Source organism: Dyadobacter sp. BHUBP1 (genome assembly GCF_050587785.1).
GTDB lineage: Bacteria > Bacteroidota > Bacteroidia > Cytophagales > Spirosomataceae > Dyadobacter.
In genome coordinates, this window is the sequence record NZ_JBOBIH010000005.1 from 170,232 (window position 1) to 285,032 (window position 114,801).

109 protein-coding genes (2 of these 109 running past the window's edge) are annotated in these 114,801 nt (G+C 49.5%); 44 read left to right on the top strand and 65 right to left on the bottom strand.

Annotated elements, in window-relative coordinates; translation table 11 throughout:
• Positions 1-985: the 3' portion of a glucose-6-phosphate isomerase gene (pgi, locus tag ACQ4MZ_RS20700; RefSeq protein WP_430848039.1), read on the top strand. 665 nt of this gene lie to the left of the window's left edge; 985 of the gene's 1,650 nt are visible here — the last part of the coding sequence; the start codon falls outside the window, past its left edge; its stop codon occupies positions 983-985.
• On the opposite strand, the gene ACQ4MZ_RS20705 is transcribed toward pgi, so the two are convergent.
• The 15 genes from ACQ4MZ_RS20705 to menB all read right to left on the bottom strand — a co-directional run bounded on the left by ACQ4MZ_RS20705 (position 982) and on the right by menB (position 16,835).
• Positions 982-1,350 (bottom strand): VanZ family protein, encoded by a 369-nt coding sequence (locus ACQ4MZ_RS20705; RefSeq protein ID WP_430848041.1) that lies wholly within the window; start codon positions 1,348-1,350, stop codon positions 982-984. The two genes, pgi and ACQ4MZ_RS20705, sit on opposite strands and share 4 nt — an antisense overlap.
• Positions 1,351-1,749: 399 nt before the next feature.
• On the bottom strand, positions 1,750-2,568 hold the full coding sequence (locus ACQ4MZ_RS20710) for an SDR family oxidoreductase (protein ID WP_430848043.1): 819 nt from the start codon (positions 2,566-2,568) through the stop codon (positions 1,750-1,752).
• On the bottom strand, positions 2,565-2,852 hold the full coding sequence (locus tag ACQ4MZ_RS20715; RefSeq protein WP_430848045.1) for a hypothetical protein: 288 nt from the start codon (positions 2,850-2,852) through the stop codon (positions 2,565-2,567). The genes ACQ4MZ_RS20710 and ACQ4MZ_RS20715 overlap by 4 nt, the downstream gene beginning before the upstream one ends.
• A 116-nt stretch (positions 2,853-2,968) precedes the next feature.
• On the bottom strand, positions 2,969-4,879 hold the full coding sequence (dnaK, locus tag ACQ4MZ_RS20720) for a molecular chaperone DnaK (protein ID WP_430848047.1): 1,911 nt from the start codon (positions 4,877-4,879) through the stop codon (positions 2,969-2,971).
• A gap of 177 nt (positions 4,880-5,056) precedes the next feature.
• Positions 5,057-7,603, bottom strand: coding sequence for a phosphocholine-specific phospholipase C (locus ACQ4MZ_RS20725; protein WP_430848049.1), 2,547 nt, complete (start codon positions 7,601-7,603; stop codon positions 5,057-5,059).
• A 110-nt stretch (positions 7,604-7,713) separates the two neighbouring features.
• Complete coding sequence (locus ACQ4MZ_RS20730) at positions 7,714-8,235, bottom strand: hypothetical protein (protein WP_430848051.1); 522 nt, start codon at positions 8,233-8,235, stop codon at positions 7,714-7,716.
• Positions 8,236-8,328: 93 nt separating this feature from the next.
• Positions 8,329-8,673, bottom strand: coding sequence for a 50S ribosomal protein L20 (rplT, locus tag ACQ4MZ_RS20735; protein ID WP_015810727.1), 345 nt, complete (start codon positions 8,671-8,673; stop codon positions 8,329-8,331).
• A 102-nt stretch (positions 8,674-8,775) separates the two neighbouring features.
• Positions 8,776-8,970 carry a 50S ribosomal protein L35 gene (rpmI, locus tag ACQ4MZ_RS20740; RefSeq protein WP_015810726.1) on the bottom strand — a complete coding sequence of 65 codons (195 nt, stop codon included), beginning with the start codon at positions 8,968-8,970 and terminating at the stop codon, positions 8,776-8,778.
• Between the two features lie 138 nt (positions 8,971-9,108).
• On the bottom strand, positions 9,109-9,663 hold the full coding sequence (gene infC / locus ACQ4MZ_RS20745) for a translation initiation factor IF-3 (RefSeq protein WP_430848054.1): 555 nt from the start codon (positions 9,661-9,663) through the stop codon (positions 9,109-9,111).
• Positions 9,664-9,773: 110 nt separating this feature from the next.
• The gene (gene thrS / locus ACQ4MZ_RS20750) at positions 9,774-11,717 is read right to left on the bottom strand and encodes a threonine--tRNA ligase (RefSeq protein ID WP_430848056.1); all 1,944 of its coding nucleotides are present in this window, start codon (positions 11,715-11,717) and stop codon (positions 9,774-9,776) included.
• 61 nt (positions 11,718-11,778) lie between these two features.
• On the bottom strand, positions 11,779-12,978 hold the full coding sequence (locus ACQ4MZ_RS20755) for a tetratricopeptide repeat protein (protein WP_430848058.1): 1,200 nt from the start codon (positions 12,976-12,978) through the stop codon (positions 11,779-11,781).
• Between the two features lie 6 nt (positions 12,979-12,984).
• Positions 12,985-13,872, bottom strand: coding sequence for a class I SAM-dependent methyltransferase (locus ACQ4MZ_RS20760; protein WP_430848060.1), 888 nt, complete (start codon positions 13,870-13,872; stop codon positions 12,985-12,987).
• A gap of 104 nt (positions 13,873-13,976) precedes the next feature.
• The gene (locus ACQ4MZ_RS20765) at positions 13,977-15,557 is read right to left on the bottom strand and encodes a hypothetical protein (RefSeq protein ID WP_430848062.1); all 1,581 of its coding nucleotides are present in this window, start codon (positions 15,555-15,557) and stop codon (positions 13,977-13,979) included.
• Entirely contained in the window at positions 15,544-15,957 is a 414-nt protein-coding gene (locus tag ACQ4MZ_RS20770; protein ID WP_309983649.1) for an EVE domain-containing protein, read from the bottom strand. Before ACQ4MZ_RS20770 ends, ACQ4MZ_RS20765 begins: the two co-directional genes overlap by 14 nt.
• Before the next feature lie 53 nt (positions 15,958-16,010).
• Positions 16,011-16,835: a 1,4-dihydroxy-2-naphthoyl-CoA synthase gene (gene menB, locus ACQ4MZ_RS20775; protein WP_106598331.1), complete on the bottom strand. Its 825-nt coding sequence runs from the start codon at positions 16,833-16,835 to the stop codon at positions 16,011-16,013.
• Between the two features lie 196 nt (positions 16,836-17,031).
• Between menB and ACQ4MZ_RS20780 the strand changes: the two genes are divergently transcribed.
• Positions 17,032-18,099 (top strand): AMP-binding protein, encoded by a 1,068-nt coding sequence (locus tag ACQ4MZ_RS20780; protein WP_430848065.1) that lies wholly within the window; start codon positions 17,032-17,034, stop codon positions 18,097-18,099.
• A complete protein-coding gene (locus tag ACQ4MZ_RS20785) occupies positions 18,092-18,865 on the top strand; it encodes a hypothetical protein (RefSeq protein WP_430848067.1) in 774 nt (257 codons plus the stop codon). Before ACQ4MZ_RS20780 ends, ACQ4MZ_RS20785 begins: the two co-directional genes overlap by 8 nt.
• Here ACQ4MZ_RS20785 and ACQ4MZ_RS20790 read toward each other — a convergent pair whose 3' ends face one another.
• The 4 genes from ACQ4MZ_RS20790 to topA form a co-directional block, all read right to left on the bottom strand.
• Complete coding sequence (locus tag ACQ4MZ_RS20790; protein WP_430848069.1) at positions 18,866-19,984, bottom strand: helix-turn-helix domain-containing protein; 1,119 nt, start codon at positions 19,982-19,984, stop codon at positions 18,866-18,868.
• 267 nt (positions 19,985-20,251) lie between these two features.
• The gene (locus tag ACQ4MZ_RS20795; RefSeq protein WP_106598327.1) at positions 20,252-21,133 is read right to left on the bottom strand and encodes a bifunctional 5,10-methylenetetrahydrofolate dehydrogenase/5,10-methenyltetrahydrofolate cyclohydrolase; all 882 of its coding nucleotides are present in this window, start codon (positions 21,131-21,133) and stop codon (positions 20,252-20,254) included.
• Between the two features lie 3 nt (positions 21,134-21,136).
• Positions 21,137-21,826, bottom strand: coding sequence for an SIR2 family NAD-dependent protein deacylase (locus tag ACQ4MZ_RS20800; protein WP_430848071.1), 690 nt, complete (start codon positions 21,824-21,826; stop codon positions 21,137-21,139).
• A gap of 22 nt (positions 21,827-21,848) precedes the next feature.
• Positions 21,849-24,227, bottom strand: a complete 2,379-nt coding sequence (gene topA / locus ACQ4MZ_RS20805) for a type I DNA topoisomerase (RefSeq protein ID WP_430848073.1) — start codon at positions 24,225-24,227, stop codon at positions 21,849-21,851.
• Positions 24,228-24,555: 328 nt separating this feature from the next.
• On the opposite strand from topA, the gene ACQ4MZ_RS20810 reads away from it, so the two are divergent.
• The gene (locus ACQ4MZ_RS20810; RefSeq protein WP_430848075.1) at positions 24,556-27,327 is read left to right on the top strand and encodes a bifunctional aconitate hydratase 2/2-methylisocitrate dehydratase; all 2,772 of its coding nucleotides are present in this window, start codon (positions 24,556-24,558) and stop codon (positions 27,325-27,327) included.
• Positions 27,328-27,383: 56 nt separating this feature from the next.
• On the top strand, positions 27,384-29,654 hold the full coding sequence (locus ACQ4MZ_RS20815) for an aconitate hydratase (RefSeq protein WP_430848077.1): 2,271 nt from the start codon (positions 27,384-27,386) through the stop codon (positions 29,652-29,654).
• A 398-nt stretch (positions 29,655-30,052) separates the two neighbouring features.
• Here ACQ4MZ_RS20815 and lspA read toward each other — a convergent pair whose 3' ends face one another.
• Positions 30,053-30,565: a signal peptidase II gene (gene lspA / locus ACQ4MZ_RS20820; protein WP_430848079.1), complete on the bottom strand. Its 513-nt coding sequence runs from the start codon at positions 30,563-30,565 to the stop codon at positions 30,053-30,055.
• On the bottom strand, positions 30,565-31,254 hold the full coding sequence (locus ACQ4MZ_RS20825; RefSeq protein ID WP_430848081.1) for a 3-keto-disaccharide hydrolase: 690 nt from the start codon (positions 31,252-31,254) through the stop codon (positions 30,565-30,567). Before ACQ4MZ_RS20825 ends, lspA begins: the two co-directional genes overlap by 1 nt.
• A 145-nt stretch (positions 31,255-31,399) precedes the next feature.
• Here ACQ4MZ_RS20825 and ACQ4MZ_RS20830 point away from each other — a divergent pair, with 145 nt between their 5' ends.
• Positions 31,400-33,217, top strand: coding sequence for a M61 family metallopeptidase (locus ACQ4MZ_RS20830; RefSeq protein ID WP_430848083.1), 1,818 nt, complete (start codon positions 31,400-31,402; stop codon positions 33,215-33,217).
• A gap of 42 nt (positions 33,218-33,259) precedes the next feature.
• On the opposite strand, the gene ACQ4MZ_RS20835 is transcribed toward ACQ4MZ_RS20830, so the two are convergent.
• The 3 genes from ACQ4MZ_RS20835 to ACQ4MZ_RS20845 form a co-directional block, all read right to left on the bottom strand.
• A complete protein-coding gene (locus ACQ4MZ_RS20835) occupies positions 33,260-35,707 on the bottom strand; it encodes a T9SS type A sorting domain-containing protein (protein ID WP_430848085.1) in 2,448 nt (815 codons plus the stop codon).
• Between the two features lie 147 nt (positions 35,708-35,854).
• Entirely contained in the window at positions 35,855-36,622 is a 768-nt protein-coding gene (locus ACQ4MZ_RS20840; protein ID WP_430848087.1) for a TIGR03915 family putative DNA repair protein, read from the bottom strand.
• Entirely contained in the window at positions 36,622-37,878 is a 1,257-nt protein-coding gene (locus ACQ4MZ_RS20845) for a putative DNA modification/repair radical SAM protein (RefSeq protein WP_430848089.1), read from the bottom strand. The genes ACQ4MZ_RS20840 and ACQ4MZ_RS20845 overlap by 1 nt, the downstream gene beginning before the upstream one ends.
• A 180-nt stretch (positions 37,879-38,058) precedes the next feature.
• Between ACQ4MZ_RS20845 and ACQ4MZ_RS20850 the strand changes: the two genes are divergently transcribed.
• A complete protein-coding gene (locus tag ACQ4MZ_RS20850) occupies positions 38,059-38,772 on the top strand; it encodes a thioredoxin family protein (RefSeq protein ID WP_430848592.1) in 714 nt (237 codons plus the stop codon).
• Here the strand turns inward: ACQ4MZ_RS20850 and ACQ4MZ_RS20855 are convergent, their stop codons facing one another.
• From ACQ4MZ_RS20855 to ACQ4MZ_RS20875, 5 genes are all read right to left on the bottom strand, one after another.
• On the bottom strand, positions 38,773-39,576 hold the full coding sequence (locus ACQ4MZ_RS20855) for a GNAT family N-acetyltransferase (RefSeq protein WP_430848091.1): 804 nt from the start codon (positions 39,574-39,576) through the stop codon (positions 38,773-38,775).
• A 31-nt stretch (positions 39,577-39,607) separates the two neighbouring features.
• Positions 39,608-40,150, bottom strand: a complete 543-nt coding sequence (locus ACQ4MZ_RS20860; RefSeq protein ID WP_430848093.1) for a hypothetical protein — start codon at positions 40,148-40,150, stop codon at positions 39,608-39,610.
• The gene (locus tag ACQ4MZ_RS20865; protein WP_430848095.1) at positions 40,147-40,620 is read right to left on the bottom strand and encodes an RNA polymerase sigma factor; all 474 of its coding nucleotides are present in this window, start codon (positions 40,618-40,620) and stop codon (positions 40,147-40,149) included. The genes ACQ4MZ_RS20860 and ACQ4MZ_RS20865 overlap by 4 nt, the downstream gene beginning before the upstream one ends.
• 72 nt (positions 40,621-40,692) lie before the next feature.
• Positions 40,693-40,932, bottom strand: a complete 240-nt coding sequence (locus ACQ4MZ_RS20870; RefSeq protein ID WP_430848097.1) for a DUF4926 domain-containing protein — start codon at positions 40,930-40,932, stop codon at positions 40,693-40,695.
• Positions 40,929-41,282 carry a DUF6883 domain-containing protein gene (locus tag ACQ4MZ_RS20875; RefSeq protein ID WP_430848099.1) on the bottom strand — a complete coding sequence of 118 codons (354 nt, stop codon included), beginning with the start codon at positions 41,280-41,282 and terminating at the stop codon, positions 40,929-40,931. Before ACQ4MZ_RS20875 ends, ACQ4MZ_RS20870 begins: the two co-directional genes overlap by 4 nt.
• A 95-nt stretch (positions 41,283-41,377) precedes the next feature.
• Between ACQ4MZ_RS20875 and ACQ4MZ_RS20880 the strand changes: the two genes are divergently transcribed.
• On the top strand, positions 41,378-42,217 hold the full coding sequence (locus ACQ4MZ_RS20880) for a sulfurtransferase (protein WP_430848101.1): 840 nt from the start codon (positions 41,378-41,380) through the stop codon (positions 42,215-42,217).
• Positions 42,218-42,259: 42 nt separating this feature from the next.
• On the opposite strand, the gene ACQ4MZ_RS20885 is transcribed toward ACQ4MZ_RS20880, so the two are convergent.
• Complete coding sequence (locus tag ACQ4MZ_RS20885; RefSeq protein ID WP_430848103.1) at positions 42,260-43,138, bottom strand: c-type cytochrome; 879 nt, start codon at positions 43,136-43,138, stop codon at positions 42,260-42,262.
• A gap of 178 nt (positions 43,139-43,316) precedes the next feature.
• Between ACQ4MZ_RS20885 and ACQ4MZ_RS20890 the strand changes: the two genes are divergently transcribed.
• Positions 43,317-44,315 (top strand): helix-turn-helix transcriptional regulator, encoded by a 999-nt coding sequence (locus ACQ4MZ_RS20890; RefSeq protein WP_430848105.1) that lies wholly within the window; start codon positions 43,317-43,319, stop codon positions 44,313-44,315.
• Between the two features lie 17 nt (positions 44,316-44,332).
• Positions 44,333-44,863 carry a YceI family protein gene (locus tag ACQ4MZ_RS20895; RefSeq protein WP_430848107.1) on the top strand — a complete coding sequence of 177 codons (531 nt, stop codon included), beginning with the start codon at positions 44,333-44,335 and terminating at the stop codon, positions 44,861-44,863.
• 4 nt (positions 44,864-44,867) lie between these two features.
• On the opposite strand, the gene ACQ4MZ_RS20900 is transcribed toward ACQ4MZ_RS20895, so the two are convergent.
• Positions 44,868-45,128, bottom strand: coding sequence for a hypothetical protein (locus tag ACQ4MZ_RS20900; protein WP_430848109.1), 261 nt, complete (start codon positions 45,126-45,128; stop codon positions 44,868-44,870).
• Between the two features lie 132 nt (positions 45,129-45,260).
• Here ACQ4MZ_RS20900 and ACQ4MZ_RS20905 point away from each other — a divergent pair, with 132 nt between their 5' ends.
• Together ACQ4MZ_RS20905 and ACQ4MZ_RS20910 are read left to right on the top strand one after the other, a co-directional pair.
• On the top strand, positions 45,261-45,959 hold the full coding sequence (locus tag ACQ4MZ_RS20905) for a class I SAM-dependent methyltransferase (protein ID WP_430848111.1): 699 nt from the start codon (positions 45,261-45,263) through the stop codon (positions 45,957-45,959).
• A gap of 191 nt (positions 45,960-46,150) precedes the next feature.
• Positions 46,151-46,408, top strand: coding sequence for a T9SS type A sorting domain-containing protein (locus ACQ4MZ_RS20910; RefSeq protein WP_430848113.1), 258 nt, complete (start codon positions 46,151-46,153; stop codon positions 46,406-46,408).
• A 45-nt stretch (positions 46,409-46,453) separates the two neighbouring features.
• Here ACQ4MZ_RS20910 and ACQ4MZ_RS20915 read toward each other — a convergent pair whose 3' ends face one another.
• From ACQ4MZ_RS20915 to ACQ4MZ_RS20925, 3 genes are all read right to left on the bottom strand, one after another.
• Positions 46,454-47,323, bottom strand: coding sequence for a tetratricopeptide repeat protein (locus ACQ4MZ_RS20915; RefSeq protein WP_430848115.1), 870 nt, complete (start codon positions 47,321-47,323; stop codon positions 46,454-46,456).
• Positions 47,324-47,435: 112 nt separating this feature from the next.
• Complete coding sequence (locus tag ACQ4MZ_RS20920; RefSeq protein ID WP_430848117.1) at positions 47,436-47,669, bottom strand: hypothetical protein; 234 nt, start codon at positions 47,667-47,669, stop codon at positions 47,436-47,438.
• A gap of 78 nt (positions 47,670-47,747) precedes the next feature.
• Positions 47,748-48,377 (bottom strand): pyridoxamine 5'-phosphate oxidase family protein, encoded by a 630-nt coding sequence (locus ACQ4MZ_RS20925; protein ID WP_430848119.1) that lies wholly within the window; start codon positions 48,375-48,377, stop codon positions 47,748-47,750.
• Positions 48,378-48,455: 78 nt separating this feature from the next.
• On the opposite strand from ACQ4MZ_RS20925, the gene ACQ4MZ_RS20930 reads away from it, so the two are divergent.
• Positions 48,456-49,925 carry a PLP-dependent aminotransferase family protein gene (locus tag ACQ4MZ_RS20930; protein WP_430848121.1) on the top strand — a complete coding sequence of 490 codons (1,470 nt, stop codon included), beginning with the start codon at positions 48,456-48,458 and terminating at the stop codon, positions 49,923-49,925.
• The gene (locus tag ACQ4MZ_RS20935; RefSeq protein ID WP_430848123.1) at positions 49,922-51,133 is read left to right on the top strand and encodes an MFS transporter; all 1,212 of its coding nucleotides are present in this window, start codon (positions 49,922-49,924) and stop codon (positions 51,131-51,133) included. Before ACQ4MZ_RS20930 ends, ACQ4MZ_RS20935 begins: the two co-directional genes overlap by 4 nt.
• Here ACQ4MZ_RS20935 and ACQ4MZ_RS20940 read toward each other — a convergent pair.
• Complete coding sequence (locus tag ACQ4MZ_RS20940; protein WP_430848125.1) at positions 51,128-51,496, bottom strand: helix-turn-helix domain-containing protein; 369 nt, start codon at positions 51,494-51,496, stop codon at positions 51,128-51,130. The genes ACQ4MZ_RS20935 and ACQ4MZ_RS20940 overlap by 6 nt on opposite strands.
• A 125-nt stretch (positions 51,497-51,621) precedes the next feature.
• Between ACQ4MZ_RS20940 and ACQ4MZ_RS20945 the strand changes: the two genes are divergently transcribed.
• The gene (locus tag ACQ4MZ_RS20945; RefSeq protein WP_430848127.1) at positions 51,622-51,900 is read left to right on the top strand and encodes a hypothetical protein; all 279 of its coding nucleotides are present in this window, start codon (positions 51,622-51,624) and stop codon (positions 51,898-51,900) included.
• A 171-nt stretch (positions 51,901-52,071) separates the two neighbouring features.
• Here ACQ4MZ_RS20945 and ACQ4MZ_RS20950 read toward each other — a convergent pair whose 3' ends face one another.
• Positions 52,072-52,638: a pyridoxamine 5'-phosphate oxidase family protein gene (locus ACQ4MZ_RS20950; RefSeq protein WP_430848129.1), complete on the bottom strand. Its 567-nt coding sequence runs from the start codon at positions 52,636-52,638 to the stop codon at positions 52,072-52,074.
• A 21-nt stretch (positions 52,639-52,659) separates the two neighbouring features.
• Positions 52,660-54,675, bottom strand: a complete 2,016-nt coding sequence (locus ACQ4MZ_RS20955) for a heavy metal translocating P-type ATPase (protein ID WP_430848131.1) — start codon at positions 54,673-54,675, stop codon at positions 52,660-52,662.
• Between the two features lie 215 nt (positions 54,676-54,890).
• Between ACQ4MZ_RS20955 and ACQ4MZ_RS20960 the strand changes: the two genes are divergently transcribed.
• Positions 54,891-55,151 (top strand): AbrB/MazE/SpoVT family DNA-binding domain-containing protein, encoded by a 261-nt coding sequence (locus tag ACQ4MZ_RS20960; RefSeq protein WP_430848133.1) that lies wholly within the window; start codon positions 54,891-54,893, stop codon positions 55,149-55,151.
• Positions 55,145-55,468, top strand: coding sequence for a type II toxin-antitoxin system PemK/MazF family toxin (locus ACQ4MZ_RS20965; protein ID WP_430848135.1), 324 nt, complete (start codon positions 55,145-55,147; stop codon positions 55,466-55,468). The genes ACQ4MZ_RS20960 and ACQ4MZ_RS20965 overlap by 7 nt, the downstream gene beginning before the upstream one ends.
• Before the next feature lie 4 nt (positions 55,469-55,472).
• Here ACQ4MZ_RS20965 and ACQ4MZ_RS20970 read toward each other — a convergent pair whose 3' ends face one another.
• Positions 55,473-56,912, bottom strand: a complete 1,440-nt coding sequence (locus ACQ4MZ_RS20970; protein WP_430848137.1) for a PLP-dependent aminotransferase family protein — start codon at positions 56,910-56,912, stop codon at positions 55,473-55,475.
• Positions 56,913-57,014: 102 nt separating this feature from the next.
• Here ACQ4MZ_RS20970 and ACQ4MZ_RS20975 point away from each other — a divergent pair, with 102 nt between their 5' ends.
• Genes ACQ4MZ_RS20975 through ACQ4MZ_RS21010 form a run of 8 tightly spaced genes read left to right on the top strand, consistent with a single transcriptional unit; the run spans position 57,015 to position 66,260 of the window.
• Positions 57,015-57,944 (top strand): EamA family transporter, encoded by a 930-nt coding sequence (locus ACQ4MZ_RS20975; RefSeq protein ID WP_430848139.1) that lies wholly within the window; start codon positions 57,015-57,017, stop codon positions 57,942-57,944.
• Positions 57,937-58,407: a DUF1572 family protein gene (locus ACQ4MZ_RS20980; protein ID WP_430848141.1), complete on the top strand. Its 471-nt coding sequence runs from the start codon at positions 57,937-57,939 to the stop codon at positions 58,405-58,407. Before ACQ4MZ_RS20975 ends, ACQ4MZ_RS20980 begins: the two co-directional genes overlap by 8 nt.
• Positions 58,408-58,412: 5 nt before the next feature.
• Positions 58,413-58,775 carry a nuclear transport factor 2 family protein gene (locus ACQ4MZ_RS20985; protein WP_430848143.1) on the top strand — a complete coding sequence of 121 codons (363 nt, stop codon included), beginning with the start codon at positions 58,413-58,415 and terminating at the stop codon, positions 58,773-58,775.
• A gap of 3 nt (positions 58,776-58,778) precedes the next feature.
• Entirely contained in the window at positions 58,779-60,173 is a 1,395-nt protein-coding gene (locus tag ACQ4MZ_RS20990) for a pyridoxal phosphate-dependent decarboxylase family protein (RefSeq protein ID WP_430848145.1), read from the top strand.
• A gap of 54 nt (positions 60,174-60,227) precedes the next feature.
• A complete protein-coding gene (locus tag ACQ4MZ_RS20995; RefSeq protein WP_430848147.1) occupies positions 60,228-60,722 on the top strand; it encodes a hypothetical protein in 495 nt (164 codons plus the stop codon).
• Between the two features lie 2 nt (positions 60,723-60,724).
• On the top strand, positions 60,725-62,536 hold the full coding sequence (locus ACQ4MZ_RS21000; RefSeq protein ID WP_430848148.1) for a M64 family metallopeptidase: 1,812 nt from the start codon (positions 60,725-60,727) through the stop codon (positions 62,534-62,536).
• Positions 62,537-62,546: 10 nt separating this feature from the next.
• Complete coding sequence (locus ACQ4MZ_RS21005; protein WP_430848150.1) at positions 62,547-64,424, top strand: M64 family metallopeptidase; 1,878 nt, start codon at positions 62,547-62,549, stop codon at positions 64,422-64,424.
• 30 nt (positions 64,425-64,454) lie between these two features.
• The gene (locus ACQ4MZ_RS21010) at positions 64,455-66,260 is read left to right on the top strand and encodes a M64 family metallopeptidase (protein ID WP_430848152.1); all 1,806 of its coding nucleotides are present in this window, start codon (positions 64,455-64,457) and stop codon (positions 66,258-66,260) included.
• A gap of 41 nt (positions 66,261-66,301) precedes the next feature.
• On the opposite strand, the gene ACQ4MZ_RS21015 is transcribed toward ACQ4MZ_RS21010, so the two are convergent.
• From ACQ4MZ_RS21015 to ACQ4MZ_RS21080, 14 genes are all read right to left on the bottom strand, one after another.
• Complete coding sequence (locus ACQ4MZ_RS21015; RefSeq protein ID WP_430848154.1) at positions 66,302-66,613, bottom strand: hypothetical protein; 312 nt, start codon at positions 66,611-66,613, stop codon at positions 66,302-66,304.
• Between the two features lie 5 nt (positions 66,614-66,618).
• Entirely contained in the window at positions 66,619-67,383 is a 765-nt protein-coding gene (locus ACQ4MZ_RS21020) for a ParA family protein (protein ID WP_106598284.1), read from the bottom strand.
• A 312-nt stretch (positions 67,384-67,695) separates the two neighbouring features.
• Positions 67,696-68,955, bottom strand: coding sequence for an MFS transporter (locus ACQ4MZ_RS21025; RefSeq protein WP_430848157.1), 1,260 nt, complete (start codon positions 68,953-68,955; stop codon positions 67,696-67,698).
• 21 nt (positions 68,956-68,976) lie between these two features.
• Positions 68,977-69,216 carry a hypothetical protein gene (locus ACQ4MZ_RS21030; protein ID WP_430848158.1) on the bottom strand — a complete coding sequence of 80 codons (240 nt, stop codon included), beginning with the start codon at positions 69,214-69,216 and terminating at the stop codon, positions 68,977-68,979.
• A 39-nt stretch (positions 69,217-69,255) separates the two neighbouring features.
• Positions 69,256-69,843, bottom strand: a complete 588-nt coding sequence (locus ACQ4MZ_RS21035; RefSeq protein ID WP_430848160.1) for a TetR/AcrR family transcriptional regulator — start codon at positions 69,841-69,843, stop codon at positions 69,256-69,258.
• A gap of 89 nt (positions 69,844-69,932) precedes the next feature.
• Positions 69,933-70,379 (bottom strand): DinB family protein, encoded by a 447-nt coding sequence (locus ACQ4MZ_RS21040; RefSeq protein WP_430848162.1) that lies wholly within the window; start codon positions 70,377-70,379, stop codon positions 69,933-69,935.
• Positions 70,380-70,383: 4 nt separating this feature from the next.
• The gene (locus ACQ4MZ_RS21045; protein ID WP_430848164.1) at positions 70,384-71,865 is read right to left on the bottom strand and encodes an HsdM family class I SAM-dependent methyltransferase; all 1,482 of its coding nucleotides are present in this window, start codon (positions 71,863-71,865) and stop codon (positions 70,384-70,386) included.
• Complete coding sequence (locus tag ACQ4MZ_RS21050; protein WP_430848166.1) at positions 71,866-72,312, bottom strand: type II toxin-antitoxin system VapC family toxin; 447 nt, start codon at positions 72,310-72,312, stop codon at positions 71,866-71,868.
• On the bottom strand, positions 72,309-72,581 hold the full coding sequence (locus ACQ4MZ_RS21055; RefSeq protein WP_430848168.1) for a hypothetical protein: 273 nt from the start codon (positions 72,579-72,581) through the stop codon (positions 72,309-72,311). The genes ACQ4MZ_RS21050 and ACQ4MZ_RS21055 overlap by 4 nt, the downstream gene beginning before the upstream one ends.
• A gap of 39 nt (positions 72,582-72,620) precedes the next feature.
• Entirely contained in the window at positions 72,621-73,283 is a 663-nt protein-coding gene (locus ACQ4MZ_RS21060; RefSeq protein ID WP_430848170.1) for a hypothetical protein, read from the bottom strand.
• Positions 73,265-73,765 carry a hypothetical protein gene (locus ACQ4MZ_RS21065; protein WP_430848172.1) on the bottom strand — a complete coding sequence of 167 codons (501 nt, stop codon included), beginning with the start codon at positions 73,763-73,765 and terminating at the stop codon, positions 73,265-73,267. The genes ACQ4MZ_RS21060 and ACQ4MZ_RS21065 overlap by 19 nt, the downstream gene beginning before the upstream one ends.
• A 171-nt stretch (positions 73,766-73,936) precedes the next feature.
• Positions 73,937-74,962, bottom strand: a complete 1,026-nt coding sequence (locus ACQ4MZ_RS21070; protein WP_430848174.1) for a hypothetical protein — start codon at positions 74,960-74,962, stop codon at positions 73,937-73,939.
• A 51-nt stretch (positions 74,963-75,013) separates the two neighbouring features.
• Positions 75,014-76,027 carry a hypothetical protein gene (locus ACQ4MZ_RS21075; RefSeq protein ID WP_430848176.1) on the bottom strand — a complete coding sequence of 338 codons (1,014 nt, stop codon included), beginning with the start codon at positions 76,025-76,027 and terminating at the stop codon, positions 75,014-75,016.
• A 20-nt stretch (positions 76,028-76,047) separates the two neighbouring features.
• The gene (locus ACQ4MZ_RS21080) at positions 76,048-76,734 is read right to left on the bottom strand and encodes a hypothetical protein (protein WP_430848178.1); all 687 of its coding nucleotides are present in this window, start codon (positions 76,732-76,734) and stop codon (positions 76,048-76,050) included.
• A 191-nt stretch (positions 76,735-76,925) separates the two neighbouring features.
• Between ACQ4MZ_RS21080 and ACQ4MZ_RS21085 the strand changes: the two genes are divergently transcribed.
• Positions 76,926-77,846: a sugar phosphate isomerase/epimerase family protein gene (locus ACQ4MZ_RS21085; protein ID WP_430848180.1), complete on the top strand. Its 921-nt coding sequence runs from the start codon at positions 76,926-76,928 to the stop codon at positions 77,844-77,846.
• A gap of 354 nt (positions 77,847-78,200) precedes the next feature.
• Here the strand turns inward: ACQ4MZ_RS21085 and ACQ4MZ_RS21090 are convergent, their stop codons facing one another.
• Both ACQ4MZ_RS21090 and ACQ4MZ_RS21095 read right to left on the bottom strand, forming a co-directional pair.
• On the bottom strand, positions 78,201-79,205 hold the full coding sequence (locus ACQ4MZ_RS21090) for an alpha/beta fold hydrolase (RefSeq protein WP_430848182.1): 1,005 nt from the start codon (positions 79,203-79,205) through the stop codon (positions 78,201-78,203).
• Between the two features lie 80 nt (positions 79,206-79,285).
• A complete protein-coding gene (locus tag ACQ4MZ_RS21095; protein WP_430848184.1) occupies positions 79,286-80,449 on the bottom strand; it encodes an MFS transporter in 1,164 nt (387 codons plus the stop codon).
• Positions 80,450-80,756: 307 nt separating this feature from the next.
• Between ACQ4MZ_RS21095 and ACQ4MZ_RS21100 the strand changes: the two genes are divergently transcribed.
• The 3 genes from ACQ4MZ_RS21100 to ACQ4MZ_RS21110 all read left to right on the top strand — a co-directional run bounded on the left by ACQ4MZ_RS21100 (position 80,757) and on the right by ACQ4MZ_RS21110 (position 83,792).
• Entirely contained in the window at positions 80,757-82,262 is a 1,506-nt protein-coding gene (locus ACQ4MZ_RS21100; RefSeq protein ID WP_430848186.1) for a serine hydrolase domain-containing protein, read from the top strand.
• 76 nt (positions 82,263-82,338) lie between these two features.
• The gene (locus tag ACQ4MZ_RS21105) at positions 82,339-82,983 is read left to right on the top strand and encodes a hypothetical protein (protein ID WP_430848188.1); all 645 of its coding nucleotides are present in this window, start codon (positions 82,339-82,341) and stop codon (positions 82,981-82,983) included.
• A gap of 188 nt (positions 82,984-83,171) precedes the next feature.
• Entirely contained in the window at positions 83,172-83,792 is a 621-nt protein-coding gene (locus tag ACQ4MZ_RS21110) for a DUF6134 family protein (RefSeq protein WP_430848190.1), read from the top strand.
• 5 nt (positions 83,793-83,797) lie between these two features.
• Here ACQ4MZ_RS21110 and ACQ4MZ_RS21115 read toward each other — a convergent pair whose 3' ends face one another.
• From ACQ4MZ_RS21115 to ACQ4MZ_RS21150, 8 genes are all read right to left on the bottom strand, one after another.
• Positions 83,798-84,934, bottom strand: a complete 1,137-nt coding sequence (locus ACQ4MZ_RS21115) for an efflux RND transporter periplasmic adaptor subunit (RefSeq protein ID WP_430848192.1) — start codon at positions 84,932-84,934, stop codon at positions 83,798-83,800.
• Positions 84,935-84,958: 24 nt separating this feature from the next.
• Entirely contained in the window at positions 84,959-88,219 is a 3,261-nt protein-coding gene (locus tag ACQ4MZ_RS21120) for an efflux RND transporter permease subunit (protein ID WP_430848194.1), read from the bottom strand.
• 254 nt (positions 88,220-88,473) lie between these two features.
• Positions 88,474-89,865: a TolC family protein gene (locus ACQ4MZ_RS21125; protein WP_430848196.1), complete on the bottom strand. Its 1,392-nt coding sequence runs from the start codon at positions 89,863-89,865 to the stop codon at positions 88,474-88,476.
• A gap of 202 nt (positions 89,866-90,067) precedes the next feature.
• Positions 90,068-90,979 (bottom strand): helix-turn-helix domain-containing protein, encoded by a 912-nt coding sequence (locus ACQ4MZ_RS21130; protein ID WP_430848198.1) that lies wholly within the window; start codon positions 90,977-90,979, stop codon positions 90,068-90,070.
• A gap of 167 nt (positions 90,980-91,146) precedes the next feature.
• Positions 91,147-91,548 (bottom strand): hypothetical protein, encoded by a 402-nt coding sequence (locus ACQ4MZ_RS21135; protein WP_430848200.1) that lies wholly within the window; start codon positions 91,546-91,548, stop codon positions 91,147-91,149.
• Positions 91,549-91,867: 319 nt separating this feature from the next.
• On the bottom strand, positions 91,868-92,281 hold the full coding sequence (locus ACQ4MZ_RS21140) for a hypothetical protein (RefSeq protein WP_430848202.1): 414 nt from the start codon (positions 92,279-92,281) through the stop codon (positions 91,868-91,870).
• Between the two features lie 329 nt (positions 92,282-92,610).
• Positions 92,611-93,492 (bottom strand): bestrophin family protein, encoded by an 882-nt coding sequence (locus tag ACQ4MZ_RS21145; protein ID WP_430848204.1) that lies wholly within the window; start codon positions 93,490-93,492, stop codon positions 92,611-92,613.
• Positions 93,489-94,076, bottom strand: a complete 588-nt coding sequence (locus ACQ4MZ_RS21150; RefSeq protein WP_223408939.1) for a 3'-5' exonuclease — start codon at positions 94,074-94,076, stop codon at positions 93,489-93,491. Before ACQ4MZ_RS21150 ends, ACQ4MZ_RS21145 begins: the two co-directional genes overlap by 4 nt.
• A gap of 123 nt (positions 94,077-94,199) precedes the next feature.
• Here ACQ4MZ_RS21150 and nspC point away from each other — a divergent pair, with 123 nt between their 5' ends.
• Positions 94,200-95,357, top strand: a complete 1,158-nt coding sequence (nspC, locus tag ACQ4MZ_RS21155) for a carboxynorspermidine decarboxylase (protein ID WP_430848207.1) — start codon at positions 94,200-94,202, stop codon at positions 95,355-95,357.
• A gap of 138 nt (positions 95,358-95,495) precedes the next feature.
• Here the strand turns inward: nspC and ACQ4MZ_RS21160 are convergent, their stop codons facing one another.
• Entirely contained in the window at positions 95,496-96,395 is a 900-nt protein-coding gene (locus ACQ4MZ_RS21160) for a PIG-L deacetylase family protein (RefSeq protein WP_430848209.1), read from the bottom strand.
• A gap of 383 nt (positions 96,396-96,778) precedes the next feature.
• Here ACQ4MZ_RS21160 and ACQ4MZ_RS21165 point away from each other — a divergent pair, with 383 nt between their 5' ends.
• From ACQ4MZ_RS21165 to ACQ4MZ_RS21185, 5 genes are all read left to right on the top strand, one after another.
• Positions 96,779-98,443 (top strand): CTP synthase, encoded by a 1,665-nt coding sequence (locus tag ACQ4MZ_RS21165; protein WP_430848211.1) that lies wholly within the window; start codon positions 96,779-96,781, stop codon positions 98,441-98,443.
• An 87-nt stretch (positions 98,444-98,530) separates the two neighbouring features.
• On the top strand, positions 98,531-100,339 hold the full coding sequence (gene yidC / locus ACQ4MZ_RS21170) for a membrane protein insertase YidC (protein ID WP_430848213.1): 1,809 nt from the start codon (positions 98,531-98,533) through the stop codon (positions 100,337-100,339).
• Between the two features lie 121 nt (positions 100,340-100,460).
• Complete coding sequence (locus tag ACQ4MZ_RS21175; protein ID WP_430848215.1) at positions 100,461-102,164, top strand: ABC transporter substrate-binding protein; 1,704 nt, start codon at positions 100,461-100,463, stop codon at positions 102,162-102,164.
• A 20-nt stretch (positions 102,165-102,184) separates the two neighbouring features.
• Positions 102,185-103,477: a glutamate-1-semialdehyde 2,1-aminomutase gene (gene hemL / locus ACQ4MZ_RS21180; RefSeq protein ID WP_430848217.1), complete on the top strand. Its 1,293-nt coding sequence runs from the start codon at positions 102,185-102,187 to the stop codon at positions 103,475-103,477.
• An 83-nt stretch (positions 103,478-103,560) separates the two neighbouring features.
• Complete coding sequence (locus tag ACQ4MZ_RS21185; protein ID WP_430848219.1) at positions 103,561-104,571, top strand: glycosyltransferase; 1,011 nt, start codon at positions 103,561-103,563, stop codon at positions 104,569-104,571.
• A gap of 195 nt (positions 104,572-104,766) precedes the next feature.
• On the opposite strand, the gene ACQ4MZ_RS21190 is transcribed toward ACQ4MZ_RS21185, so the two are convergent.
• On the bottom strand, positions 104,767-105,537 hold the full coding sequence (locus tag ACQ4MZ_RS21190; RefSeq protein WP_309983798.1) for a class I SAM-dependent methyltransferase: 771 nt from the start codon (positions 105,535-105,537) through the stop codon (positions 104,767-104,769).
• Positions 105,538-105,647: 110 nt separating this feature from the next.
• On the opposite strand from ACQ4MZ_RS21190, the gene ACQ4MZ_RS21195 reads away from it, so the two are divergent.
• Positions 105,648-105,974 (top strand): hypothetical protein, encoded by a 327-nt coding sequence (locus ACQ4MZ_RS21195; protein WP_291040645.1) that lies wholly within the window; start codon positions 105,648-105,650, stop codon positions 105,972-105,974.
• Positions 105,975-106,009: 35 nt separating this feature from the next.
• Here ACQ4MZ_RS21195 and ACQ4MZ_RS21200 read toward each other — a convergent pair whose 3' ends face one another.
• Positions 106,010-106,162: a hypothetical protein gene (locus ACQ4MZ_RS21200; protein ID WP_015810647.1), complete on the bottom strand. Its 153-nt coding sequence runs from the start codon at positions 106,160-106,162 to the stop codon at positions 106,010-106,012.
• Between the two features lie 144 nt (positions 106,163-106,306).
• Between ACQ4MZ_RS21200 and hisS the strand changes: the two genes are divergently transcribed.
• The 8 genes from hisS to ACQ4MZ_RS21240 all read left to right on the top strand — a co-directional run.
• A complete protein-coding gene (gene hisS, locus ACQ4MZ_RS21205) occupies positions 106,307-107,677 on the top strand; it encodes a histidine--tRNA ligase (RefSeq protein WP_430848223.1) in 1,371 nt (456 codons plus the stop codon).
• A 47-nt stretch (positions 107,678-107,724) separates the two neighbouring features.
• Positions 107,725-108,588: an ATP phosphoribosyltransferase gene (gene hisG / locus ACQ4MZ_RS21210; RefSeq protein ID WP_430848225.1), complete on the top strand. Its 864-nt coding sequence runs from the start codon at positions 107,725-107,727 to the stop codon at positions 108,586-108,588.
• A gap of 24 nt (positions 108,589-108,612) precedes the next feature.
• Entirely contained in the window at positions 108,613-109,881 is a 1,269-nt protein-coding gene (gene hisD / locus ACQ4MZ_RS21215; protein WP_430848227.1) for a histidinol dehydrogenase, read from the top strand.
• A 70-nt stretch (positions 109,882-109,951) separates the two neighbouring features.
• A complete protein-coding gene (locus ACQ4MZ_RS21220) occupies positions 109,952-110,380 on the top strand; it encodes an antitoxin Xre/MbcA/ParS toxin-binding domain-containing protein (RefSeq protein WP_090152622.1) in 429 nt (142 codons plus the stop codon).
• A complete protein-coding gene (locus tag ACQ4MZ_RS21225) occupies positions 110,380-110,832 on the top strand; it encodes an RES family NAD+ phosphorylase (protein WP_430848230.1) in 453 nt (150 codons plus the stop codon). The genes ACQ4MZ_RS21220 and ACQ4MZ_RS21225 overlap by 1 nt, the downstream gene beginning before the upstream one ends.
• 36 nt (positions 110,833-110,868) lie before the next feature.
• The gene (gene hisC / locus ACQ4MZ_RS21230) at positions 110,869-111,942 is read left to right on the top strand and encodes a histidinol-phosphate transaminase (RefSeq protein ID WP_430848232.1); all 1,074 of its coding nucleotides are present in this window, start codon (positions 110,869-110,871) and stop codon (positions 111,940-111,942) included.
• Positions 111,943-111,987: 45 nt separating this feature from the next.
• Positions 111,988-112,509 carry a hypothetical protein gene (locus ACQ4MZ_RS21235; RefSeq protein WP_430848234.1) on the top strand — a complete coding sequence of 174 codons (522 nt, stop codon included), beginning with the start codon at positions 111,988-111,990 and terminating at the stop codon, positions 112,507-112,509.
• 103 nt (positions 112,510-112,612) lie between these two features.
• Positions 112,613-114,801, top strand: the 5' portion of a protein-coding gene (locus ACQ4MZ_RS21240) for a UvrD-helicase domain-containing protein (protein WP_430848236.1). It continues 1,135 nt past the right edge of the window; only the first 2,189 of its 3,324 coding nucleotides appear in the window; it begins with the start codon at positions 112,613-112,615; its stop codon lies off the right edge, out of view.

The window sequence follows — 114,801 nt, forward strand, 5'->3', positions numbered from 1 at the left end:
CGCGCGCAGCTGGTTCCTGGAAAAGGCTTCGGATGAAGAGCACGTGAAAAAGCATTTCGTTGCGATTTCAACCAACCGCTCGGAAGTAGAGAAATTTGGTATCGATCCGGAAAACATGTTCGGATTCTGGGATTGGGTAGGAGGCCGCTACTCGTTGTGGTCGGCTATCGGTTTGTCGATTGCTTGTTACGTGGGCTTCCAGAATTTCGAGCAGCTGCTCGCGGGTGCTCACGAGATGGACAAGCATTTCCGTACGACTAAGCTGGAACGTAATATCCCGGTGATCCTCGCATTGATCGGCATCTGGTACAATGATTTCTTCGATGCGCAAACACAGGCGATCCTTCCATACGATCAGTACATGCACCGTTTCGCCGCCTACTTCCAGCAGGGAGATATGGAAAGTAACGGCAAGAGCACCGGTCGCGATGGCAAGCCGGTTGGGTACCAGACTGGTCCGGTAATCTGGGGCGAGCCAGGCACCAATGGTCAGCATGCATTTTACCAGCTGATCCACCAGGGTACTAAGCTGATCCCTTGCGACTTTATCGCGCCGGCCATTAGCCACAACCCGCTTGGTGAGCACCACAAAATGTTGCTGTCCAACTTCTTCGCGCAAACCGAAGCATTAATGAATGGCAAGACCGACGAGGAAGTGCGCGCAGAACTGAGAGCTGCCGGAAAGAGTGACGCGGAGATCGAGCAGATCGCGCCGTTCAAAGTTTTCTCGGGTAACCGCCCGACCAACTCGATTCTCGTGAAAAAGATCACCCCGAAAGTATTGGGAAGTCTGATCGCCATGTACGAGCACAAGATTTTCGTGCAAGGTATCATCTGGAATATTTACAGCTTCGACCAATGGGGCGTTGAGCTGGGCAAACAATTGGCCAACAAGATTTACCCCGAGTTACAAAATGACTGGCCGGTTACGAACCACGATAGTTCGACAAACGGTTTGATCAATCAGTACAAACGCTGGCGCTAGTTTTTCAGCACCAGTTTTGTGAAAAGATAACCGATTAACACACCAGCAGCGTCTGCCACGGCGTCCCACCAGTCAAAAGTGCGGTCGAATGGCAGAAGCTGCTGGTAAAATTCCAGTCCCAACCCATAAGCCATTCCCAATCCCACAACCAGGCGGCTTTTTTCAGGGTAAATAATCAGCGCGAGAATCGCCCATACAGTAAAGAGGCCCGAGTGGACAATTTTATCGAAACCTACGGTCGGTGCTGCGGGCAAATCCTTGCCCGGCCAAGTGCACGCAACCAAGATTAGAAAGCTCCAAAACCAGATAATCCATTGACGTTGAGCTATAAATTGAATGGCCGATTGTGAAAATTTTGAGATCATAAATATAAAATTGTACGTCGAAAGTTACGTTTCATTTTTTGAATTTTGTTAATATAACGACCAAAAGAGGGTTATTTGAGCCAATTTTGACTGTGTTATTGCAGCGAATACCAAGTTTGGTCAGGTGATTGTCAAGTGTGGTAATGTGTGGTCAACCGTAGTCTCGTGTAGTTACGTGCAGTCAGGTATGGCCAGGTATAGTCAGCAACAGTCGAGTCTTGGAAATCATTATTGGTGATCCACGGCTGCTCGCAAAAAACGTCAGGCATAAACGGCCTGACGTTTTTTTATTCATTTAATGACAAGATTTGCTACACTTGATAACTCCTGACAATATCCGACTACACTTGACAACATGTGACTAGGCTTGACAACTCCTGACTACACTTGACAAGGCCATTAGCCATTGTCGGCAAACTCGGGGTACAGTGTCATCCCTCCATCAATATACAACGTTTCGCCATTCACATAATCCGAATCATCCGATGCGAGCCAGGCAACTGCTTTGGCCACATCCTGTGCGGTACCGATTCTTTTGTAAGGAATCAGTTGAAGCAGGCTTTGGTATTTATCGGGATCCGACCAGACCTCTTTGTTGATAGGCGTTTTGATTGCGCCAGGGCTTACCGAGTTCACGCGTATCTTGTATGGCGCAAGCTCCTGCGATATCGATTTCATGAACATCATCACGCCGCCCTTTGAAGCAGCGTAGTTGACATGTCCTGCCCAGGGGATCACGTCATGCACGGAGCTCATCAATACGATTTTTCCGATCGCGAGTTCACTATGGCTTGGTTCTGTAACTGCCTGTTGCTGAGCGATAAATTGCTTAGCGGCTTCGCGACAGGTAAGGAACTGGCCCGTCAGATTGACGTCAATTACCTTTTGCCACTGTTCCAAAGTCATTTCCAGGAATGGCGCATCTTTTTGCAAACCTGCGTTGCTGACGAGCACATCGACGCGGCCAAACTGGTTAACGGTTTCTGCAAACAGGGCTTTCACTTCATCCTCCTTACTCACATCGGCCTTTACCAGAATTGCACTTCCTCCATTGGCCTGGATTTCGTCGACTACTTCTTGGCCAGCGGCTGCATTAGAACTGTAATTCACAACCACATGAGCGCCGTTGTTCCCGAAGTGTAATGCACAAGCCTTCCCGATCCCGGAACTGGACCCCGTGACGATGACGACCTGACCTTTGAATTTCAGTTCGATCATATCATTTCTTTTTCGACGGCTTTTAATTTTTTCCAAACGCGGCGGTTCACATTTTTAACCGCCCAGTTTTTCGCAATCAGAATTGCTTTTGAAACAGCCTCGCGTGGGGAGATGTTGGTAGATCGTAATAGTTCCTGGGCGACGGCCACCGCTTTTTCGCGGGTAGTGGGAGAAAGGTACATCAATTCTGGTAATGCGATTCTTGCGTCCATAGGAGTCTGAATTTTTTTAGTGGTTTGATTAGATTGATGAAGTTTATATTTGATAGAAAAAATCAGTGCCACTGGCTTGGAGCTGGTTTTCTATTATTTATATACGCTTTGTTACCCCAAAATGTAACACTGCGTGTAAAAAAAATCCCCATCTGTTTGACGGACGGGGATTTTTTCTAATCTTATTCTTATTTCACTTCTTCGAAGTTCACGTCCGTCACGTCGTCTGTTGCACCATTGTTACCTGCGCCCGCACCAGGGTTTCCGGTAGGGCCGCCTGCTCCCGGTTGACCTTCACCGCCTTGTGCATACATTTCCTGAGCGGAAGCCTGCCATGCAGCATTCAGTTTTTCAGATGCAGCGTCGATAGCTGCAAGGTCCTGAGACTGGTGGGCGGTTTTCAATTCTGCCAGCGCAGCTTCAATGCTCGACTTATTGCTATCGGAAAGTTTGTCGCCATACTCTTTCAACTGTTTCTCAGTTGAGAAGATCAGGCTGTCAGCTCCATTGATTTTTTCAATTTTCTCGCGTTCCGCCTTGTCAGCAGCTTCGTTCGCCTTCGCTTCTTCACGCATTCTGTTGATTTCCGCGTCGGTCAAACCGCTGGAAGCTTCGATACGGATTTTTTGTTCTTTGCCGGTACCTTTATCTTTTGCGGAAACGTGCAGGATACCGTTCGCATCCACGTCGAAAGTTACTTCGATCTGAGGTACACCGCGCTGTGCTGGTGGGATGTCAGACAAGTGGAAACGGCCGAGTGTACGGTTGTTCGCAGCTTGCGGACGTTCGCCTTGCAGTACGTGGATTTCCACAGATGGCTGATTATCAGCGGCAGTCGAGAATGTTTCAGTTTTCTTCGAAGGAATAGTCGTGTTCGCTTCGATCAGCTTGGTGAACACGCCACCCAATGTTTCGATACCGAGTGACAAAGGAATAACGTCCAAAAGCAATACGTCTTTCACTTCACCCGTCAGTACACCACCCTGGATTGCAGCACCAACGGCCACAGCTTCGTCAGGGTTAACGTTTTTCGAAGGTTTTTTACCAAAGAATTTCTCTACTTCTTCTTGTACGCGAGGGATACGTGTCGAACCACCTACGAGGATTACTTCGTCGATGTCGCTGTTTGAATACCCTGCGTTTTTCATCGCTCTTTTGCAAGGTTCCATCATGCGTTGGAACAGAGAATCAGCGAGTTGTTCGAATTTCGAACGGGTCAAAGTGCGAACCAGGTGCTTTGGAATACCGTCAACCGGGAAGATATATGGCAGGTTGATTTCGGTCTGAGCTGAGCTCGACAATTCAACTTTTGCTTTTTCAGCAGCCTCTTTCAAACGCTGCAAAGCCATTGGATCTTTGCGGAGGTCAACGTTCTCGTCCTTTTGGAATTCGTCGGCCAACCAGTTGATGATCACCTGGTCGAAGTCGTCACCACCCAGGTGAGTATCACCGTCGGTAGATTTTACTTCGAACACACCGTCGCCCAATTCAAGGATGGATACGTCGAAAGTACCACCACCCAAGTCGAACACGGCAATTTTCATATCCTTATGCTGTTTATCAAGGCCATAAGCCAGGGCAGCAGCAGTAGGTTCGTTAATAATACGTTTAACATCCAGGCCGGCGATCTGACCAGCTTCTTTGGTAGCCTGGCGTTCTGCATCGTTAAAGTACGCAGGAACCGTGATCACCGCTTCGGTAACTTCCTGCCCCAGATAGTCTTCCGCAGTTTGTCTCATTTTTTGAAGAATGAATGCAGAAACTTCCTGTGGTGTATACAGGCGGTCGCCGATAGGAATGCGTGGCGTATTGTTAGGGCCTTTTTCTACGCTGTACGCAACGGTTTTCATTTCGCCGGTTGTGTCATCGTATTTTTTACCCATGAATCTCTTGATGGAGCTAATAGTATGCTTGGGATTGGTAATCGCCTGACGTTTGGCCGGTGCTCCGATTTTGCGTTCACCATTATCCATGAAAGCAACTACGGAAGGGGTAGTGCGGGCACCTTCGCTGTTGGCTATTACAACCGGCTCGTTACCCTCCATGACAGCCACGCAGGAGTTCGTTGTTCCTAAGTCTATGCCAATAATTTTTCCCATTGTTCTATTTTATAAGTTAAGTATGATTTGATTCTGGACTTCAGACCTGCCGGGAGCGCTCGGGCGCCATTCAGCCGGTCACTGGGAGTTTTATTAAAAACCCCGTACCAGCAACTGTCCTATAAAACGGAAATGACAAAGTGTCAGGCCAAAAGATGGCCTGACGGTGGATAGGTATCAGCTCAGCATTTGGCCCATATAAGGGTCGCTCTGACTTGTAGCACCGGTTTCAACATGCCCCGCAAACCGCGAGAACGCATTCTCCGCACCTTCGACGGCGATGGTGAAATCGTACCAGTTGAAACTTTTTGCCAGGTTCAGCACGATAGTCTTGCGTGATTTTGTACCTGCGGGCGCTTTTTCGAGCGTAATGGTTTGGACAGCAGTTCCATAAGCGTTGTCGGTAACCTTCAGTACAGCCTTCTGGCCTGGATGCAGGTTGCTGATCCTCAATTCGATATGGCCGGTCGGTTTTTTGCTACGGTCGAGCTGATAGGCGCATTCTATCTTCAAAAAACTGTTTTCTTTATTGCCGCTGTATTCCCGGAAGAAGCCGTTCGGACCGTATACCTTCAAATGATAATGCTGGTTTTCAAAATCGGCAGGATTCCAGGAGCCGGTGAGGGCGTCGCCGGCTTTCACCGCATAGTTCCAGACTTTGACATGCTCATTTTTGTATTTTCCCGGGGCGTACACGATAAATGGCGAACCGGCGGATTTGTCGCGAAATATGCCATTTCTGGCTTCCAGCTTAATTTCAAATGCATTTTTGGCAGAGTTGAAGGCTCCGTCGGCATATAATTCATACGGGATGGCACACGCTGGCCGCGTTCCTTTTTCCTGATTTGGCAAAATAGGAGAGGTAAGCGGGTCGGCATTCACCTCGTCGATCTCGCTTTTAGACAATGCTTTGTAGCCGTTCGGAAGTTTCTTGAATTTTGCATTGAAAATGCTTTCCATGAACTCCGTCCTTTCTACGAATGTCGGCAGCTTGATTTCCTGGCCGTCGTAAGGAGTGAAAGTGGAAGTAAGGTCGCCACAAATAGTACGTCGCCACTCGGTAATGTTCGTTTCTTTCACCTGCTTACCCGATTTCAGGCTCACAAATTTTTCGAGGAATTGCAAAATGGAAGTATGGTCGAATACTTCGGAGCATACATTCCCACCGCGGTTCCAGGGCGAAGCGACGATCAGCGGTACCCGATAGCCGAGGCCGATGGGGCTTTCGCGGCACTCTTCTTTCTTTTTCTTCTGCATGTCCTGCTCCAAAGTCACGAATTCCGTCTTGCAGTCGATGCCCGCCGAAACAGCGCCGGTGTCTTCCTTATATGGATTAGGTACTACATACGGCGGGACGTGGTCGAAATAGCCGTCGTTTTCGTCGTAGCAGAGAATGAAAATTGTCTTTTTCCAAACCTCGGGATCGGCGGTCAGGATATCGATCACTTCCGAAACATACCATGCACCATACCACGGTGCCCCGGGGTGATCGGAGAAATTTTCGGGAGCTACCAGCCAGGAGACCGTCGGCAATGCACCGGTTTTTACATCGGAGCGGAACTGGTGGAGTACGTCGCCCATCGGGGCCTTGGCCTCATGTTCGATGTCGCCATCCTGGTATTTTACCGTGGTGATCTTCCGGTAGTCAGGGTCATTCTTATTGATGGTAAATGCCTTATTATGGATATTTTTCTGGCGCTGTGAGAGCTTTTCGAACTTTTCGGGGCTCCAACGGATCAATTCCTCATTGGCAAGTTTCAGCAGCGCGCGTTTTTCTTTTAAAACTTTTTCAAGATCCGCAGCCTCTTTACCCGAAAGCGATTTCAGTTTCGTTTGCGCTTCTTCGATTTCGCCGGGCAGCATTTGCTGGCGTTCCTTGAGATAGCGCTGGTAACCTGTGTGGTAACGAATATTGTACTGGCTGAACCACTCGATCGGGTTGTCGGTGAAATTGGCAAGCCATGCTTCTTCTTCACCCGTGAAGCCGGTATTGATGCTCAACTCATTCTGGTAAATCCGCCACGAAATTCCGTTGTCTTCCAACCTCTCGGGAAATGTTGTCCACGAAGCTTCGTGATCGTCCGTCACATTTTCGTTGCGAATGTTCGCATAATGCTTGTTAGGGTCGGTATTCTCACGGACAGTACCCGACCAGAGGTAGAGACGGTTGGGGGTCGTACCGGTCAGCGACGAGCAGAAGTTCTGATCACAAACCGTAAATGCGTCGGCCATCGCATAGTAGAAAGGAATATCCTCCCGATTATAAAAGCCTTGGGTCAAAGGCATTTTGGCATAATCCTTATTGCCGGGCTGCTTGGCAATGAGCCATTTGTCATACTTGCCGTCGTTGCGCGCGTCCACTTGGTTCGGCCATGAATGCGGGAGGGAGCCCATCCAGGTGGCTTTGGATTCCTTAATATTCAGGCGGAAGGGTACATATGTCTCTCCGGATGCATTGGTTTGCAGCCACACGAGATTTTTGTTCGGAAGGGTAATGGCTCGTGGGTCATTAAAGCCGCGCACACCGCGGAGTGTTCCGTAGGAATGGTCGAAAGAGCGGTTTTCCTGCATTAGGATCACCACGTGCTCGGCGTCCTTCCAGGTTGTGCCCTTAGGCGGGTTAATAGCCAATGCTTTCTGAATCGAAGCGGGTAGGGTGCTGAACAATCCGGCTGCTCCTGTGAGCATGGTGGCTTTCCGGATAAATTCTCTTCTTGAGTCCATGGTTAGGTGAGTTAGGAAAAAGAAAAAGGGCCTTTACGATAGTACATTGTTTTGTGCAAATGTACTATCGTTTTAAAGCCCTTGTTTTATCAGATAATGAATCTTTGCAATTACTTTCCTCCGAAGAGCCCGCCCAACATGCCGCCGAGGTCGATACCGCCGGGAGCCGATTTGCCCTGTTGGTCATTGCCGCCGCCGAAAAGGCCGCCACCCATCTGAATGAGCGAGCCGAGATCGAAGCCGTTACCAGCCCCGGCGCTACCGGCACCGCCCTGTCCATTGAATTGGCCAATCACGGCACCCAACACACCCGGCAATACCGAGTTGACGATGTTACCTGCAACCTGGCTGTTCAATCCGAATTTTTGAACGATGGCACCGACGGCGTTCGTGGCGATGGATGCTACGATCGGATTGTTGAGAAGTGAAGCTGCCGAAGTGCCGCTTTCGCCGCCGAAGAGGCCGAGCAATCCGCTGATGTTGCCGCTTTGCACTTGTTCCTGCAAACCTCCGGTAATGGAACTGGTGAGGGTATTAATCACTTCCTGATTGTGTTCGTTGGGAACGTCAGGGTTGTTTATCACCGATTGTTGGGAATTTTGTTGTACGAGGTCGAAGAGTTGTTCCAGCATTTCTATTTGGTTTTGAGGTACGAGAGTTGATTACCACCTGCAATATCCAAATTTTATGCAAAAAAAATCCCGCCGGAGAGGCGGGATGCTGTTTTATTTTACTTGATCAACGATCGCTTTGAATGCGTCAGGATGGTTCATCGCGAGATCCGCCAGAACTTTCCTGTTCAGCTCGATGCCTTTTGCATTAAGTTTGCCGATGAAAGCAGAATAAGACAATCCGTGCTGACGGGTTCCTGCGTTGATACGCTGGATCCACAACGCGCGGAAGTTGCGTTTTTTCTGTTTACGGCCTTCGTATGCGTAAGCCAAACCGCGCTCAACGGCGTTCTTGGCAACGGTCCATACATTTTTGCGACGGCCGAAATAGCCTTTCGCAAGTTTTAAAACTTTTTTACGTCTTGCACGTGACGCTACGTGATTTACTGAACGTGGCATAATTTAACTGTTTTTGATAATCGGCGCTCTGCTGAGACTTAAATGCCTTTTATCGGGTTGAACAAAAAACCAGAATTTAATTTCTGAATTGGCTTTTACGGATTATTTCCGAAGCATTGCCAATACTTGCTTCTCGTTAGACTCATCGATCAGACCAGTCTTCACCAAACCACGCTTGCGCTTGTTTGATTTTTTGGTCAGGATGTGGCTGTGGAAAGCGTGCTTACGTTTGATTTTCCCGGTGCCAGTCAGCGCGAAACGCTTTTTAGCCCCAGAGTTGGTTTTCATTTTAGGCATGATTCAAAAAAACTAATAGTTGATAAAATATAAAACAGCGCGCAAAATTAGTGAAATTTTACATAAAAATAAAATCGTGTCCCCAGCGCGAAGCCGAAAACACGATTTTCTATGTAATATGCTTGATGAATCAGCTTATTATTTGCCTTTTGCAGGCGCAGGGGCAAGGATGATCGTCATCCGTTTTCCTTCCAGTTTAGGTTCCATTTCCAGCTTGCCGTAATCTGCCAATGCTTCGGAAAATTTCTTCAAAAGATTCACACCACGCTCTTTGAAAACGATTGTACGTCCCACGAAATGCACGTATGCTTTTACTTTCGAACCTTCTTTAAGGAAGTTAGTCGCATGCTTTAATTTGAAATCGAAGTCGTGATCATCCGTGTTCGGGCCGAAACGGATTTCCTTGATAACCACCTTCTGCGCTTTCGCCTTGATCTCCTTTTGTTTCTTTTTCTGCTCGTATTTGAACTTGGAGTAGTCAACTACTTTGCAGACCGGCGGAACTGCCGTTGGCGCAATCTCCACGAGATCAAGCCCTTGTGCCTTTGCTATCGCGCGGGCTGTATTGATATCCACGATGCCCGGCTCAATGTTTTCGCCGACCAATCGCACTTCTTTTGCTGTAATTCTTTCGTTAATTTTATAAGGTTCTTCGGGAACTCTTAACCGTCCACTAGGGGGTCTTAATGCCATATAATTTGTATTGGTGTTTTTTTGTTTTTGGTGGAAATCGAAAAAATTAACACTAGCTCCACAAAAATAGTGCCTTATTGCTGGAATAATACTAAAATCTTACAAAAACATCAAGCAATGGCGGCTTCCTTTTTGAAAAACGCGATGAATTCATCGATCGTCATACTTCCCAAATCACCTTCACCTTTGCGGCGTACGGAAAGCTTTCCTTCGGCTGCTTCCTTCTCGCCTACGATGAGCATGAAAGGCACTTTGGTAACTTCCGCATCGCGGATCTTGCGTCCGATCTTCTCATCACGGTGATCCACAAAGCCGCGAATGTCGTGATCCTGCAACTGGAAGAATACATCTTCTGCATAATCAGCGAATTTCTCGGAGATCGGCAATATCGCAATCTGGTCGGGCGAAAGCCACAACGGGAACTGGCCCGCGGTGTTTTCGATCAGGATCGCGGTGAAGCGTTCCATCGAACCGAATGGCGCACGGTGGATCATTACCGGACGGTGCTTCTGGTTATCGGAGCCGGTGTATTCCAATTGGAAACGCTGAGGAAGCTGGTAATCCACCTGGATGGTACCCAACTGCCATTTACGTCCCAATGCGTCACGCACCATGAAGTCGAGCTTAGGACCGTAGAATGCGGCTTCGCCCAATTCGGTTACAGTGCTCAGGCCGCGTTCGGCAGCCGCTTCGATAATCGCACTTTCCGCTTTTTCCCAATCTTCGTCCTTACCGATATATTTCTCCTTGTTGTTCGGATCACGCAAAGAGATCTGCGCGCTGTAATCGTCGAATCCAAGTGATTTGAACACATACAATACCAGGTCGATCACACGGATGAATTCTTCCTTTACCTGGTCGGGACGGCAGAAAATGTGCGCATCGTCCTGCGTGAACCCACGCACGCGTGTGAGCCCATGCAACTCGCCGCTTTGCTCATAACGGTAAACGGTACCGAACTCCGAGAACCGCAATGGCAGGTCTTTGTAGGAGCGGGGGGAAGTCTTGTAAATCTCGCAGTGGTGCGGACAGTTCATCGGTTTGAGCATGTACTCTTCGCCGAGGTTAGGGGTTTTGATGGGTTGGAACGAGTCCTTGCCATATTTATCCCAGTGGCCCGAGGTCACGTACAAGTCCTTGCTCCCAATGTGCGGGGTGATCACCGGCGTGTAACCCGCGCGCGACTGTGCCTTGCTCAGGAACGCCTGCAAGCGCTCACGAAGCATCGCACCTTTCGGCAACCACAATGGCAAACCTTGTCCTACTTTTTCAGAGAATGCAAAAAGTTCCAACTCCTTACCCAAACGACGGTGGTCACGCTTTTTCGCTTCTTCCATCAGGGTCACATATTCTTCCAACTCTTTTTGTTTTGGAAAAGTAATGCCGTAAATGCGGGTCAACATTTTGTTTTCCTGCTTGTTACGCCAGTATGCGCCTGCTATGTTGGTCAGTTTGGCGGCTTTGATGAAACCGGTATTCGGGATATGCGGCCCTCGGCAAAGGTCGGTGAAACCGCCTTGCTCGTACAATGTAATGGAGCCGTCTTCCAGTCCGTCGATTAGTTCTAGCTTATATTCATCGCCCTTTTTGGTAAAATAGTCGATGGCTTCGGCCTTGCTGATCGGCTTGCGGATATATTCATTTTTCTGGCGCGCGAGTTCCAGCATTTTCGCTTCGATTTTCGGAAAGTCCTCCTGTGAAATGCTCTGCCCGCCCAAGTCCACGTCATAGTAAAAGCCCTTTTCGATCGAAGGCCCCGTACCGAATTTAATGCCCGGATACAGCGCTTCCAATGCCTCGGCCAGCAAGTGGGCCGAAGAGTGCCAGAATGTAGCTTTACCATCCTCGTCGTTCCACGTCAGCAGTTTTACCAGGGAGTCCTCCGTGATCTGGCGCGTAGGGTCCCAGACTTCATTGTTGACTTTGGCGGCTATCACATTCCGTGCAAGCCCTTCACTGATACTGAGCGCGATTTCGAGAGCGGTTACCCCTTTTGGGTAAAAACGTTCGCTACCATCGGGCAGGGTAATTTTTACTTGAGACTCGTCTTTCATTCAAAAAAATAATTCTGTGACTATGGTTCAATGGCAATGCGGCAGGCCGCAAAACACAAAGCTATTCAATTTTAGCTTTGCGCGATGAGTCCACGCGGATATTTGTAGTACCACGGGGTTGGATAATATTAATTTTAACCCGCGCCGTATCGAGTAATTTGTAGCCCGGGTTGGTATTTTCCTCAGGATAGTAGGAAGGGTAAAGTCCTTCCGACTCGATTTTCCGGATGCGGTACATGCCGTAGCGCGCGTCCTGGTCGCCCGGGGCGATGGTCAATGCAGTTTCGTAGTAGGTCTTCGCAACATCGAGCTCACCGCTTTTTTCATAGGCGTAACCCAGCATATTGTTGATCTCCTTCGACTTCGGTTTCTTTCTTAAAAGCGTTTTCAACGCCGGGATGGCCTGCGGGTAGGCGCGGAGCTGCATGGCTACCGTGGCCAGCTGGTTGAGCGCCTCGTCATAATCGGGCTGGATCGCCACCGCTTTTTGGTAGAAGATCAAAGCGGTATCCGGCTGCGCCAATGCATTCAGGATTTCGCCCCTTTCGAAAAACAGGCTTGCACGCTCGGGGAAGCGTTTCAGCGCTCTTTCGTTGATAGCGAGTGCTTCGGCCGTGTTTTTCAATTTGAGGTTGATCATCGTGCCTTGCTCGTAAGCGCGCAACAGTCGCGGATTGACGTTCATCGCGTAATTCAGGCTCGACAAGCTCGCAAGCGAGTCGCCTTGCTTGGCTTGCAACATGCCTTTTACATAGTAAGCAGAACCATCATAGGGGGCCATCCGCAATGCCTGGTTCAGATAGCCGGCTGCCTCACCGAAACGGTTCTTGGCTTGTAAAATGTCTGCCAGCAAAACATACAGCTCGGGGCTGCTTTGCTGCAATGCCTCGGCACGTTGCGCGTCTTCCAGTGCATTGTCAATCTTGCCCAACTCGCGGTTGATTTTACCCCGCAGGAGAAAGTACTCACTTACATTATCCTGCTCGTAAATCGACTCATTGATGTCATCGAGCGCCTCCGAATACTGTTCGCGTTCGAAGTAAATGCGTGCCCTTTTGAAATAATTCACGTCGGAATCGATGCCGCGGTTGATCAGGTCGGTCAGCGACAGCAACGCATCGTTTTGCCATTGTGCCTTGCCTTTTTTGATCACGGGCGGTATGCGCGTGGATGTGCGCGCGTCGCTCTGGCACGATTGTTCGAGCCCACCCAATGCGATGAGGCATGCAAATGGTAAATATTTCAGCTTGTCAGACTTCATTCGCCTCTAAACATTCTGATCTGAAAAACGCGAAAACACACCCAACGGCAGCTTCTTGCCAAACGAATCGGGAATGAACAGTTCGCCGAACTCGTGTTTGATCTCCGTCCCGAAATGCGTCTTGATCAGGTTCTCCACGATTAACGCGGAGAAACCCAGCGAGTACAGGTTAATGATAAAAAAGAAGTTCTTTTCCTTTAATAACTGCGCACAAAGCCGGAGTAGTTCATTCAAACTCTCTTCCAGCAACCATTTTTCGCCATCCGGGCCGCGTCCGTATGCAGGAGGGTCGAGGATCAGGCCATTATATTTATTGCCGCGGCGTACCTCACGCTGCACGAATTTCAATGCGTCTTCCACCACCCAGCGGATATTGCTCAACCCGCTCAGCTCCATATTCTCGCGTGACCAGCTGATTACCTGCTTCACCGAATCCACGTGCGTCACGTCCGCGCCCGCAGCCTTTGCGGCCAGCGATGCAATGCCGGTATAGGCAAAGAGGTTCAATACCGAAGGTTTTTCCTCCGGCATCTGTTTCAAAGTCCGGGCGATGAAATCCCAGTTGGTAGCCTGCTCCGGAAACACGCCCACATGCTTGAATGAAGACAATGCGAGCTTGGTACGCAAATGGAGCTCTTTCGTGCGGTATTGGAACACCCATTTATCCGGCATATCGCCTTTGGTGATCCATTGACCCTTTTCTTGTGAGTTTTTATCCTTTTTGAAAATCGCATTCGAGCGCTTGTCCCATTCGGCTTCGGAAAGAGATTTGTCCCAAATGGCCTGCGGTTCAGGACGTGAAAGGACATACGGGCCGAATTTTTCGAGTTTTTCAAATCCGCCGCTGTCGATCAGTTGGTAATCGGTATGTTGGTCTGGTGAAAGTAGTATCAAGGTGTACTTCGGCTTTCGGCTTTCGGCCGTCGGCCTTTTTTTAGTTATAAATTATTAAAGTGAGCCGGAGGAAAGCCGACGGGCGATAGCCGACAGCCGAAGTCCTAATAAGCAATTTTGTTCAAATAAAACACATTCCGTCTTCCCCTCGTGTTCGGGTCGCCGGCAGCATTCACAATACGTTGTTCGCCCCAGGCGAGATAGAAATTGTCGTACCAGTAGTCGATATCATCGGTGCTGGTTTTGCGGACTTTATCCCCTTCCACGTAGGTTTCGTTCGGGATTACGCGGTCACTGTCGATCACCTGGTTGCCTTTGATGATCTTGCTGCGAATGGCGCCGTTGTGGCTGTAAATCAGTTTGGAATTGCCGTTGGTGAAGGTTTGGACCTTAATCTTTTCCTTCAACTCCATGCTTTTTACATTGTCGAAACTAATACTGTTGTCCCAAAGCAGGTTCCCGTTCTGGTCGACATCCGCAACGACCGCGTGTGTGTATGTGAACCCATCGAACACCTGCGAGTTGTAACCGCGGCCGCCGTACATCGGGTTCCAGAGATAAGGATTGTAAAGCCCCATACCGAACGGATAGCCGTAGCCGCCGTATCCGTAATTGAAACCGCCCATCATACTCGGGTTCTGGTAGCGGTATTCGGGATAGAACACTTCGGCCACCAGGAGGAAGTTGCTGGTTTTAGGTATAATATCATGCACGAGAAGCCGGTAGTTCAGTTTCAGATCGTCGCCGCTTTCCTTTTTCTTGCGTATACGCTTTTCCATCTTCTCCTGCTGGCGTTCGCTCAGGAAGTTGAAGAAGTTTTTGAAATCGGTAAAACTGTGGTATTTGGTGAAAACCGTTTCGTCGCCGACGATCTTGCTGATATACAGTCCCTGCGAGGCTGCGACGGTACTGCTCTGCATATTACGATATCCGTAAGTGCCGATCACAATGCGAACGGAGTCGTTCAAAACCTGCAAACGGCCGCTTAGTAATGAGAAATCATCTTCCGGCTCTACACTTACCTGCGTGTAAAGTTCTCCGGTTTCTTCATAGGAACGCGCTACGATTTTGGTCTGGCGCCCCTTTTTAACCGCAAAACAAACATTCACCAAATGCTGTGCAGTGTCCACTTCGACGGTCTGAATGGCGTTGGAACCTTTGATGGCCGAAGGTAGTACCCTGGTTTGCTGGGTAGTAAGCTGGGTGTAGATCAAAACCGGCTCGTTACGCACCATACCGGCCATAAAAACGGAATAGCCCAGCGTTTTGAAATCCGTGATCTCAAACCGATCGACGGTATTAATTGTAAAAGTCTCCACGAAGCCGGGGCCAACATTTACCTTCACAATTTGATATAAAGAGCTCCGGTATTTGCTGAAAAGCAGAAAAACGGCCTGCCCGTCGTAGGAGGAAGCGATGTAATCGAGGTTCGATTCGATCGGCCCGTCGATGGACCATACCCGTTCGAGGTTCGTATCGAATTTCTGGACATTGAACGTGCCTTTGTCGGGCTTGGAAATGAGCAGTACGCCCTGTTTACCCAACGGAACAGCCTGGTAGGCGGTGTTACCGGGCAAAGGAAGTTCAATCCGCTTCACTCCCTGGGCGAAAACCGGCGCACCGAGAACGCCCAGGAAGAGTAACGGTAAGACCAGCCGAAAAACGGATCGCTTATTTTTTGTCATGTGCCAGGGCAACGATATGGTCGAATTCTTCGCGTTTCACCGGTACTACCGACAGCCGCGACAAACGGACCAGGTCCATTTGCTTCAGGAGTTCGTCCTTCTTGATCTGTGCAAGCGTAACGGTGTTCGGGAACTTCTCAACGGGAACGAGGTTCACCACAACCCATCCCGGTTCTTCGGTAGTAGGGTCGGGGTAATGTTCCTTCGAAACCTTGGCCAGTCCAACGACCTCCTTGCCTTCGTTGCTGTGGTAAAACAGCACGGGATCGCCCACTTTCATCGCCATCAGGTTGTTGCGGGCAGCGTAATTACGGACGCCGTCCCACATGCCTTCCCCCTCGGCAACGAGGTGGTCCCAGGAGTATTTAAACGGTTCTGATTTTACGAGCCAATGGTTCATTCAATGAGTTTTTGTATTGATGTGAGTTAAAATGTTAATCTTTCCCGACTAAATCAAGGGAATTTCGGGAATTTGCTGAAATCAGGTTTCCTTTTTTCCAAAAACGAGCGCTGGCCTTCTTTGGCTTCCTCGCTGAGATAGTAAAGCAATGTCGCATTACCGGCGAGCTCCTGGATACCGGCCTGCCCGTCGAGCTCCGCATTGAATGCGCTTTTGAGCATACGGATAGACAGCGGGCTTTTTTCCTGGATTTTCTTCGCCCATTCCAAAGTCACCGTCTCCAGTTGCTCTAAAGGAACGACTTTGTTCACCAGGCCCATTTGCAACGCTTCGTCGGCGTCGTACTGGTCGCAGAGGAACCATATTTCACGTGCTTTTTTCTGGCCAACCACGCGGGCGAGGTAAGAGGCGCCGAAGCCGCCGTCAAAGCTACCGACTTTCGGGCCGGTTTGTCCGAAACGAGCGTTGTCGGCTGCGATCGAAATATCGCAGATGACATGCAACACGTGACCGCCGCCTATCGCCCAGCCCGCTACCATCGCAATAACGGCCTTTGGAATGGAACGGATCATTTTTTGAAGGTCGAGCACGTTCAAACGCGGGACGTGGTCGTCGCCGATGTAGCCGCCGTGGCCGCGTACCGACTGGTCGCCGCCGGAGCAGAATGCCTTACCACCCTCACCAGTCAGGATAATGACGTCGATCCGCGGATCTTCGCGGCAAATGTGCATCGCGTCGATCATTTCGGTTACCGTGAGCGGCGTGAACGCATTGTGCTTGTGCGGACGGTTGATGCTGATTTTGGCAATTCCTTCGTGAAGTGTAAAGAGAATTTCTTCGTATTCTTTAATGGTTTCCCATTGAACTGTACTGGACATAAATCAGATTGGTAAAATTGAAATAAATGCAATGCGCGGCATGCGACGCCAGCGTGAAATGTAACCATTGCGCACCGCCTGAATGCGCGAAATTACTCATTGTTTGGGTTACGTTCAAAAACAAATGAATAACTTTCCATCGGATTAAAAACGGCTATTCACAGCCAGGAACAATGAATTCGCAGAAATCACAGGTATGATCTGGACAACCGGCAAAACGCATTGGCAAACGCAGAAAAGGCCGCGAAATCCCTATTTCGCACAGGCTTACGACTTTATGGGAAAATGGCTCGCAGGAGACCGGGAATTTGTGCTTCATACTTCCGGCTCCACGGGCATGCCCAAGCCTATTACCGTCACGCGCAGGCAACTGGAAGCAAGCGCGGCCATGACGGGCAAGGCGTTGGCGCTGGGGAGCGGCACGCGGGCACTCGTATGCCTGAACGTGGGGTACATTGCCGGACTGATGATGCTTGTCCGGGGATTGGAGCTGGATTGGGAATTGACCGTTACAGAGCCTACCTCTAACCCGCTGAACGGCCTGGATACTGTGGATTTCGACTTTGTGGCAATGGTCCCGATGCAATTGCAGGCGGTCCTGGAAAATGCGGCGACGGCTGACCAGGTGAGTAAGCTGGGTAAGGTACTCCTCGGCGGTGCGCCGGTCAACCTGGCGTTGGCAGACCGCATCAGAGGTTTGAACGTTCCCGTTTTCCAAAGCTATGGTATGACAGAAACCGTTTCCCACGTTGCATTGAAGGCGTTGAATGGGGCGGAGGCGAGCAATTCATACGTGTTTCTGCCCGGAATTTCCTTTGGTACCGACGAGCGTGGCTGCCTGTTTGTTTCCGGGGCTGTTACCGATGGACAAAAGGTGCAGACTAATGATCTTGTAGAGATAAGCGGTAATGCATTTCAATGGATAGGGCGGATGGATAACGTGATCAATTCCGGTGGTGTGAAAATTGTGTTGGATCAAACAGACCAGCGGATTGCGCGGGTTTTTCATGACTTGGGTATTCCAAATGCATTTTTCTGCTGGTGGGAGCCGGACGAAAAACTGGGGCAGAAGCTTGTGTTGGTGGTTGAAGACAGGCTGCGCGAGGAGCACGTAGCGAAGCTTCCGGCAGAAATTAGAAGCCGCGTTTCGACCTATGAGAACCCGAAACATATTTACTTTGCAAAAGCGTTTGCTAAAACAGCCACCGACAAGATCGACAAACGCGGCACATTTCAACAGTTTTTAAAATCTTCGAATGGATAAGAATCTTCAAATACCAGGTCAGTACATTATTCGCTTTCAGACTGCTCCCGTTGTCCCGGCACCGTTTGCCCATTTTTACACTTTGAAAATGGACATTCAATCGGCACAGGACTTGCGCGTGGATTTTGATATTGTTTACAATGACCGCGAAGAGCTGACGGAGGACGAAATCTTTGACGAAGGTTTTTCGACAGATGATGATTACAAATGGAAAGGCAGTTTGCCGGCGGTCTGGATCAATGAGTTTCAGGACATCTTAGCATCTTCTAAAATCATTCGCAAACGCGAAGAAAGCGAGTTCGAGGATTTCATTGAAATCGAACTCGACGAAAACGATAAACGGGTAACGATTTACCCGGTCGATAAGGAGCGCTGGTCGTACTTTTTGCAGGAAATGATGCAGGCCATTTTCGAAACCGGCGGCCGTGAAAAGCCGTTTGAGCTTACTTACATCGACATCGATAACGACCACAAAACGACCATCGACCTGAAAGCTTCTTTTGGGAAAAAGGAATTTACATTAAGCAAGAATGCAGGTGCGGCCCGTAAACTGGATTGGAACCAGTTGCAAAAAATAATGGACACGATTTACAAAGCTGAATTCGTACCCGATAATGCATCGGAGAGCAAGCCTTCCAAGAAAGGGAAATACATTACTGCCGGTGACGGTCTGTGGTACCAGATAGGAGTGGCCGTGCTTGAAACTACCTCCAAAAGCAGAGACCTTGCCAAGATCGAGGCATTGTTCAACACCCTTTCAAAGTAATTACTGACGATACTGGTTCAGCTCCATCTGCAATTCGTCGACGAGCTGGGCCACTCTTTCGAGTGAAGGCTGAGGTACAGGCATTTGCACGCTTACGAATGCCTTCACTTCCCATACTTCCAGCACATCCTGTAAAGGGATTTCCAGTTCCGCAATCTCCGCATTGTCCGAAGTAAGCAGCAAAACCCCCGCTGTTTTCACCTGATTGAATACATTTCTGTAAATCAATCCATGGTTCCGTAGCAGGAAAATATACTGCATGCCGTCCTTGATATCATACCAATTGCGAATGAATGTACCCACCAGAATGGAACCAGGGTAGGTGAAGTCCTCGCCGCTTTCAAAGGCACGGTAGTAGCCGGACGGCAGATTCGGCAACTGGAAAAGCGGCAGCGAGTTCAGATAGCCCGGATTTTGGAAGTTGGCGATGTATTCGGCCTGCTTGTTGCGTGCTACCCATTGGATGGTTGGAAAGTGCTGCGCGGGCTGCTCCACCGCCGCATTGAATTGCGGGGTCTGATACTGGTTATTAAAAGTCGGTAAACCCGTATTGGGCTGCGGCATTGCCTGTGGCCGAAAAACCTCTTGCTGAGCTGACCGTGGTCCATTCGGTTGGGGCTGGTTATACGGTACCGCCTGTGGGTTGGCAGCATTAAATTGCTGAACAGGTTGGGCCGCAGTTGGCTGAGGCGCTGTCTGCATTTCGCCGCTAACCGGCTTCAAATTGATCTGCCGCGAAACCTGCCTCAAAGGCTGCTCGGGTTGCTGATACGTTTCAATGATCTTGGATAATGGCTGCGGCTCTGTGTACCCGGGCGTGCGCGTAGGCGTGGGCTGCGGCATGCCCGAATGCGAAACCGTCATTTGGCGCGAGGTTGTGAGCGGGAGCGACATTTCCGGGGTTTCCCTTAGCTTACGCAGATCATTTTTTAGCAAATTGTCAACGCTAACCCCGAAGGCAGCGGCCATGTTTTTGAGATTAGTAAGATTAGGATTGGCCCTTGCTTCCTCGTAAGCTCCCAGTAACGATCTCTTGATCGCTATCTTACGGGCAAACTGTTCCTGCGTCAGGCCGTTCAGCCTTCTAAGATACTTGATGTTGTTGCTGACGATGCTCATAGTACAACCGATCCGTTCAAACTGCCTACTAATTGACAAATCTTTTAGTAAAAAACGAATTGAGCAACTTTTTTTTGAAATATTTAATGTGAAAATGCCGGAACGTCAGGATTTAAGCAAATCCTGACGTTCCGGCATTTTTTACTTCGGCCATCGGCTACCGGCAGTCGGCTTTTGCAAAACTGCATTTTGGCAACGCTGACTGCTAATGTCTAGTTATTAAAACCTTAAACAAAAGCCGACAGCCGATGGCCGACAGCTGACAGCCTATTTATAAATTTCCTTCTTAGCTGCTTTAAACGTGTTGGTCAGCAAACCGCAGATGGTCATTAGTCCCACACCACCGGGAACGGGCGTAATGTAGCTTGATTTCGGTGCCACATCGTTGAAATCGACATCGCCTTTGATCGAGAAGCCGCTCTTTTTGGTAGCGTCCGCGACGCGGGTAATGCCTACGTCCACTACAACCGCACCTTCTTTGATGTAGTCAGCCTTCACGAATTCCGGACGGCCCAACGCCACGATCAGGATGTCGGCCGACTGGCAGATCTCTTTCAGGTTTTGTGTTTTGCTGTGCGTGATCGTTACGGTGCAGTTACCCGGGTAGGTATTGCGCTGCATGAGAATGCTCATCGGCAGACCTACGATCTGGCTACGGCCGATTACCACACAATGTTTGCCGCTCGTTTCGATTCCTGCGCGGATCAGCATTTCGAGGATGCCAAAGGGCGTCGCGGAAATGTAAGCAGGCAATCCCTTGCACATTCTGCCGACGTTAATCGGGTGGAAACCGTCCACGTCTTTCGCAGGGTTTACGGCTTCCATCACTGTGTTTTCAGAAATGTGTTTTGGTAGCGGCAGCTGTACGATAAAACCGTCTACATCGGGATCGTTGTTCAGTGATTCTACGGCTTCGAGAAGCTGGGCTTCGGTAATGTCGGCTTCGAAACGCAGCAGGGTGGAGGTGAACCCGATTTCTTCGCAGCTGCGGATTTTGGAGGCTACGTAAGTTTCGCTTGCACCATCCTGGCCCACGAGTATCGCTGCCAAATGCGGTTTTTTGCCACCGCCGGCGACCCATTGTTCAACCTCGGCCTTTATTTCAGATTTTATTTGGGAAGAAATAGCTTTCCCGTCGAGTAGTTGCATTGATTATTCAGGTAGTAAATATTTCTTGATCAAAGTTTGCATTCCCGTCGTGGCTTTTTCCTGGATGAAAACCATATTGGATTTTAAAGTAATGTCCGGCTTATTCGGATCCACAATGTAAATACGTTTGCCGATGGGGACATAATGAACGAGCCCGGCAGCAGGGTAAACGGCAAGGGATGTGCCGATCACCAGGAACATATCCGCCTGCTCGGTCACATCCACGGCTACTTCCATCATGGGAACCTCTTCGCCAAACCACACGATATGCGGCCGTAATTGGCTACCTAACTCGCACAGATCGCCCGTTTTCAGCTCCCAGCCGGTCATTTCATAAACCAGTTTCGGATCTTTCGTGCTCCGCGATTTGAAAAGTTCCCCATGCAAATGGATCACTTTCGTCGAGCCGGCGATTTCATGCAGGTTATCGACGTTCTGCGTCACGATCGTCACGTCGAAATGCTTTTCCAGTTCCGCCAATGCGTAATGTGCCGCATTAGGCTTCACATCCGCCGCTTGTTTCCGGCGCTGGTTATAGAAATCCAGTACCAACTCCTGGTTACGAATCCAGGCTTCGGGCGTAGCGACGTCCTCAATGCGGTAATTATCCCAAAGCCCATTATTATCTCTAAAAGTACTGATCCCGCTCTCAGCGCTGATCCCTGCTCCGGAAAGTACAACCAGTTTTTTCATGGGCTTCTTCGTTTTATGTGTGTTAACCTTTTTTTGTTACTTTTTTAGCAGCTGGCTTCTTGGCGGCAGGCGCCTTTGCGGGAGCAGCTTTTTTGGCTCCGCGTCCGGCCGGTTTGTCCGGTGTTTCGGCGGCCAGTTTCAGCACCTGGTCGTAAGTCAGCGATGCCGGCTCGGTACCTTTCGGAATTTTCACATTCTTCTTTCCAAAAGCAATGTAAGGCCCGTACCGTCCATTCAGGACTTTTGCCTCAGGATCTTCCGCAAATTCCTTGATCGTGCGGTTGGAATCCTGTAAGCGCTTTTCTTCAATAATTTCAATCAAACGTTCCTCGGTGACGGCCATGGGATCATCCGTTTTGGCCAGCGAGTAATATTTGCCGTCGTGCTTCACGTAGGGACCGAATTTACCGACGTTCACGACCATTTCCTTGTCTTCGAAGAACCCAACCTGGCGAGGCAGTTTGAATAGTTCAAATGCCTCTTCCAAAGTGATGGTCTCCATCAGCTGGCCTTTCTGCAAGCTGGCGAAACGCGGTTTTTCTTCATCTTCCACGTCGCCTATCTGCACGTACGGACCGTATTTCCCGATTCTTACCGATACTTTTTTGCCGGTGGCCGGATCTTCGCCCAGGTCGCGGGAAGTAAGGCTCTTGTCGATCGCTTCTTCGCGCGCTTCGGCGACTTTCTTCTGGAACGGCGTATAGAAATTTTTGATCATCTGTTGCCAGCCCAGTTGGCCTTCGGCAATATGGTCAAAATCCTTTTCTACGCTCGCTGTAAACGAATAATCGACAATGTCCTGAAAATGGCTCACCAGGAAGTCGTTAACGACCATTCCGGTGCTGGTAGGGAAGAGTTTAGCCTTCTCCGAACCATATATTTCTTTATTTACCTTGCTCTTGATCTGATCGTTGGCAAGGGTCAGTTCCTTAAATTCCCTTTCAACGCCCGGACGGTCCTCTTTGACAATGTATTCCCGTTTCAGAATTGTCGAGATCGTCGGTGCGTAAGTAGACGGGCGGCCGATCCCCATTTCTTCGAGTTTTTTCACCAGACTCGCCTCGGTATAGCGTGGCGGGTTGCGGGTAAACCGCTCTGTCGCTTTCATATCAGCCAGTTTCAATACCTGACCGATGTTCAGCGGCGGAAGCATTCCTTTTTGTTCTTCATCACCTTCGTCATCGCTGGATTCGAGGTACACTTTCAGGAACCCTTCGAATTTGATCACTTCACCTTGTGCTACCAGCTCTTCCGAGGTGGTCGAAATGCCGATAGTGGCAGTGGTACGCTCCAATTGGGCGTCCGACATCTGCGATGCGATGGCGCGCTTCCAGATCAGCTCGTACAGGCGTTGCTCATTGCGGTCACTGCTGCCTACCAGCGTTGAGAAATCGGTAGGACGGATAGCTTCGTGTGCCTCTTGCGCCGATTCGGACTTGGTTTTGAATATACGGCGATTATAATATTCGTCCCCGTATTCTTTCGTGATCTGCTGCTTTGACTTATCAAGCGCTTCTTCCGAAAGGTTGGTAGAGTCGGTACGCATGTAGGAAATCTTACCGGCTTCGTACAGGCGCTGTGCGACGGTCATCGTCTGCGCGACCGAAAAACTCAGCTTGCGGGATGCTTCCTGTTGTAGTGTAGAAGTTGTAAATGGCGGTGCAGGTGTTTTTTTAGCAGGTTTTACTTCAAGATTACGGATCGAGAATTCAGCCCCGATACATTTTTCCAGAAACTGATACGCTTCCTGTTCGGTAGGAAAGTTCTTGGCCAGTTCCGCATTCAATACTTTTCCGTTGCCGAGATCGAAATGCGCAGTGACCTTAAAGCTGCTTTTGCTTTTGAAAGCATCGATTTCCCTTTCCCGCTCTACTATTATACGTACGGCCACCGATTGTACCCGGCCGGCCGAAAGGTTCGATTTTCCAATGCGGATTTTTTTCCAAAGCACCGGTGAAAGTTCATAACCCACCAGGCGGTCGAGGATTCGGCGTGCCTGTTGGGCGTCTACCAGGGCTGTGTCGATGGTCCGCGGCTTTTCGATGGCATTCCGCAGAGCGGTTTTGGTAATCTCACGAAATACGATCCGCTTGGTATCGTCTGGAAGCCCAAGAGCTTCTTTCAAATGCCAGGAGATAGCTTCTCCCTCGCGGTCATCATCGGTCGCGAGCCATACTTCTGCATCTTTTGCCAGTTTTTTGAGCTCTGAAATGACTTTGACTTTATCGGAGGAGATTTCGTAAGAGGGTTGGAAACCATGTTCAACATCAACACCCATATCGTGTTCCGGGAGGTCACGAACATGTCCGAAACTGGACTTGACAGTGAAATCCTGCCCAAGGTAACTTTCAATGGTTTTGGCCTTCGCCGGTGACTCTACGATCACCAGATTTTTTGACATAACTTTCGATTTAAGGGACCTGGTAGCACTTTGAATGTCCAAATATAGGGCACAATCCGAGAAAAAATCAAAGCGCAAATAAAAGCTGATTGAAAAACAGAACGCGTTACTACACCTCCCGAAGGGGGTATTTCAAATTATTTCTTCAATATACAGGTTGTCAGAACAAAAAAAATTGGACGGGGGTTATCTAAATGTACGATTAGAATATACTGGTTTTAAATAGTAGGGAAAATCGGACGGAATGCCTCCGTATATTCTGTAATTTCGTACTTTCGCCCGTTTTATTGACAACAGATATTGCCTTTAACATTGAAAAGATTTCATCATGAATATCTATCAGGACTACATTAACGAGATTGAAGAAAGAAAGACCCAGGGGCTTCACCCGAAGCCGATTGATGGTGCCGAATTGCTGGGAGAAATCATCGCACAGATCAAGGATACAGCAAACGTGCATCGGGAAGACTCTCTTAAATTTTTCATTTACAACACCTTACCAGGAACTACAAGTGCAGCTGGTGTGAAAGCCAGGTTTTTGAAGGAAATCATCCTGGGAGAATCCGTAGTAGCAGAAATATCACCTGCCTTTGCATTTGAGCTGTTGTCGCATATGAAAGGCGGCCCTTCCATTGAAGTATTGCTTGACCTCGCCCTGGGCGACGACCTTTCTATCGCAAAGTCGGCGGCAGAGGTGCTTAAAACACAGGTTTTCCTTTATGATGCCGACACCGACCGTCTGAAAGAGGCATTCAAAAACGGCAACGAAATCGCCAAAGACATTCTGGAAAGCTACGCCAAAGCTGAATTCTTCACGAAGCTTCCCGAGCTTCCGGAGGAGATCCAGGTCGTTACTTATATTGCGGGCGAAGGTGATATTTCCACCGATTTGCTTTCTCCCGGTAACCAGGCCCATTCACGCTCCGACCGCGAATTGCACGGCCAATGCATGATCACTCCGAAAGCACAGCAGGAAATCAGGGCTTTGCAGGCAGAGCACCCTGGCAAGAGCGTCATGCTCATCGCCGAGAAGGGTACCATGGGTGTTGGTTCATCCAGGATGTCGGGAGTGAACAACGTGGCACTCTGGACTGGCAGGCAGGCAAGCCCATATGTTCCGTTCGTGAATATTGCTCCGATCGTGGGTGGTACGAATGGTATTTCTCCGATCTTCCTTACGACGGTAGACGTTACCGGCGGTATCGGTATCGACCTTAAAAACTGGGTCAAAAAGGTGGACGCGGACGGTAATGTGGTCCGTAACGAAAACGGTGACCCTGTTTTGGAGGAAGTTTACTCCGTAGCGACGGGCACTGTTTTGACCATCAATACCCAAACAAAGAAACTTTACAATGGCGAAAAGGAGCTGATCGATATTTCGAAAGCCCTGACGCCTCAGAAGAAAGAATTTATCAGAGCCGGTGGATCATACGCTATCGTATTTGGTAAAAAAATCCAGACAGTCGCAGCGAAAATCCTGGGCATTGAACCAACGCCTGTGTTTGCTCCTTCCAAAGAGATTTCCAATGAAGGACAAGGTTTGACTGCGGTAGAGAAAATCTTCAATAAAAATGCGGTAGGTGTAACGCCAGGCAAAGTGCTGCATGCCGGTTCGGATGTTCGTGTAGAAGTCAATATCGTCGGTTCGCAGGATACGACGGGTTTGATGACGGCACAGGAGCTCGAATCGATGGCGGCTACCGTGATCTCGCCGATCGTGGATGGCGCATACCAGTCGGGCTGCCATACGGCATCGGTTTGGGATAAAAAAGCGCAAGCCAACATCCCGAAACTGATGAAGTTCATGAACGACTTCGGCCTCATCACCGCTCGGGACCCGAAAGGAGAATACCACTCCATGACCGACGTAATTCATAAGGTATTGAACGACATTACCGTCGACGAATGGGCCATCATCATCGGCGGCGACTCCCACACAAGGATGTCCAAAGGCGTAGCGTTCGGTGCCGACTCCGGAACCGTTGCATTAGCGCTGGCTACCGGTGAAGCATCCATGCCAATCCCCGAATCCGTGAAAGTGACTTTCAAGGGTAGCATGAAAGAGCACATGGACTTCCGCGATGTGGTTCATGCCACCCAGGCACAGATGTTGCAGCAATTTGGCGGTGAGAACGTATTCCAGGGACGTATCATCGAGGTTCATATCGGAACACTGCCTGCTGACCAGGCGTTTACTTTCACCGATTGGACTGCTGAAATGAAGGCTAAGGCTTCTATCTGTATTTCGGAAGACGACACGCTGATCGAATCTCTGGAAATCGCGAAAAACAGGATCCAGATCATGATCGATAAAGGCATGGATAACCACAAGCAGGTTCTACAGGGCTTGATCAACAAGGCGGACAAGCGCATTGCGGAGATTAAATCAGGTGAAAAACCTGCTCTTGCGCCGGATGCGAATGCAAAATATTACGCAGAAGTGGTGATTGACCTCGACGCGATCGTTGAGCCTATGATCGCCGACCCGGACGTTAACAACAAAGACGTTTCCAAACGATATACCCACGACACAATCCGTCCTATTTCCTATTACGGCGACGATAAAAAGGTAGATCTTGGCTTTGTAGGTTCATGTATGGTTCACAAAGGCGATTTGAAGATTGTTTCTCAAATGCTTAAAAACCTGGAAGAACAACAGGGGAAGGTTGAGTTCCATGCACCGCTGGTGGTAGCTGCCCCTACCTATAATATTATTGAAGAGCTCAAAACCGAAGGAGACTGGGATGTGTTGCAGAAATACTCCGGCTTCGAATTCGACGACAATGCACCGAAAGTTGCTGCACGTACGGAATACGAAAATATGATGTACCTCGAACGTCCGGGCTGTAACCTTTGCATGGGTAACCAGGAAAAAGCCGCGAAAGGGGATACCGTAATGGCTACTTCGACGCGTCTGTTCCAGGGAAGGGTCGTGGAAGATTCGGAACGTAAAAAGGGAGAGTCGTTGCTGGCATCGACACCGGTTGTGGTACTGTCGGCTATTTTGGGCCGCATTCCTAGTATGGATGAGTATAAGGCCGCTGTGGTGGGTATCGACCTGACCAAGTTTGCACCTCCTGTTAAGGCACTAAGCAGATAGTAATTTAGTGTTTCAATGTATGAAACCGTGAATGTGTAATCATTAATTTAAGAGCTATGGCGTTTGACTTAGATATGATTAAGGGCGTTTACGCCCGCATGGAAGAAAGAGTGAATGCTGCCCGCAAAGTAGTAGGACGGCCTTTGACATTGTCAGAGAAAATTTTATACTCCCACCTGTGGGAAGGAACGGCCACACAAAGCTACGAACGTGGCAAGTCGTATGTGGATTTCGCTCCGGACCGCGTGGCGATGCAGGATGCAACGGCACAGATGGCGCTGCTGCAATTCATGCAGGCGGGCCGCCCGAAAGTAGCGGTTCCTTCTACCGTCCACTGCGACCACCTGATTCAGGCGGAAGTGGGTGCTGCGCAGGATTTGAAGAATGCCGTAGACAAGAATAAAGAAGTATACGATTTCCTTTCCTCCGTTTCCAACAAATACGGAATCGGTTTCTGGCGCGCAGGTGCAGGTATCATTCACCAGGTGGTACTGGAAAACTACGCATTCCCCGGCGGAATGATGATCGGTACCGATTCGCACACGCCCAATGCGGGTGGTTTGGGTATGATCGCGATCGGCGTGGGGGGCGCGGATGCGAGCGATGTGATGTCCGGTCTTGCCTGGGAATTGAAAATGCCCAAGCTGATCGGTGTGAAACTGACCGGCAAACTGAGCGGATGGACGGCTGCGAAAGACGTGATTCTCTGGGTGGCAGGCCAGCTCACTGTAAAAGGGGGAACCGGCTACGTGGTAGAGTATTTCGGCGAAGGAGCCGAAAGCCTTTCCGCGACTGGTAAGGGTACCATCTGTAATATGGGTGCGGAAATTGGTGCTACCACTTCGATCTTCGCTTACGACGAGAAAAGTGCTGCTTACCTGAGGGCAACGGAACGTGCAGATGTGGCTGATGCTGCGGATAAGATCAAAGAATACCTTCGTTCCGACGATGAAGTGTATGCAGATCCTGCATCTTACTACGATCAGCTTCTCGAACTAGACCTTTCTACCTTGGAGCCGCATATCAACGGACCATTCACGCCGGATCTGGCATGGCCGCTTTCCAAATTTGCTACGGCGGTAAGAGAAAACGGATGGCCGGAAGTACTTTCGGTAGGCCTGATCGGTTCCTGCACCAACTCGTCCTATGAAGACGTAAGCCGCGCCGCTTCTCTTGCCCGCCAGGCGGTTGACAAGAAATTGCAGGTTACGTCCGAATATACCATTACGCCCGGTTCAGAGCAGGTACGGTACACGGTAGAGCGCGACGGTTTCCTGGATACCTTCGAGAAAATCGGTGGGGTAGTGCTGGCGAATGCCTGTGGGCCTTGTATTGGCCAATGGGCGCGTCATGGGGCGGAGAAGGGAGAGAAAAACTCTATTATCACCTCATTCAACCGCAACTTCTCGAAACGTGCCGATGGTAACCCCAATACGCACTCTTTTGTTGCTTCGCCTGAAATCGTAACCGCCATGGCCATTGCCGGGCGTCTTACTTTCGATCCGCGTGTGGACAAATTAGTCAATACCGACGGCGAGGAAGTATTGCTCGACGAGCCGACCGGTCTGGAATTGCCTACGAAAGGTTTTGCAGTGGAAGACGCCGGCTATCAGGCTCCTGCAGAGGATGGCAGCAAAGTTGAGGTTTTGGTGAGCCCAACTTCGGACCGCCTGCAATTGCTCGAACCATTCCCTGCCTGGGAAGGAACAGACCTTACAGGCCTGAAACTCCTGATCAAGGCGAAAGGCAAGTGTACCACAGACCATATTTCAATGGCGGGTCCATGGTTGAAATACCGCGGACACCTGGATAATATCTCGAACAATATGCTGATCGGTGCGGTTAACTACTACAACGAGAAAACCAATTCCATCAAAAACCAGCTTACCAACCAGTATTCCGAAGTACCGGCCGTGCAGCGTGACTACAAAGCACATGGTATCGGCACGATCGTAGTGGGTGACGAAAACTACGGGGAGGGTTCATCACGCGAGCACGCGGCGATGGAACCGCGCTTCCTGGGCGTACGCGCGATTTTGACCAAATCTTTTGCACGTATCCACGAAACCAACCTGAAAAAGCAAGGTATGCTGGCGCTGACGTTCGTAAATACCGCAGATTACGACAAGATTCAGGAGGACGATACAATCGATATCCTCGGCCTGGAAACATTTGCGGAAGGGCAACCTCTGACGGTCGTCTTGCACCACAACGACGGTACGACCGAGGAGTTCCCTGTAAATCACACCTACAATGCCCAGCAGATCGAGTGGTTCAAAGCAGGTTCTGCACTGAATATCATTCGCAAATCGGTTGGCGCTGCGTAGGCGATGTTGTTATTCCAAAATGCAGAAATGGCTCCTGATCATCGGGAGCCATTCTGTTTTAGTTTGAAATGCAATCATCCAGATTTGAAATATCGGATCGAAATGCCCCGGAGGGGCAACCTGTTTATAGCAATACAGAATTCCGCAGTTTAAAGGCTCCGGAGAAGCCTCCTGTTATCGGATTTTCATAAGTCCAACGATTTTACAGCCCGGCGGGCCTTCTTTTGCGTGACCGTTACATGCCTGGCGGCATTTAAATCCGTGATGAATGCGGCGGGCAATAATTGTAACAAATGAATGGTTAACCGCAATAAAAAAATGCCGTCAGGCATGCGACAACAATAATGGCGTCATACGCCAATGTTCATGAATAGCGTCGTCGTATTCCTGATGTGCCCTCAAATCCCGGGAAACCTCGACTTTTGTCTGCTATATGACTGGTAGAGAAAGATAAACATCCCCGTCATGATCGAAACGTCGGCCATGTTGAATATGCCGGTTTGAAATAACCCGAAATTGATATGCATGAAATCGGTGACCGAGCCGTGCACGAGGCGGTCGTAAATGTTACCGATCCCTCCGCCGATGGCAAAACTCAATGCAAGCGCACTCAGCCAGGTGAGGTTCTTTTTCGTCAACAGGTAAATAATGCCGAATAGGAGTGCGATCAGCGGGATGACGGACAATACAAATATCTTGATCGAATCGGGTAGTGAACTTCCTATGCTCAGGAATGCGCCCGTATTTTCAACGTAGGTGATAGTTACGTAGTCCTTGATCACGTGGATGGTCTGATAAAAGCCCACATTCTCCCTTACCACGCTTTTCGAGATCTGATCGCAGCCGATATTGGCGATCAGGACTACAAGAATGGAGACATTCCTGACCAGACGGTTTGATTTAAGTTTCATTATCTGGAAAGCGCTTTAATCGGCGTCAGTTTAATATCCTTGAACTCAACTTCGGAGCCCTCCGACTGCAATGCGATCTGGCCTTTTGAAGCCGTCGCGTCATAGCCATAGTTGACCAGCACGCCGTTGAGCCACACTTTAATTGAATTCTTAACACATTCTATCACCATCGAATTCCATTCGCCCAAAGGCTTTTCCGTGCCGTCGGTGAGGTTGGGAATGCGGCGGAGTTTGTCGCCGTTCACGCCCCATTTCTCCTTGGGCCCGCGGCGTTTCTCCATGTCGGGAACTGTAATATCTTCCTGAATGCACCAGAAATCACCGGCATTCAGGTGCATCATTTGTATTTCGATGGATTTGGGAAACATGTCATACAAATCGCGTGGTTTGGAAACGAATACCAGCGCGCCGCAATTGCCTGGCTTGCCTGCAAAGCGGTACTGATAGGTAAACCGGAAGTTCTCGTATTGCGCGTCTGTGATTAGGTGCCCGCCGGGCGTTCCCAGGCTCACGAGCAGGCCATTGCGCACGAGGAACGGGTTCACAGCCTTAGGGTCTTTGTCCATTTCGGGCACATCAATGTGCCAGCCTTTCAGGTCTTTGCCGTTGAAAAGCGCTTTCGTTTGACTGTATGCGTATTGTGAAGTGATAGCGAGGGGCAGGGCGAGCGAAAGGAACAGTTTCTTCATGAAAGGTCGATACTATTTAAAGGTTTAATGGGATTTGAACCGGAAAAATTAAGCAATAATCGGGTTAGTAGCGGTATGATCGCTTCAAATGTTCGGTTATTGGGTTAAATTGGTGCATTATCATTTCAAATCATCTAATCAGTCCATGAAAAAACTGGCCGCATTGCTTGCCACGCCCATGTTATGCTCGTACGCGTTCGCGCAATCGATCCGCTACGATGTATCCTTTCCCAACATCGTCCACCACGAGGCCCGTATCGTCCTGACGGTATCGGATGCGCCTCAAAAAGAGCTCCTTTTCAGGATGTCGCGCTCGTCCCCGGGCAGGTATGCGACGCACGAGTACGGGAAGAATGTGTATGATGTGGCGGCATTTGATAAATCGGGCAAGCCGGTGCCAGTGCAGCGAGTGGATGGTGATGTATACAAAATTGCCGCTCTCAACGGTTTTGTGAAAGTAGAATACACATTGTATGCCAACCACGCTGACGGTACTTATGCCGGAATCGACGCCAGCAGCGTGCATTTGAATATGCCGGCTACATTCATGTGGGTGAAAGAGCTAGAAAAGGCACCAATAACGGTGGCGTTCAATTTGCCGAAACCGAATTCGTGGACGATCGCCACCCAGCTCAAAACAACCGACGATGTGAACGTTTTCACCGCTCCCAATTTGCAGTACTTCATGGATTCGCCCATCAAAATCGGCCAGCTCACGATCAAGGAATGGACGGTGCCCAATACTGATAACAAGCCATCGCAGTTCAGGCTTGCATTGGAAGCGAAGGGCAGCGACTCGCTCACTACCGCATTTGCCGGAAAAATAAAACGCATTACCGAGGAGGCGCGGATGGTTTTCGGGGAATTTCCGGTGTTTGACAACGGCAGCTACACCTTTCTCGCCAGCATTAATCCGTATGTGAAAGGCGATGGTATGGAACACCGCAACAGCACGATGATCACTCTGCCCGTCGCATTCGACGGCTCCGACAACCTGCTGGGCGTGTTCTCGCACGAGTTTTTCCACACCTGGAACGTCGAGCGCATTCGCCCGAAAACACTGGAACCTTTCAACTTTGAAAAGAGCAATATGAGTTTCGAGCTCTGGTTTGCCGAAGGATTTACCCAATATTACGGTGATTTGATTCTCGAAAGGGCCGGTTTCGATTCATTGGAGGAATATTGCAGGACGCTGACATCCCTCGTTAATACCAAGGAAAATACAGCCGGAGCAAAGCGCATTTCGCTTGTGCAGGCCAGCAGCAATGCTGTGTTCGTGGATGCAGGCGTAGCGATCGACAAGACGAATTATCCGAATATTTATACTTCTTACTATCCTTACGGAGCCTCGGTGGCGCTGGCATTGGATCTTCAATTAAGAGGCAGGGGGCTGAATCTCGATGATTTTATGAAAGCTGTTTGGACAAAACATGGGAAACCGGAGATTGCCTACAATGTGTCGGATCTGGAAGCGGTTTTGGCCGCCTATACCAAAGACAAAGCGTTTGCGCAGCAGTTTTTTACAAAATATATCAACGGACACGAATCGCTGGACTACACACTGCTGCTCGCCAGGGCGGGATTGCTGTTGAAAAAACAGTTTGAAGGACAAGCGTGGATCGGCGATATGCGCTACAAAGAGGGTGTCGGGCTCACGATTATTGCAAATACCATCATCGGAAGCCCTCTTTATAAGGCCGGACTGGATATTGATGATGAAATCCTGAAAGTAGATGGAAAACTGGTATCGAAAAACGATGAATTGGCTTCCATATTGAAAATGCATAAACCTGGCGACCAGATTGCTGTGGAATATAAGCACCGCGACGAGCAGAAGACGGTAATGCTTGAACTCGCTGAAAATCCGCGTTTGCAGGTAGTTACGTTCGAGGAGGCGGGGCAAACGGTTTCGGCCGATATGCAGGCATTCCGAAAGGCCTGGCTGGGAAGTAAATGGAAGTAACCAAAAAGCGGTTGCCTAAAATCAGGCAACCGCTTTTTGCATTTAGCGTGTGAGTAAAATCTTTTTCGTTTCTACCGAATCCGGCTTTTTAACTTGCAGCAGGTAAATGCCTGCCGGAGCATGGTCGAGCTTAATGCGTTCTTCATGCGAACCCTTTCCGCTAACACTGCGGGTATGCCAAACCTTGCCCTGCACGTCTGTCACACGAATAGTTGCCGCTTCGCCCATTTTCAAATGGAAGCTGGCTTTGAACTCGCCGGGGGCGGGGTTGGGGTAGGCTTGGAGCAATGTTAGGTCGGTCGGTGTTGAAATAAACTCCGGTGCGGCCATTCTCGCGTTGCTTTGCACATTTCCGACACAAATCTTGTCCTGACGTACGGCTGGCCCTGATAATCCCTGAATGCGGATTGTATTTTGTCCAGGTACCAGCGTCACCCAGAACGTCTCCTCCCGCGAAACGATGTTCCAACTGTTGGTAGGAGGTAGTTGCACTTCCGGGAGGATAACGCCGCCATTTACCGATACGCTCACTTTGGCTGTCGCCTCTGCGTAATAGCGAAGCGTTACGGGATATGTCCCTGCGGCAAAATTGTCGAGCTGGTAATCCACATAGTAGTTGTAATCGTTTTGAGAACCCCGGGTCTGGCCGTTCGAGGCGTTAGGATCGCTGCTCGTCGCACCGTTGCTCATCGCGTTTTCGGCTTCCACACAGGCGTAGGTCGAACCACCGGACGTAGGGCAGCTGTTGACCATGATGTCGACGGGAATATTCTTGCTCACACATCCCTCTCTTCCGGCTACAAGCGTATAGGTGTAGATTCCATTGGCAGAAGGCGCCTGAACGTCTATGTTTTGGGTATATCGGCCAAAGCCATCGGGTCCATGCCAATTGTAGAAAATAGATCCGCAATCCGGGCCGGTACAGTCACCGCTCAACGTAAACCAGGAGCCGCACTGAGGACTGGTCGTGGAAGCGTTTGCAGTCACATTAAAATCGCAGGAAACGCCTGTTCCAGGCAGTTGTTCGATGCACATCCTGTCGTGTCGCACAGGGCTGTAACCGGGCAATCCTTTCAAAATGATGATATTCAAACCTTTCCGCAGACCAAAAACGAGTGTATGCTCTTTCCAGACTATATTCCAGGAATTCGAAGCCGGAAGCTCTATTTTGTATGGATAGGGTTCGCTATTTAATTGTACTTCAATGGCGGTATTGGCTTCCGCATAATACCGGAATGTAATGGCGTGAGGGCCGTCTACCTGCACATCGTGAACCAGGTAATATACTGAATAATCCTGCCGGTCCTGGCCGCCCCGTGTCTTGCCGCCCGATGCATTCGGATCCGTTGTAACGGGCCCGGTTCCACCCGCATCCTCGGCTTCAAGGCATACTTTGAACGGCCCGTCGCCACAATCGGTGATGATGAGCTTAAATTCGGTGACATTGTCCGGACAGCCCGGCTTTGAGGTAGTTCGGGTGTAAGTGTATGTGCCGTTCTGGGAGGGCGCATAAAAATTTACGGACGATTCTCCGGGGCCTGAAATATCAAGGCCTGGTCCCGACCATTTGTAATCCAGGCCTACGCAGCCGAACCCGTTGCAATCTGCTATCGCCCACATACCTTGCCCGCAGCTGGGCGTATAATCGCTCACAACCGTCCCCACGATGTAATCGCATTCGACAGGCGTATTTTGTACACGTATTTGCATGGTCGCCGTTGTATCGGGACAGCCGGGTTTCGAAGCAGTTACCGAGTAGAAGTAGTCTCCCACGGCCATTGGGGCGGCTGTTGAAATAGTCTCGCCATTGAGCGCAATGCCATTGCCGCTCCACGCGAACGTGGTTGCGCCGCAATCACCGCCGGTGCATTTGGCGCTGAGGTTCATCGTTTGTCCCGGTGTATAAATAGGATGGATCTCTACCGAAAAAGGGCGTATTTTATAGTCGCAGGACACAGGCTGACCCGTGTCGCCGGTTCTTACCAGGCAGATTCTATCCTGGCGGGCAGGGCTGTGAGAGGGTAAGCCACCTATGCGGATTTTGCTGTAACCTTCGGTTAAAGTAACATCGATTGTGCGTTCTCCCCAAACGATATTCCAGGAATTGGTAGCCGGCAAACCCACGACCGGTGCCGTCTCCGCACCGTTAATGGAAAGCCAGGTCCAGGCATCGCCTTCCGCATAGTAGCGGATCGTGAGCGCGTACCTTCCGGCGGGCGCCCCAAACACTTCATAGTCAACATAATGGTCCCAATTGTCCTGCGCTCCTCGCGTTTTGCCGTTAGAAGCATTGGGATCCTCGGTGATCGGCCCGGTGCCGTTGGAATTTTCGGCCTCGATACACACACTGAACGGCTCGGCATTCACTGTGGGCGGGTTGTCCGAAGTACGGATGCCGGAGGGAGCATTGCCATCACCGCCCGTAGGCGCAACAGCATAAGAGGCAATCGCTGAGAGCAGAATGCCAATGACGAACGTAAAGGTTTTCATAGCATGCAAGGATATGTGGTTGAATGGACATCCCAACGGAATTGTTGGAAAAGACAATCTGAACTTGGATTGTCTATATTTTCCGAGACACGATCCGCTATGTTAACCGTGGCGACATGCAGAAAAAATATTGATTATCAGCGGAAACTAGCCCTGCTTTTCGGAAAGATATTTCCAATAGCGACGGGGCACGTGTCGCACGTGCAGCTGCGTGTTTTTGCGCGCCTGGATGTTGGTGCTTTTGAAATAATCCTGCCAAAGTAATGTGTAGAGCTGTTCTTTCGGGTCGAGCAGGTCGGACGGGAGCGCATTGGCGACCGACATTTGCGGTGTGGTGCCGAGCACGATTTCCTGGGTTTTTTCGAGGTCGTAGTATAGGCCGTATTTTCTCTTCAAGTCATAAATAATCCAGCGCTGGTCGGCATAGCGGTTCTGGAAATGCCCGGTAAGAAGTGGGAGTACATCAAAATCAGGTTCAATATGGGCGTAGTAAATGCCGTCGCCCGTTTTTTGAAATCGTATAAATGCCTCCATCCGGTGTTTTTCGCGGTGGACTTTTTGTGCGGTCTGGGAAATGGCCAGTACGTCGGGCTGTGCGAAGTTTTCGCAAGCACCGGGCGGCTGGTCGATCACATACCTGGCAAAATTGAGCAAATGCTGATAAGCATCTGGCTGTTCTGAAAGAAAAGCCTTGTAGAACCGGAGTTGCCATTCGTTTCCTAGCTTTTTGCAAAGTCCTTTCCAAACCCGCTTGCCTTTTTCGTGGTCGGAAATCACGCGGTAGCCGGGGTCGAAAACATCGGGGACATGAAATGCTTCGCTGACGAGCCTTACCGTCTGCGATTTCCGCTGATAGCATTCAAAGACGGCCGTTAATAATCCTTCCAGCGAGCCGTCGAAAATATAAAGCTCCATCAGAAAAGTGATAATTGATTAAGCGGGTTCTTCTGGTATTTGCTTTTGCTTTCCGAAAGGATCAGCCGTTTGATATGCCCTGCTTCATATTCTTTAAGTTGGACAGGGCTGTCGGCATACCGGATAAAGTGCCGGGCCTTGCCGAATGCAATGCCGAGCTTTCGCAAATGGCTTTCGTATAGCCGGTTAAACTTGCGCGCCTGGACGATTTTCAACGCTGAACTTACACCGATGCCCGGCACTCGCAGGATCATGCAATAATCAGCCGTATTAATATCGACAGGAAAATGTTCGAGGTTGCGCAATGCCCAGCTTAATTTCGGATCTACGTCCGCTTCGAGGTTCGGATGAACGTCGTTAAGGATTTCCTGAACTTTAAAACCGTAGAAACGCATCAGCCAATCGGCCTGATACAGCCTGTTTTCGCGGATCAGGGGCGGTTGCGAGCCGATCGCCGGCAGCCGCGCATCGTGGCTGATTGGAATATAGCCCGAGTAGTAAACCCGTTTCAGGGAAAAATTCTGATAGAACGCATTAGCCGTGTACAAAATCTCTTTGTCCGACTCAGGCGTGGCCCCTACAACAATCTGCGTGCTCTGTCCGGCCGGCACGAATTTCGGCACACTTTTAATCAGCGCTTTCTCGCTTTCAAATTGGGTGATGTTGTTTTGAATGTATTTTAAAGGCTTTTTTACCTCGGCGTGCGACTTTTCAGGCGCAAGCAGTTTCAGGCCTGTTTCGGTAGGCATTTCGAGATTAATGCTCATGCGGTCGGCATACATGCCCGCCTCGTGCAACAGTTCATCACTCGCGCCGGGGATCGTTTTCAAATGGACATAACCATTGAAACGCTCTTCCAGTCGCAGCTTTTTTACAATGCGGACGAGCCTTTCCATGGTATAATCGGCATCTTTGAAAATACCCGAACTAAGGAACAGCCCTTCGATGTAGTTGCGCCGGTAGAAATTCATCGTCAGTTCCACCACTTCTTCGACGGTAAATGCTGCCCGTTTGATATCATTGCTGCGCCGCGAAACACAGAATGCGCAGTCGTAAATACAGTGGTTGGTAAGTAGTATTTTCAAAAGTGACACACATCGGCCATCTTCGGTGTAGGTGTGGCAGATTCCCGTTCCTTCTGCGTCCCCAATTCCCTTGTTCTCATTCTTCCGATTGCTGCCGCTCGATGAACACGACACATCGTATTTCGCAGCATCAGCCAGAATCTCCAACTTCTCCCGGATCCGCTCGTACATACCAAAAATTTGCAATTAGTTAAATCGGCCTAAAATATCGAATGGCAATTACCAGTTATTAGGAGGTCGTGCCAGGTGATTATTTGTGCATGAAAATATCAATTTTTTGATACTAATACAATCCTTTGTGGCGGAATGTTTTTGAGTCGTTTACCTAAATTTTCTATCTGTTTGCTGGCAATGGTCGGATTTGCCAGATTTTCAGCATTTTGTCAGTCCGACGAACCCAAGGTAACACGCTATAACGGCAAGGTAAGTCAGCAGTTTGTCATAAACCGCGATTCGCCTATCATTGATCACGCCACTGGTAAGCGGATCAGTTATGAGACTTACGACAATATGCTCAAACGTAGTCCGGGACAATACAAAACCCAGCCGATATTCGATAAATACGGAAAAGCGTCATCCTTTGAAATCATCAAAAAGAGTCAGTTGTACGTGCAGCAGGATGGCTCGGTAATGAACAATCCCGACCTTATGCCGGAAGTAGGTGAGCCGATCGCCCCCTTCGTAATGCGCGGACTCGATGGGCGAGAATATGATTCGGAAAAACTGCGGGGGAAGTACATTCTGCTCGGTTTTTGGGTACGCTACGAAAAGCCGCTCTACACGCTCGCCAGCACGAAGGTGATTTCCAACTTTGTGGATGAGAATAAAAGGAAAGGTATCGAGATCGTCTCTCTTGGTACGACCCTCAATACCGAGGAGGAATGCCTGGAAGCGATCCCGAAACGGAACTGCGGTTTCATTCCGGTTCCGGAATCGTATGGTTTCAATCACCGTTATAAGATCAGCGAGACGCCCTATTTTATATTGGTGGATCGCAAAGGGATCGTCAGGGCCATGGCGCCGCACACCGAATTTTCGAAAATCAGCGAGCTTGTCCTGCGCTGATCAGCCCAATGCGCCGCTAATGCGGTTGTAAAGATGCTCAGGATGCCACACCCTCTTTGGGCCAAGGATCATCCGTCGGGAGGTCTTACGAATATGGAAATCATGTTCTTGCAGGAATTTCAATCCGGCGGTATTATCCATCGGCAGGATCGCAAACGGCCTGGACGCAGCGCGCAATTGCATAAGGGCAAAACCGGCGGCATTGTTCGTAGCCACAATTGGCCCGTCGCTCCATGAGGGAAGATAGACGCCCTGCAATGCCTCATTGGAATCCACATATATAAAGGAGTCGGCCAAAAACTCAGCCATGATCCCACGCCTGTCTTCACCGGAAACCATCCGGTCGATCGCATAAGCCGCTTCACGAAAATCTTCGGTAAACGGTCGGATCTGCGGAGAGGGGGGCAATTCGGGGGCATTGTCTTCGCGCCGCAAATGCGCATACTGGCATTCCACTTCGAAACCCTGTTTCAAATACACCGGATAGCCAAATTCGGTAGCATCCAGGTTAATGGTAGGGTAACGGTTCCGGTCGACGTTTCCGATCAAATGGCGGGTAATGGCGCTTCCGAGGCCCCTGTTCCGGTAATCCGCGTGTGTGATGATACACGCGAGCCAGACCGTATCGCTGTGAAAAATGGAGGTGCCCACCGCAACAGGCCGGCCGTCTTCGACGATTTTGATGGGCTTGCAATATTCCGATCTTAAAAAAAACTCAAATCGGGGGCGGATGTCGCCCCAGCCCTCAGGTTCGAGTGCAGGGAGGAACGCAATGTCGTCTGCTGTAAATTCCTGGCAAATCATGGCGTGGATGATGGTTAATCCTGCTAAAATGTCAAAAATCTGCTTCCAACTGCCTGAAATTCGTGATTTTTCTTTGCCAGGTAATCCACGAATAGTAGAATAGTAGTAAGAAAGTGACGATTAATGCGCTCAAAATGATGTATTTGCGCTGCGTGAAAGCCGTTTGATAAGTCAGGAAGAGCATTAATGCGGCCGCGTACACAACCGACGACACCTGCGAAAGCACTGCCAGCCTTTTCAATGAACGCGCCTGGTTTGCCAGCGCCTCCCGAATGTTCCCGCTTACCAGCGGATTCTGGATATGAAAATAGCTTAATGCGTTATTTATGATGTAAATAATAACGCTGATAATCAGTAAGACATTAACTATCAAAGGCTTTTGAGCCCCATCAAGGCCATCATAAAAAAGAAACAGAAACGCGGTAAGGGCCACTATTTCCGTCATGAATTTGATCCGCAATTTGCGAAGGGTGGGGTGGTTGCGAACGCGCGTCATCATCGCCAGTTCCTTTTCAGAAAGCGATGCCTGGCAGGCGCTTTGCCAGTCTGATTTCAGATCATCGATATTCATCATTTTTGTGAGTTTGAGAGTGTTTTGAGTTTTTCTTTGATGCGGTTGAGTTTCACGCCCACATAGTTTTCAGAAATGCCTGTTACCGAGGCGATTTCGGCGTACGAGTAATCTTCCAGGTAAAGGGAAATGAGCGCCCGTTCCGATTCGCTCAGCGTGCGCAATGCGCGAAAGAGCCATTCTTCCCGCTCGGAAATGGTATCGGATGCATCGGCGAGGTCGGGCGGATGCTCGGAAAGGGAAATGGGGGGGCGCTGCTTTCGGTACGACGCCATGGCGGTATTCAGCGCGATGCGGTAAATCCAGGTGGTAATCTTCGATTCATTCCGGAATCCCGGGAAAGCACGCCAGAGCTGGTACACGATTTCCTGGAAAAGGTCCTGCTGATCCTCCGGCGTGTTTCTGTACATCCGGCTTACCTTAAAAATGATCCGCTGGTGTGCCCCAATCGTTTCAAGAAAAATTTTCTCCATAAAAAATCAAATTTTTCCCAATAGGTTGCTGAGATTGGGAAAAACTTACGCTCGTCAGGATTCTTTTATGGATTAATGCGGAGCCATGATGGCCGGCAACTTACGCACATGCGCGATCTCGCCGCGGCCAATCGGACGAATCTGGGAAGGAAGGAGGGTTTCGACAGCAACAGTTTCGCCATCGAGTGTGCAGAACTCAACTTCGAAGGCGGCATCTTGTGAATGTGTCATTACAATGGTGCCGATATCGCCCGTTTGCAATTCCAGTTCGGGCAAATCTTGGGTTAGGACAACGATATCCAGTTCTTTCATTTTGATCTTGCGGGAATTACAGTGACTAATCTTGGAATGTTCTTGGGATCATCCTTATCAAAAAACCATCCAGCGCGTACTTGTGGGTTTCTGGCATCAGGCGTGCGCAGTGAGCCTTCTGTTGTAATCCTGGTTCCAAATGGAGGCCGTTCTTCAATTTGTATGATCAAACTTTCACAAGCCAGGTCCCGGAGCGACTCGTAGAACTCGTTACTATTGGCAAGCGAATAACCAAATTTACTAAAAAACATCGCTTTTGATTTGCCTTCACAATGGCTGGCGTTCAGCAAATAGTTCTCAATTTTACTTCTTGAAATAAATGCCTGCGAACAATTGGGCAATTTGTTCATGGTTACAGCGTGCGAAACGGTTCAACTTGACTATTTAGACGCTGGTTTTCGAGAAAAGTAACGTTATTTACCAAAGTTTTTTAAATGACCCGGACATGAATATCATTACAACAGACCAGCTCAAAACCATTCTGAAAAATGAAGACCCCATCGTGATCGATGCACGGGGAGGGACCGATGCTCTGGAAAGGTACAACCAGGCGCACCTCGAAAACGCGCAGTTTGTAGACCTCGAAACCGACTTGTCGGAGAAGACGGGAGATCCGTCGAACGGCGGCCGGCACCCGCTGCCTGAGCCCGATGACTTTGGGCGTTTTTTGGGAATTTTGGGGATCAGCCCTTCATCGACGGTTGTTGTATATGATGATAAAAAGGGTGCTAATGCAGCGGCACGCTTCTGGTGGATGCTCAAAGCGGCCGGGCACGAAAAGGTGTTCGTAGTAAGCGGTGGACTCGATGCGATCTCAGAAGCTGGCATCGATCTTACACAAAAAACAGCCTCGCTGCATGCATTGGAAGAATATCCGATCAAAGGGTGGCAAATGCCGTTGGTGGACGCCGACGACGTGGCACTTGCCGCCGCGGATCCCGAGTCGATGGTGATCGACGTCCGTGAGCATTATCGTTATGTGGGCGAAAGCGAACCGATCGACCTGGTGGCCGGCCATATTCCGGGGGCGGTCAATATACCTTATACTTCCAATCTGGATGGAAAGGGTGAATTTATGTCACCTGCGGACCTCGCCGCGAAGTACAAGGAGGCATTGGCAGACAAGGACCCCCGCAAGGTGATCGTGCATTGCGGCTCGGGCGTGACCGCTTGCCATACGCTGCTGGCGCTCGCGGAGGCGGGCCTGCACGGCGCGAGCCTGTACGTGGGCTCGTGGAGCGAGTGGTCGCGGACGGAAAGGCCCATCGCAACAGGAGAAGAATAATATCAGCACCGGGCCGGACCTCGAAAAGTCCGGCCCGGTTGTTTATTGGATAGATTGCAGGAAATCGTAGAGCGACGAGAGTTCGCTGCGCGTGTACTGCGCAGTCATTTTCCACGGCATATCTTCGTTTTTGAGCACATGGCCTTCGGGCGTTTTCCCGGAGGTAAGCGTCGCGATAAACTGTGCTTTTGTCCATTTACCAACATGGCCTGCCCGCGTAATGTCGGGTACGGGCGGAAAGCCGGGCGCGAGCGGTTCGCCTCCTTTAAAATTCTCGCGGTGGCAACCTGAACACGATACGGCCAGGTATTTCCCTTGTGCTACTCCCTCCGTGGAATCTGCCCGGGCAACCATCGGTTTATTATGATCGATTTTCTCAACGGACAAGAGCGGCATTTTGTCGAGGTAGCTCATGACGACAGCCACCGGGCCGAGGTCATTCGCGGGAAGGCTATTGTCTACTTTCGGTATCTGCCGACAGTAGGCAATGAGCGCGGCCAAGTCCTGCTGCGAGAGCAATGTCGTTTCATGCGAAGGCATAAAAAGGAGCGGTTTGCCATCCTGGTGAACGCCGTGCCTCAGTGCGGAAAGCCAGTCAGAGACGTCATAGTTGCCCGGTAAACCGCCTTTTCCATAGGTGAGATTTCCCGCGACCAGCCGGCCAATAGCGCCATCGTCGTTCATCACTTTGCCTTCGAGATTATTTCCATGGCAATCCTGGCATCCTTTAATCGCCACCAAATGCTTCCCGCGTGCGATAGCAGCACTGTCAGTGGGAATTTCAATGATATCCTTTTCAAATACATAGCCTTTATTCATACGGTTTTTCATAGCAACCGACATGTAAGTGTAGATAGAAATCGCTGCGAGCACGATTCCGGCCAGGAAAATGCCTGTCCATTTTAAGATTTTTCTGATCATGGCTTTTGAAGTTTTTTTGGCAAAAATGCGGACGGCAATGCCGCCAGGGCCTACGCAAAACGGATTAAAATCTACGACGAACGGATTTCGTCGATTAGTTGGGCCGTTCACTCATTAAGGAGCACGGTTGAAACAGCCACGGCCGTATTTTCGTACGGTGTTCAAACCATTCTGCTCTATGGCTACGCTCATTCATTCCGCTGACATCCTTGATTTTAACCCGATACCTAATCCGCAGTCGGTTATTCCGGGTGCGCACATAGACAATCCGGGCGCGATTCTGACCCGCTACCACCCGAAGGTCGGCGAGATGAAGTTCAGGAGCCTGCTTTTTCCGCATATGCACGTAATGAACCTCCATTGGACATCAAGGGAAGATGTGACCCTTTATGATAGTACGCCTGTGGACACGATCAATATCAATTTCCACATGGCTGGAAGACTCGATACCACCTTCGAGGGACTGTCCCATGAATTGAACATGAGACCCGGCAAGCATAACCTGGTTTTTTCACCCGAGGGTGGAGATACCAACCGGGTAGCGGCAAACGATTCCCTGGAAATGTTCCACATCAGCATTGATAAGGCGTTCTTCGGGGAGGTTATCGGGTGTGACGACCATTGGAGCGAGCGTGTTCAGAAGAATTTGCTTTACAACCGGCCATTTTCAGGTATTACCGGCACCGCCGATACCACGCCGCTCATGCAAGGCCTGATCCAAGAAGTGAAACAATGCAGGCAAACCGGAGCTATTCGCAACCTGATGATTCAGTCCAAAGTGTTGGAATTACTGGCATTGCAGATCGAACAGTTCCGCGGGCCGCTGCAAGCCGAAAGTATTTCAGCAGCGGATAAGGACAAGTTACATCAACTGAAATATTTCCTGGATAGTCATTTTCTGGAAGACTTTTCACTTGCGGAACTGTCGCGGATTTGTTTGTTGAATGAGTTTAAAGTCAAGAAAGGATTCAGGGAATTGTTTGGTACCACCGTCTTTGGTTACCTGCGTAAATTACGAATGGACTATGCTGAGCAGCTGTTGCTGGATGCTTCGCGGTCTGTGGAGGAAGTCTCGGACCTGCTGGGGTATGAGCACGCGCATCATTTTTCAGTGGCATTCAAAAAGTACCGCGGAGTGAATCCGTCCATGATCAAAAACAAGCGCATACTAGCCTGATAATTCGAAAATTGACAATGAGAAAATATTTAACATCGGTCAGCTTGTTGATAATGAGTGGATATGCATTCGCCATGGCTGTGGGTTGGCGAATTATGGAAGGTTACCAAGTCAGATTTGAGGGGAAATATGCACACGGATCCTTCCGGAAAATGGAGGGAAACATCCGATTTGATCCGGGCAATCCGGATGATTCTCATTTCGAAGTGTCTGTGGATGTCGCCTCGATCGACACGGGGATTGAACTGAAAAACAAGCACGCCAGAAGCGAGAAGTGGTTTGACGCGGATAAATATCCACGCATCTACTTTTTATCAAAAGCGGTAAGTCGAACGGATACCGGTTTCATCGTCTGTGGAGAGCTCGAATTGAGAGGAATAAAAAAGGACATAGCGATCCCTTTCACATTCTCCGGCGCTGGTGGTCAGTACCAGTTTTATGGAAAGTTTAAAGTTAACCGAGGCGATTTCGGCATTGGGAAGGTGAATGGCAAAGAAACAGATTCCACAACCGTAGAAGTGTCCGTACCTGTTCTTCCGCTGGAATGAGCGCTTACTTATCTTTTAATAGTTCCAACTGACGCAACAGTTCTTCCAGCTCCCGTTCGGCAGCTCTCAGTGATTTCATTTCTGTGCTATCGGCTGCATTTTGTGCAGGATCGTCGAAATTCTTTGTTTCTTCCATAATATCGGGGTTCTCGCGGTTTTCCGCCGAGAACGCGATGGTTTCTTCAAGGGCAGCGCGTTCAAAATCGATTTGCTGCCGCTTTGCCAGGATTTTGTCCTCAAGTTGTTGTCGTTCGTCCGTGATCATAGCCAGTTATTGTTTCCAAATTTACCTAACAATAACCAGGCCAGGCACTTCACACATTTAATAAGGGATGATTTTCTTTCGTGAATTACTTTGTCAGTCTTGATACGAACTTGGTAGTTACACACGATAGTTATGGATTATGTAAATGCTTCATCCGATTATCTGAAGGCTAACCCCAGCTGGCATATTGAAGATTCCCCCTGGAAGGCCACTCAGATCATCAAAATGCTGAAAAAGAATGACCTGCATCCCAAATCGATTGTAGAGATCGGGTGTGGAGCAGGCGAAATCCTCAATCAGATCCATGAACGCTGGGAGGAAAAGAATGTGAAACTTTACGGTTATGACATTTCTCCGGATGCGTACGAGTTTTGCAAGTCGCGGGAAAAAGACCGTTTGAAGTTCTTTAATGACGACCTGTTGCAGACAAACGAAAAGTTCGATGTCCTGCTGATGATCGACGTGTTTGAACACGTTGAAGACTATTTCGATTTTATCAGAAAGAGCGCTCGTCATGCAGAATACAAGATTTTCCATATCCCGCTCGATTTTTCAGCCCTCGCCGCATTTACAGGCCATTTGATGAAATTGAGACATTCGGTGGGCCATATTCATCATTTTACCCGGGAGATGGCCACTAACACCCTGAAAGATTGCGGCCTGGAAGTAATCGATTGGTTTTACACGCTATCGGAATTAGAATTGAATTACGGCAAGCACAACTTCAATGGAAAGGTGGTCAACTCTTTTAGAAAAGTACTTTACACGATTAATCCTGAACTCGCCGTGAAAACGGTCGGCGGGTTTTCACTATTGGTTCTGACCAAATAAGAAAATATGCATCTGATTTTTATACACGCGCAGCTCGCTTGTTCGGGCTGCGCTTTTTTTGCTCCGTTTGGTCATTGCTTACCCGCCGTTTGAACAACGTATTTGACAGGAGCGGGTGGTATTTTCAAATTGCAGGAGATTATTGATCAGCACAGGTTCAAATGTGCTCGACACCCACTTGCATCCCAAACATGAAAAAAGCAGAAGATTTGAAGCGAGAGGTCACTATTTCACCTAATCCGGCTACGGACGAAGTCCGGATTTCGGGTATGTCCAGAATGGAGGTAGCAACGATCGTAGCCTGGACGCGGTCCGGACTAGCGATCTCATTGAAGGAAAAACAGAACGGCACGGTCGACGTGTCGCATTTGAAACGCGGGCTTTATTCCCTGGTGATCACGTGCTGGGACGGTTCCATGGTTTCGAAGCGGATTTCAATTCGCAGATAATGCAGCATGAAATAGTAACATGGTAACCGATTTGGGGCCAGCGGTCTATTTCATATTAAGTGCCCGCTTCAAGAAACCTCCCAGAAAGCTGGCGGCGAACGTTAGAATCATTGAGCCGTAGAGGCTAAAATTTTCCAACTCCTGCCTGGCCCGATCGTCGGGGCGGGAAGTAAGCAGAAAATAGCCGGCAACCAGGAGAATACACTGCATAACAGCCAGCAGCCAGCCTCTGTAAGGCTCGACAAAGCCGATGGAAATCGCGGCAAAAACGGCAACGAGATAGGGCAAGTGAATGCTTTCCGCATTTTTGATGACATATACGAGTAATACACTCGTCATAACGATCATCACCATGTTGATAGCGAGCCTCTTATCGAAGAACGGGGCTTTGGAGGTAGTGGAGGTTTGGGGATTGGTTGACAAAACGGCTTTCAATTCGACTTCATGTGCAGCGTCGTGCATCGCCTCTTTTTCACGGCCAAGTTGCTTTAACGCTTTTGCACGCCAGTGATAAGCATCAGTACTGGTTTCTTCGGATAACGCGACAGCCCTGTTTAATGCTACCAGTGCCTTATCGGGTTGATTTTGTTCGAAATACAGTTTTCCGAGTTCGAGGTGAAGCGGAAAAACCTGGTCGTCGTAGCTTAGGCCCGCTTGCATATCGGCTATTGCTGCATCGGGATTTTGAAGCTCTTTTTGGCACAAAGCACGGTACAGGTACGCAATGCAGGATTTAGGCTTTTGCCTGATCTTCGAATCGAAATATGCAAAGGCATCGCCGGTTCGCCCGTTTTCATAAAGCTTTATTCCTTCGGAAAGCGCTGTGGCTTCCTTTTCACTCGGTGTGCGGAGGTCGGCGTAGTTGCGCAGGTAGTAGATATAGCCGAAAAAGGCGATAACGACGAGAAATTCCATATAATTTGCAGACTCAATCAGGCATTCGTTAACGCCAAAATTCGGCACGAATGGCCGCAAATCAAAAGGAATCGGATGTTTTAAGGAGGGAATTGTTTTGAATCGCCAACTTTCAGACCAGGATCACCATATTAGGCTCGCCGCCGCTTTCCGTTTGCAATGCTGAATAAGCAAGCGCAATGCGTTTACCAGTGTTTTCTGCCAATTCAAGTAGTTGGAAAACCCTTTCTTCCCCTTCAATACGCAGTGCCTGGTACAGTATGTTCCCATAATTGAATTCATGAGAACCCAGCCCGTTCTTTAAAGCCGCCAATTGATACCGGTCGAATATTTCCTTTCCTGACATGAAGTGCAACATTTGGGTGTGATATTGCAGGTGAATTTGCCCGAAAGATGCTCGAACCGGTATCAAAGTTGCATGCGGTTAACTTAAATGTTGAGGAAGTGGAATATTTTGACTCGATGCATCGGCTACCGGCTTGCCCCGTAAAGTTTGCAGCGGAATGAGGCCTGACCAAATAGGCAGTGCCAGGTCTTCCGGCTCGTCGTTCGGCATGCCGTCACGCATTTTGGCCGAGGCTTCTTCGAAGGAGAATGCCAGCGCGGTCGTTTTTCTTACCTCGCTGTCGGTCATCGGACGGAGGTAATCCCAGCTGTCCGGTACTATTTTATTGGTAAGCCATTCAAATGCCGCCCGTTTCGTTTCGATATCTTCGATTTTCTCCGCTTTGGAAAAAATAATCACCGATCGGTAGTTGACCGAATGGCTGAATGCCGATTTCGCGACAACGAGCGAATCAGTCAGCATGACGGAAATGCATACCGGTATGCCCGTTTCGATCGTCCTGATGAAATGACTGCCCACGGAGCCGTGAATGTAGATTTTGTCTTCATAGCGGACAAAAGCCGTCGGAATGGAGAACGGCTTGTTGTCCATAGCATAGCTAATAGTGCAAAACAGTGCCTCGTCGAGGATAGCGCAGATTGTTTCGTGCCCGTAGTGCGTGCGCTTGGCCGCCCGGCTAGGTACAAGATAGGGTGGTGGTGTGCTCATTGGCTTTGTTTTTTTCAAAATTATGATTTAATTGGCCTACCTCTTTAATCCAATATTTTAAATTGTGGTAGTCCAATTATGATGAATGTGCTGTCTACGCTGATCACACCTGACAAAGAAGGAAAACAGCCAGTATATCTTCAAATCGCTAACCAGCTGATGTCTTTGATTAAGAACGGTACTTTGCAATCGGGTTACCGGTTGTTGAGTACGAGGCGGTTGGCTTCTGTTTTGAAGGTGCACCGGAGGACAGTCGTGCAGGCGTATGACGAATTGCTGGCGCAAGGCTGGCTGGAAAGTCAGACCGGAAATGGCACATTCGTGGCCCGGAACCTTCCCGACTTGCGGCCGCTACCACTGCCGATGGAGATAGCGACAGGCAGGGATCCGCTTAAAAAAGCAGGTTTTCAGTTTGAAAAGCCAAACCATCTTAACCGCGCCGTACTGAAAGCCGGCTCGCGACTCCATCTCGACGATGGGTTTCCAGACCCGAGGCTTGCGCCGTTGGAAGATTTGTCGCGCGCATACAGGAGCCAGTTGCTGCACGGTAATGCCTACGCGCGGCTCGGTTATGGGGAGACCGGTGGTACAAACTGGCTGAGGCAGGAGCTATCAAGTCATTTGAACGAAACGCGCGGTCTGAAAACTTCACCAGCTAATATATTGATCGTAAGAGGGATGATCATGGGCATGTACCTGGCTGTGACGAGCCTCGTGAAGCCTGGCGATTGCGTTGTCACCGATTCTCCCGGCTGGTTCGGAGCGTCGATGAACTTTATTCAGGCAGGCGCCAATATTTGCCATGTGCCTGTGGACGAGCACGGAATGGACACTGATGCCCTGGAAGAAATATGTTTGAAGCAGCCGGTGCGAATGGTGTATGTCACTTCCCATCATCAGTATCCTACCACCGTGGCATTGCGCCCCGATCGCCGGATCAAACTTTTGAAATTGTCTGAAAAGTATGGTTTCGTGATTTTTGAAGATGATTACGACTATGATTTCCATTATTTGAGCAAACCGTTACTGCCGCTTTTCGGGGCCGATCAGGCCGGAATGGTACTTTATTGCGGGTCGTTTACGAAAACAATTTCGCCGGCATTCCGCGTCGGCTACCTCGTCGGACCGGAAGATGTGATTGCACATCTGGCCTCTCTGCGCCGTATTATCGACAGGCAAGGGGACACCATGCTCGAAAATGCCATCGCCGAACTCCTTCAAACCGGCGTTATCCAGCGGCATTTGCGAAAGTCTGTACGGGTTTACAAACAACGCCGGGATTTGTTTTGCGAGCTTTTAATGAACGAATTGTCCGACCACATTAGCTTCGAAATCCCCGATGGCGGGATGGCCGTATGGACGCGGTTTGATCCGAAAATCGATATTGCGAAGCTGGCAGAAAAGGCGGCGCAAAGGGATTTATATTTTTCCAATGGAAAAGTTGCCGGATATCCCGCACAATTCAGGAACTATATACGCCTTGGATTCGCTTCTTCTGATTCGGGAGAACTCGAAGAAAGCGTGAAGATTATCAAGGATTTGCTATGATCAGGAAAGTTATTGATGCTTACAGGGTATCATTCACCGGGCTCAGCAGGGAAACCTGGTTGTTGAGCCTGGTCATTTTGGTGAACCGTTGCGGTTATATGGCTGTGCCCTTTATGAGTATGTATATTACCCAGAGCCTGCATCGGAGTATCGAGGACGCCGGGCTTATCATTACACTTTTCGGCGTTGGCTCGGTCCTGGGCGCAATGGCGGGCGGTTACCTGACGGATAAGCTGGGCTTTCAGCCCGTGCAGATCGGTAGCCTGATATTGAGTGGTGTGTTCTTTACCCTTTTCAGCTTTGTAACCGATTTCGGACTGCTTTGTGTGTTGATAGTCGTTCTCAGTTTCTTCGTGGAGGCATTCAAACCGGCGAACCAAACGGCCATCGCCGCCTATTCGGCACCGGAAAACCTCATACGCTCGTATGCGCTCAACCGCCTTGCTACCAATATCGGCTTCGGCTTCGGTACCGGAGTGGGAGGGTTGCTTGCTGCTATTAACTATCACCTGTTGTTCTGGGTTGACGGTATAGTATATGTGCTCGCAGGTTTGCTCATCGTGATACTCCTGCCTAAAAGAAAGCATGCTACGAAAAGTGAGCTTCCCACCGAGGCCAATATAAGTACGGCTTCTCCCTGGAAAGATGCGTTTTTTGTACGTTTTCTTGTGATGGTTACGCTCTATATGCTGTGCTTTGTAGTGTTGTTCAGGCTTGTACCGGTTTACTGGAAGGAAGAAATGGGCATTGGAGAATCTACCATCGGGATTATCCTGGGCATGAACGGGCTGATCATCGCGCTGTTTGAAATGGTCCTGGTGCAAAACCTGGCCAACCGGAAACCTGATTATTTCTACATGGTTTCGGGCCCGCTTTTCAGTGCGATGGCATTCCTGGCGCTGATTGTCCCGCATGTTTTACCGGTAATCCTGGCCGTCGCGACGGTCGTGCTGTTCACGACGGGCGAAATGCTGGCTTTCCCTTATCTGAGTACTTTCGTCATGAACCGCGCCAGCGATCTGAACAGGGGCAAATATTCGGCCGCCTATTCCGTCTCTCAGGCGGTTGCGCAGATTATCGGCCCGGTTATCGGAGCGTATGTGGCCGGACATTGGGGATACAGCGCTTTATGGATCTTGCTGATCGTCACCAGCTGTGCCTGTGCATTGGGTTTCCGGTCGTTGTTTCAGCGGAACCTGGCATTATGATGCAGGTTCCTCGCCGGGCTCCTCGCCTTTCTGCGCTTGTTCCAATTGTTCTTTCAGGGCGTTGATCCGGTCGGCTTCGAGTTCAAGCGCCTTGCGTTGAAGGTCGATCAGGTCGTCCTTCTTGATCATGATATACTGTTCGCGGGGTTCTTCGAACATCGGCACCTCGCCGACGAGTTGGGCAACTGTCGTGTCGAAGAGTTCGGCCATCATCCGGAGCTCGGCCAGCGACGGATCGTTCCTGCCGTTTTCCCAGTTTGATATCACTGCTTTGCCTGATTTTTTCAAAGCCTTGGCCAGCTTATGCTGGTTCCAACCCGCCAATTCGCGGCATTTTCTTATTCTTTCGCCAACAATTGACATTAGTTATAAGTTTAATATAAAATTACTTGACGTTTGTATAATAATTCTGTACTTTTGAATTAGATATGCTTTACACCATCTGTAAAGCGCAAATTACAATTTTTCTACACACCCTATACGATCTCATGACAGAGCTTCAAGCCCGAGTCTCCGAGTATGGTGGTTTATCCATTAAGGAGCGCCTGCTAGTCAGGTTCATCAAGTCCAGAAACATTGTCGGCAAAAGCTGGCGGGGAGTGCTCGCGGAAGCGGACCCTTTCTTCAACACCAAGCTGGGTGGGGATTACTTAACCTCAGTAGCACAGGCAGTTTCGGACAGTAGTCGCGGTAACGTAGACCGCATCGAAAGGGTCACCATCGCCCTTGAAAAGGTGGCAGGCATTACTCCCGTTCCAGTCGTTTGAAGAATTATTTTTCGGTAAGTATCACTGATTTATCGGAGGCTTTGAGTCGCCTTTAAAATCGTGTGCTATCGGAAAAACCGGATTGGTTTTTCACATTCGAGTATTCGTCTGTGCGAGGAAGCCTGTGTTGAGACACGCAGCAGGTTCAGTACTGTTGTACTTGCTGCGTGTTTATTTGCCTGCATCCGTTGCGTTGGAGGCAAAGATACCTGTGTCGAAACCATCGATGCTGGCCATGTTTTTCTTTGCCCAATAATTGTGAATGCCGTCCGGCCCTTGTTTCCTGGCCCACGCGTTTAGCTCGTCCCGTTCGCGGTTATAATCCATGAACGGCACAGCCATGCCGCAGGAGGTCTGGACGAGGTCTACTTGTATGTCTATCAACTGCCGCGCACCTTCGAGTGGAGGAAAAAGCGGGTAGTATTCGTGCCATTCGGCGTCGGCAGGATGGTAAGCTTTGCCATGCCCGTACAGGCGAAGGATTAGCGGTTTACCCTCGAATGCACAAAACATAACGGTAATGCGGTCATTCAGTAGTAAATGCGCCGCAGTTTCGTTGCCGCTTCCGGTGACATTCAGCCACATGACCCGGTTGGGGCCGAGAATGCGGAACGAGTCCATTCCCTTAGGAGACAGGTTTACAGTGCCCGTTTCCGCCGCTGTCGCAACAAAATAGATCTTTTGCTTATTGATGAACGATTCCAATTCCGGAGTGATCCGGTCCAGTTGCTTTCCCATGATTTGAATAATGCAGGCTAACTATATTTTCTTTCCCTGAATACGATAGGCATTGAGAATGGCCAGCAGCGCTACGCCGACGTCAGCGAATACGGCTTCCCAGAGAGTGGCAACGCCGCCCGCACCGAGTACCATCACTGCAATTTTAACTCCCATTGCGAGTGAAATGTTCTGGTAAACAACGGATTTTGTGATTTTACCGATTTTTACAGCCGCAGCAATACGCGATGGCTGGTCGTTCTGGATCACTATATCAGCGGTTTCGATGGTAGCATCGGAGCCGAGCGCGCCCATGGCTATGCCCGCGTCCGCGAGTGCAATCACGGGTGCGTCGTTCACGCCATCGCCTGCGAATGCAATGCGTTTGCCCTGATCTTTAAGCTCTTGCACGATTCTTACCTTGTCTTCCGGCAGCAAGCCACCGTAACTTCGGGCTATACCCAGTTCTTGTGCAACCTTGCCAACGACGGCTTCCTTATCACCCGACAACATGATCGTCGAAATGCCGAGGGTTTTCAATTCCGCGACAGCGGCGGCAGCGTCGTCTTTAATTTCGTCAGCAATAAGGAAATAGCCGGCATAGCTGTCGTCGATCGCAACGATCACGAGTGTTTCTACGAGAGAAGCGAGTTCCACCGGATATTTAACCAAATGTCTGTCGAGGAGTTTAGTGTTTCCCGCGATTACAACCCTGCCATCAACTGTACCTTTCAGGCCGTACCCCGCGATTTCTTCCACATCAACCGGCCTTGTCAATAGGGTTGTCCCTGCCGCAGCTACGACTGCTTTCGCTACGGGGTGCGTAGAGTAGCTTTCCAAAGATGCTGCGATTTGTATGAAATCGTTTTTATTAATGCTCGCCTCCACTTTCTGGACTTTAAAAACCCCTTTGGTCAGCGTGCCGGTCTTATCGGAAACTACCGTATCGATTTTGGTAATCACATCCAAAAAATTAGCGCCTTTTACCAAAATGCCATTGCGGGAGGCTAGCCCGATGCCACCAAAGTAGCCCAATGGAATGGAGATCGTCAATGCACACGGGCAGGCGATCACGAGGAAAACCATGCCGCGGTAGAGCCACTGGTCAAAATTGTAATCGGCTGTAAAGAGCGCGGGGACTACGATAATGAGCAATGCGAGTAAAAAGACCACCGGGGTATAGACGCGTGCGAGGCGACTTATCAGCAGTTGGGTAGGGGCCTTGCGGGCGCTCGCCTCCTGCACCATTTCCAGTATGCGGGAAAGTTTGGAGTCCTTGAAAAGCGCTTTTACCTCGACTTCGACCGATTTCTCGATCGCGATCATACCGGCGAGTGCTTTCTGGCCTTTTTCGATAATCTGCGGCTTTGGCTCACCAGTTAGGGCCGCAGTATTGAATATGCCTGATTCAGAAATCATTTCGCCGTCCAGTGCCACTTTTTCGCCGGCTTTGACCAATATTTTTTCGCCGATCTGAACTTCGTCGGGTGTAACTTGCAATGGTTTGTCGCCGCGTAACACAGTCACGGTGTCGGGGCGGATGTCGAGTAGTGCCTTAATGGAGCGTTTGGAGCGGCTGACGGCGATGTCCTGAAAGAGCTCGCCGATTTCGTAAAAAATCATCACAGCAACCCCCTCACTAAACTCCCCGATATAAAAAGCACCGAAGGTAGCGATGGTCATCAGGGTGAATTCATTGAAAAAATCGCCCCGGCTTGCTTTTCGGAATGCCAGCGCGACTGTTTTATTTCCCGCCAGCACATAGGCGACTAACATCATCGAGATTTCGACTATGCGCGGGAGCTCAATTTTCGAAATGTAGGTCAAAATGAGAAAAACCGCCAGTATCGCCAGGCTGAGCCAGAGCATCCACCGACTTTTGAGAATGCCGGCGTCGCCGTCGGTCCCATGGCTATGGTCTCCGTGGTCGTGGTCATGATCGTCGTCGTGACTGTGGTCGTGCGAGTGGTTATGTCCATTATGTTTGCCATGCTGCTCCGTTTTCGTCGAGCAGCAATCATCATGCGTGTGGGTGGAGGTATTTTCGTCGAGTTTCATAATGCAATCATTCAAATATAAAGACCTGCCTTATGCGGCTGCCCGCCGCAGGATCATTGCAAAGGTAGGCCGCAAACCCGTGCAACAGGGTTACAAGTGCTGAAAATCAAGTAATTGCAATATTGTTGCGATTGTTTTTGAACTATTGATCAGCCACTTGTACATTGGAACGGTCTAGGATTTTGATGTGTTATAACAAATTATAACTTTGTACTATGCTGACCAAAATTCGACGGATCGGAAATTCCCAGGGAATTTTGCTTTCCAAAACCATGCTTGACCAAGTCGATATTGAAGAGTATGTCAATGTCGAGATCAAAGGGAATGCTATCATGATTTTTCCTGCTACTACCAATCCGCGTGAAGGGTGGGCGGAGCAGTTCCGGCTGGCTGCTGAGGACGCTACGGTGAGTGACGACGAAAATCTAATGGACGATGGTCCAAATGCATTTGACGATTCCGAATGGACATGGTAATCCAAAGATTCGAGGTCTATTTCGCGTCACTGGATCCTACGCTGGGCAGTGAAATCAAAAAAAGCAGGCCCTGTCTTGTCGTCTCCCCTGATGAAATGAACGGCCACCTCAAAACAGTTATCATCGCTCCGTTGACGTCTACTATCCGCAAGTATCCGACGCGCATTGACTGTCATGTGGATGGACGAGACGGACAAATTGCATTAGATCAGCTAAGAGCTATCGATAAAGTTAGATTAACGAAGAAAATAGGGCAACTCGATTCTGCCACCTCACAGCAGGTTTTAAGTTTGCTGAGAAAAATGTTCGCCTGGTAAGGATTCAAACACTTTGTGCCCTGATCATTTCCCCCAATCTCCTTAAACTGGCATCGATGGCCGCGTTATAAGGTGCACCGAAGCTGATGCGGATATAATTGCTGAACCTGGCATCAGTACTGAAAATCTGGCCGGGAGCGAAGCTGATGCTTTCCTGAATGGCGCTTTCGAAGAGTTCAAATGCATTTACCTGCTTGTTGAGCTCGATCCACAAAACGTAACCTCCCTGCGGTCTGACAACCCGGGTATCCGGAGGAAAGTATTCACTAATTGCCTGCACGTAACGCAGGCATTGCGTGTGAAGAGCTTTGCGTAAATGCCTCATATGCAAATCGTAACGGCCTGTTTCGAAGAAATTGGCTACGGCTGCCTGGGTCGGTGCGGCGGATGAAACGGTATGCGTGATTTTGCTGCTCAATACCTTGTCCTTGAACTTCCCCGGAAGGCACCAGCCCACGCGGTAACCCGGTGCCAGCGTCTTGGAAACCGATCCGCAGAGCATCACCAGCCCATTTTTATCGTAGCTTTTACAGGTACGCGGCCTGGTTTTACCAAAATACATTTCACCATAAATGTCGTCCTCGATCAGCGGGATTTGCCGTGCCGCTAGCATTTCAACCAGCTTCTTCTTGCGGTAGTCGGGCATCAACGCGCCGGTAGGATTGGAAAAATTGGGCACGAAAAGCACGGCCCTTATGGGAATGGTTTCCAAAGCCTTTTCCAGGTATTCCAGGTCCGCGCCTTCATCGGGATGGCAGGGGATTTCGAGGATTTTCAGGCCGAGGCTCTTCATAATATTGAATATGCCAAAATAGATCGGGTTTTCGATCGCGACGGTGTCGCCCGGCTCGGTGACGGCTTTCAGACAAAAAATCAGCGCTTCCATACAGCCCTGGGTCGTAACGACTTCGTCCTCACTTACATTTCCCTTCCAGTTGAATGCGTATTTGGCAATTTGTTTCCGCAATGCGGGATTTCCCTGTACATCGTCGTATTGCGTACAGCTGTGCGGACTTTTCCTGAGCGCTTCAATCATCGCCTTGTTCAGCTTTGCCTCGGGGATCAATTCGGCGGCAGGTGCGGCCACCGACAAACGGACGATCCGCTCGTACGTCATGGTTTTGTACACGGTCCGGATCATTTCGTCGACATTTGCCTTTTCGATAAGCGGCCGGGGAGGATTATTATGAAGCCTTTCAGGGGCATTAAGTGGTGAAAAACGCACAAAATAGCCCGATTTGGGCCGTGCTTCGATAATACCCTTGTTTTCCAGCTCCACATAAGCCTTAAACGCCGTGCTAAGGCTGATGCCCTGCTCTTTACTCAGCGCCCGTAGCGAAATCAGCTTGTCGCCGGCTTTCAGGATACCTTTTTCGATCTGCGCGGCAAGGCGGTCGGCGATTTGTGAGTAGAGAAAATCTTCCCGGACAGGTTCCTCAATCATAGGTAATGTTATTTTGTTCTGTTATGCTTCAAAATAACAAAAGTGAATCTGTTTTCTTAAATTTCAGAGCGGGAATTTTGTGGCGTTCAATGTAAAACGGCTATGAAAAGTAATCTGACAGCATATTTCGCATTAGTACTGGTGTGTTTCTTTTGGGGTACCACGTACTTGGCCGCGCGTATCGGCGTGGCGGGGTTTCCTGCCCTTTTCTTTATGGGTTTCAGGAACTTGGTGGCAGGTGCGTTGCTGTTGGGATTTCTGGTGCTGAGGAGGAGGTCGTTCCCCTGGGCCTGGGTTGATATCCGCTTACAGCTCGTTCCGGGCTTGTGTATGCTCACTTTCGGTACCGGGCTGGTGGGCTGGTGCGTACAGTTTATTCCCAGCGGTTTGGCGGCGCTACTTTATGCGACGGTTCCGATTTTTACGATCTTAATCAATATGCTGGCACGAAGAGACGAGCGCATCAATGCCCATGTAGCAGCGGGTATGATGCTGGGCCTGACAGGCGTGATGCTGGTTTTCAGGGATAACCTCGAATACCTTGCCAACCGGAGCTCGTTCCTGGGGATATGCGTCACGCTGGCGTCGTGCGTATCGTGGTGTTTGGGAGGGTTGTATACCAAAAGTTTTCCGGCTAAAACGGATTCATTTTTCAATGCTGCGATCCAGATGATGGTTGGCGGCGTTGGGTTACTGACGCTGAGTGCGCTCAACGACGACTGGACCAGTCTGCCCGAGATGCAGCCGCAATCCGTCATGGCATTGCTATACCTGATTTTCTTCGGCTCCATTCTCGCTTACGCTTCGTATCTGTTTGCCATGTCCAGGTTGCCCGCAGGATTGGTGTCGATTTATGCGTACATTAATCCGCTGGTTGCTTTGGTGTTAGGCTTTTTAATACTGGATGAGAAGATTACCTGGCTTACTGCCCTGGCATTTACTGTCACGTTGAGCGGGGTTTTTCTGGTCAACAGGGGCTATCAACTTCAAAAACGGAAAAGTACTTTAACCTTGATAAACAGTCATGAATAGCGACATATTCATCACCTTATTCAGCCGTGATCTGAAAAAGCTTCGGAAAGAAATTGAACAGTACCCTTCGGAAGCCGCATTGTGGGTGAAGCTGCCTGGGACCATCAATCCGGGTGGGAACCTCTGCCAGCACCTGATCGGGAACTTGCGCACCTACGTGGGTCTTACGCTGGGTGGGTATGCATACGTGCGCGATCGCGACGCCGAATTCAATCAAAAGACATTTGCCCAAAAGGAAATGCTCGCGGAGCTCGACCAGCTTCATGAGATCGTCGTCGGTACGCTGGGTATGCTGGACGAGCAAATGATGGAAGAGGAATATCCTCATGACGTGGTGAATCTCTTTTCGGAACAGTCGGTAGGCCTCATTCTTACGCATTTGCTCGCGCACCTTTCCTGGCATTTAGGACATATTAACTACCACCGTCGCTGGATTACGCAAGTACAGGCGGCACAGCAATAAACCATATGCATTTGACAGAACAAATAGCTCAATCCTTTGCAGCGGAATGGATTGATGCCTGGAACCGCCATGACCTTACCGCGATTATGGAGCTCTATTCCAATGACATCCGGTTTTATTCGCCCTATATTATCAAGTTGGGAATGAATGAACAGGGAGTGATTACCAGGAAGGATGAGCTGGAAAAGTACTTCGGGAAAGCCCTGGGCATTTATACCGACCTGTATTTTGAACTCCGTAAGGTACTTACGGGCGCGGATTCAGTGATTTTATATTACAAAAGCGTCAGCAACAGGATGGCCGCCGAAATGATGGAACTGGATGAGTCCGGTAAAATCAGTTTGGTGAAGGCGCATTATCATGGATAGTTTATGTTTGAATTATTTGAAAATGAATTGAATAACCTGAAACCGATACTAGATCAGGTTACAAGTACCAGCCTGGATTTTCTGGAAAATATCGCCGAAAAACCCACCTACATAGCCGACCAGACGGTAATTCCTACCCGCCTTTCAAATGCAGGCATTGGCACTGCGGGCAGCCTGGAAGTTTTTAGAAAACACTACGAAAAACTGATGGTAGCCAGCCCGGGGCCACGATACTGGGGATTTGTAACGGGCGGTGCAACACCTGCAGCTGTTGCGGGTGACTGGCTTACAGCTATTTATGACCAAAATACCCAAGGTACGCAGGGTGCGGGAGACGTTTCGGCGATTCTTGAAAGAGACACTATCAGGCTCCTATGCCAGCTGTTGCATTTGCCGGAGGATTTCGACGGTGGTTTTGTGACCGGCGCTACCATGTCCAATTTCACGGGCCTGGCGGTGGCCAGGCAATGGGGCGGTGAGCGGTCGGGGCGGGATGTTTCGCGCGAGGGCGTATCCGGTGATCTCGTGGTAATGGCGGCTACACCGCATTCTTCGGTGATCAAATCGGTGGGCATGCTGGGGATTGGAAGTAACAATGTGGTGCGCATTCAGGTGTTGGAAGGCCGTGAGGCGATGGATCTGGCGGATTTCGAGCAAAAGCTCATTAAGCATCAGCATCGGCCTATTGTCGTCAATTGCAGCGCGGGAACTGTTAATACCGTGGATTTTGATGACATTAAGGCCATTGTAGCACTGAAACAAAAGTATCCTTTCTGGCTGCATATTGACGCCGCATTCGGAGGGTTTGCCGCTTGCCTACCGTCGCAGCGGCATTTATTGGCGGGATGGGAACAAGCCGACAGCATTACCATCGACTGCCATAAATGGATGAATGTACCTTACGACAGCGCCGTTTCACTGGTGAGAAAAGAACATAGCCGCCTGCAAGTGAGTACTTTTCAGAACTCGAATGCCCCGTATCTGGGCGATCCGTCGGAGAACTTCTCTTACCTCAACTTTTTGCCCGAGAATTCGCGGCGGTTCCGCGCCCTGCCGGCGTGGTTCAGCCTCACCGCTTATGGCCGAGATGGTTTTGCATGGATTGTGCAGAACAGTATTGACCGCGCACAGGAGTTTGGCGCTTACATTCAATCCAGCGAATATTTTGAATTATTGGCGCCTGTCCTGTTGAATGTGGTTTGTTTTCGCTTGAAATCCGGCTGCGAAAGGATGGCTGTTTTCCTGGACAGATTGAACCGCCGCGGAAAAGTTTTCATGACACCGACTTTGTTATCGGGCGAACCGGCAATACGAGCTGCGTTTGTGAATTACCGAACGGAGAAAGAAGACATTTTGATAGCCATTCGTGAGATGGAAGAAGTAATGCGGATGCTGTGAAATTCGTTGATAAAGCTGTACATTGATTCTCGTACAGCTTTATTCCAATTGCACATGCTACGTTTATTCTCCATGGCCGCCGTTGCGCTCGTAGGCTTGCTGATGTTCGGTTGCAAGTCGGGGCGATCTGTGCTGGCAGTGAGGGACCTCCCTAATTACGATAACCGGTCGCCCGACCATCTTTTATTTCTGAATTTTCGTATTTCCGGCAAGCCCGGAGGGAATGAGCACGTTGAACTCGCGAGCGCCAGTGTGGCCAACGGGCGCATGAAAAACCTTGCATATTCCGTCCATTTTCCGGTTCAAATCAAGGCTATCCCCAGGTACTCTACCAGTGCATTGGAGCGGGAAATGGTGTTTGAGCATCCGCTGCACAGATCGGTGGAAGTGAGTGATCCGTCGGGTCACATGCGACGCGAAGAAATGCGGGCCAATGAAGGTACGCTCATGATCCGCATGCCGCTGCATTCCGGCCTCAACCGTTTGGAGCTTTTCAGTGTCACACCCGAAAAGGGGTCTGTGAAAATCTATACGCTCAGTTTCGATTAGCCATGAAAAGAATTTTTACCACATTATATGCTATTTGCATTGCCGTCGCCAGTTTCGGTCAGGTATACCAGGTAGACACGCTCTACAAAACCGGGCCGTTGGATAACCGGATCAACGTTGTGATCCTTGGGGACGGTTTTACGCAGCAAGAGCTTCCCAAATTCGCAACCGAAGCCAAAAACTTTGCAGACTTCTTCCTGGGCTACGATCCTTACCTGCATTATCGCAACTATTTCAACTTTTTCGCCATTCGTACGCCATCCTTGGAAAGTGGTGTAACCAACCCGGGCACCGCTCCGGATGCTTATAAAGACCAGCCGGTTGGTGTAAAAAACACGTTTTTTGGCTCGACTTTCGGTAGTTCTATCCACCGGCTGGTGACAATCTCGAAGTATGACGTGTTGTACGCGCTTCTTGCGAACCAGTTTCCGATGTATGATTTGGTGGTAGTGCTCGTCAATACATCATTTTATGGCGGATCGGGGGGGAGTATATCTGTGCATACGCTTCACACGCAGGCGAATACGATCGGTGTTCATGAAATCGGGCATACTTTTTCGCATCTGAACGACGAATATTGGGCAGGTCCGGGTTACGGATGGGAGGCTCCTAATATGACGAAGGAAAGCAACCCCGCACTTGTAAAATGGAAAAACTGGCTGAATCAATCCGGGATAAGCATTTACAAGCATGGCGAAATCGGCGACGCGGCGCTTTGGCACAAACCTGCAAATGGAACTTGCCTCATGGAGTATTTAAACCAGGAATTCTGCGCTGTGTGCAGGGAAGCGACAGTAGAGACTTTGCTGAAACAGGTTAACCCCGTCGAAAACGCGGAGCCCATGCCCGGGAGTATAGTGACAGTCAATAGCCCTCAAACCTTTAAAGTCGGCTTGCTGGCGCCGAGCCCCAATACATTACAAGTACGATGGACTGTGAATGGCGAACTGCTCGCTACAACAGGCGCACAGCTCACGCTTACACCCGAGCAGGCGCCCGACGGCGCCGTTCTGGCAGCCTCGGTTTTCGACACCACAGCCATTAGCCGGTATGACGGCGCCAGGGCCGATCGTACGCGAAAATTAGAATGGACGCTTCAATCCAATACTCCGAATGTGTTCCGCGCAATTGCATCAAAGGATACGATCTGCATTGGTGAGGAAGTTACGCTCACAGCCTACGGTTGCCGGGGCGCATTAAGCTGGGCAGGTGGAATGACAGGAGCATCCATAAAAGTAAAGCCCGAAAAAACGACCACCTATTCCGCTTTTTGTAAGGTAGAAGGAGCACCCCCTCAGACGGTCGAAGTGCCAATTCACGTAATGCCGCTGCCGAATGCGACGGCGACAAATGGCGGCCCCTATGTGGTGGGCGCTACCATAGAGCTTACAGCGACCGGAGGCGTTAGTTACCTCTGGAGCGGACCAAGATCGTTTGCGTCTACACTGCCGCATGTTTTTCTGCACGATGCAATACTGGATCATGCGGGTATTTATGAAGTGATGGTTACAGATGTAAACGGATGTTCGAAAGCAGCTCAAACCGAAGTGAAGGTCGATCCGATTCTTTCCATTCCGGCAATTCCCGAGGCAGTCGTCACGGTTTCGCCGAACCCTGCAAGGGATTTCCTTTCAGTTGAAACCAGATTCGGTGGGAAATCGGCTATTAAATTATACGATCAGGCGGGGCGGGAAATCTTCTCAAAATCTTTCGAGAAGAAAACGGATGTTAAGCTGAATGTGGCGGCAGGAGTATATCTGTACCGGTTTACAAATGGAGGCAGGGAGGTTTCAGGGAAAGTGGCGGTGCAGTGAGGGATAATGGATGCCTCGAATAGGTCGAGTTTTAACACTACCAGGTCAGGATAAAATGAAGGCACTAATTTTCACATTTTTCGCGGTATTCGGATTCATAGGTGCATTTGGGCAACGCTATCAAGTCGATACACTTCAAAAGACAGGCTCGCTCGACAACCGGATTAATGTTGTCATTCTTGGCGACGGATTTACCGGCGAACAGATGCCGAAGTTTGCGGAGGAAGCCCGAAAGTTCACTGATTTTTTTCTGAAATTTGAACCCTACAATCACTATCGGGATTATTTCAACTTCTTTGCCATCCGCACACCTTCCAGTCAAAGCGGTGTCACCAACCCAGGTAGCGCCCCAGATGCATATCCTGATCAGCCTGTTGAAGCAAAAGACACTTTTTTCGGGGCGACATTCGGTTCTTTCATCCACCGATCGGTTCAATTAACCAGGCAGGACGTTCTTTACAAGCTTTTAGCTACTCATCTTCCTGCATATGATGTGGTTGTGGTACTGGTCAACACAGTGTATTATGGAGGATCCGGAGGACTTATAGCTGTTTTTACATTACATGAAGCTGCCAATACCATTGGGATGCATGAGATTGGGCATACGCTTGGACATCTCAGCGACGAGTATTGGGGTGGAGGAGTTGTCGGACGCGAAACGGCAAACATGACAGCGAATTCCGATGAAGTGACGGTCAGATGGAAAAGCTGGCTTAATACGCCACCTATAGCGATTTACCCACATGGTTTAAATGGCGAAGCTGCCTTATGGTATAAGCCGGCAAACGGAACGTGTCAGATGGAATTCCACGACAGACAACTATGCGCAGTCTGCCAGGAAGAGATCGTGGAGCGTTTTTTACGACACGTCAACCCGATTGTAAAAATGGAGCCGGATACGGCCGGTAAAATCGATATGGATGTAAATCACATTTTTAAACTAAGTCTTTTAAACCCTGTTCCGAATACATTGCGAACCGAATGGCGGTTAAATGGTCGGCTGCTATCCGCCTCGGGGAATGAGCTTAGTCTGGAAAGCAAGCAAGTGTCCGACATGTCCGTATTGACCGCTGCGGTTTTTGATTCTGTCGGTATAAGTCGCAGGGATAATGCTGAGGCTATGCGCACGCATTCTGTTGCATGGAATTTGAAGTCTACCGTTCCTGCCGTTTTCCATATTATGGCTTCCGCAGACTCATTGTGTGCCGGCGAGGAATTAGTCCTCACAGCCTATGGTTGTCCCGGTACTTTGGAATGGTCGACGTTCGAAAATACTAAGACGATATACATAAGGCCATCGACATCGGGCACCTACGAGGCTAAGTGTAAAATCCCGAGCAAACCTGTTACAATAGCGCGGGCGTCTGTTACAGTGGTGTCTTTGCCAAAAGGAGCGGTAAAGGGCGGTGGAATTTATTTTGAGGGGCAAACCATTCAGCTAAGTGCTTCCGGTGGGCAGGATTACAAATGGACCGGCCCTCGCAATTTTTTTGCAAACACGCCGGACATTTCAATTCAAAACGCAAAAACAACCAATTCTGGAATTTATCAGGTAGATATCCTGAATGCGCGCGGATGTTCGGTCACGGCTAAAGCCGAGGTAAAGGTCGATCCGCTGCTCGCCGCATCCAATGATCCGCAAATGTCGGTCACGGTTTCGCCGAACCCTGCAAGGGATTTCCTTTCAGTTGAAACCAGATTCGGTGGGAAATCGACTATTAAATTATACGATCAGGCGGGGCGGGAAATCTTCTCAAAACCTTTCGAGAAGAAAACGGATGTTAAGCTGAATGTGGCGGCAGGAGTATATCTGTACCGGTTTACAAATGGAGGCAGGGAGGTTTCAGGGAAAGTGGCGGTGCAGTACAGGCTTGATACTTTCGATTGATTATTAAAAACACACTATAGGATACATTTTATGAAAAGATTATTTCTAGTGCTTGGGCTGATATGCCCCGTCTACGCCTTTTCCCAGCATTACCAGGTTGACACACTTTATAAAACAGGACCACAGCATAACCGAATTAATGTAGTCATCCTGGGTGATGGATTCACAAAAGACGAAATCCCCGAATTTGCTGCGGAGGCTAGAAAGTTTGCCGATTTTCTTCGCGAGTGTGAGCCGTTTGTCCGTTATCGCGGCTATTTCAACTTTTTTGCCATCGAAACCCCGTCCTTGGAAAGCGGGATCACAAACCCTGGTACTGCGGTGGATACAGATCCCGGTCAGCCTGTTGAAACAAAAAATACCTTTTTCGGTGTGTCATTTGGCTCATACGTACAGCGGCTGATGACAATCACAAATGTGGATGTCTATCATGCATTGCTAGAAAGCCATCTTCCCGAGCAGAAACTGGTGATAATGCTGGCAAACAGTCCCTACCTCGGCGGGTCCGGAGGAAGTACCGCGATATTTACATTGCACGGAATGCCCAATCAGACCGGCAGGCATGAGGTAGGGCATACTTTTGCAAATCTGGCCGATGAAAGTTGGAACAATGCTGTTTTTGGCAGGGAGGCACCCAATATGACTTCGCAGGAAATGCCGGGGCCAGTTAAATGGCACAACTGGCTTAATTATCCCCCGATTTCCATTTATCAATATGGCAGTGGTGAAGCTTCGCATTGGTGCCGACCCACGTCCGGCGAATGCTCTATGGCCTACCTCGATAAGCCATTTTGCGCCGTCTGCACAGAAGCCATCGTCGAGCGAATTTTGGGTCTGGTAAATCCCATTGACCGGTTCACGCCAGGCAATGCAAGTGCGATAAACCTCGATGCCGATGTCACTTTCAAACTCGATCTGGTCGGGCCGGTGCCTAACAGCCTCCAAACCGAATGGCGGCTTAACGGAGCGTTGATTGCAGACAATACCGATCACGTGGTTTTGAAGCCGGACGAGGTTACGGACTGGTCGACGCTTACGGCCACTGTTTTTGATTCGACCTGGCTGAGTCGGAGAGACGATGCTCGTCAGTTGAGGACAAAAACGATCAGTTGGTCGCTGCGGTCGTCTCTTCCGGCGGTGTTGAAAGTCTCGGCATCGAAAGCAGTAACCTGTGCCGGCGATACCGTTGTAGTAACCGCCTACGGCTGTCGGGGTAAGGTAAGCTGGGTGAATGGCGCGACGGGGAATTCACTAACCGTGGCTCCCGGTCAGACAAATACTTATTCAGCGTCTTGCGAGTTTGCGGGAAGTCCGACCATGCGAGCGGAAACAACAGTAAAGGTGCAGCCGCTACCCAACGCGATGGCGAATAGTGGCGGTCCTTACACGGTCGGAGCAACAGTTGAACTTCATGCTGCCGGAGGAGTGAAATACGAATGGACGGGGCCAATGCTCTTTCATGCCGATACACCGGACGCCACGTTTCGAAACGCGACGCTGAATCGTGCTGGTACGTACGAGGTAAAAGTCACCGACAATAAAGGGTGCTCGAAAATTTCGTATACAGAGGTTCAGGTCGACCCGATTCTGTCTGTGCCGGCCGACCCGAAACAATGGGTCAAGGTCTCACCCAATCCGGCGAAAGAGCGTGTAGTAGTGGAGACCATACTGCCTGGGGAATCTCTTTTTACAATATTCGATCAATCGGGCAGGAAATTGACCAGCCGTTTGTTTAAAGAGAAAATGGAGATTCGGCTGGAAGGTGCCTCGCGACTTTACATTTATAAGTTTACCAATGGTAAGCGACAAGTGAGCGGGAAGATTGTAAAGCAGTAATGGAATGCAACAAAAAAGTCTCCTGAGAAGGAGACTTTTCTTCATACCAATGCCGATTTCGGCTTGCGGCCTACTTTCGTCCGGTTGCGTATCTTATCGGGGCGGGGACGGATTTCTTTGTCTTGAAAATACAGCTTCAAGGATTCGATGATGATGTCCTTCTGCGTGAGACCTTCCCAGTAGCCGTAATCCTTCATATTCTCCATCAGCACGAAATCACAATCGAAGGTGACCTTTGTGGGGGCGCCGTCAATGACTTCGGCAGTGGATGCCGGGGTGATTGCTACGGCGGGCTCTTCCTGTACTTCGGGTAGCGGTAGTGGCGCAAAATCAAACTTCCTTTCCTTTGCCATACGTGTCAGTTATTTATTCGTTCCAGTATTTCTTTGGTTAACTTATAATAGTCTTCGGCTCCGTTGCTGGTGGGTGCGTAATCAAAGATCGTCGTTCCGTTGGCCTGCGCTTCCGACAATGCAATGTTATCGCGGATGTACGCTTCCATGAAAACTTCGCCCAGCTGCTCCCGCGTAGCCATGATCAGTTCGTGGCTGATCTTCTTCCGGATTTTCGGGTTATAGCGCGTCGCGAATACGCCGCCGAGATTGGTGCTCGGGCTGATCTTCTTGATCTCCGCCGAGTACACCAGGAAGTTGCGCAAACCCTCGTAGCTCAAAAACTCTGCCTGCAACGGTACATAATACTGGTGGCATGAAACCAACGCCAACCTCGTATTTCCGTAGAGGGCAGGAGGGCAGTCGATGATCACGAAGTCGTAACGGTCCTTCACTTTTTCCAATGCAATTTTCAGATTGAAAGGAAAAACCGGCGCCGACTTGATCGTGTCCTCCCGGTGGATCATCTCGGCTGATCCGGGCAAAACATCAATGTCTCCAACTCGCTTGACGATCTCATCAAATTCGTATTCGCCGGTGATGAACGAGCCGCTGTCTTTTTTAAGACCGGCATGATGAATGCCGAAACTTTTGGTAAGACTGGCTTGCGCATCCAGGTCAATTACCAGCACTCTTGCATTGGCAAATTTGCTGAGACCGGCAGCAATACTCTGGGCAGATGTAGTCTTTCCCACACCACCTTTGTTGTTGACAATACTGATGATTTTCATTTAAAAGTATTATAAGTATAAAAAGTTAATAGTTTATTTCACGTCCGATACGTAAATAAACGTAAAATATTTTTATCCCTATTCCTTATAAATAAAAAGTCGTAAAAGTTTTTGTCGTGGTAAATGTATCAATCATTTTAAATGAATAAAAAGTATTAAAAGAATTTTTTTATAATTTTTTTGTAATGATTTGATAATAAGAACGCTATAAAATGCTGTCACCCTGAGCGCAGTCTAAGGGCAAATGCGAAAACGTTGTCGCATCGCCCTTAGGACTGCGCTCAGGGTGACAAATTAGTTGACCAAAAACTTTTATACCGCCGGATTAGGCGCATTCGAGGGCGCTACCGCCGCCAACTTCGCAGCCACATATTTATGAATGCGGTACATAAGCAATGCCGTCACGATTACCGCGAACACCACCACGTCCCCCAGTAGCGGGTAGTTTTCGATGAAACCGGTACTCGTTTCGGACACGATGAACCCGGCAAGAAGTGAAGCAAGCCCGCCGGCGATCTGCTGGATCGACGAGTTGATACCCATATATGCACCGCGGTCCTGGGGGTCGGGAACTGCCGTCATGAGCGCCGACGCGGAGATCATCCGGCCGGTAATTCCGACGAAGAGTAGGACGTTCAAACCGATGATAATCCAAAGCGGGGTCACGCTGAGGTTGCAATAAATGAGGGTCATGATACAGGTGACCGTCGAGCCCATCAGGAACACTTTATACTTCCCGGCTTTGTCGCTCAGCTTCCCGATCATCGGACTAAACACAAGCATCGAAATGCCGGTCACCATGTATAAGGTCGGCAGCGATCCTTCGGCGATGCCCAGGTTGTGCACGCCGAACGCGGTACCGAATGGCATGAGCATAAATCCACCGGTGGCAAGCAGCGCGGTGGCCGCGAAGCCTTGGAGGTAGTCGGGCCGCGCGAGGGTTTTGGCCAGGTGCTGAAAGGCATTACCCTTCGGAGGATTTTTCAAGTGCGCGTCGATCGGCTTCATTTGGGTAACGATCAATATGCCGACGATCAGGCCCAGGCCCACGATCATCAGGAACGGCGCATGCCAGCTGAACTGGTTGGCCAGATAGAGCCCGATAGGGATACCCAGAACCTGGCTGCTTGCGAAAGCCATTTGTACAAACCCCATTACGCGTCCACGTACATTGATGGGGAAAAGATCGGTGATAATGGCAAAGCTGATGGAGCCGATTACCCCTCCGAAAATACCCGTGAACACACGGGCTGCTAGCAATAAATGGTAGGTAGGGGCGATCCCACAAAAGAATGTTCCTAGCAGGAAGCCGACGTAAAAGAAGAGCAGCAGTTTTTTACGATCGAATTTGTCGGCAAAACCGGCGGTAAGCAAGCCGGAAGCGCCCGCACTGAATGCGTAAGCGGAGACGACCAGCCCGAATTGGCTGGTCGTGATGGATAGTTTGTCGAGCAGGATGTAACCCAATGGCGATAATACCATGAAATCGAGCACAACTGTAAACTGCAATGTGGCTAAAAGGGCTATGATGAACTTTTCATAGCCCGTAAATGTGGGTTTGGTTTCGGACATAGAGTTTGATTTTGTAAATTTTTAGTCTGTTAATTCTTCGCACGCATATCCTGCGCGGGTGACGAGCTCGATCACGGGCTCACACTGCGCGTGTGTGGCTTCAATGCGCAACACTTTGTCGATATCAGCCAAATCAACGTTCCATTTCAGGATGTCGGGGCAGTTATCGAGTGTGCCGGCAATCGATTTGACTTGTCTTGGATTATTGATGTTGGTCTTAAAAACCAGCACAAACGCTTCGGTAACACTGTGATCGTTCATGGCAAACAAAATAGGATGCGGACCGGTTTCAGCTTTTCGTTAAGGTTTTAAGGCTTTTAATACCAGTCCGAGTGTGAGGTTGATTTTCTCTTCATCGAATACAAAAGGAGGGCGGCCGGGCATACTCTTGCCCGCGATATGAAACTTGACAAGCTGGTAGAGCGGGGCAAAGGCTATCGACCAGTATATTTCTACCGGCAATGGCATAATTTCCTTCCGGTCGATCGCATTATGGACAAATCGCTGCATCGCCTGCAAAAATCGCGTATCCACCGTCGAGCGCTCTACCAGCGGCGAATGCTTCACCTGCTCCATAAACGTCATGCTGTACGGGTTTTCGAGGCAATAGGTCATACGATTGATCCATTGCCGTTTCAAACCTTCGTCAAAATGCGCATCCGGATCGAAGTTTATCAGTGTCGCTTCCGTCATTTTGCGTGATTCATCGGTGTAAACTTGCTGGATCAGATCCTCCCGGTCCTTGAAATAAATGTAAATCGTGGCGACCGATACCCCGGCGGCCTTCGCCAGTTTATGCATACTCAATCCGTCGAAACCGTGGTTTACAATCAGCTCGATAGCCTTCTCGCGGATTAATGCCTCCTTGTTAGCGTCCCTGATCCTCAATGGTCTTACTAATTTTTCATGGTGCAAATATAAATGAACGTTCGTTTATTTATAAATCTTTTAGGTTGAATATTTAGCTAGTTTATTGATTAATAAGTTACCATTTGACGCAAGTGATGCTCCATATGGTCGACGTAATCGTCAAAATACCATTTGAGGGTATGCTTTTGACCATCTCGTCCGACGCCGTTGCGGGAGAGGTTTTGAGTTGGGATAGCTTTGGCAATGGCAGCCAAATGCAGGTTATACTGCTTCCAGGTCGCAACCAGCTGTTCCGTAGCGATTTCATTGTACTTGCTAAACCCAACCCAGTCGTTTTGGTTGTAGAAGATTACCGGTTCGTTTTCGGACTGGATTCGGATAAATCGCTGATGGTTGTTGGCCGCGCTATCGATCAAATGTCCCAGGATTTCCTTTTTGCTCCATTTCTCAGGCGTAGGCTTGCTTTCAAATTCAGCGGCGGGAATGGCCTGGATAAGCGCCGGAATATGATCACAGAGCCAATTTAAACGGTCGATAGCAGCATTTATTTCCATAGTTTCAGGAGTGACTGGTGATAATAAAATTTTCGATTACCTTTTTGTTATAGCCTTTGTACCCACCTTGGAAATCCCGACCTGCAATGGCGACAAAATCGGCCATTCGCTGGGAATTAAGCTGTTCCAGCAAGGTTTGGTAGTCTCCATCATACTTAATAAAATAGCCTGAATAAACCGTCACATCCGGATTTTCATACAAAATGAAATTCGGCTCGCGGTTCATCGGCGAGAAAATGATCTTCTTGCCGAATGCATTATCCAGCCCCTGCGCCCGCCCGAACGCGTACCATGCCACTGCATTGGGCTTTCCATTATCACGACGATCCAGTTCGGATTTTACTTTAAGCAAGTAGGAATATGTTTGAGGGAATTCGGTTTTAAGCGTTTCCTCCGGGATAATGCGCTGTTTTTCAGACGCATCTTTTTGGTAGGGAAACAAAATATACTCCGTCACTGCATCGTCGGCACCTTTTAGTTTGGAGCCTTTGATGATCGGTTTAAGCAAATCCTTTTCAAGGTGTGCGAAGAAACCGTTCTTGTTTTTGGCATAAACCAAACCATTCTTTTCGCTGATGATATTGAAAAGATAGCAACCATCAGCCAGCGTTGTAAGTCCCACCGAGATTTTACAAATGTCGCCCAGTCGCTGCCCTTGCTGTTCTGCTTGTGCCTGGACTGAAAGCTGCCAGGGAATATCTATCCGTAATTCGGAATGAGGAATATCCCGACCTTTATATTCAAAACGATTGTTTACGCAATGCTCGAACCGGAAGTGGTCGGTAGGTTCGCCTCCGAAAATTGTAATAGCAGGGTAGGTGGAAGCCGCTCCAAAAACCGGAATCGTGCGGTAGTTGGTAATGTGTCGTAGGTTCCTTTTCTTATGAAAATACCTGCGTAACGGTCCGCCGGACTCTGAAACCAGGTAAGAATTGGGCGTGATCATCGCGCATATACCATTGTCAGCCAGCAGCTTGGACGCTAGTTGAAAGAAGGCGATGAATGCGTCGGTCGATCCGGTGCTGCAAAATGAATAATGCTTTTGAATATACTTCCGTTGAGCCTCAGGCAAATGCTGAATGCGGATATAAGGTGGGTTGCCCACGATTAGATCAAACTTTTCCCTCAAACGCCATTGCTTCAACGCATCGCATTTCCGCAAATTCCAGTTGACCGACAAACCCAGCGGCGCCACGAGGGCATCCAGGTTTTCACGGCATTGCTGCAATGCTTTTTTGTCGATGTCCCAGCCGTGCAGCTGTTGAAGTCTCCCTGCTATCTGGTCGGCCGGAGTGTTGCGAATGATAAATTCCGCCATAGGGATGAGAAAACGTCCATCGCCGCAAGCCGGATCGAGCATGCGTTTTCCAGCCAAATCGCTCTCAAAAAAATCGCAATGCCGTAATATTTTATCAACGACATGAGGAGGCGTGTAAACCTGGCCCAACAATTTTTTGCGCCCGTACGTGCGTGTTTGTGAAGCCATTTAGAAGTCGATGCCGCGTTTCTTATGGAGCATTTGGGTCACGAACTGTGCGGGTGTCAGTACCCGGAGATTTTCGGCAAAAGGTTCAAAATCTGACACGTTGGTTGTGATCAGATAGTCACATTGTTCTGCAGTTGCGCTTGCATATTGGAAGGCATCCTCAATGTCCCTGAAACCGGCAGTTAAGCCTTGGGCAAATACCATTTTGTCTGAAACACTAATGTTCAGAAAGGAAAGGTAAGCATCCAGCCGGGCACGTAATGCAGTGCCTTTAATCCCGTTTTTATTCATGATGTATGCAAAAGTATACAATGAACCGGGCGAAATGAAAACAGGAATCTGATCTTTTCTTGCTTTGAATAGAATGTAAGCGACTTCGAGTGGTTGACCGGTCTTCCTTTCCAGCGCATGATCGATTAATCCGTTGGTGTCAAGGAATAGCCTCATAGGCCATATTTCTCAGCGTACCTTACCAGCCGAAGGTCATCGTCGGACATATTGCTTATCGGAGCCCTGGCCCATCCGATCATAAGAAAGGGCAATGACTGCCTGAATTCCTCTCGTTCGGTCAGCTCGGTTAATGGAGTTTGATGGTACGGCGCTTTGAAATCTTCAAACTTCATGACAGGACCATCTTCGAGTTCAAAATACTGTTTCTGATTATGGTCTGTTTTGTCCGCGCCTTGCGGAGAGTTTTTTTGATTTTGATCTTCCATAGTTGACGAGCGTAATTGATAAATGATACACCAAAGTATTTATTTCAATTGACATACTCGGAATCCGTTTATCCTGCGGAGCGAATTAGTTACCACTGGCGGAGCAATATCGGAAAACAGCACTTCGTACGTCGGTTCGTTGAACGTGAAGGCGCTTCCATCGGCCCGGCGGCGCTTTGCACCGGCGCAGTACAGTGTACCAATCTCGCCATTTTCCAGCGACTGCTTGTCGATAAACCCGAGCAATGATGCGATGGTGCCTTCGGTTCGGGATTGATGAAAGGAAATGCAGAAGTAATGCGAAGTTTTAGAACCGGGTTTGTGAAGCTGAGAGGAAGGGATATTCAAAACATAATCCCCGACCAAAATGCCGGAGCGGCGTTTCATGGATTTGATGTCGACGGCGAAATCTTCCGTATCGGAGCGGATAAGAAAATCCTGGCCCCAGTCCTGGCCGTCGGTGGCGCCGAAGGAGCGGGCAGGGCGGGGAAGGTGATAGCAGTCGGCGAAGACGACTTCCCCAAGCGTTCCTGTGAAGCGCATCATGCGCGTCTGCGCGAGGCGGTCTTTACTTTTATCCCAAATGTTCGAAATGTGATGATGAGTTATCGAATGGCTCACCAATTCGCGGGCAAAAAACTTCTGCTCGTCGCTGACGGAGATTTGAATATACGTGCCGTTATTCAGAACAATTTGCTCCATGCAAACCTGATGGCTAGCAGAGTGAGTACAAAACCGATTAAAATGACCGAAAATGGAACGTAAGTGAATGCTACTAAGTGGATTCTGTCGAAAAACCACATCACGCCGATGAGCGCGGCGATTAAGGTAAGAAATCCTGAAATTTTCCCAAAACCGGGAATCAGGGAGAATGGGATCTTGCTTTTGATCAACATCAGGGTAATGGCCATTGAAATGACGGGCAAATACTGCAAAACGATATTGGCATTCCAGATGCTCTGACGTTCGAAGAGGAAGAGGTAAATGTTGAGGGTAACCGCAAAAATACCGGGAATGCAAACCGCGTAAACCAGGATGGCATAAATGATGCTCCAAAACTTAACGTCACGGCTACCGTCCGCGGCCATTCCCACTACCCAGGCCGTAAATGGCAATATCAAAAGGTAAACTACCGCAGGCCACGGATTGGATGAAACAGAGGCGAAGAATTGTTGCAGCGTCATTTTATTAAAGGGGAGAATGGAGGAAAGGAAGGAAGGAGAAATGGGAAAAGCGGCGAAGGAGTAATGTCATGCTGAGCGGAGTCGAAGCAATTGCGATGAAGTTGGCAAGCACCTCTCGCTAGGGACTGTCTTCGACTCCGCTCAGACTGACAACTTTCTATTTATCCCAGATCACAACCCCAGCAAAAACCCGATCGTAAAATTAGCATCCCAGTCAAAAACGAATTGCTGGCAGCCGGTGGCGTCGGTTACGGCTTTATAAATGTTAACTCCCGCTTTGGATTTGGCGTTGGTCAGTTTGGTGTAAGCCAGTGGAGCGCTCAATGTAGTGTAGCGTTCCTTGCCTTTACGAACTTCTTTGGCCATTTCGAAAGGAACCCCGCCTATAATGAAACAGGTATTCCGCAGATTAGCAGGCACTTGTTTCGCTTTGGCGCTCACTTCCTGGTATACTTTTGAGTCGTCGGTTCCGTCCTGGAAATATTTTGCTCCGTAAGATTCCAATGCAGAGATTTTACCACCGCTGATCCAGGAAATCTTAGTGTTACCCGAGCCAATATCCACAACAAATGCCTTGTCTGCATATTCGGCGGGCAACACGGATTTGAGCGCCAGCTGACCTTCCTGTTCCGGAGTAACCTGGTTTACAACGTAGCCAAGCGACTTCAAAACCCGGGTAATTTTGGTAGTTACCTCCGCTTTCGCCGCACCCGAACTCACCACGAAATGAATGTCTTTGCTGCCTACTCCGTAGTCCAGCATGGTTCCGATATACTTTTTCAGGCCAATGCGTACATCCTCGTCGGTTGCCATATTCTCGGTTACGAGGCTGTTACCAAATTCCGATTTTTCGAGTTTCCAGCGTTTTTCCTTATCAACCGTAATGATAAATGAGTTAAAGCCGCTCGCACCAAGCTCGACGACGCCCCGGAGTTTTCCGTCTACAGGCACCGGGGGCGTGTAAGTGAATGTTGTGCTCTCGCCCGAGGCGGTGGCTTCGCTGTTCGATGAAGTGCCGGGATCCGACGCAGTGCTTTCGGCTTCGCCGGTGGTAGCTTCTGTCTGAGGGCTTTGCGCCTGATCTTCTGCCATTTGGTTCAGGGCTTTCTGCCCGCCCAGGTACTTATACCCGACGAAAATGGCCCCCAAAATGAGCGCGGTGATGATCAACCGGCCGGCAACTGTTAGTCTTTTCATGTAGTTATGATGTGTAAAATGAGAAATATGAAGCGAATAAATGAAGAATTATCAATCCAGTAAGCCTTTGTAGCTCGAATCTTTCGGCGTATCTATCGAGCGGGTAGCAGGTGCCGGCGAATCTAACTGGATCAGCTTGAACTGGCCCGAATTGTAAGCTTCCAGCATGGCCTGGCCTTTGTCCGAGAGCAAGCCATTCTGCACATCCACGCCATTGATAAAATCCAGTGACAAATCCATCGCACGTTTCATCTCACCCAGTTTCTGGCTCATATCGTCTTGGATGTATTCCATCGATTCATCGAAGTAGAACTTTTTATCAGGATTACCCTTGAAAATGCTGATAGCTGTACGCAATGCATTGGAGCTTTCCTTTACAATTCTATACTCGGCCTCTTTGAGTTTAACTTTGATCTCCGTCTCTTTAATAATGTAATCTGCACTCTTGTTTACCTTTTCCATAAATTCGAGCACAGTCTTCATGTTTCGCTGCAAGGGAAGAAGTTTCTCATTCATTTCCTGTAAGCCGGCGCCTTCAATGGTCGCGAGAGAGGCGGTTTCCTTCATGCCCGGGCGGTCTAGCATGGTGCTCGCCTTGTTGGCTTCGGCGAATTTCTGTTTGATGCGCTCGTTATTTTCATTGATATTCTTGTTCAGCTTCACCAACTGGCCGGCCAGCGTGTTGATCTGCCCCTGCATCTTCTCGCGCTTTTCTTTCAGGTCGTCGACGTAAATCTTCATGATCGCAATCGGGTCCAGCTTGATAATGAGACCGGTAATGCTCCGCATCAGCGATTTGAACAGGAAGAACGCGGCCGTTCGCACGTCTTTGCTCGTCAGCAGGAAGATCACGAGCGCCAGAATGGCCATCAGGAAACCGAGATACAGGGTGTTTTGGGTTACTTCGATTAGGAAAGCCGCGATTTTGTTCCAGAAATAGAGTACCACGGCGCCTACACCTCCCAGGAAAAGGAGGGAAGTAATACCTTCCGGTCGGCTCCAATAGGACTTCTTGGAGTGATCCTCCTGAGAGCCGCCGATCTGGGTGAAATCTGGTGTTGCCATTGTGATTTAGTTGTCAGGTTTTATTGAAGATATTGGTTGATTTTCACCAGGTCCGACTGGATCTGGTCTACAAAACTTACATAAGTGACTTCGAAGCTGTCCTTATTGGAATTGATTTTAGCCGTCTGCTCCGCAACTTCGCCCGAAATCTGGCCCAAACGGTTTTTATTTTCATCTATTTTCTTCTGTAAATCAATGATTTGTTGCGCATAAGCCGCATTCGTTTGTTCCAGTTTCTGCTGCTCGTCCTGCAATGCGCCCACACGTTCCTTGATGGCCTTCTCGACGTCTTTCAGGAACGACTCGCGGTCTTTGACAAGGATGGTGAGATATTGATCGGCAGAAGTTTTGAGAACAGTCGTATCCTTGGCGCCACCCATGGCCTTGAAGCTTGCCCAGGCCGCCTGAAATTGCTTTTCTTCGCCCAGACCGAGCCCTTCCATACTTTGAAGCGCCTGTTTGTATTCGAAATAGTCGGGGCCGGGCAGGTTGGCTTTTTCGAGGAGATTGACGAAATGCTCTGTAAACTTCTTGTCAATCTGGCCGGTTCCTGCCGCGTTGGTAACCGTTGCAGGCGCAGGCTTGGAAGATTCGGGGATGGGAGCCGCTGCTGGCCTGGGAACTTGCGTTCCTGACGCGGTTTCGTCGGCGTCCTTGATGAAAAAGCTGAGTATCTTTTTACCAATACCCGGTTCAGAGTCTGCCATAAGTGATAAAGCGTTAAGGTTCATTGTTTTTGTCGGATCAATATTACTAAAATTCGCAGGATTTCATAGGGGGCGATATTTACCAGTGGTATCCTGCGTTGATGAAGCCTCGGAAATTTTGGATGGGAATTTCCGGTAATCCTTGAAACCCGCTCGTTTTTTGATGATGTTTGCCAAAAAACTAAGTCCTTATGCTCAAATTAGGTTTTAATAGTGCAATCCTGGCCGATTTCGGCTTTGAACACGTCGTTCAATTTGCTGGAAATAATGGCTTTTCGTGTGTAGAAGTGATGTGCTGGCCGGCTGACAATGCCGACAGCCGCCGGTACGCGGGCGTGACCCACATCGATGTCAACGACCTCACCGACCGGAAGGTGTCGTCCATCAAACATAACCTGAAAGAAGCGGGGATCTTCATTTCGGCGCTGGGTTATTATCCCAACCCGCTCGATCCCGATCCGAACCGCTCTGAATACTATATAGAACATATCAAGCAGGTAATTCGCGGAGCAGCTAAACTCGATATTCCGGTCGTTACCACCTTCATCGGCCGTGATCCTTCCAAAAGCATTAAAGATAACCTGGCCCGTTTCGCCGATGTATGGCCTGCGATTGTGAAGGTTGCAGAGGAAAACAATGTGAAAATAGGCATCGAGAACTGTCCCATGTTCTTCACCGACGATGAATGGCCGGGAGGGAAGAATCTTGCAATCAGCCCGGCCGTGTGGGATCGGATGTTCGAAATTATCCCCGATCCATTGTTCGGCCTGAACTATGATCCTTCGCATATGATCTGGCAGATGATGGATGAATTATTGCCGATTTATAATTATAAATCACGCTTACATCACGTTCATTTGAAGGACGCGAAAGTTTATAAAAATAAATTGAATAATGTCGGCATACTGGCTAATCCGTTGGAGTATCATTCACCGAAACTTCCGGGGCTCGGTGATGTTAACTGGCGCGGTTTCTTTGCCGCATTGACAGATGTGCGCTATCGTGGCCCCGTTGTGATAGAAGTAGAAGATAAGGCCTATGAAGGCAATATCACGGATGTGAAGAGCGCCATTCTCACCAGCCGCAACTATGTAAGCCAGTTTTTGGGATGATAGGATTGATTTGGTTCTCTAATTGGAACACCCGGTAGAAAAAGCCCGCATGCCTGAGGAGAGTCACTGCCAATGCTTTGTCGTTACATGCTTGACGGCATTTAAAAGTTAAGTAATTGCCGATGCTCCTATCCATGTTACGTGCCTGACGGCACTGGGTCGTAGAAGAGCTTAATCGCGTAGCGATGTCATATTGGTAGTATCGATGACGATTAAACGGTGTAGAAAATGCCGTTAGGTATGTAACGACAAAGTTGGCGCAAATGCCGCACGGTTAAAGATCTGTGCGGCATTTATACTTTAAATATGGTTTATATTTATAAATTTAATATTATTTACAAATATAAACATTCGTTAAGGCTTTTCCAGAAACTGTATCAGCGGCATAATAAACCTGTTGAAATCCTCGATATGCGGTAAGTGTCCAATATTATCGAGTTCTACCAGCTCACTATTAGGAATCTTTGCCTTAGTTCGTGTACCGAGTTCGGGATAATTTCCGAGCGTTTTTCGCACATCCTCGGGCGCCAGGTTCTTACCTACGGCGCTTCGATCGCGCTGGCCGATGATGAGCAGCGTAGGGGCCTTGATCTGCCCGAATTCGTAGCAGACAGGCTGGGTGTAGATCATATCGTACGTCAATGCGCTGTTCCAGGCTACTCTGGGATAATCTTTTCCGAGCGTCCAGCCGGCCAGCAGGTTCACCCATTTGGTATAAGCATCCTTCCATTTGCCGTCATAATAGCTGTTGAGCTGGTAGTTCTTAATGGAATTGAAATCGCTTTTTAGCTCACTCATATACCATTTATCGACGGGCTGAAATGGCACCTTCACCTTGTAATCTTCAAGGCCTATCGGATTTTCCAGGATCAGTTTTTCCACCTTTTCCGGGTACATCAGTGTGAAACGGGTTGCCAGCATTCCACCCATCGAATGCCCTAAAAGAGCTATTTTGCCAATGCCTAGCTTGTCGAGGACCTTTTTAGTATTAGCCGCGAGGTCATGAAATGAATACTGGTAATGCAGCGGCTTTGTCGACTTCCCAAAGCCGATCTGATCGGGGATAATCACCCGAAATCCCTTTGCGGTAAGCGCTTTGGCCGTTTCTTCCCAGTAGGCGCTGTTGAAATTCTTTCCATGCAGGAGCATGACCGTCCGCCCGTTCGCCCGCGCGGGACGTACATCCATGTAAGCCATGCGAAGCTTTTCACCCTGCGATTCAAATTCCAGGTAATCGACCTGAAAAGGGTAGGTATACGCTTCCAGGTTCATATCCAGCGGCCGAAGCGAGTCGTTTTGCGCTTGTACGGCCGTAAACGAGAGGAATAGCAGACCAATGCCCAGGCTGAGTTTTTTCATAGGTTTTGCGCCTTAAAAACGAAAAGAGGATAACGTGAACGCTATCCTCTTTCGCAATGAAAAATATGTGCCAGAATGTCTTAGTCGATCAGACGGGCTTTGGTCGACAAATAGGCCGTCAGCGTGGCTAGCACGCCTACGATCGCGAAAGACCAGCGCAGGTTGGCAAACTGGGCCACGATACCGATCAACGGCGGGCCGATCAGGAAGCCGATGAAGCTGATGGACGAAACCGCCGCAAGCGCCATTCCCGCCGACATGGTTTTCGAGCGTCCGGTAGCGCTGTAAACCAACGGAACAACCGATGATACACCGAAACCAACCAGGAGGAAACCCAATGTAGCGGTTACGAGGTGTGGGAATGCTACGGCAATGGCAAGACCAGTACCCATTAACGTACCGCTCAATTGCAGCATTTTACGACGTCCGAGGCGGTTGGCCAGCCAGTCACCTGCGAAGCGGCCGCCTGTCATAGTTCCCATAAACGCTACATAACCAAGAGTAGTCATCGAAGCAGGCACGTGAACCGCTTCCTGGAAGTAAACGCCGCTCCAATCGAACATGGCGCCTTCGCAGACCATCGCACAGAAGCCGATCAGACCGAGGATCAAAAGGTCGCGGTCGGGCTTTACAAACATGGGCTGCTCTTCGCCTGCTTCTTTTTCAGTGTCGGGCATTGTGTGCTTATAGGCCGTGAAAATGACGGCAAACGCGATCAAAGCGATGACAATGAAGTGGATATGAGGAGGGATGTGTACCGAAATGAAGAGTGATCCGATCATCGCGCTCACGAAGCCGGCAAGGCTCCATAAGCCGTGAAAAGACGCCATAATGGATTTGCCGTAAACCTGTTCCACAGCCACTGCCTGGGTATTTACGGCAATGTTCGTCAGGTTACCCCACAATCCGAATGCAAACAATGCGATGACGAGCTGCTCGGTGCGGGTTACAAAACCAATGAATGTCAGTGTGATCGCGTACAGGATGGCGCCGATCAGCACCATTTTTTTGCTTCCGTAGTGGGTTACCATCCAGCCAGAGATCGGAAGGCTTGCCATTAAGCCCAATGGAAGGGCTAGCAGCACGGTTCCGAGACCACCTTCTGTGAGGTGGAGCATGTTTTTAATGTCCGGGATCCGGCTTGCCCAGGCGGCGAAGCTGAGTCCTTGGACGAAGAAAAAGGCCGCGACAGCCCATCTTAAATATCTTCGGGAATCGGAAGGAGCGAAAATTGAATAATTCATGAGTGTGATGTTAATATCTTTATATAATTTTTTTAATTTTTTCGATTCAGGGTTGGCGCCTCAAAAATTGTATTATGTACAGTTGTGGCCTTTCAGTAATGCAAATTTAACGCATCTGGCGGTCATTTGATTCATGGAAATTGGATTTTTTAAATTAAATTAAAAAGTATGTGTTGTACAAAATCAAGAATTGTTGCATTTTAATGATTTAACGGTACGAGAAGAGAGCGTTGTAATCAAAATAGTAGGCAAAACGGTGACTGTTTTTTAACTTCACCCAATCACCTAACCAACATTTTACTGCCTGATGCGCATCATTTTTACTTCACTCCTTAGTTTAGCTGCATTACAAACCTGGTCGCAAATGGCCTCCCCCGAGCGGCTCGATAAAATCAGGGCGACACTTCCCGTCATTGAGAAGCTCTATCATGATTATGCGGAGAAAAATCATTTCCCCGGGCTGGCATTCGGGTTGGTAGTGGACGGCAAACTAGTGTTGTCAGGGGCAAGTGGCTTTTCCGAGATTGCAACCTCGACGAAAGCGAGCCCGAAGTCGCTTTTTCGCATCGCTTCTATGTCCAAGAGTGTGACGGCAATGGGCATTCTGGCGCTCCGCAAGGAAGGGAAATTGAAACTCGATGACCCGGCATACCTTTATATTCCGGAATTGAAAAACATGCCGCCACTCACCAAAGATGCCCCGGCGATTACCATCCGGCATTTGCTCACGCACATGGCCGGCTTTCCGGAGGACAATCCCTGGGGCGACCGTCAGCTCGATACGAAGGATGAAGAACTGATCGCATTGATCTCCAAAGGCATTTCCTTCTCCAATGTGCCTGGTGTGACTTATGAATACAGTAATCTGGGTTTTGCGATGCTGGGAAAGATCATCAGCAACGTGGCCGGCAAACCTTATCAGCAGTATATTAATGAAGTGATTTTCAAACCGCTGGGTATGGACAATACCATTTGGGAATATACCAAGGCGCCGAAAAATCTGCTGGCACACGGCTACCGTTATGAGGACGATGTGTGGAAGGAAGAAGAACTCGAACACGATGGTACCTACGGCGCAATGGGCGGTCTGATTACCTCTATTGATGATTTCAGTAAATATGTAGCATTCCATTTATCGGCCTGGCCGCCATCCTCTGGTGCCGAAACCGGGCCGGTAATGCGCAGCGATGTACGGGAAATGCAAATGCCCTGGAACTTCAATAGCCTGAATGCCTCGTACAAGTACCCGAGCGGGCGCGCTTGCGCGATGGTTTCGGCTTATGGGTATGGCTTACGGTGGAGTAAGGACTGCGAGGGTAGAACGGGAATCGGTCACACCGGTGGTCTGCCGGGTTTCGGGAGCCAGTGGCAAATTTTGCCGGAATATGGCATTGGCATCATCGCGCATGCGAACCGTACGTATGCGGGCATGGCTACGATCAATACCGCTGTGCTCGACACGGTCATTGCATTAGCGGGATTGAAACCGCTGCCCGTCGCCGTTTCGAATATTTTGAAACAACGCAAAGACCAGCTCGTAAAATTGCTTCCAACCTGGCAGAATGCGGAGCAAAGCGGCATTTTCGCGGAAAATTTCTTTCCCGACCGCTCCGTATCCCATCGTCGGAAGGAGCTGGACATATTGCTTGCCAAAGTAGGTACCATTGTCAGTGCTTCGGAAATGGTGGCTGAAAATCAGCTGAGAGGGACATTTACATTGAAATGCACATCAGGCAATATCCGCGTGTATTTTACGCTCTCGCCCGAAAACCCCGCGTTGATCCAACAACTCGATTTTTCACCGGCGAAATAGCGATTTTAATAAAAAATGAAGAAGGCATAGGGGGATAAAGGGGGCCGGTTGTCTCGAAAGAAACAACTTAGCGATTATGAAAAGGACTCTTTTATCACTCATCTTCATTGTTGGCTTCGGTGCCACTGCCAGCACCTTCGCGCAGGAGAACCAAACGCTTTTTCAAAGCCGGGGGATCTATCGTTCCGGCGGTTACGCGGCGATTTCCAATAAATTCACCAAAATCAATGGCGATTACGCGAATATGGCTGAGCTGTACGGCGGCTGGTTCATCAACCAACGTTTTTTGCTCGGCGTAGGAGCGGCTGCTACCACCAACTACATTCCGGTGCCGGCTTTGGAACAAAATTTCCCGGCTCGGAAGATGACTTATCAATATGGCCAGTTCGGGTTGGTGACTGAGTACGTGTTCGCGTCGACGCGCAGGGTGCATGTCACGGCCAATTTGCTGACAGGTGCCGGTTTCACGCTGCAATACGACCGCCGCGATTTCGATGATTGGGACTGGGACGATTGGGACGACCGCCGCGACAATGACGATGCGAAATGCTTCTTTGTGATGGAGCCGGGCGTGCAGGTAGAGTTTAATCTGTTGAAATGGATGCGTTTCAGCCCGGGCGTATCGTACCGTAAAGCATTTAACGCAGAAGGCAATGGTCTTACGGACAGTGATTTGAGTAATGTTTCTTACAACCTGACACTGAAATTCGGCCGGTTTTAAGCTCGCTGGGGATCAAATGCCATTCGCTGACTGGTGTGGCATTTAATCCCCTTTTTTCCTGAACGGTCGCCACCTTTCCGCGCATTCCAGTAAGTTAATGGCTTGATAATCTTTGTTCAAGGACAATAGGAACAGAAATAATGGAGTTATTAGGAGATTGCACACGATTAGAAACCAAAACAAGAGGGATGATGCGTGTATTGGGATTTGTAATGATCGGGTGGTTAATGCTCGCTGTTTCTGCCGCCAGGGCACAGAATGTCTACGATGTGATCGTAGCGGGCCGCACGATCGGGTCATTGAAGGTATTCGATGAAAAAGGTTCGGACAATACGGAAACGCACCGGATCGAGTCGGATTTTAAGGTGATGTTCTATAAAGGGTCATACTCGACCCAGACTAATTATGTGCAGGGAAAACTCGTCTCGGCTACCTGTGCGCACCACGTCAACGGTGATCTCAAAGAGAAAACGCTCACCAAAACCAGTTCCAAATCGTTTTACGAAGTGCTGTTCTCGGGAGAGGACGTGAGCGACAAGCCTAATGTGACGGTGAATAAACCGATCAGCAGCACGATTACCAGCCTCTATTATAAGGAGCCCATCAATATTACAGAGGTTTATTCCGAACGTTACGGCAAGATGTGTAACATCCGCAAGCTTTCTGAGGGCAAGTATGGTGTAACGCTGCCGGACGGCAAGGAAGGGGTGTATTCCTACAAAAACGGCCTTTGCCGTGAGGTAAAGACCGATCTTGCAGGTTTTAAACTAAGAATTGTATTGAATGAGGGCAAAACCGCCCTTCGCTAACGGACCTAAATGGCCGCTTGCTTGACATTTTTCAGGTCCGAATTGTCGCGGATTTCTTCATTGGCCACCTTGACTAGTACGTCACCCTCTTTGACATCGCCGAAAATTTCGGTTTTTTCGGTACTGCTGCTACCTGTTTTCACCGGCACCCACACCGCCCGGTTATCCACGACCTTAATCACATAAGTGCCTTGCGTAGAATTCAGCACGGCCGTTCTGGGAACGGCAAAAGTGCTTGCATCACCCGATAATGGAATGGAAACTTCGGCAATCATACCGGGTAAAAGTTTTCTATCACTGTTAATTACATCCATTTCCGTGCGCTGCGAGCGTAAACGTGCATCCAGCGCACCAGCGAGGCGGGTGACTTTGGCAGGGAATTGCTGGTTGGGAAGCGACTTCACTTTGAAAGTAACCTGGCTTTGGTTTTTGAGATAGCTGGTATATTGCTCCGGCACGCTCACCACCAGACGCAGCTTACGCTGCTCTACCAAGGTAAAAAGCGGGAATTCCGAACCTTTGCCTGACGGTCCCACGTACGCACCCGTACTCACATTACGCGCGGAGATAATGCCGCTGAACGGAGCCCGTATTTCAAGGTAATTGCGGGTATCGGTGATCTCGCGGCTCGCAGAGCGTGCTGCGTCGAGCTGGGCGAGGTCGGAACGTTGTTTCGCGAGCGCCACATCCAGGTCGTTCTGGGAAACGGTACCGGGCGTTTTGCTGGTTTCGAGCAGACGTTCGTAATTGGCTTTGCTGGCCTGGTAAATGGCTTCGAACGATTTCAGGCGCGATTCGCTCGTGATGAGCTGTGACGTAAGCTCAGGCGCTTCCATAGTCGCCAAAAGCTGGCCTTCGCGCACTTCGCTACCCACATCTACGTGGAGCTTTTTGACAAAACTGCTCACTTTGGCATAAATATCCACTTGCTGAAAGGCGATCAGCTCGCCGGGGATCTGGATATTCGACACCAATTGCTCTTTTTTAAGCGGGAATGCGTCCACCATAGCGGTGCTCGCACTTGCTTCTACCGCTGCTTTTTTGCCCTCTTCTTCTTCGGCCCGTGACGAACCGCAGCTTTGCAGGACCGTCGCTGCGCCTGCAACGAGTACGGTCATGGCGATTTGATGAATATGTCTCATAGTCGGATAGGTTCGATGTTGTGATTAACGGGTCATTGGAACATAATACTTGCTTTCTTCATCCTCCGGATCGAGGGAAACGCTTTGGGTCGACGCCTTGCCCTGTCCCCACGCGAATACGAGCGGGAGAATGAACAATGCGGCAAATGTGGATGCGATAAGCCCGCCGATTACTGCCCGGCCCAACGGCGACGACTGGTCACCTGCTTCGCCAAGCCCGCTTGCCATCGGGATCATCCCTACCACCATCGCCACGGCCGTCATTACGATAGGGCGGAGGCGGAGGCCGGCCGATTCTTTGGCGGCTTCAATGGCATTGCCGCTGTGCTTGCGCAGCTGTTCGGCGTTGGTAATCAAAAGCACGGCATTCGAAATTGATACCCCCACGGACATGATAATGCCCATATAGCTTTGAAGGTTCAATGTAGAGCCGGTTACCATCAATAATGCCAGCGAGCCGAGAATTACCGCTGGTACCGTCGCCAGTACGATCGCCGAAACCTTGAACGACTGGAAGTTAGCCGCCAACATCAGAAATATCACCACAATGGCTACCACAAGGCCGTTTTGAAGGCTGTCCAGCGTATCGGTCAATGTCTGACTCAAACCAACCAGCTCTACGGTGAGTCCGCGTGGCAGTTCGCCAAGAGATGCCAGGGCTTTTCTCACGTCTGCTTGCGCGACGCCCAGGTCTGTGTTGTTCAAATTCGCGGTTACTGACAATACCGGCATGGCGCCGAGGTTGTCATTCTCGCCATAGGTGGTATCAGGCGTAATGGTGGCAATATCGCCGAGTACAGGGCGGTTGGCGTTTCGGAGCAGCGGGATTTCCCTCATTTCCTGTACGCTGTTCATTTTACTTTCCGGGACTTGTACCTGCACCGAGTAGCTGAATCCACCTTTTTCATCCACCCAGATATTTTTGTCGGTATAGCGGGAAGAAGATGTTGACGCGATCAGTGACCTCGAAACATCATTCATATCCACACCCAGTTGCGCGGCCCGCATCCGGTCGACTTCAATTTTAATGGCCGGGTATTTATTGGATTGTCCCAATTGAATATCCCGCAAATAGCTGATTTCCTTCAATTTCGCGATTACCTTTTGTGCATATTCTTCGTTCAGCTTTTTGCTTCGCCCCGACATTCGCACCTCGATCGGCGTAGGGGAACCCTGGCTGAGGATCTTGTCCGTCAATTCAATGGGTTCAAAAGACATAGTCAAGTCCGGGATCGCCTGTTTTACCTCGCGCCGGATCTTTTCTTTCAATTCATCCAGGTTCGTGTGGAACTCTTCATGCAAGCCCACCTGCAAAACCGCTTCCTGCGGACCAGCCATAAAAAGGTAAATAGGGTTTACCGAAAACAATGCAGGGTGCTGGCCTACATATGCCGATGTAACCGATACATTCTGAGGCCCCACGATTTTCTTGATAATATCGATCGTTTTCAGCGTTTTCTCCTCCGTACGCTCGATACGCGTACCCTCGGGCGCACGCAGGCGCACCTGGAACTGGCTGCCATTCACTTTCGGCAAAACATCCTTTCCAATATGGCTTAGCAAAAATGCGGCCAATGCCGTAGTGATGATCAGGTAGGCGACCACTATCGGCTTCCGGAGAGGCATTACCCGGTTGATGAACCGCATAAACCGTGCCCGAATGCGTTCGAATGCGCTGATTTTTCCATTCTGGTCGAAATCCGCGCGGTGGATCAATGCTTCTTTCTGCGCGTCGGGATCTTTGCTGAGACCCGATGCGGCGAACTCTTCGGCGTCGGTCATTTCGGAACCGTCGGCCTTTTTGTGGTGCTTCACTTTCATGATCCAGTTGGCCATAACCGGCACAAATGTCTGCGCGAGGAAGTATGAAACGATCATACTGAAACCGATCGCCAATGCCAGCGGCAGGAAGAGCGATCCCGGAATGCCCCCCATCGTGAATGCAGGTGCAAATACGGCCAGGATACAGAAGAGGATCAGCAATTTGGGGAACGCGATTTCCTTACAGGCATCCCAAATGGCGAGTGCTTTGGGTTTACCCATGTCAAAATGCTGGTGAATGTTCTCGATCGTCACCGTACTTTCGTCTACCAGGATACCGATCGCGAGCGCCAACCCGCTCAATGTCATGATATTGATCGTCTGCCCGAACAGGTTAAGGAACAAAACGCCGGCGATAATGGACGTCGGGATGGTTAGGATCACGATCAATGCACCCCGTGGGTCGCCGAGGAAGAGCAATACCATAAGGCCCGTCAGGATGGCACCTATCGCGCCTTCGGTAAGCAAGCTCTTCACCGAGTTCATTACATAAGTCGACTGATCGAATTCATAACTTATCTTCACATCTTCAGGCAATGTACTCTGGATGCGCGGAATAGCCTTTTTGAGGTTTTGAACCACCTCCCAGGTGGAGGCATCGGCGCTTTTGGCAATACTCAGATATACCGAGCGCTTGCCGTTCACGAGTCCGTAGCCCGAGGTAATATCGGCCCCGTCTTCCACCGTCGCCACATCCCGCAGGTAGAGGTTCTGCACACCGCCTTTGAAAAGCGGAATGTCTTCAAATTCCTTCACCGTATGAATGGTCGTGTTGGTAGGGGTAATGTAGTTCTTATCACCAATGCGCACGTTGCCGGAAGGCGCGGTCTGATTGTTCACGCGCAAGGCTTCCACCAGTTGGTCGGGCGTGAGGTTATGCGCACGCAGCAGCTCGGGATCGGCCTTGATCACGACCGTACGGATGTTACCCCCAAACGGAGGAGCCGAAACCAAACCGGGAATGGAGGTAAATGTCGAGCGCACATACACGTTCGCGAGGTCGAGCAGTTCGTTGTTGCTGCGTTTTTCGGAGCTCAGCACGAGCTGGCCCACCGGTAATGTCGACGCATCGAAGCGTATAATGAACGGCGGGTTGGAACCCGGCGGGAAAATGGCCTGCGCGCGGTTGGTGAATGCACTCAGCTCCGCGGAAGCCTGTGCCATATTGGTACCAGGGTAGAAATTCACCTTCATCAGGGTAAGGCCTTGGATGTTCTTCGTTTCAATGCTTTTGATACCGTTTACATAGAGGAGAATGTTGATATATTGCTTGGCGAAGAAAGTTTCCATCTGATCGGGCGTGTAGCCCCCGAACGGGTGGGCAATGTACATCACCGGCAAATCGAGTTTCGGGAAAATATCGACCTTGATCTTCCGTACGGCATCGATCCCGAAAAAGAATAAACCGGCTACTATCACCATGATGGTGATAGGTTTACGTAATGCAAAACGTATTAAATCCATGTTACTGAAATGTAAGATGTTACGGTACTGTATCGTTGCGCGATTTTTGTCATTTGTTGTCAGGTGTGGTCATTTGTAGTCCGGTGTTGTCAATGGCAGGACGTAATAATGAGAGAAAAGAAAAATCGTTCATACACATGCCATTACCAATGCCAACTCCTGACCATTCATGACAATACCTGACCACAGCTGACTACCCTTGACAATACCTGACTATAAATAACCACCCCTGACCATTTCCAACCCCATAAAGGTTACTGATTCAGAAAGATGCCGATATCGCCACTTGCCGCCGCTTTGAGCAGTACCGCCTGCCAGATGTTCGTCGTGGCGATGTCGCGGCTGGTTTCGGCGCGGTTGAGTACGTAGAGCGCCTGCGTCATGTCCACGATATTGCTCAGGCCGTTTTTGTACAAAACACTCTTTTGCAAATAGGCGTCGGAAGCCGATTGTACCTGCACGGGAGCCTCACGGTAATTGGCGATCGCATTACTGATCTTCGTTTCCGAAAGAATGAGCTGGTTTTTCAGCTGCTGATCGGCCAGGTCGTATTCTTCTTTCAATGCATTGGAAACAAACTTCTGCGACATTACCTGCTGGCGGGTGCGCAAAACGCTGGTCATGTTCCAGGTAGCGCCGATACCGAGCAGGTAGTTGGCCCTGGCGGGCTTGATACCTTCAAAGTAATTATGGGTATAGGCCGTCTGGTCCTGGGCGTAGGTCGAGGAGAAACCCGCGCCGCGTCCTTGAAACACCCCAAACAGCGAGAATGTCGGCATTCCGAGTGTCTGGAAGTATTTGGCCTGCTGCTCACTGACGGCAATGCGGTTGGCATAGAACTTCAGCAATGGGTGGTTTTCGGTCTTACTGGCTGAATCGGCGATCGTGCGTGGAATGCGGGCCAGCAACAGGGTGTCGAGCTGGAAACGCTGCTCGGTAACACCCATCAGTTTGGCCAGGTTGTTGGCCTGTTCCTGCTCAAAATCCTTTGCCTGGGTGATGCTGATCTTCGCATTGGATACTTCTGCATTGGCAAGCGACGAATCGACGCCGGGGATGAGCCCGTTTTTAGCGCGGGTAACCACGACAGTTTTCAATGCATTGGCGCGTTCCAGGTTGTTTTCCCACGACCGGATGAGGCGCTGGGCGGCGAGCAGGTTCAGATAAGCGGCTGCTACGCGCACGCTGTGCTGGAATTGCTCCTGTTCGAGGTCGGCCTGGTCGCGGTTCACGACCTGCTGCGCCACGTTAATACGTTCGCGGGCGCGGCCGAATGCGAAGAAATCCCAGTTCACATTCGTCAGGTACAGCGCCCCGAATGCCGAATTCCAGTTCTGGTGGGGCAGCGGCAAGCCGGAAGAGGCCACCGAAAGCCCGAGGCCGTATAGCGGGCCATTCTGGCCGTTGATCGTACCATAGTCCTGCTGGGCCGACAGGTTGAGGTTGGGGAGATATTCTTTCTTGCTTTGAAGAACCGTCGCTTTGGAGGCGCTGAGGTAGTTGTTCTTGGCTTTAATGCTTCCGTAGTTGGAGACTGCCGTTTCTACTGCCTGTTGTAATGTAAGCGTTTGGGCACTCAATTTTTCACCGGCCCCGACCAGCGAGAGGGTCAGAAACAGGGAGGGAAAATACTTCTTCGATGTCATTTGCATTCAGAATTATTTGGCAACTGAACCGGGGCGAGTGTGTGAGATCAAAAGATTGGCAGCCACTGCGGTGGTCCGCCATTGCGGTGGTCCGCCACTGCGGTGGTCCGCCAGGCCCGTCGGATTGCTTCGCAAAGGTAACCTGACGTCCTGTGGCAATGTTTATTACTTTCAAACAATATCTTATAAAATTCAAACATCCCTAGCGTTCGTGAACACGGTAGGACTTGGGGGTAGTGCCTATTTGTTTCTTGAAAAGATTATTGAAGTAGGCAGGATACTCGAAACCGAGGCAGAATGCGATCTCAGCCACGCTCCAGTTGGAATGCCGGAGCATTACCTTGGACTGCGCCAGCACACGGTCGATAATGTGCTCGGTGGTAGTTTTTCCGGTAATTTCTTTCAGGGCCCGGTTCAAATGGTTCACATGCACGCCGAGCCTGGTGGCGTAGTCTTTAGCGGTTTTCAGTTTGAGCTTATGCTCAGGGGATTCGATCGGGAACTGCCGTTCAAGGAGTTCGTGGAATTGCGACGACAGCTTGGCCGAGCCATTCACATGTACATCATTTACTTCGGAAGGCTGCATTTTCATGGCCTCGTGCGCGAGCACATTCACGTAGTTGCGCATGAGGTCGTACTTGTGCACGTAGTTCGATTCGATATCCGCCTGCATTTTTCCGAAGATGCTGAGCAGGTATTCCTGCTGTTCTTCGTTGATAAAATACACCGGAATACAGTCGGTGCGCTTTATAGGACAATTGGGAATCGCCGCCGAGTGGTTGATCGTACTCAAAAACTGATCGGTAAACAAGCAGAAGTATCCCGACTGCTCTTCCGACAATGCCTGCCAGGAATAAGGTACATTGCGGTTGAAGAAGACCAGCGCATTGCGGTTGATCTCGATTTCCTGATTGCCGTAGGTAATTTTTCCTTTTCCGAGGATAAGCGAGATTTTGTAAAAGTCCCTTCGGGCGTAGGAAGTGTATTTGTTGCAGAATACGCGGGAGAATACATTGAAGTGGCCTTCATCCCCGGTCGTTTTGTCCGGACCTTTTAGCCCTTTCGCAGCGGGATGCGTCTGGTAAAAATGCGCTACGGTCTCATTCGGTATCATGAGCTGAAATTATGAAATTCAAATATTGGCTACAAAGCCAGGCGGTTAAAAATTAATTAAATAGGGGGTACGCTTGGTATCGTCATAAATTTTCACGGTTAAACCACTTTCACCGGGAAAAGCCGGTGCGTGGGGCACCGGCTGGCAATGGGTAGCATTTGTTATAATCACAATGTACCACAGATCCATTCTTCTTCCGGAACGGGCTTGATTGCATGCACACCATTGCCTGTCTTGTAGTTGCGGGTCGAGATGAGCGGGTTGAGCGTGTTTCGCTGGGTACGCTGGCGCGTGAAGATGACAAACCGCACTTCCCGGGGCGCGTACCTGGGCGTAGGGTCGTTTTCGGGTTGGCCGACGTGCAATGTAGCAAAGCGCGCGGCAAGCGCCGGAGCGGAGGATTCGACAACCAGCCTGGCCTCACGCGCCGCCGCCGCTTTGTTGGGATGCTTGTAATTGTGGGTAGAAATGCCGGGGTCGGAGATGCGAACGGGCTGCGACGATACCGCATTGCCCAGGCTCGCAACACTTGCGAGCAATGCTGCCAAAATGAGTGGTTTAGGATTCATTAGAAGGTTAATTAAGAAACAGGTTATCAGGACTTGTTTCAAAATTACCTGCAAGCTTTTTTACAATACCTATGCATTTCAAACATTGAATTATAAAATTCAACCATGTAGAAAATTATTTTCCAGCGTGTTAGCATTCTGATCGGAAAGAATTTAGTTTTTTGAAGGCGCAAAAATCGCTCGTTTAAAACAGACAAAAAAAGCCTAAAAAATTCCTAATTGCCTTAATTTGACCTTTTTAATAATTAGTTGGATCGATTTTGGAATAAAAAAACGCCGGCCTCACGGAAGCCGGCGTTTTTGTGTAATTATACAATGGTTAATCTTGTGTCGGATAAACCTTATCCGGCGTATTATAATATTCAGCCATTTGCGCCGTATCCTTGCTTACACTGATACTGGGGGTTTTGTAATTTCTAGGCGAGGTGAGCGGGTTGATTTCCACTCCTTCCGGCTTGTATTCGCGGGTTACTACGAGTGCGGCGGGGCGAGGCGCATACTTGGGCGTCGTGCTGGCATACTTCGTCTGGTACTTGCCGAAGCGCTCGACAGTCCTCATGTTCGCGACACGTATCGTTTTCTGATCCTTGCCGGCAGCCTTGGCTTGTGCTGCTTTGTTCGGATGCTTGTAGTTATAAACGGAGATTCCCGGATCTACAATCGACTGCGCATGGGCTGCGACGGTGAACAATCCGACAAATAATATGGCGATTAAAAATGTGGCTTTTTTCATATTGGTAATCGTTTATTCTAATTAATCGCCCCTTCCGGACCGCCCTGGCGGGGAGGGGTTGAATTGAAATTACCAACAGAAAGAGGCATTGCCAAATGCTCTAATAACTCAAAAAATTGAGGTTTTTGCAGAAATGGGATGCTAATACACGCTAATGTTAAGCGGAAATGAAGAAAGAGCGAGAATCAGGTTTCGCGGAAAACCGGTTTGAGCTAAAAAATTGAGGTAGGGGCAGAAATTAGTTTAAAATGAGGTCCTGTGAAAATCCCGGAAAAATTTTAGATTTTAATCAGTTTCTAATTCCTTTCTAATAACTCCGGGATTTTGGGCTATTTGAGCAATGCACGGGTGGTTGTGTGAATACCCTTACAAATGCGCTCCATGGGCAGGTCGTTGCTGTCTTCGCCAAACGGGTCCTCGATTTCCTCGGCGATTACTTCCAGGCTGGCGAGAATGTAGAACACGAACATTACAAACGGAATGACCAGGAAATGCAGGCTGAACACGTACCCGATCGGTAGTGTGAGGCAGTAAATGAAAATGAATTTCTTGATAAACGAGCTGTAAGACAGCGGGATAGGCGTGTTCTTGATCCGCTCGCAGGCGCCGCAGATATTCGTAAAGCCTTCGAGCTCGTGGTTCAATATGATGGTATGCTCGGGTAGCAATGCACCTTTTCGTTGCAGTTCGATCACTTTGGCAAACAATGCAGCAGCGATCTGGTTAGGAACATGATCCGTTGTAATCAATGCCGATTTCTTATAAAGCGCCGAGTCGTCGAACTCCTCGGAAATGTAGGTGTTCCGCAGGTGGTTTTTCAATGCGAATGCGTAGTTCGGGATCATTTTTGTAAAAAACTCACGTTCTGCGGCATGCTCCGGGCCGATCAGCGCCGCCAGTTTCAATGCGAGGTTACGGCTGCCGTTCACAAGCGATCCCCATTGCTTGCGCCCTTCCCACCAGCGATCATAGGCGGTGTTGGTACGGAACACGAGCAGCATCGAAATCACAAAACCGAGGAGCGAGTGCATCAGCGAGATGTTTTTCAGGTCGTTGTTCTCGGTAATTTTGAAGTGTATTATAATAATGTATGCGACCACGCTGGAATAGGCCGCCATGGTCAGGATCATGGGTGCGAGTTTGCGCACGGTGTCGGCCTTCTGGAAATAGAAAATGTAACGGAACCACTCTTTGGGATTGTAATCGATCATATGAGCTTGACGTGGTCGATGAGCTTGAAAAATTCTTTAAAGCATTTGGCGGTAAGGCGGGCGTCTTCCAAGGCATTGTGCGTCTCCTCTTCCCGTTCGAACCCAAAGTAGCTTGCCACCGATCCGAGGCTCAGCGAACGCGGCACTTGTTTGCCGTTTTTTTCGAGGATCTGGAAAAATAAATAGGAAACAGTGTGAAGATCGAGCTGCTTGTTGGAGAAGCCCCATTTCATTTTTTCGTTGCGGTAGGCGAAGCGCAGGAAGTTGATATCGTTGATCACGCTCTGGCCGCAAATAACCACATTGGCCAGGCTGGGTTTGCCGACGTTCAGTTTTTTGATCCATTTCTCAAATTCGGGGAGCACGTCGTAGATCATCGGCGCATCTTCGAGGTCGTCGAGCGACAGGCCGTGTACTTCCTCCGATTTTACCGAAAATGCCTCCTCATTCTCGGGATACACATTTTGCAGGTAGGTCCCGAGCGACCGCCAGTTGTCGTCAAAAAACTCCGCACCGATCTGTATAATCTCGTTCCAACCCGGCTCGGGCCCGGTCATTTCAATATCTAAAACAAGGAAGGACATAGGCTGGTCAGCGGGGCTGTGTGAAAAATGGTCATGATTTGGAAACTCAAACTTATAGTTTTGTGTACAAAATTATGCAATCATTGCATGCAAGAAGATTCTACCAACACTCATTTATAGCAAATGGCTATTGATTTTAAAGAAATTCCGTCACCCTGTTTCGTTTTGGAAGAGGAGTTGCTCCGTAAGAACCTCGAACTGATCGACTCGGTCCAGAAGGCGGCGGGATGCCAGATTATCCTCGCATTGAAAGGGTTTTCGATGTACAGTGCCTTCCCGATCGTGAAGGAATATCTCTCAGGCGCTACGGCCAGCTCGCTGAACGAGGTAAAGCTGATCAACGATTTCATGGGCTACCAGTCGCACACGTACATGCCTGCGTACCTCGACAGCGAGTTTGAGGAGATCATGCAACGCAGCAGTCACATTACTTTCAACTCCCTGAGCCAATGGGAGCGGTTCCAGGGCAGGGTGGAGGCTTACAAAGAGGCTAACCCCGGCAAGACGCTCTCGTGCGGCATCCGCGTGAACCCGCAGTACTCGGAGGTAGCCACGGACATGTATAACCCGTGCGTACCGGGCTCGCGTCTGGGCGTTACGCGCGACAAGCTGCCCGACGAGCTTCCCGCAGGGATCGACGGCATTCACTTTCATACGCTCTGCGAAAATGGCAGCGACACGCTGGAGCGCACACTCGCCGCATTGGAAGAAAGGTTCAGCGATTTGCTACATCAAGCGAAGTGGCTCAACATGGGCGGCGGTCACCTGATGACGAGGGAAGGATATGATATTAGCAAGCTAATAAAATTAGTTAGTACTATCAAAGAAAAGTACAATCTGGAAGTGATCCTCGAACCCGGCTCCGCCATCGCCTGGCGCACAGGAGTATTATACACAACGGTACTTGATGTGCTCGATAGCCAGGGTATCGACGTAGCGATTCTCGACACCTCGTTTGCGGCGCACATGCCCGACACATTAGAGATGCCCTACAAGCCTGCGATACGCGGTGCATACCAGGATCCGGAACCAGGAAAGCCGACTTACAGGCTGGGAGGAATGACCTGTCTCGCAGGTGACTATATGGGCGATTACTCGTTCGACAAGCCGCTGGAAATTGGCGATAAAATCATATTTGAGGACATGATCCACTATACCATGGTAAAGACGACCACATTTAACGGTGTTAATTTGCCGTCCATTGGTATATGGAAAGCTGACCAGAAATTTCAGCTTGTACGCTCTTATGGATACGAGAGTTTTAAAGACAGGTTATCGTAGTAAGAGTAAACTTATTTGGGGAAATCGGTTACTTGTGACTTGAAGCGATTCGCGGAAATGTACTAATGATTGAATGACCGAATGACTGAATAGTTTCTCTCAAAATATCCGGTCATTCAATCATTCGGTCATTCAAAATTAATTCTTCGGCAGCATTGGAAAGAGCCTTCTCACCTCCTCAGCAGAGGGCTGCTTTCCGTACTCTGTGATTTCAAAAACCTCTACATATTTCACCTTCTCCGCCTTTTCTGTACCGTACCATTTTTCCAGCGAAGCCTTGATTTCCGGGGTTACGGATGAGCGTTTTTCCATTGATGTGAAGAGCCACTTTTTACGCTCGGCCACATCTTTGGGAACATTAGCAAGATCACCATTTGTCCAAGGAAGCCACTCATAAAATTGGGAAACGTGCGCGTCGAGCCCGTCCACTTTTTTAGCAAGGGTTTCAGTGATATCGATCGCAATATCCGGGCGGAACGGGTTCGGTCGTTGGAAACGGTCGCGGAAATAGAGGAAAACCGGGTTCTTGGTGAGCGGAGGCACGCTGCTTAAAATATTCGGCACAATGACCAGGTAAGCAGCGTCCTGCACCACCACGCCGGTATTTCGGTGATCGGGGTGATAATCGTTTGTACGCGGTGCAATGACAACGTCTGCATTCCATTCGCGGATTTTGCGGATCACCGCCAGACGGTTTTCCAGGGTAGGGAACAGCTCGCCGTCGTGGTTGTCGAGAATGTCGTATTGGATTCCCCAGCGGCGCGCAGCTTCCTGGGCCTCTTTGTAGCGGCGATTAGCCAATTCTCCGCCGCCGATATCCTGGTGGCCCTTATCGCCATTGGTGAGCGAAACGAATTTCACTTTATGGCCCATGGACGAATAAATGGAGGCGATGCCGCCGGCGCCGAGGTCACAGTCGTCGGGGTGGGCGCCGAAGACGATAATGTTAAGGGGTTTCTTCGAATCGGCCGCGTTTTGCGCCCAGGCAGTGGCACCGCACAATAGCAATGCGGGAAGGAGCAGTAACTTTCTGATCATTTGTATTGAGGTGATAAAGGTTTGGAATAAATGCAAAATAGAAATTTAAATTCTGGAAAGGTCTCCGGTAACCTTATTTTATATGTTGTATAAAGGGATTGGCCACAAGCGTGCGGTGGGAGCGCGACGTCGGAGAATATAAAATTTTCAATACACTTTTTTTAAATGGAATTTTACCCATTTTATGAAGGTGTCGAGTCCTGCGCTTTCACCTGAAAAGTGCGATTCCAGTGCGTGGGGCAGGAAAAAATTATATTTTATTACCAACCAGACAGCCAGGCGCTTACTGTTTTCCAGCTAAATATTTAAACAGGCCCCGCTTAGATTCTTCTAATAATCCTGTATCTTTGTATCCCGTAATCATAGAAAAACAGCAAAGTCTTATGGCTTCCAAAGCACGAAAGACCGCTAAGTACATTTTCGTTACGGGCGGTGTTACATCTTCACTTGGCAAGGGAATTATTGCCTCATCACTAGCTAAATTACTACAAGCGAGAGGCCTCTCGGTCACAATTCAGAAATTTGACCCGTATCTGAACATCGATCCGGGAACCATGAACCCTTACGAGCACGGTGAATGCTACGTAACAGACGATGGAGCCGAAACCGATCTCGACCTTGGGCATTATGAGCGTTTCCTGAACGTTCGCACTTCACAGGCAAACAACGTCACCACAGGGCGTATCTACCACAACGTTATTACCGCCGAGCGTCGCGGCGACTTTTTGGGAAAAACCGTACAGGTGGTTCCGCACATTACCGACGAGCTGAAAAGAAATATGCTGTTGCTGGGCCAGTCCGGCGATTACGATATTGTGATTACGGAAATTGGTGGCTGTGTGGGTGACATAGAGTCCCTGCCGTTCCTGGAAGCGGTTCGTCAGGTGAAATTCGAAATGGATGAGCAAGACACGCTTGTGATCCACCTTACATTGATCCCCTACCTGAACTCGGCGGGTGAGCTGAAAACCAAGCCGACCCAGCACTCGGTAAGAATGTTGCAGGAATCGGGTATCCAGCCGGATATCCTCGTGTGCCGTACGGAGCACCCGCTGCCTTACGATATCCGCAAGAAAATCGCATTGTTCTGTAACGTACAGGTGAACTCGGTGATCGAGGCGATGGACGCGGATACCATTTACGCCGTGCCTTTGCTGATGCTCAAAGAGCGCCTCGACCAGCGTGCATTATATATGCTCGACATTTATAATGATAAGGATGTGGACCTCGAATCGTGGAAGACCTTCCTTTCCCGCCTGAAAAATCCGATCGATTCAGTTCGCATTGGTTTGGTAGGTAAATATGTGGAACTGCACGACGCGTATAAGTCTATCGTGGAGTCGTTTATTCATGCCGGTGCAGCCAACGAATGTAAGGTAAATATCGAATGGATCCACTCTGAAAGCCTTACGGCCGAGAATGCGGTTGAAAAGCTGGAAGACCTTGATGGTGTACTGGTGGCTCCGGGCTTCGGCGAGCGCGGTATCGAAGGAAAGATCGCCGCGATCCAGTATGTTCGCGAGAACAACATTCCTTTCTTCGGAATTTGCCTAGGTATGCAAATGGCCGTGATCGAGTATGCTCGTAACGTGATCGGCTGGGAGAATGCACATTCGGTCGAAATGGATGCTACCACTTCTCATCCGGTGATCCACCTGATGAAGGATCAAAAGGACGTTTCGAATAAGGGAGGTACCATGCGTTTGGGAGCTTACCCATGCCGCATTAAAAAGGACACACTGGCCCACAAAATCTACGGCAAGACCAATATCAGCGAGCGTCACCGTCACCGCTACGAGTTCAACAACAAGTATCTCAAAGAATTCGATGAAAAAGGTCTGGTGGCTACCGGTATTAACCCCGATAATAACCTGGTTGAGATGGTGGAAATGCCTTCGCATCCATTCTATATCGGCGTACAGTTCCACCCTGAGCTGAAAAGCACGGTGATGAACCCGCACCCGATCTTCGTGAATTTCGTGGCTGCTGCATTGGCATATTCAACGCAGAAGAGATCGGTAGGAGCTTTGACACCGGTTTCCCACTGATCACATTTTAAGGCCTGTTAAGCGAAAAAACTTGTTACCTTTGCCGGCTTACAAGCGGTATGTTATTTCAACAATTTAAAGTAAATAATGGATAAAAATTTTGTAATCGGCCTGGTCTTGATCATGCTGATGCTGATAGGCTACCAGGTACTGGTTCCGAAACCTGTGGAACCCACGCCGGTAGCGGAGGTGAAGAAGGAGGCTGCCAAGCCCGCGTCTGTCACTTCGGATACCACCCAAAATTCCTCACAATCAGTTGATTCTACAGTTGTTCCTCAAAAGGACCTGGTGATCGAAACGAAGGACGCCCGTGTGGTTTTCACTAACAAGGGCGGGGTAATGAAAGAGGTAATGTTGAAAAACTACAAAACCTACGATCAGAAGCCACTTTACCTGATTGCCGAAAACCACAACAATTTCCAGATCGATTTGCCGACCCAAACCGGAGATGTAAGACTGACCAACCAGACTTTCATTACCGACGCGCAGGACCGTACGTTGGCAGAGAAGGATTCGGCGGTGATTACTTACCGGGCGACGCTGAAAAATAATCAGACCGTGGAGCAGACTTACGTCGTACGCGGTAGCGGTTACGTGATCGATTACGGTATCAAGGCGAGTGGTGCGTTACCAGCCAACAAGTCGGTGGAATTCCACTGGGATAACGACCTGCTGCAACTGGAAAACGATATGAAGAAAAACCGTGAAGTGGTTACCGTTAACTACTACACGGACGAGCTGAAAAGCCTTCCTACGAGCCCGACTTCCAATGAAGAGGAGAAGACGGCTGATCCGGTTAAATGGTTTACTATTAAACACAAATACTTCCTGGCCGGTCTGATCGCGGAAAAACAACCGCTGACGAACGTTACCATGCGTGCGAATGTGAATCCGGAGGATTCGGTGATTGTGAAAAACATGAACATTTTCGCGGGCATTCCTACGGCTGCTGTTCAGAAGGGGGAGGCCAATTTCCAGTTCTACCTCGGACCAAACGAGTACCATATTGTAGATAAGGTAAAAGCAGAGAATTTCGATCAGAACGTATACCTCGGTTATGCATTCCTGAAACCGATTAACAAGTTTTTCCTCGTTCCGCTTTTCAACCTGATCGAAGGATTTGTGAGTAACTATGGCTTGCTCATCATTCTCCTGGTATTGTTTGTCAAAACATTGCTGACGCCGCTGACGTACAAATCATATATCAGCATGGCGAAAATGCGTATCCTGGCGCCTGAACTGGAACAGATCCGCGAGCAGAACAAAGACGATATTGCGAAGCAGCAGCAGGAACAAATGAAGCTTTACCAGCAGGTAGGCGTGAGCCCGCTGAGCGGATGTGTACCGGTGCTGGCCACCATGCCGATCCTGTTCTCGCTCTTCTTCCTCTTTCCGAACCTGATCGAGCTGCGCCAGCAATCATTCCTCTGGGCGAGTGACCTTTCGACTTACGATTCGTTCTTCAAGTTGCCATTCAATGTGCCTTTCGGTATCGGTAACCACATCAGCTTGTTCACAATCCTGATGACGGCTTCCAGCATTGGTTATGCTTATTATAATAACCAGAATACGCCAACCCAGCCAGGGCCCGTAAATATGAAGGCGCTGGGTTACGTGATGCCGCTGATGTTCATGTTCATCCTGAACTCGTTCCCCGCCGGTTTGACGTTCTACTACTTTGTTTCAAACATCGTTACCATCGCACAGCAGCTGCTTATCAAGCGCTTCGTTAATGAGGATAAAATCAAAAACATCCTCGAAGAGAACCGCAAGAAAAACGCCAGCGGAGAGAAGAAGCAAAACAAATTCCAGAAGTATCTTGAAAAGTCTCTGCAGGCTGCGGAAGAGGCGAAAAAGAAACAGGCTGAATTAGAGAAAAAGACCAAAAAGAAATAAAAGGTTTTTCAGATCGTAATAATAAAGGGCAATGTTCCGGTTGGGATATTGCCCGTTTTTTTCCATTTTGGGCTGATTTTTGCAGCTAAAAGATCACCACAATCTTGACCCCGAAATCCTGATGAGAGTTATCTTTTTTTTGATTTTGACAGTTTATATCGGCTTGTATCAGCCGTCATACGGGCAGGGAAATCCCCAGACGGAAAGCAGGTACCGGTCGGCCCTGGCAGATTACAAACAAGGTAAATACGCCATGGCGATGGAGAAGTTCTATCCCATGACGAGCGTGAATGCGAAAACGGCCTATTCGCCCTATGCGCATTATTATTATGCATTGAGTGCCTACCAGCTTAAACGCTATAAGGATGCCAAGCCTATGCTGCTGCAACTGCAGAGCCGGTATCCGGGTTGGAACAAAGTCAACGATGTCTATTATCTGCTGGGCGCTGTAAGTCTCGCCAACGGGCAGATCAACGACGGTCTCGATCAGCTGGCGAGGATCAAGGAATCTTCCCTGAATAAGGATGTGCAGGCATTGAAGCAGCATTACCTGGGCACGATCAAAGATTTTCTGAAACTGAAAGAATTGCAAAAGCAATATCCTTCCGACCGTGACATTGCATTGACGGTGTACCAATCCATCCAATCCGCCCGCACGCCTGCGCAAGGCGATTTGACTTACGCTGAGCAGCTGGACAAGCAATTTAAATTCCGCAAAAATGAAAAAGTAGAGGAGGCACCAAAACGCAGTGCGCCGAAGTCGGATACGCAATGGACGAAAGGTTACCTGGATGTAGCCGTATTGCTGCCATTCCGCCTGGATGAATTCCACACTTCCAAACGTCGCTCAAACCAGTTTGCTTACGATTATTACCTGGGCCTGACGATTGCCAGGGAACAGCTTCAAACAGAGGGAGTCACTGTTAACCTGTGGGCTTACGATGTTAGCAACGATGCCAAAAGCATGCAGGCCATTGCAGATAATAAGAACTTCCAGCTTTCGGACATGGTAATCGGACCATTGTATGCCAGTACTTTCGATGTTGCAGCTGACTTCATTTCAGGAAGTAACGCTATTATGCTCAACCCGCTTTCGACAGACGGTACTTTGCTGAAAAATGGAAACATTTACCTCGGGCACCCTTCCATTACCTACCAAACCCAGAGAGCGGCACAATGGATGCGTACCCTTTCGCCAAACCTCAACACGGTAATTTACTACGGTAACACCGCTAAGGATTCCACCATGGCAGCTTCTTACGCCGCCGAATGGAAGGAAAAAGGCGGGAAGGTAATGTCCATTACCCGCATTCAGCCCGACCGCGAGTCGCTGGAAAGCAAAATACCTTCATTTGAAACCAACAAGCCGGCGCATATCGCACTGTTTTCTTCCGACGGCGAATCGGGAGGGAACCTGATCGAAGTTTTAAACGGCCGCAAATTGAACGCGCTGCCAGTTCTCGCGACTTCGACGAGCTTCAATACCCAGCAGGCCAGATTGTCGCGTTACGGAACACGCTTAACATTGATCGATGCCGATTATGTGGACCGCGAGAAGGAGACGATCCGCATATTCCAGAAGAATTATTACAACAAAACCAGTACTTTCCCATCGGTGTATTCCTACCAGGGCTACGACCAGCTGCTTTTCTTTGCGCGGATGCTTTCCAAGTACAGGGACAAGCTCCCGGCCGGTCTGCAATCGCGGAAATTCGGCAGTGATGAATACCTGCTCTCGGGCTTTGATTATACGAAAGCGAATGAAAATCAGATTACGCCTGTCCTAAAATACAACGGTTCCAAATGGGTTCCTGTGGACAGATAATACCAACTTATATTAACAGAATGAATACTTCAACCAGCCAGCAACTTTTCGAAAAAGCACAAAATTATATCCCTGGTGGCGTGAATTCTCCCGTACGCGCATTCCGAGCGGTGGGCGGCACTCCGCTGTTTATCAAGTCGGCCAAAGGTCCTTACATTTATGACGAGGACGGCAATGAATATATCGAGCTGATCAACTCCTGGGGCCCAATGATCCTCGGGCACGGGCATGAACTGATTCAGAAAGCCGTTTCCGATGCTATCCAGCATTCGTTCTCTTTTGGTGCCCCTACACGCAGAGAAGTAGAGATTGCGGAACTGATCGTATCCATGGTTCCTTCGATCGAAAAGGTACGGATGGTGAACTCTGGTACCGAGGCCACGATGTCGGCCATACGCGTGGCGCGCGGATACACGGGGCGTGATAAGATCATCAAGTTTGAAGGCTGCTACCACGGCCACGGTGACAGCTTCCTCATTGCAGCCGGTAGCGGTGCAGTGACTTTCGGTACGCCTGATAGTCCGGGCGTTACAAAAGGCGTAGCCAACGACACCTTGACGGCCCCTTACAATGACCTGGAAGCCGTGCAGCAACTGGTGGATGCGAATAAAGGCCAGATTGCCGCATTGATCCTCGAACCGGTAGTAGGTAATATGGGTTGTGTATTGCCCAAAGAGGGCTTTTTGGAAGGTTTACGCCGCATTTGCGATGAAGAAGGCATTGTTTTGATCCTCGATGAAGTGATGACCGGTTTCCGTCTTTCGAAGGGCGGGGCGCAGGAAAGATTCGGAGTTACGCCGGATTTAACAACGTTAGGAAAAATAATAGGTGGAGGAATGCCTGTGGGGGCCTATGGTGGCAAGGCAGAGATCATGAACTACGTCTCGCCGGCAGGTCCGGTTTACCAGGCTGGTACGCTTTCCGGTAACCCGATCGCGATGGCAGCAGGCTTTACGATGCTAACCTATCTGAACGAGCACCCAGAAGTCTATACCCAGCTGGAAAATGCGGGTAACAAGCTCGCGACCGGTTTCCGGGCTTCAATGGAGAAGTTAGGTTTGAAATACACTTTGAACCATATCGGTTCGATGTATACGCTGTTCTTTACATCAAATGCCGTGACCGATTTCCCATCGGCTAAATCCTCCGATCTGCCGTTGTTTGGCAAGTATTTCCACGCCATGCTGAACCGCGGGATCTATATGGGGCCAAGCCAATTCGAGGCAATGTTTCTTTCGACGGCGCTCACCGATGCGCATTTGGAGAGAATCATAGCAGCGAACGAAGAGGCATTGGCGGAGGTGACAAAATAATTTCGAATGATTGAATGATTGAATGACCGAATATTTTCATTCAATCATTCAATCATTCGGTCATTCAATCATTCAAAAATTAAATGCGCCGCTACTCGATCATCATCCCCGTTTACAACCGCCCCGACGAGTTGGAGGAATTGCTCGGTTGCCTCGCAATGCAGACTTACAAGAATTTCGAGGTGGTAATCGTAGAGGACGGTTCCAAAATCAAAGCGGATGCGGTGGTAGCATCCTTCGCCGACAAGCTCGATATTCATTACCATTACAAAGAAAACGGTGGCCAGGGCTTTGCCCGTAACCACGGTTTCGAACGTGCAGCAGGCGATTATTTTATATTGCTGGATTCGGATGCATTGATTGAGCCTAATTACCTCTCGATTGTCGAAAATCGGCTGAATACCGATTATGTAGACCTCTACGGCGGGCCGGATACCGACCATCCTTCTTTTACGCCCATTCAAAAGGCCATCAGTTACTCGATGACCTCGGTATTCACGACCGGCGGCATTCGCGGCAAGAAGAACAATATGGGCGGCACATTCCATCCACGGAGCTTTAATATGGGCCTCTCGCGTAAGGTATGGGAGCGCACAGGCGGGTTCCTGACGAGTCGGATGGGAGAGGACATCCTTTTCAGTATAGCAGCGTTGCGGCTCGGTTTTAAATCTGCATTGATTCCCGAGGCATTTATTTACCACAAACGCCGCACACAATTCGGGGCGTTTTTCAGGCAACTAAAGTTTTTCGGCCGCGCACGCATCAACATCGCCCGCTATTACCCCGACGAGTTGAAACTCGTGCATACATTCCCGTTACTGTTCACGCTCGGCGTTTGCAGCATTCCGGTATGGTACTTCATTTTCCGGCCGTTCTTTTACCTCGGATTGGGGTTTCTCGCAGTCTATGTTGCATTGCTCTTCATCGACGCATTGCGTAAAACGAAGAGCGTTGAAGTGGCATTCCTGAGTATTGGGGCTGCATTTGTGCAGCTTTTCGGCTACGGGATCGGTTTTGTACAGGAAGGGTGGAAGCGGCTTTGGGAAAACAAGTCGCACCGCGAGACGGGGGCAGCGATTGAGTATCCGTCGTGAGGTGGTCAGGAATAGTCATTGGTTGTCAGATTTTGTCAGGAATAGTCGAGAGGTGTCTCACGAAACTGCCTCTTTCATTTTCTATCAATGATATCAATCCTCCTAATAGTCACCGATTATTCTTCCTATTAATCACAACTATCGACGATCAATGACTACTCCTGACCACACCTGAATACTCTTGACAACCCCTGACTACTTCTGACAAAAATACACAATCTCCTCGCCAGGCAATGAGTACCGCTGCACTTCCGCCTTGCTTAGCTCATCCATCACAAACCGGTCCTCGGTCACTTTGAAACCGCCTTTTTCCAGCTCGCGGCCGTAGTTGCGGCCGAAGAGGCGCAGGTGGTCGTTTTGAAGGAAATGGATTTCACGTTCCTTCGGATCGGTGATCGTCGGGTCTTCGTAGGTTACCTCGTATTTCATGTCCTGCGGGGATTGGATCAATGCCCAGCCGCCGGGTTTCAGGACGCGATGTAGTTCGCTCATGGCGAGAATATAGTCGTCGACGTGCTCCATGACGTGGTTGCAAATCGCTACGTCGAAGGTATTTTCAGGGAATGGGATCTGGTGAATGTCCATTTTCACCTTCGCGAGGGGCGATTCGATGTCGGCGGTAATGTAGTCGAGGTTTTTCATCTGCTCGAAACGGTCGATGAAGCAATATTCGGGCGCTACGTGGAGGACTTTGAGGTTGGCAGTATAGAAATTGGTTTTACGCTTCATATATAATGCCATCAGCCGGTGACGTTCGAGCGACAGGCAGCTGGGGCACAGTGCATTTTCGCGACTCGACGTGTTGCGGCCATAGGGTAGGAACTTGCGGTATTTGCTGTTGCACACCGGGCATTCCACCTTGTTGCCGATATAGAAGATGCTGAGTCCCCGCGCTGCCCAGTGTCCGACAAGTTGGAGGTAGGGACGCGGAATGTAGCGCAGAACTAAACTAATGATGGATTTCATTAAACCAATTAACTAAAAATTAATAATTTTAGGATCATAACATCGAATAGCCTGAATAAATGATCCCCTCGATTGACCCGAAACCACCTGGTAAGCGACTCATAAAAAGAATGTCGACACGCACGAAATGGATGATTCTTGCTCCACTAGGCCTGTTGTTGTTCAGCTTTGGTCTTACCGTGCTCAGCGAAGCGGCGCATCAGCGGCGTATCGGGGAGCCTACGCAGGTTTGGGTCGTTTTGGGCCTTTACAGTCTTGCATTAATCAACGGGGGCCTGATCATGTTCGGTGAAGCGCTCCGTTTCCGTATCCTGCTCGATGTCCGCCGCGAAACGCGCCGTAGTATGCGCCAGTTGCTGCGGAAGGTCAATCTGAAAGCTGCTTCCGGGAAAAACAAATCCGGTAAAAAAGCAAAAAGCCCTACCAAAACAGATTGACAGGACTAGTTGGATAGCATTCCGAAGAGGCTTGATTATTTTTTATTTGCTTCGAATTGAGCCTTGATAGCCTCAACGTCAACATTGCGCACTTCTGGTTTGCGTAGAAGGTTCTTGATTTTGGCAGTGCGGTTGTTAGCAACTGCTTTGTTTCTGCGACCTTTACGTTTTAATTCCGTAACTCCCATTGTAAAAGTTTGTTTTGTGAAAGAGCCGCAAAATTAAGCATTTTAGCGCAAATAATGCACGCAATAGTCATAAATATTGCATAACCTGCCCTAACTTTACGGTTTCATAGGCTATTAACGGCCGAAATCGATAGCATTATTATAATGAGTAAACCATCTCTTGCCCGCGGAACCCGTGACTTTGGTCCGGAGCAAATGGCAAAGCGTACTTTCATTTTCGATACCATCCGACGCTCTTTCCAACGATACGGCTTCCTGCCATTAGAAACTCCCGCTTTTGAAAACCTGTCGGTACTGATGGGGAAATATGGAGAAGAGGGCGACCAGCTTTTGTTCAAGATCCTGAATTCGGGCGATTTCAGCGGCAAGCTTACGGAAGCCGACTGGCAGGCTGGCTCGAAGCCATTGACCACCAAAATTTCTGAAAAAGGACTTCGCTACGACCTTACCGTTCCCTTTGCACGCTACGTGGTGATGAACCGCGGCACGCTGGCCATGCCTTTCAAGCGCTATCAGATCCAGCCTGTTTGGCGGGCCGATCGTCCGCAGAAAGGCCGCTACCGGGAGTTTTACCAATGCGATGCCGACGTGGTAGGCACCGATTCACTGCTTTGCGAGGCGGAAATCGTGATGCTTTTGCATGATATTCTGCCGGCATTGGGCATTCAAGACTTTACAGTAAAGATCAATAACCGTAAAATCCTGACCGGGATCGCCGACATGATCGGAGCGCACGGGATGGAGGGGCCGCTTTGCGTGGCGATTGATAAATTGGATAAAATCGGGAAGGAGAAGGTCGTTGAGGAACTCCTTGAACGTGGTTTTGCTTCTGATAGCATCGAGAAGCTGGAACCGATTTTCAGCCTTTCGGCCGATGAAGATCCATTTACCGAACTGAAAAGCTGGTTGGCAGAATCGGAAGTTGCATTGAAAGGCATCCAGGAGCTGGAAGAGGTGTGGGCGATGGTGAAGATCCTGGGATTGGAAAAAGCAAAGATCGAATTCGATGTCACGCTCGCACGCGGGCTCTCATATTACACGGGCGCGATCTTCGAAGTGAAGGCGCATCATGTGCAGATCGGTAGCATTTCGGGCGGTGGCCGCTACGATAACCTGACAGGGACATTCGGCGTGCCAGGCATTTCAGGCGTGGGCATTTCGCTTGGTGTCGACCGTATTTATGACGTAATGGAAGAACTGAACCTCTTCCCGGAAAGCCAGAGAATGAGTACCAGGGTAATGATCTCGAATTTCGACGAAGAGGCATTTGCCTATGGCTTGTCGATCCTGCCAAAGTTCCGGAAAGCGGGCATTAACTCGGAGATCTATCCGGATTCGGTGAAGCTGAAAAAGCAACTGGATTACGCCGACCGCAAGAGCATTCCATTTGTTATTTTAATTGGCTCAGAGGAAATCCAGTCGGGTTTACTGACTTTGAAAAACATGAAAACCGGTGAGCAGCAGAAACTGAAAACGGAAGATATCATAACTTTGCTTAACCGGGAAGACCAATAACCCTAATTCAATACCGACAAACGGCTGCGTGAGCATCCTATAACTTTATGAATGATAATATTTTAAGAATTGCCATCCAGAAATCGGGCAGACTTAGTGAAGATTCTCTTAAACTGATCAAAGAATGTGGTATCCGTTTCGACAACGGTGCCGGTAAGCTTAAAACCGATGCTACGAACTTTCCAGCGGAAATTCTTTTCCTCCGCGACGACGATATTCCCGGTTATGTGGAAGACGGTGTGGCGCATTTGGGTATTGTAGGGGAGAATGTTTCGAAAGAATCGTGCAAGGATGTGGATACCGTTCACAAACTGGGCTTCTCGAAATGCCGGTTGTCGATCGGCGTTTTGCGTGAGGCGGAATACCATGGCGTGCAGGACCTGGAAGGTAAAAGCATTGCGACTACTTATCCTCGTTTGCTGGAACAATATCTTAAATCTCATAATGTTACGGCTGATATCCACGAAATCAGCGGGTCGGTGGAGATTGCGCCGAGCATTGGCCTGGCCGATGCGGTTTGCGATATCGTCAGCTCCGGCAGCACCTTGCTGAGTAACGGTTTGAAAGAAGTGGAAACGATTTTCCGCTCGGAGGCCGTGATGATCGCGAGCAAGCACCTTTCGCCGGTGCAGCAGGATTTGCTGGATCAACTTTTGTTCCGTATCAAATCGGTGCAGGTGGCAAAGAACAATAAGTACATTTTGCTCAACTGCCCTGTGGGTGCGGTAGAGAATATCACCAAGTTCCTGCCAGGTATGCGTTCTCCGACGATCCTGCCATTGGCGACGGAAGGCTGGTGCTCGCTGCATTCGGTGATCAACGAGAACGAGTTCTGGGAGAATATCGAGAAGATCCGCCAGGCTGGTGCGGAGGGGATTCTGGTGATCCCGATCGAGAAAATGATTGTTTAAGTACGGGGTTTTGATTCTGACATTATGAATATCATTCCATTTCCGGAAAGGGAACAGTGGCCTGCATTGCTGGCACGTCCCATTCTGGAAGCCAAGGATATCGAAGCGCGGGTACTGCCCGTGCTCGAACAAGTGAAAAATGAAGGCGATGCAGGCATTAAGGCCCTCGCTCTGAAATTTGATAAAATTGAACTGACCGACCTCGCATTTTCGGAAAAAGACATGACAGAAGCCGGCGATAAGCTGGACGATGCATTGAAAGCGGCGATTGGTCAGGCTTACGAGAATATCTACAAATTCCACAAGGGGCAGTTGCAAGCGCCCGAAAAAGTGGAAACCATGCCCGGCGTTACCTGCTGGCGCAAAAGCGTGGGGATCGAGAAGGTGGGAATTTACATTCCCGGCGGTTCGGCGCCATTATTCAGCACGGTGCTTATGCTTGGTATTCCTGCTCAAATTGCTGGTTGTAAGGAGGTTGTACTTTGCACGCCGTCCGATCACCCGGCTATTTTGTATGCTGCGAAGCTGGTAGGTGTTACCAAGGCATTCCGTATTGGCGGTGCCCAGGCGATTGCTGCGATGGCTTATGGTACGGAAAGCGTTCCGAAAGTTTATAAAATATTTGGTCCTGGAAACCAGTATGTTACAACTGCCAAAATGCTGGTTAGCAAGGAAGGCGTGGCAATCGATATGCCTGCCGGACCTTCGGAAGTAGCGATTTTTGCGGACGATACGGCTTTGCCATGTTTCGTAGCAGCCGACTTGCTTTCACAGGCCGAGCATGGTGCCGATAGCCAGGTTTTATTGGTTTCTACCAGCAAAAAACTGCTTGCCTCGGTGAATATCGCATTGGCGGAGCAGCTGGAAGTGCTTCCCCGTAAGGACATTGCCGCGCAGGCGATGGTGAACAGCAAGGCTATCCTCGTCGAAACGGAGGAAGAAGCCATTGAAATGCTGAACCAATATGCAGCGGAGCATTTGATCCTCAGCATTACCAATGCAGAAGAGGTGACCGGGAAGATTTACAATGCCGGTTCGATATTCCTCGGCAACTACACGCCTGAATCGTGCGGGGATTATGCTTCGGGGACTAACCACACATTGCCTACCAATGGCTATGCAAGGGCTTACAGCGGGGTGTCTGTCGATAGTTTTGTCAAAAAAATCACCGTTCAGCATATCACCGAGGAAGGTATTCGCAACATCGGTCCCACCGTGGAAGCCATGGCAGCAGCCGAATCGCTCGACGCTCATAAGAATGCCGTGAGCATCAGATTGAAAAATCTTTTGTGAAAAATTCTTAGTCCGGGAAAATTGTCCTAAATTAGAGGACAAATTTCAACGGCCTTAAAATTACAGAAAGATGACAGCATACATGGTTAACGAACGTTTGGGAGGCTATGAAACCCTCAAACATGCTGTAAAAAATGACTTCGACCTGGCTTACCTGGCCGAAAACGGCGTTCCGAAAGCTTCCATTCAGCATTTGGCTGATTCTATCGGGATGGATATTAAAGATGTGATAGCGCTGTTGCCTGTTACTTCAAGGAATTTGCAGCGTTACAATGATATTGATCTGCTTAGCAATGTAGTTTCCGATCATCTGATCGCCCTGGCCGATCTGTTCTCCGTGGGGAACCGGGCGTTGGGTAAAGAATATTTCCTCGATTGGCTCAACAACGAGGTGCCTGCGCTGGGTAGTGAGAAACCGATCAGCTTTTTACGGACCCATGCGGGTATAGAGCTGGTCAAGACCGAATTAGGGCGCATGGAACACGGTATTTTCGCTTAATGGAGCTATTCAGGATAACAAGATCGGAATATCAGGAGGATTTGAGTGGAATAGGGGCTTTTTACAATGGAGGACGATGGAACTCCCCCCGAAACGCTATGCTTTACACATCTTCGCATCGCTCACTGGCCATGCTCGAAGTACTCGTTCACTGGCACAAAACGGTGACGCCTCCCAACTACGTGATTGTTTCCCTGGAAATTCCCGATCATGTCGCAAGCGTAACCGCTCCTAATCTGGTGCCCGAATGGTATGAGGATGAGCAATGGAGCAAAGGAATCGGTGATTCGTGGCTGAAAGCGGGTAACAGCCTTCTGCTGCGGGTACCATCGGTGGTGGTACAGGCCGAACCGAACTACCTCGTTAATCCAATGCATCCCGACGTCCTTTCGCTTCGCATTACCGACATAGCGCCGCTGAATTTCGATAAAAGGCTCTTCAAAAAGATTTAAAATCCACACACGGCGACCGCCGTAATTTTCGATAGTATGAATAACAGTTTCGATTTAACCAGAGTCCTTCGCCCGCACATTCTCACATTGGCCCCGTATTCATCCGCAAGAGACGAATATACCGGCCATGTGGGTATTTTCCTGGATGCGAACGAAAACCCATACGGTTCGGTGACCGGCGAAAACTACAACCGCTATCCCGATCCTTACCAGGCCGAAATCAAGCAGAAACTGAGTCCGATCAAGCAGGTGAGCCCCGACCGCATTTTCCTCGGAAACGGCAGCGACGAACCGATCGATTTGCTCACACGCGCCACGTGTACGCCCGGGTATGACCATGTGATCATCCTGCCGCCGACGTACGGCATGTATGAGGTAAGCGCCTCGATCCACGATGTGAAGATCGACAAGGTATCGCTCACGAATGATTACCAGATCGATACCGAGGCCGTTTTGAATGCGGTAACGCCACAGACAAAGATCATCTGGATCTGCTCGCCGAATAACCCGACGGGTAATGTAATGCAGCACGACGCGATTCAGACCATTCTGGAGGGTTTCAGCGGACTGGTGGTTGTGGATGAGGCTTATATCGATTTCACGGACGAGCCTTCGTGGATCCAGCACCTCGACAAATATCCTAACCTGGTGGTATTGCAGACCTTCTCCAAAGCCTGGGGCCTTGCGGGTATCCGCGTAGGGATGTGTTTCGCTTCACCGGAGCTGATCCGTGTTCTGAACAAAATCAAGCCGCCTTACAATATCAGCCTGCCCGCACAGCAGGCATTGCTCGAAGGCCTGAACGGTATTGATAAAAAGGACAAAATGGTGGCCGATATTCTCGAACAGCGCGCTGCGCTGACTGAGCAACTCCAAAGCCTGCCGATCGTGGTTAAAATACATCCTACGGACGCCAACTTCCTGCTTGTGCAGTTCGAAGATGCGAAGAGTGTGATGGACTATCTGATCCGGGAGACGATCATCGTACGCGACCGCTCGCGGGTACATTTGTGCGAAGGATGCCTGCGGATTACGGTAGGAACAAAAGAAGAAAACGAAGTTTTGATCGAATCATTAAAGAAATTCCAGTCTCAGAACGTTATTGTGTAGCTGTTGTTTCAGCGTTCCAGGAACATTTCCCCGATTTAATTAACTATGAAGAAATTAGCCTTAACATTTATTTGCGCACTTTGCTTCGGAATGGCACACGCCCAATACGACAACTGGGCGGTAGGTTTCAAACTCGGTGAACCCACCGGTGTCAACATCCGGAAGTACTTCAACAACATCCATGCCATCGACGTGACCGTCGGTACTTTTGGGGGTATCCTGGGTAATGATCGAAAGTACCGCGGAGACAACGGGATTTACAAAAATACCGGTATTTCGCTCCAAATGCATTATTTATGGCACACACCATTGTTCAACTCGGAGGCAGTGCACGTGTATTACGGCATTGGCGGGCAGATCAACAACCGTCGCTCTTACCCGAAACGCCTGAACGGTGATTACGAGAAAAACCTGACTCTGGGCGGTTCGGCGCTGGGTGGTTTTGAATACTATATCCCCGACAACCGCATCTCCGTATTCCTAGAAGGAGGTACGTACGTGGAGCTGTTGAGAAAGCCGTTCTTCCTGAGTCCCAATATCTCGGCTGGTCTTCGTTTCAATCTTTAAGCGATACTTCTTTTAAAAGCATACGAAAAGCAGGCGCAAGCCTGCTTTTTTTGTTTAATTTGATCTGCGGTTGTCATTCGCTTCACCCATACATCGGCACAAAGTGTTTAAAGTTTACAGTTCATCGGCAGGCTCGGGGAAAACTTACACCCTTACCAAAGAATATCTCAAACTGGCCCTGCATTCCAATTCGGAGTTGTATTTCAGACATATTCTGGCGGTGACGTTTACCAATGCGGCTGCCAACGAAATGAAAGACCGTATTCTGCTGATGCTGCGGACGTTCTCGGCCTATGCCGAAAATGACCCGAAACCGCATTCGATGATGCGCGACGTGGTAATCGAAATGTATCCGGACACTGAGCATAACGCGGAGCTTTTCGCAGGGGCATGCCAGCTTATCGCTGCGCGGGCGCAAATGGTTTTCGGGCAAATCCTCCACCGCTATTCGGATTTTTCGGTGATGACGATCGATAAGTTCACGCAGCGGCTGATCAGCAGTTTTACCGATGAACTAGGCATTCCATTTGTATTCGAGACCCAGCTAGACAGCGATTTGCTCGATGACGCCGTGGACCGCCTGTTGGCCCGCATCGGGCAGGAGGGCGAGGAAGTGCTGACGGATATTGTCGAAAAATACTACCGCGAGAATGCGGAGGAAGGCAAAAACTGGGGCGCATTGCCGATGCAGATCCGCGATACGGCGGGGACTTTGCTCAGCGAGCAGAGCTATATGCAAATGAAGCGGGTTGAAGACCTCAAAATGGAGGACTGGATCGCCGTACGCAGGCAAATGCGCGATTTCGTACGCGGGCGTGAGGAAATGATGACCAAAGATGCAAAGCATGCATTTGAACTCATTCAATCGACTTATTTGAGCGAAAAAGACTTTCACCAGAGCGGTCGGGGCATTTACGGCTACTTCCGCGACCGCGCCGAGAGTAAGAAGCTCTGGCTGGAGCCTAACTCTTACGTTTATAAAACCATCGGCGAAGGGGTGTGGTATGGTGCCAAAACACCCGCGCCGATCCGCGACGAAATAGAACGCATCCGCACCGATCTGGAAAACTATTATCACCAGATCGAAAACATACGCTCGGCGGAGACCGGGAAGATTACGCTATACAACCAGCTCGACCGGCACATTTACAACCTCTCGCTGCTGGGTGAAATCCGGAAAGAATTCGACGCATTGCTGAAACAGAATAATCAGGTCCATATCTCGGATTTTAACCGGAAGATCGTCGACATCGTGGCCCGGGAGCCAGTACCGTTCATTTTTGAGAGGTTAGGGGAAAAATATAACCACATTCTGGTCGATGAATTTCAGGATACCTCCAAGCTGCAATTCGCGAACCTGCTCCCGCTGATCGAGAATGCATTGTCCAGCGGGTATTTCAACCTGATCGTAGGTGATGCCAAACAGTCGATCTACCGCTTCCGGGGCGGGGATATGGACTTGATATTGCATTTGGCTCAAAATCAGGTAATGCGGCTGGGCAGCATTCTGGGAACCAGCCCGTTTACTGAAGAGCGGCTCTTTGCATTAGACAACTACCTGCATGTCAACCACCTTAAAACGAACCGGCGCAGCTTCCGGGAAGTTACCGATTTCAATAACAAGTTCTTCGGCTTTATCGCCGACTCGCTGGGCGGCGAATATCCGCTCATTCGCGAGGTGTACGACGAGCATTTCAGCCAGGAAATACCGGACGGCGTGAGTGAGGGTGGCCACGTGGAAATAGAGTTTCTGGAAATGAACGAAGCCACGGAGGAAGGGGGCGAAGAGTCGTCTTCCGACCCAATTTCCAGGAGGGCGTTGGAACTGGTCAATGCGGTTCGGGAAGAAGGCTACTACTGGCGTGATATCGCGATTTTGTGCAGAAAGAAAAAGGAGGCGACCACTTTGGCCAATACGCTGAAAGAAGCAGGTTTCCCACTTATTTCCGACGACGCATTGTCGCTGGCATATTCGCGTTCAGTGCATTTCATCATTTCGTTCATGAAGGTGCTGCACAGCTCGGATCACCGCCTGGCGCGGTATGAGGCGGCCTATCTGTTTCACCAGGTGATCCGCCGGCAGAACCCGGCGCCGCACGAGTATGAGGAGATCAGGGTACTTTGCGAGGAGCGTGGGCTCGATAGTTTCCTCGAATATTTCAGGAAATGGGACATTAGTATTACCTCGTTCAAAATGCGGCAGGTGTCGGTGTTTGAGCTCACTGAGCTGCTGATGCAGCAATTCGGGCTTTTCAAACAGCAGCTGGAAAGCGAATACCTGTTCCGGTTCCT

Bases quoted from the DNA above. Each gene is read 5' to 3' on its own strand.
- ACQ4MZ_RS20705 (WP_430848041.1), bottom strand. From the start codon at position 1,350: ATGATCTCAAAATTTTCACAATCGGCCATTCAATTTATAGCTCAACGT.
- ACQ4MZ_RS20710 (WP_430848043.1), bottom strand. From the start codon at position 2,568: ATGATCGAACTGAAATTCAAAGGTCAGGTCGTCATCGTCACGGGGTCC.
- dnaK (WP_430848047.1), bottom strand. From the start codon at position 4,879: ATGGGAAAAATTATTGGCATAGACTTAGGAACAACGAACTCCTGCGTG.
- ACQ4MZ_RS20725 (WP_430848049.1), bottom strand. From the start codon at position 7,603: ATGGACTCAAGAAGAGAATTTATCCGGAAAGCCACCATGCTCACAGGA.
- ACQ4MZ_RS20730 (WP_430848051.1), bottom strand. From the start codon at position 8,235: ATGCTGGAACAACTCTTCGACCTCGTACAACAAAATTCCCAACAATCG.
- rplT (WP_015810727.1), bottom strand. From the start codon at position 8,673: ATGCCACGTTCAGTAAATCACGTAGCGTCACGTGCAAGACGTAAAAAA.
- rpmI (WP_015810726.1), bottom strand. From the start codon at position 8,970: ATGCCTAAAATGAAAACCAACTCTGGGGCTAAAAAGCGTTTCGCGCTG.
- infC (WP_430848054.1), bottom strand. From the start codon at position 9,663: ATGGCATTAAGACCCCCTAGTGGACGGTTAAGAGTTCCCGAAGAACCT.
- thrS (WP_430848056.1), bottom strand. From the start codon at position 11,717: ATGAAAGACGAGTCTCAAGTAAAAATTACCCTGCCCGATGGTAGCGAA.
- ACQ4MZ_RS20755 (WP_430848058.1), bottom strand. From the start codon at position 12,978: ATGAAGTCTGACAAGCTGAAATATTTACCATTTGCATGCCTCATCGCA.
- ACQ4MZ_RS20765 (WP_430848062.1), bottom strand. From the start codon at position 15,557: ATGACAAAAAATAAGCGATCCGTTTTTCGGCTGGTCTTACCGTTACTC.
- ACQ4MZ_RS20770 (WP_309983649.1), bottom strand. From the start codon at position 15,957: ATGAACCATTGGCTCGTAAAATCAGAACCGTTTAAATACTCCTGGGAC.
- menB (WP_106598331.1), bottom strand. From the start codon at position 16,835: ATGTCCAGTACAGTTCAATGGGAAACCATTAAAGAATACGAAGAAATT.
- ACQ4MZ_RS20780 (WP_430848065.1), top strand. From the start codon at position 17,032: ATGATCTGGACAACCGGCAAAACGCATTGGCAAACGCAGAAAAGGCCG.
- ACQ4MZ_RS20785 (WP_430848067.1), top strand. From the start codon at position 18,092: ATGGATAAGAATCTTCAAATACCAGGTCAGTACATTATTCGCTTTCAG.
- ACQ4MZ_RS20790 (WP_430848069.1), bottom strand. From the start codon at position 19,984: ATGAGCATCGTCAGCAACAACATCAAGTATCTTAGAAGGCTGAACGGC.
- ACQ4MZ_RS20795 (WP_106598327.1), bottom strand. From the start codon at position 21,133: ATGCAACTACTCGACGGGAAAGCTATTTCTTCCCAAATAAAATCTGAA.
- ACQ4MZ_RS20800 (WP_430848071.1), bottom strand. From the start codon at position 21,826: ATGAAAAAACTGGTTGTACTTTCCGGAGCAGGGATCAGCGCTGAGAGC.
- topA (WP_430848073.1), bottom strand. From the start codon at position 24,227: ATGTCAAAAAATCTGGTGATCGTAGAGTCACCGGCGAAGGCCAAAACC.
- ACQ4MZ_RS20810 (WP_430848075.1), top strand. From the start codon at position 24,556: ATGAATATCTATCAGGACTACATTAACGAGATTGAAGAAAGAAAGACC.
- ACQ4MZ_RS20815 (WP_430848077.1), top strand. From the start codon at position 27,384: ATGGCGTTTGACTTAGATATGATTAAGGGCGTTTACGCCCGCATGGAA.
- lspA (WP_430848079.1), bottom strand. From the start codon at position 30,565: ATGAAACTTAAATCAAACCGTCTGGTCAGGAATGTCTCCATTCTTGTA.
- ACQ4MZ_RS20825 (WP_430848081.1), bottom strand. From the start codon at position 31,254: ATGAAGAAACTGTTCCTTTCGCTCGCCCTGCCCCTCGCTATCACTTCA.
- ACQ4MZ_RS20830 (WP_430848083.1), top strand. From the start codon at position 31,400: ATGAAAAAACTGGCCGCATTGCTTGCCACGCCCATGTTATGCTCGTAC.
- ACQ4MZ_RS20835 (WP_430848085.1), bottom strand. From the start codon at position 35,707: ATGAAAACCTTTACGTTCGTCATTGGCATTCTGCTCTCAGCGATTGCC.
- ACQ4MZ_RS20840 (WP_430848087.1), bottom strand. From the start codon at position 36,622: ATGGAGCTTTATATTTTCGACGGCTCGCTGGAAGGATTATTAACGGCC.
- ACQ4MZ_RS20845 (WP_430848089.1), bottom strand. From the start codon at position 37,878: ATGTACGAGCGGATCCGGGAGAAGTTGGAGATTCTGGCTGATGCTGCG.
- ACQ4MZ_RS20850 (WP_430848592.1), top strand. From the start codon at position 38,059: ATGGTCGGATTTGCCAGATTTTCAGCATTTTGTCAGTCCGACGAACCC.
- ACQ4MZ_RS20855 (WP_430848091.1), bottom strand. From the start codon at position 39,576: ATGATTTGCCAGGAATTTACAGCAGACGACATTGCGTTCCTCCCTGCA.
- ACQ4MZ_RS20860 (WP_430848093.1), bottom strand. From the start codon at position 40,150: ATGATGAATATCGATGATCTGAAATCAGACTGGCAAAGCGCCTGCCAG.
- ACQ4MZ_RS20865 (WP_430848095.1), bottom strand. From the start codon at position 40,620: ATGGAGAAAATTTTTCTTGAAACGATTGGGGCACACCAGCGGATCATT.
- ACQ4MZ_RS20870 (WP_430848097.1), bottom strand. From the start codon at position 40,932: ATGAAAGAACTGGATATCGTTGTCCTAACCCAAGATTTGCCCGAACTG.
- ACQ4MZ_RS20875 (WP_430848099.1), bottom strand. From the start codon at position 41,282: ATGAACAAATTGCCCAATTGTTCGCAGGCATTTATTTCAAGAAGTAAA.
- ACQ4MZ_RS20880 (WP_430848101.1), top strand. From the start codon at position 41,378: ATGAATATCATTACAACAGACCAGCTCAAAACCATTCTGAAAAATGAA.
- ACQ4MZ_RS20885 (WP_430848103.1), bottom strand. From the start codon at position 43,138: ATGATCAGAAAAATCTTAAAATGGACAGGCATTTTCCTGGCCGGAATC.
- ACQ4MZ_RS20890 (WP_430848105.1), top strand. From the start codon at position 43,317: ATGGCTACGCTCATTCATTCCGCTGACATCCTTGATTTTAACCCGATA.
- ACQ4MZ_RS20895 (WP_430848107.1), top strand. From the start codon at position 44,333: ATGAGAAAATATTTAACATCGGTCAGCTTGTTGATAATGAGTGGATAT.
- ACQ4MZ_RS20900 (WP_430848109.1), bottom strand. From the start codon at position 45,128: ATGATCACGGACGAACGACAACAACTTGAGGACAAAATCCTGGCAAAG.
- ACQ4MZ_RS20905 (WP_430848111.1), top strand. From the start codon at position 45,261: ATGGATTATGTAAATGCTTCATCCGATTATCTGAAGGCTAACCCCAGC.
- ACQ4MZ_RS20910 (WP_430848113.1), top strand. From the start codon at position 46,151: ATGAAAAAAGCAGAAGATTTGAAGCGAGAGGTCACTATTTCACCTAAT.
- ACQ4MZ_RS20915 (WP_430848115.1), bottom strand. From the start codon at position 47,323: ATGGAATTTCTCGTCGTTATCGCCTTTTTCGGCTATATCTACTACCTG.
- ACQ4MZ_RS20920 (WP_430848117.1), bottom strand. From the start codon at position 47,669: ATGTCAGGAAAGGAAATATTCGACCGGTATCAATTGGCGGCTTTAAAG.
- ACQ4MZ_RS20925 (WP_430848119.1), bottom strand. From the start codon at position 48,377: ATGAGCACACCACCACCCTATCTTGTACCTAGCCGGGCGGCCAAGCGC.
- ACQ4MZ_RS20930 (WP_430848121.1), top strand. From the start codon at position 48,456: ATGATGAATGTGCTGTCTACGCTGATCACACCTGACAAAGAAGGAAAA.
- ACQ4MZ_RS20935 (WP_430848123.1), top strand. From the start codon at position 49,922: ATGATCAGGAAAGTTATTGATGCTTACAGGGTATCATTCACCGGGCTC.
- ACQ4MZ_RS20940 (WP_430848125.1), bottom strand. From the start codon at position 51,496: ATGTCAATTGTTGGCGAAAGAATAAGAAAATGCCGCGAATTGGCGGGT.
- ACQ4MZ_RS20945 (WP_430848127.1), top strand. From the start codon at position 51,622: ATGACAGAGCTTCAAGCCCGAGTCTCCGAGTATGGTGGTTTATCCATT.
- ACQ4MZ_RS20950 (WP_430848129.1), bottom strand. From the start codon at position 52,638: ATGGGAAAGCAACTGGACCGGATCACTCCGGAATTGGAATCGTTCATC.
- ACQ4MZ_RS20955 (WP_430848131.1), bottom strand. From the start codon at position 54,675: ATGAAACTCGACGAAAATACCTCCACCCACACGCATGATGATTGCTGC.
- ACQ4MZ_RS20960 (WP_430848133.1), top strand. From the start codon at position 54,891: ATGCTGACCAAAATTCGACGGATCGGAAATTCCCAGGGAATTTTGCTT.
- ACQ4MZ_RS20965 (WP_430848135.1), top strand. From the start codon at position 55,145: ATGGTAATCCAAAGATTCGAGGTCTATTTCGCGTCACTGGATCCTACG.
- ACQ4MZ_RS20970 (WP_430848137.1), bottom strand. From the start codon at position 56,912: ATGATTGAGGAACCTGTCCGGGAAGATTTTCTCTACTCACAAATCGCC.
- ACQ4MZ_RS20975 (WP_430848139.1), top strand. From the start codon at position 57,015: ATGAAAAGTAATCTGACAGCATATTTCGCATTAGTACTGGTGTGTTTC.
- ACQ4MZ_RS20980 (WP_430848141.1), top strand. From the start codon at position 57,937: ATGAATAGCGACATATTCATCACCTTATTCAGCCGTGATCTGAAAAAG.
- ACQ4MZ_RS20985 (WP_430848143.1), top strand. From the start codon at position 58,413: ATGCATTTGACAGAACAAATAGCTCAATCCTTTGCAGCGGAATGGATT.
- ACQ4MZ_RS20990 (WP_430848145.1), top strand. From the start codon at position 58,779: ATGTTTGAATTATTTGAAAATGAATTGAATAACCTGAAACCGATACTA.
- ACQ4MZ_RS20995 (WP_430848147.1), top strand. From the start codon at position 60,228: ATGCTACGTTTATTCTCCATGGCCGCCGTTGCGCTCGTAGGCTTGCTG.
- ACQ4MZ_RS21000 (WP_430848148.1), top strand. From the start codon at position 60,725: ATGAAAAGAATTTTTACCACATTATATGCTATTTGCATTGCCGTCGCC.
- ACQ4MZ_RS21005 (WP_430848150.1), top strand. From the start codon at position 62,547: ATGCCTCGAATAGGTCGAGTTTTAACACTACCAGGTCAGGATAAAATG.
- ACQ4MZ_RS21010 (WP_430848152.1), top strand. From the start codon at position 64,455: ATGAAAAGATTATTTCTAGTGCTTGGGCTGATATGCCCCGTCTACGCC.
- ACQ4MZ_RS21015 (WP_430848154.1), bottom strand. From the start codon at position 66,613: ATGGCAAAGGAAAGGAAGTTTGATTTTGCGCCACTACCGCTACCCGAA.
- ACQ4MZ_RS21020 (WP_106598284.1), bottom strand. From the start codon at position 67,383: ATGAAAATCATCAGTATTGTCAACAACAAAGGTGGTGTGGGAAAGACT.
- ACQ4MZ_RS21025 (WP_430848157.1), bottom strand. From the start codon at position 68,955: ATGTCCGAAACCAAACCCACATTTACGGGCTATGAAAAGTTCATCATA.
- ACQ4MZ_RS21030 (WP_430848158.1), bottom strand. From the start codon at position 69,216: ATGAACGATCACAGTGTTACCGAAGCGTTTGTGCTGGTTTTTAAGACC.
- ACQ4MZ_RS21040 (WP_430848162.1), bottom strand. From the start codon at position 70,379: ATGGAAATAAATGCTGCTATCGACCGTTTAAATTGGCTCTGTGATCAT.
- ACQ4MZ_RS21045 (WP_430848164.1), bottom strand. From the start codon at position 71,865: ATGGCTTCACAAACACGCACGTACGGGCGCAAAAAATTGTTGGGCCAG.
- ACQ4MZ_RS21050 (WP_430848166.1), bottom strand. From the start codon at position 72,312: ATGAGGCTATTCCTTGACACCAACGGATTAATCGATCATGCGCTGGAA.
- ACQ4MZ_RS21055 (WP_430848168.1), bottom strand. From the start codon at position 72,581: ATGGAAGATCAAAATCAAAAAAACTCTCCGCAAGGCGCGGACAAAACA.
- ACQ4MZ_RS21060 (WP_430848170.1), bottom strand. From the start codon at position 73,283: ATGGAGCAAATTGTTCTGAATAACGGCACGTATATTCAAATCTCCGTC.
- ACQ4MZ_RS21065 (WP_430848172.1), bottom strand. From the start codon at position 73,765: ATGACGCTGCAACAATTCTTCGCCTCTGTTTCATCCAATCCGTGGCCT.
- ACQ4MZ_RS21070 (WP_430848174.1), bottom strand. From the start codon at position 74,962: ATGAAAAGACTAACAGTTGCCGGCCGGTTGATCATCACCGCGCTCATT.
- ACQ4MZ_RS21075 (WP_430848176.1), bottom strand. From the start codon at position 76,027: ATGGCAACACCAGATTTCACCCAGATCGGCGGCTCTCAGGAGGATCAC.
- ACQ4MZ_RS21080 (WP_430848178.1), bottom strand. From the start codon at position 76,734: ATGGCAGACTCTGAACCGGGTATTGGTAAAAAGATACTCAGCTTTTTC.
- ACQ4MZ_RS21085 (WP_430848180.1), top strand. From the start codon at position 76,926: ATGCTCAAATTAGGTTTTAATAGTGCAATCCTGGCCGATTTCGGCTTT.
- ACQ4MZ_RS21090 (WP_430848182.1), bottom strand. From the start codon at position 79,205: ATGAAAAAACTCAGCCTGGGCATTGGTCTGCTATTCCTCTCGTTTACG.
- ACQ4MZ_RS21095 (WP_430848184.1), bottom strand. From the start codon at position 80,449: ATGAATTATTCAATTTTCGCTCCTTCCGATTCCCGAAGATATTTAAGA.
- ACQ4MZ_RS21100 (WP_430848186.1), top strand. From the start codon at position 80,757: ATGCGCATCATTTTTACTTCACTCCTTAGTTTAGCTGCATTACAAACC.
- ACQ4MZ_RS21105 (WP_430848188.1), top strand. From the start codon at position 82,339: ATGAAAAGGACTCTTTTATCACTCATCTTCATTGTTGGCTTCGGTGCC.
- ACQ4MZ_RS21110 (WP_430848190.1), top strand. From the start codon at position 83,172: ATGATGCGTGTATTGGGATTTGTAATGATCGGGTGGTTAATGCTCGCT.
- ACQ4MZ_RS21115 (WP_430848192.1), bottom strand. From the start codon at position 84,934: ATGAGACATATTCATCAAATCGCCATGACCGTACTCGTTGCAGGCGCA.
- ACQ4MZ_RS21120 (WP_430848194.1), bottom strand. From the start codon at position 88,219: ATGGATTTAATACGTTTTGCATTACGTAAACCTATCACCATCATGGTG.
- ACQ4MZ_RS21125 (WP_430848196.1), bottom strand. From the start codon at position 89,865: ATGACATCGAAGAAGTATTTTCCCTCCCTGTTTCTGACCCTCTCGCTG.
- ACQ4MZ_RS21130 (WP_430848198.1), bottom strand. From the start codon at position 90,979: ATGATACCGAATGAGACCGTAGCGCATTTTTACCAGACGCATCCCGCT.
- ACQ4MZ_RS21135 (WP_430848200.1), bottom strand. From the start codon at position 91,548: ATGAATCCTAAACCACTCATTTTGGCAGCATTGCTCGCAAGTGTTGCG.
- ACQ4MZ_RS21140 (WP_430848202.1), bottom strand. From the start codon at position 92,281: ATGAAAAAAGCCACATTTTTAATCGCCATATTATTTGTCGGATTGTTC.
- ACQ4MZ_RS21145 (WP_430848204.1), bottom strand. From the start codon at position 93,492: ATGATCGATTACAATCCCAAAGAGTGGTTCCGTTACATTTTCTATTTC.
- ACQ4MZ_RS21150 (WP_223408939.1), bottom strand. From the start codon at position 94,076: ATGTCCTTCCTTGTTTTAGATATTGAAATGACCGGGCCCGAGCCGGGT.
- nspC (WP_430848207.1), top strand. From the start codon at position 94,200: ATGGCTATTGATTTTAAAGAAATTCCGTCACCCTGTTTCGTTTTGGAA.
- ACQ4MZ_RS21160 (WP_430848209.1), bottom strand. From the start codon at position 96,395: ATGATCAGAAAGTTACTGCTCCTTCCCGCATTGCTATTGTGCGGTGCC.
- ACQ4MZ_RS21165 (WP_430848211.1), top strand. From the start codon at position 96,779: ATGGCTTCCAAAGCACGAAAGACCGCTAAGTACATTTTCGTTACGGGC.
- yidC (WP_430848213.1), top strand. From the start codon at position 98,531: ATGGATAAAAATTTTGTAATCGGCCTGGTCTTGATCATGCTGATGCTG.
- ACQ4MZ_RS21175 (WP_430848215.1), top strand. From the start codon at position 100,461: ATGAGAGTTATCTTTTTTTTGATTTTGACAGTTTATATCGGCTTGTAT.
- hemL (WP_430848217.1), top strand. From the start codon at position 102,185: ATGAATACTTCAACCAGCCAGCAACTTTTCGAAAAAGCACAAAATTAT.
- ACQ4MZ_RS21185 (WP_430848219.1), top strand. From the start codon at position 103,561: ATGCGCCGCTACTCGATCATCATCCCCGTTTACAACCGCCCCGACGAG.
- ACQ4MZ_RS21190 (WP_309983798.1), bottom strand. From the start codon at position 105,537: ATGAAATCCATCATTAGTTTAGTTCTGCGCTACATTCCGCGTCCCTAC.
- ACQ4MZ_RS21195 (WP_291040645.1), top strand. From the start codon at position 105,648: ATGTCGACACGCACGAAATGGATGATTCTTGCTCCACTAGGCCTGTTG.
- ACQ4MZ_RS21200 (WP_015810647.1), bottom strand. From the start codon at position 106,162: ATGGGAGTTACGGAATTAAAACGTAAAGGTCGCAGAAACAAAGCAGTT.
- hisS (WP_430848223.1), top strand. From the start codon at position 106,307: ATGAGTAAACCATCTCTTGCCCGCGGAACCCGTGACTTTGGTCCGGAG.
- hisG (WP_430848225.1), top strand. From the start codon at position 107,725: ATGAATGATAATATTTTAAGAATTGCCATCCAGAAATCGGGCAGACTT.
- hisD (WP_430848227.1), top strand. From the start codon at position 108,613: ATGAATATCATTCCATTTCCGGAAAGGGAACAGTGGCCTGCATTGCTG.
- ACQ4MZ_RS21220 (WP_090152622.1), top strand. From the start codon at position 109,952: ATGACAGCATACATGGTTAACGAACGTTTGGGAGGCTATGAAACCCTC.
- ACQ4MZ_RS21225 (WP_430848230.1), top strand. From the start codon at position 110,380: ATGGAGCTATTCAGGATAACAAGATCGGAATATCAGGAGGATTTGAGT.
- hisC (WP_430848232.1), top strand. From the start codon at position 110,869: ATGAATAACAGTTTCGATTTAACCAGAGTCCTTCGCCCGCACATTCTC.
- ACQ4MZ_RS21235 (WP_430848234.1), top strand. From the start codon at position 111,988: ATGAAGAAATTAGCCTTAACATTTATTTGCGCACTTTGCTTCGGAATG.